Here is a 115343-nt window from a genome sequence, read left to right as displayed (position 1 = left end):
TCAAGGCACTGATCTCAATCGTGTCACCCAATTTGGTAGCTGTTCCATGAGTCTCTATATAGGTGATACTATTGGGTTCGACATTTGCACTGGAGTGTGCAGCACGGATTACTTCCGCTTGTCCCTCCACGCTCGGTGCCGTGTAGCCAACTTTACGATTACCATCGTTGTTAATGGCCGATCCTCTGATTACTGCATGGATAAAATCCCCGTCGGCTACTGCGTCCTCCAACGATTTTAGGACAACGACACCCACTCCATCGCCAAACAGCATTCCACTTGCCTTTTCATCGAAGCTTCGGCAATGCCCGTCTACTGCGAACAGCATTCCTTCTTCATAGATGTAACCTGCTTTATCCGGTTGTGTAAGGGTAATGCCCCCGGCTATTGCCATATCGCATTGTCCGTTTGATAGTGCTTGGCAAGCAGAAATAATCGATACAAGCGAAGTAGAGCAGCCTGTAAAAATGTTAGAGCTCGGCCCTTTGAGATTCAATTTATATGAGATCTGTGTACTTAAAGAGTCTTTGTCGTTTAATAGCGATGCGAGGAATTGTCCTGATGGTTCATTCGCTTCAGCCAACGTGGCCATAACCTGCCAGTATAAATTTGGCGACGCTCCCGCAAATACCCCGACAGATCCTTTGTAGGAATCAATGTTATAACCTGCGTGTTCGAATGCCGCCCATGTACATTCATGGAAAACACGAAGCTGAGGGTCCATCAACATAGCATCTTTTGGAGTGTAGTCGAAAAAGGCGGAATCGAAATACTCGGCTCCTTCAAGATAGCCCTTGGCCTTTACATAGTTCGGCAAACTAGATTGAGCGGGGTCTACGCCGGCTTCTTTAAGTTCTTCGTCAGTGAAAAAAACGACTGATTCCACTCCGTTTTTCAGATTCTCCCAGAATGCGTAAATATCCTGTGCTCCCGGGAAGCGTCCTGCCATGCCAATTACAGCGATATCGCCACTCATTTTCCTTGTGCTGTTTTTATTTCCTTTCGAAACTTCCTCCATTTCCTCCACTGCTTCTCCACCGCTCAGATGTTTAGCCAGTAGTTCGATGGTCGGAAATTCAAACATTACCTCGATTGGTATATGTCTTTCCAGAGTTTTAACAATCTTATTGTGAATTTGGATGATGTCTAGTGAGGTAGCTCCCAATTGAAAGAAGCTTTCTGCTGGATTAACGCTATCCACACGGTAAAAATCCATCCATATTTCGGAAATCATTTGCTCTATTTCGGAAATCTTCAGCTTATTTTCCATGTTGCGGATACGGTTCTGCTGTTTTGAGGCTTTACTTTTAACACTCACACTCGGCCCTTCTTCGCGTAGAGCCTCCAGCTTGATCCATTGGTTAATACGACTGTATAAATTCCCTGATGAAATGATGACCTGATGAACTCCCCCAAGACCTAACACGCATTGGAACGTTTTGGTTCCTTCTGTAGGGGTCATCTCAAGAAGTTCGATGCTTTCGCTAACAAAAGTTTTTTCGTACTCCCTTCCAGTGTATTGCCAATCACCCCAATTTACACTGATCCATCGGTTTGGATTCAATACACTCTGCTTTTCAGCAAAGGCGTCAAGATAGAGATTAGCTGCAGCGTACGCCACGAATCCTAGTCCCCCAAGGATCGGTGATAAGGATGACACAAGCAGGCAGAAATCAAGTGGTTTGTCACGCAGAACTTTTTCCAGCGTCAATGTTCCATATAATTTCGGCAGGAACTGTTCCTCGCATTCTTCTTTGCTAATCTTTTCCATCATGCATTGAGCTGACTTCACCCGAAGAATTCCCGCAGCATGGATTACCCCATGAATTGCACCGAACTTCTCTTCCGCTTGAGCAATGACATCACGCATCTGATTTTCATCTACAACATTGGCACTGATTACGAGTACTTCTGCCCCATACTCTTCCATCTGCTGGATGTGACGAATTTTTAAGCTTGTGTCGTCTTTTTCTTCGTGGTTTGCAAGCCACGTTTCCCATTCTGTACGCGGTGGCAATTGTGAACGCCCCAAAAGTACTAGTTTTGCTTGCACGGTTTTTGCTAGGTATTCGGCCAGTTTGGTGCCAATGCCGCCAAGCCCACCTGTAATCAGATAGACTCCTTGTTTACGCAATTGCGGTGCAGTTTCCTCGATACCTAAGGAAAGTGTTGCAGCTAATTGGTCAACGGGAACCTGGTTAAAGGTGCGCACGTAACGCTCCTTGTTACGATACGCAACAACTGTGTCCACAATCTCGCTAGCAAGCTCCGTAAACAGTTGTTCAATGACCGCATCCTGGCTCAAGCTTTGTTCTATCGTCTCCACCATATCAATGCTTCGGCACCGGATATTTTGAAACTCCTGCGGTATAACTTTGACGGGTGCAAGCAACATCGCCTTTTCAGGTTGAACGATATCCGTATCTGTCACTTTCTGCATGTGATTCGTTATTACGGATATTTGGAGTGGAGCGATCATATTTTGCCCAGAAATTGCCTTTACTAAGTGAATGAGCGAATAATAGCCGAGCTCCATAGAGGCAGTGCCTATATCTTCCTTGTTCACATTCCACATGTGAATGATCTCCTGAGGAAGATTATCATTATTGCGAAGGTCTTGGAACAACCGTTTATAATCATTTTCCTCACTCGCTTGGATGACGTATTCCCTTTCTGTTTTTTTGCTGTAAGCAGCCCCATATTCAACTGTTAAAACCTGATGTCCCGTTTCTTTCAAACGGTTGGCTACCTTATTTCCCATTCCCGCTTCATCGGTAAAGATCAGATATTTTCTTCTCTCTTTATTCTCTTTTTCCGCTGTGAAAGTGGAAGGTTCCCATGTCGGGAGGTAGAACCACTCCGCCATGTTCTCATTTTTTTGCAACTTTTGTGTTTTTTGCATGGCAGTATGAGTGGTAATAGAATTCTGCTCAGGCCAATAGCGTTGTTTTTCGAATGGATAGGTTGGAAGAGGTACACGGCATCTTTTTTCTCCTTCATAGAAACTCTTCCACTCTGGTGTTTTTCCGAGTGACCAGAGTGTGCCAAGTGATTGATAGACCTGACTGGTCTCACCGTTACCTTCTTCTTGATCAATTACAGACACGATTCGTTCTTCTCTGTCGGCAAGACATTTTGCTAATCGATTGCGTTGTTCGCTGGAAGCAAACAATTGTAGGAATAACACATCGGCATTTTTCGCTACTTCCTCTAAACCTATGCCTTCATCCGCCTGCTCATAAATTTGACGTACCCAGTAGCCATAGTCAGTTGCTTGTTGATCGTTAATCCAGGTACCTGTGACGCTTGAGATAAAAGGAAGTCGTGGAGATTGCAACCGTATGTCTTGAGCTAATCGCTGGAAGTCGTCTACTGTCGCCGTTTGAGAATAGATAACCTTTCCACGGGCAGTAACTAGGGATAACACATCCTCAAGAGTCATGACTTCCCCTAGTACTGCACTCACGTATTCCCCTATACCAAATCCAATCATCGCCGTAGGTGCCACTCCCCGAGCGATAAATAAGGAAGCAAGTGCGTATTGCAAGACGAATGAAACCACTTCCGAAATTTCTGGTTGTTTTAGAACGAGTGCAATATCATCGAGGTTATATTGTGGAAACAATACATTGCGTAAGTCGTAGCCCGTAATCATTTGCACCTGGTCGAAGCAACGATCTAGTGCATTTTTGAACGTAGGCTCTGATGAATACAGATCCAGCAAAAAGGTAACATCTGAAAAACCATGCTTATGAAACATGAAGATAACGTCAGGTTGATGAACCACTGCCAGCGTAGCATTACCTTTTCTTGCTAGAAGCGAATCAATTGCTTCCTCTCGATTGGTTGCAACAATGGCTCTGCGATATGGGAACTCTCTGCGTCCAACCTGCAACGTGTATGCTACATCAGCTAACTCTACTTTTAGTTGATTGCTGAGATAATCCGCCAACTGATTTGCAGCGTTGTCCAATGCAGTCAAAGAACGTGCGGACAATGGAAAAACGTATTGATCGCTTTGACTACATTCGCTTTCAATTATAGGTGCTTCTTCCAAAATTACATGAACGTTGGTTCCTCCGTATCCAAAAGCACTAACACCAGCGCGCAGTGGATAGCCCTCATGCTCCCAATCCTGCAACCCCTTAACAACATAGAATGGACTGTTCACAAGATTAATCCTAGGATTAGGACGATTAAAGTGGAGCGTTGGTGGAAGTTGCTTATGCTTTAACGCTAGTACTGTCTTTAAAAAACCAGCCACTCCTGCCGCCGTGTCAAGGTGCCCAATGTTGGATTTAACCGAACCGATTCCGCAGAAACTTTTTTGTTCGGTCTGAAATGCTCGTTTAAGGGCTTCAAATTCAATGGTATCACCCAGGTTAGTGGCCGTACCGTGAGTTTCGATGTAACTGATACTTTCTGGCTCCACCTCCGCAAGATGCTGAGCAGCCAAGATGACCTCTGACTGTCCCTCTACGCTTGGCGCAGTGTAACCTACTTTGCGCGCTCCATCGTTGTTTACGGCAGATCCTTTAATCACAGCCGATATATTGTCTCCGTCAGCAATCGCATCTTCAAGTCGTTTCAGGACAACCATTCCAACCCCATCACTAAATACTGCCCCGCCAGCATCAGCATCGAATGCGCGAACATGTCCGTCCGGCGAAGAAGTAAGCCCCTGCTCGTAGAGATAGCCTTTTTTGTTTGGATATGAGACACGTACACCGCCCGCTAAAGCAATGTGACACTCCCCAGTGAGCAGTGCGCGGCAAGCCAAGTGGATGCTGAGCATAGAGGTAGAGCACGCCGTGTACATCGTAAAGCTTGGCCCTTTTAGTCCTAGTTTATAAGAAGTAAGGGTACTTATCGCATCTTTGTAGCAAAGCGTTCCCGCTTCATGTAATTCAGCCCCGCCATCGTTTTTCATGAGTGGGGACTGTGCCACCCACTCGTAGTTGGATGCCGCCCCAACATATAAACCTATTAGACCTTCATAGGATTTCGGGTCATAGCCGGCATCCTCTAACGCTTGCCAACTACATTCTTGGAGAAGGCGAATCTGCGGGTCCATAATCTCCACTTCACGTGGAGAATAACCGAAGAAACCAGGATCAAACAGTTCAATGTCTTCGATGTATCCTTTTGCTTTTACATAGTTTGGTTTTTGCAAGAGGGCGGGATCAATTCCCGCCATACGTAATTCTTCATCGGTAAAGACAGAGATTGTCTCGACACTATTTTTAAGATTTTCCCAATACTGTTCTAGGTTATCAGCTCCTGGAAATCTACCTGCGATTCCAATGACGGCAATTTCCAATCCAGTACGATGAGTTTGTTCCTCTTTTTTCGTCATTTTGTGGACCGCCCCATTTTTAATATTGTGCTCTTCATGAGTTGTTTAGATTTGTTCAACTCATCCGATTTTATTTGCTCCCGCGTTACCTGTTTATCCGCCGACATTTCCTGACTTAAATAAGCGGCAAGTGATGCAATCGTCGGGTATTCATACATCGTCACAACCGATATATCAAGGTTGAGCAATTCTTTTACCCTTCTATTAACCTGTATCAAGTCGAGCGAGCTTGCTCCTAAATCAAAGAAGTTATCATGTATACCGACTTGCTCAATGCCGAACATCTTTTGCCAAATATTCGCAAGCTTTCCTTCAATTTCACTCTTCGGGGCGACGTAGTGGGTGGAGAGTTCTGGACGCTGACTTATTTCACGTGAAAACTGTCCTTTTTCCAATACGGCTTGGAAATGTGCAGAGCCTTCAGCAAGCTTCTTAATCAAGTCTTCCGACGAGACCACCACCTGTGGAGAAGAATTGTGCAAAGCACGTTTGAGAACTTCCACTCCCTCAGATGGACTCAATCCGTCTTGGAGTATGGCCTCCACATTACTGTTGAGAGCTTTCGCCCAATATTTTGCCGACTCAATAGACATTCCCACCTCTTGCCAATCAGGCCAGTTAATTGCCACGGTGTAAACGCCGTCGCGTGCCGTTTTATAGAAGGCATAGGCGTCAAGGAATTCATTCGCTACGTTATAGGCGACTTGTCCGATCTTGCGATGATAGGAAACGTTACCTATGGAGGAGCAGAGGATGAAAAAATCCAGCTTTTGTTCACTCAACAGATAATCAAGGGTAAGCGTTCCTTGTATCTTCGGTGCGAGAATTGTCTCGACCGTTTCACGCGTCCGATTTTGAATTAATCCTGCATAGTCGGCAATTCCAGCAGCGTGAACCACACCGTTGATTCCACCGAAACGCTCAATCGCACAATGGATGACCTCAGCCATTTGCAGTTGATTCGATACATCCGCTCTGGCAATGAAAACTTCTGCTCCATAGCTTTCCAATAGGAGAATCTCTCTGATTTTTTGGCTGACTGTGTTATCTTCTGCATGGCTGTTTAGCCAATTATTCCATTTTTCACGTGTCGGAAATTCCGAACGGCCAATCAGAATCAGCTTGGCTTGATAGGTCTTGGCAAAGTCTTTAGCGATGGCAAAGCCCATACCGCCCATGCCACCCGTTATCAGGTAAACTCCATACCGTTTGAGTCGCGGGGTCGTCATGAGAGATTCCCTGTATGATTTTTTCATAATCTGTACCCATCGATAATTGTTGCGATAGGCGACGACTTTATCCTCTGATACAATCTCCAGCTCCTCTAATAGTTGTTGAACCACTTTTTCCTGCTTACGAGGCTCTGAGGTACATAGAATATCAATATTGCGGCATTGGAGATTGGAGTATTCTAAAGGTGCAATTTTAACAAATCCAAGCACCGTCGCTTTTTCAGGCTGTAGCTCTTCCTCCCCTGTTACCTCTTGTGTGTTATTGGTCACGACAAGAATATCAAGCGGATCGGTAATCATATGTCTACCGAGAGCCTGTGCAAAAGAAACGAGACTGTAAAATCCGACATCGAGCGTTAGCTCTACTCGTTTCCAATCAAGCCCATGATACTCTCCCTCGCTCAAACTCCACAGGTGCAACACCTTGGTTGGTGTAAATCCCGTTTCTTTCATCTCACGGAGCATCTCGTCATAGTGGCTTGCTTCACACGGATGGATTGCAAAACTGCGATCGTTTAATTTGCAATACATAGTATCTGTACGAACAACGACAATATTTGAGTTTGTCTGCTGGAGTTTTTCTAGCAAACACTGGCTTATCGAAGTTTCGTCTGCAAAAATTAGCACGGATTCCAAAGCGAGACGATTTTCTTCAACTTCAGGCAAATTGACTCGTTCCCATGAGGGTACATAAAACCAATCTGCTATATTCGTTTTTTTGCCAATCACGTTTTCTTGCAAAAGATTATGAGCTTTACTGGAGGTAGGAGTAGCTTCCGTCCACGTCCAAAAGCGTTTCCGTTCAAACGGATAAGCAGGAAGCGGAATTCTTCTCCGCTGTTCATTTTCATAGAATGCACGCCAATCTATCTGTACACCTTCCAGCCATAACTGAGCTATTTTTCTATAAAAAAGCAAATCTTCAGCAATTTGTTCCTGTGGATGAGGTAGCAAGTTGGTGACAAAGTGGTTCGGTTTTTTGTCGGCGTGTCGATGAACAAACATGCTGAGTACGCGCCCTGGCCCTACCTCAATAAACATGGCTTGCTCGTTGTCCAACAGTTCCTTGACACCTGTAGCAAACTTAACCGTTCCTCGCAAATGCTTCACCCAATACATGGGGTCAGTCGCATCCTCTATAGAAATCCAAGTACCTGTCACATTAGAGAGATAGGGAATCTTCGGCTCACGAAGTTCAATCGTGCGAACCACCGATTCAAACTCAGTCAATATTCCCTCCATCATCGCTGAATGGAAAGCATGAGAAGTATGCAACTGACTGTGCTCTACTCCTTTTTCTATTAACAATGCTTTGCATGTCTCAATCGCTTCATGACTTCCTGAAACGACACATAAGGCTGAGCTATTTACTGCGGCTAGTGACACATCCGCAGGAATAAGCGGAAGAAGAGCTGATTCGGTGAGTCGTACACTGAGCATCGCCCCTGTTGGCATTGACTGCATGAGTTTGCCTCGCATCGTCACCAGTTTTAGCGCATCTTCTAGTGAGAACACACCTGCTATGCAAGCTGCAACGTATTCACCGATGCTGTGACCGATCATTGCCTGTGGCTGTATACCCCATTTCATTAATGTTTGCGCCAAAGCATATTCCACCGTAAAGAGAACAACCTGTGTCACTTCCGTCTGCGTCAACATTTCAGACGCCCATTCCATTTTGTGTTCAGACGGATAGATGATTTCCCGTATATCGTAGCCAATTATAGGTCTGAGTAATTCAGAGCAGGTATCCACGATAGTACGGAATAATTCTTCTTTTTGATACAACCTGAGCCCCATATTGATGTACTGTGAACCCTGTCCAGAAAACATAAACGTAACAGAACGATTACGCTTGGCAACTTGTTTGGTCATCACCTTATCCATATCTGGGAGACCAAGCAACACAGCCGCCTCTTGGGCATGATTTGCCACAATCACTTTTCGATATGGAAAGGTTTTGCGTCCAACCTGTAATGTATAGGCAACATCTGAAAGGTTTACGTCAGGCTTGGCATTTAGATAGCTCTGTAAATTTTCTGCCGCCTTTTTCAAGGCAGTTTCGGTTTTAGCTGAAAGCATTAGTAGCTTCCAATCACGATTCTCAGGGTAATTGACGGCTTTTGGTGCTTCTTCTAGAATCACATGGGCATTGGTACCACCCATGCCAAATGAGCTGACACCTGCGCGACGTGGGATTATTCCTCGTTGCCATGCGGTGATCTGATTATTTACAAAAAATGGACTGTTTGCAAAATCGATTTTTGGATTCACTGAGTTGTAGTGCAAACTCGGGGAAGCAGTTCATGTTGAAGTGAAAGTACTGTTTTAATAAAGCCGGCTACGCCAGCAGCGGCATCGAGATGACCGATGTTAGTTTTTACTGAACCGATTGCGCAGTATCCTTTTTTATCTGTTTGAAAGGCTAGTCGTAATGCTTCAAGCTCAATTGGATCGCCTAGTGCAGTCCCTGTTCCATGCGCTTCTACGTAACTGATGCTTTCCGATTCGATCGCTGCCTGTATCTGCGCTTCATGAATGACTGCCGCTTGTCCTGTCACCCCAGGGGCAGTAAATCCGACCTTATCTATTCCATCATTATTGATCGCTCCCCCTTTTATGACTGCATGGATTGTGTCACCATCTAACACTGCAGCATGAAGCCTCTTCAACACGACAATCCCAATACCGTTCCCGCCAATCGTTCCATTGGCATCCTTGTCAAACGCACGGCAGTGGCCATCAGGGGAGTGAATCATTCCGTCCTCATATAAATATCCCGTTTTTGGTGGATAAGTAATCCCAACACCCCCAGCAATTGCAATCTCGCAGTTCCCTTGAATCAGTTCCTGATAAGCCATATTAATCGCTACCAAAGATGTCGAACATGCGGTTTGCACTGTCACACTTGGTCCTTTCAGGTTTAACTTGTAGGAAAGGCGAGTGCTAAAAAAGTCCTTTTCATTAAGTAGCATCGCAGAAAACTCTTCCAGCGAGTTTTGGTTTTGGCGTGCCACCTGATGGAGCCAATGAAAATTGGAAGATGCCCCAACGAATGTACCGATACGGTCAGGACTTTCATCGCTTAAGTAACCTGCATGTTCCAATGCTTCCCAAGCGCACTCATGCAGTAGTCGCAATTGTGGATCCATCAATTCCGCTTCTTTTGGCATATAGTCAAACAAGGAGGCATCAAAATATTCGAAATCGTCAAGATAGCCCTTTGCCTTCACATAGTTTGAGCGCTTTATCAACTCAGTGTCAGCCCCTGCTTCAAGAAGTTCCTCATCCGTGAAAAAACGAATACTTTCGATCCCATTTTTCAAATTATTCCAGAACTCATCAATATTCTTTGCTCCTGGGAACCGTCCCGCCATCCCAATCACAGCGACGTCCTGACCCTTTCCGTCATTCACTCCATGTGGAGATTCTTGGTTTAATTGACGTGACAGCTTTCGCTTGGTATCCTTTGCCTCCTTCTCTATCTCTGTATCTGCTTGTGCCAGATATTGAGTGAGCGAAGCTACTGTCGGATAGCGAAATAGTGTTGCGACTGTCAGTTCTTTTCCCAAAGCCTTGCTGAGTCGACTGTATATACGAATCAGCTTCAGCGAATTTCCACCGATGTCAAAGAAGTTATCGTATAAACCAACACTCTCTACTTCTAGTACTTCCTTGTAAATATCGGCGATCTTCCGTTCTATTTCTGTTTGTGGTTTAACATAAGTCGCTTTCTGAGTCAATTCGGTTACCTGTGGAACAGGCAATGCTTTGCGATCAAGCTTGCCATTGGTGGTCAAAGGCATTTCTTCGATGCGAATAAAAGTATTTGGAACCATGTATTCAGGAAGACGTTTCAGTAGAAATTGCTTTACCTCTGCCGCGTTTAGTTCCTCTTCGCACACCACGTAAGCAACAAGATAATCGTCTTCCTTTTTATCTTGTTTTACCAGTACAACAACTTCCTTCATGCTAGGAAAATCAAGCAGCTGATGCTCAATTTCTCCAAGCTCGATGCGGAATCCGCGTACTTTAACCTGATAGTCGATGCGGCCCAGATATTCGATGTTACCGTCCGACAACCATCTGGCGAGGTCTCCTGTCAGATATAGCCTCTTTCCCGTATCGAACGGATGATCTATGAATTTCTCACGGGTCAACTCGGGTTTGTTAGCATATCCGCGAGCAAGTCCCACACCCGAAATGCACAGCTGACCTGGGACGCCTACTGGCTGTAGCATAAGATTACGATCTAGGACTAAGAACTGAGTATTGTCAATCGGCTTACCGATTGGCACCTTTTCATAGTCAATCCAAGGTGAGCAATTGAAAAACGACACGTCCACGCATGCCTCAGTCGGCCCATACAGATTGATTAATTGCGCTTTATACCGATCATAAAGCAGTGAATTGAAACGTTTCACCAAATGAACGCCCAATGCTTCTCCACTAGCAAACACTCGTTGTAAGCTTCTCAGCTTGTCTGCTTGGTCAAAGGCTTCGGTAAACTCCAGAAAGACATGCAGCATGGAAGGAACGAAATGCATCGTCGTAACCTTGTCACGTTGAATCGTCTCTACAATGCATTCGGGATTCCCTTCTTGACCTGGTGCGAGAAAAGAAACCGTCGCTCCCTGCATGGCCCACCAGAACAGCTCCCAAACGGATACATCAAACACATACGGCGTTTTCTGTAGAATCACATCTTCGGAGCTAATCGGGTAGGCCTTTTGCATCCAGTTCAAACGATTTACGACTGAGTGGTGCTCAATGCATACCCCTTTAGGCTTTCCAGTAGAACCGGATGTATAGATCACATAGGCTAGATTTCTCGGGCCGCTTATATCATCCAAGGAGTTCCCATCAGAGTGATAGATGTCCTTGTCATCCAGATTGAGAGTATCGCATTCCTTAGCGAATTTATTTATAAATTCATGCTGAGTGACAACCAGCTTCGTGCCACTATCCTCCAGAATATAGCTGAGACGTTCAAGAGGAATTTTGGGATCAATCGGCAAATACGCTCCGCCTGCTTTAGCAATCGCTAACAACCCGACAATCATTTCCACAGAACGCTCCATGCAAATTCCTACAATTGCATCTGCTCCTACTCCATATTGACGAAGCGTGCGTGCCAATTGATTGGTACGTTCGTCCAATTGACGATAAGTGAGAGTTACTTCACCGCAAATGACGGCAATCTTCTCAGGTGTACGCTTTGCCTGTTCACTGAATAGTCGATATATCGGTTGATCGTAGGCATACCAAGCATTGGTTTGATTCCATGCTTCTAGCTCCTCAAGTTCCCCCGTAGAAAAAAGCTCTAGCTCGACAAAACGTTTCGTTGGGCTTTGTATGATCTGCGCAATAATCCTTGAATAATGTTGCGCCATGCGCTCCACGACATCTCGATCAAATAACGTCTGCTCGTAGGTGAAAACCATATTAGTTTCCTCAAATAATTCCACTGCAACTGTCAAATCATAATTTGTTATCTCGTGAATCTCATATGAAGTTACACGTAAGCCTTGGTTCTCCTGAAGCAGTTGTTTGTTTAACGGATAGTTTTCAATGACGAGTAGCGTATCGAAAAGCTCCTCCTTCTTATCAAGTTGACTCGCCTGTTTTATATTCACGAGCGACGTGCTTTCAAATTGGGTTCTTAGTTGAATGGCTTGGTTGACTTGTTTGGTATAAGAAAGTAGATCTTTTTCAGTATCTGTTTTAAAACGAAGCGGAAGCGTGTTAATAAACAGTCCAACGACTTTTTCGAGACCCTCAATATTTCCCGAGCGTCCTGAAACCGTTGTACCAAAAATCACGTCATCCGTATTGTTGTATCGATTGAGCAGAAGTCCCCATGCTGCGTAGAACAGTGACGCCACCGTGACTTGGTGTTCTTTGCAAAATGATGCGATTTGCGATGCCACGAAATGATCCAACGTGATCTTGTGCTTGACGACATCCCCTTTCTTTACAGCATTACGTTTTTTAATCGCAAGCGAAGTCTGCGTATTAAAACCTTCCAAATACTCTTTCCAAAAAGCATTCTGTTTTTCATGATCTTGATTTTCCAACCATTTGATGTATTCCTTGTACTTAGGCTTGCGTGGTAACGAGGAGAGCTGTCCTATCTCCAAACTGTGGTATCGTTGAAAAAATTCTTGTAAGATAATGCCGTTACTCCATCCGTCATACAAGATGTGGTGATTGCTGATTACCATTTGATAACGGTCAGTAGCCATTTTATAAAGCTCAATCCGGAAAGGAACCTCTAGAAGAGTAAATTGTTTCCGAAGATCCGCTTCTTTTTGTTTAGCAATCCGTTCTGTTTGCTCAGTAGTATCTAAGTCAGAGTAATCGTAATAATCAAATGCTAGCTGATGCTCCTTTAAGATGATTTGAACGGGCTGATTAACTTCTCTCCATCTATATAGAGTTCGTAACATTTCATTAGCTTGAATGACATCGTTCCAAGCTTGTTTAAAAAGGGCTAAATCCAACTTTCCTGAAATCATCAGCGACAGTTGCTCATGATACTGCTCCAATTCAGGCTCTTTTAAAAAGTGAAATAACATCCCTTCTTGCAGGGGAGACAGCCCCATGATATCTTCAACGTTATTTCTGCTTATTTTTTCTGAATATGCCATTTCATAACCTGCCTTTTTAAGAGGATCGTTTCCTATGCTTGCGGATCAGGCAAAGATTTTCGATCAATCTTGCCATTGGAAGTTAACGGCAACGATTCAAGCGTTATGTAAATGCTGGGAACCATGTATTCAGGTAAGCGGTCTTTGACAAATTTTTTTAAGTCGGCTACCGCAAACTCTCTTTTTGGAACCACATATGCCACAAGATGGACGATTGTTTCTGATTGTTCATTGACCGTTACAATACACTGATCGATCGCATCGTAATCGGCTATTGTCGCTTCAATCTCGCCAAGTTCGATTCGTAATCCTCGGATTTTCACCTGATGATCCAGTCTCCCCATATATTCAATGTTTCCATCGGGAAGCAGACGAGCCAAATCTCCAGTCTTGTACATCTTTTCTCCAGGTATAAACGGATTGTCAACGAATTTTTCCGACGTCAGGGTTGGATTATTCAAATAGCCGCGGGCAAGCCCTACTCCACCGATGCATAGCTCCCCTGACTCTCCAAACGGTTGCAATTGATCTTCTTCAACAATATACATGCTTGTGTTGTGTATCGGTTTTCCAATCGGAACCTTCTTGATTACCCCATCCACCGGGCAATCATAGTAGGTTACGTCGATTGTCGCTTCCGTCGGTCCATACAAGTTTGTCAGTCTGGTTCCGTTGGTTTCATACAGAATTTGATTAAATTTTTTCACATGGATAGGTGTTAAGGCTTCCCCACTGACAAAAACGCGTTTCAAGAAACGCAATCGATGAATTTCTTCATCACCTGCGTCTTGAAGATAATTTAGAAAAGCGTTCATCATAGAAGGTACGAAGTGCATCACACTAATTTGATTCTTCCGGGCAGTCTCTACAATCGCTTGCGGAAAACGTTCAAAATTAGGTAACAGGAAGCAGACCTTTGCTCCAACCATAGACCACCAGAACATTTCCCATACAGAGACGTCGAAGCCAAAAGGCGTTTTTTGCATAATCGTATCATTCACATCGATAGGATAGGCGTGCTGCATCCAGTGTAATCGATTCACCAGAGAGTGATGTTCAATCATTACACCTTTTGGTTTTCCAGTCGAACCCGATGTATAAATAACATAAGCAAGATCTTTCGGGTCATTAACCAATGACAGATTATCAGAGCAACCCTTGTAAAGATTCTCATTATCAACATGAATTGTCGGTATGTCATACGAATGCATGACGTTCCCTTTGGTCAACATCAGCTTAGAGCCGCTGTCCTCCAGCATATAGCGAATCCGCTTCTCAGGATTGGACGGTGTAATTGGCAAGTATGCGCCACCTGCCTTCATAATGGCAAAGATACCTATAATCATTTCAAGTGAACGCTCTAGCATGATTGCCACGATATGATCAGAATCTACACCGTGAGAGCGAATATGTCTCGCCAATTGGTTTGCTTTGTTATTCAACTCTTGATAAGTAATCGCTTGATCCTTGCAAATGGCAGCAATCGCATCTGGTGCAACAGCCACCCGTTCTTCAAATAATTGATAGATCGTTTTATCTATGGGATAATCCGCTTTGGTATTGCTAAGCATGAACATGATTTGCTGTCTATCGGAATCGGAAACAAATAAGTTCGATTTGCTCATATGGACTCTACCCTTCTGTTTTCACGCTAACCAGCGTTCTTCTCGCTTTTTTGGCAAAGCTTGAGCCAAGAATCATCTGATGAATCTGATTACTGCCTTCCACGATTTCCATCGTCTTGGAATCTCTGTAAAATCTAGAAACCGAAAAGTCCTCGTTGCACCCCATCGCGCCCATAATCTGGACTGCGTTAGCAGAGTGTCTAGCTCCAGCACGGGATGCGAAGTATTTGGCAATCATGATTTTTTCAGTAGCTTCCGGCGAATGTTCATCCTTCGCCTTACAAGATGCAATGCAGAGATGAGCGGTTGCTTCATAATCAACACCCATATCAGCAATAAAATGTGAAATCATTCCGTGATCGATTAAGCGGGCGTTAAACGCTTTTCGTTCCATTACATGAGAACCGCAGATTTCCAAACAACCTCGCAAAAGCCCTAGCGAAGCAAAAGCGATGCTAATGCGACCGAATTCTAGTGCGTAAGGAGCGAGATAAGACAGCGCAAAGTTTGGTTTACCAACCATATTTTCCTTTGGAATCACGCAGTTATTGAATTCTAAAATCGCCAAATGAGACGCTTTGAAGCCAAGCATTCCTCGAATTGGTGTGATAGTCAATCCCGGTGTGTCTTTTTCAACGAGGCAAGCAACAGGTTTTCCTTCCATCTTTCCAAAGACGAGTAGAACATCTGCAGCTGCACCAAAGGTAATCCACTGCTTTTTACCGTTTAAGAGAAAATAATCGCCCTGCTCCGTATAACTGGTTTCCATCATTTGCAAATCACTGCCCGCTCCTGGTTCGGTCAGCGCCAGAGCTGCGATTTTTTTACCTGTAGAGAGAGGTGGAAGCCAACGTGATTTCTGTTCCTCTGTTCCCCATTTCAACAGTGTGTGCGCAACCATTGTGTGTACGTTAAACAACCCGCTGAGAGAAATGCTGAAACGGCCAATAGCTTCGTTCAGCAATCCATAAGTAACAAAGTCCCATCCCTGACCCTTGTATTCGACAGGCAATGTTCCTCCAAGAAAGCCTGCCTTCGCAGACTTGTCGATGATATCCTGCGGGATTTTCTCGGAGTTGTCCCACTGGTTTGCGTATGGTTCTACATGTTCTTGAGCGAATGTAAGAAATTGATCGTAGTAGCCCTTTTGATTAGTAGTCAACAAAGTAAGCATGCTTACACCCCGCTCTGTTTGCTTTTCACAAAATTAGAAATAGCGTTAATGGAGCGGTAGTTCTCAAAATCCAGATCATCCATCGTAATTTTGATACTGAACGTCTTTTCAAGGTATGTCATGAGTTGAATTGCGAATAAAGAATTGACCAACCCTTCATCAAAAATCAGAAGATCATAGTCCAGCTCCTCAACGTTTACATGCTCCAAAATGTAATCGCTAATCATTTTTTCAGTTGTTAACGTCGTCATAAAGATTCATCCTCTCTCTTTTACCTGGCTTTATTATTTCGAATAATCGTAAAAACCTTTTCCAGCTTTTCTACCAAACAATCCTGCATCCACCATTTTGCGAAGAAGTGGAGCCGCGCGAAATTTTGAATCCTGGTAGTTGTCATACAACACTCCCAAAGAATCCAGTACCGTGTCCAAGCCTATTAAATCTGCCGTTTCAAGTGGACCCATAGTATGTCCGAAGCATTTTTTAAAAATCTCGTCTACTTGCTTGGGCGTCGCTACTTGATCTTGCACTACAAATGCTGCCTCATTCATAAATAGGTGAGAAATGCGATTGGATACGAATCCAGGTAAGTCATTGACGATAATTGCATCTTTGTCCAACTGTGAGAGGAACGATTCCGCAATATCGATGGTCTCTTGTGACGTAAAACAACCTTTAATAACTTCAATGGAAGGCTTCATAAAAACAGGGTTCATAAAGTGCATGCCGATAACCTTATCAGGGCGCTTCGTCACACCACCAACCTTTGTAATGGAGATGCAAGAAGTATTGACTGCAAAGCATACATCCGGTTTACAAATACGATCTAGTTCCATATAGACTGCATGTTTTATCTCCCAGTTTTCCGTTACATTTTCTACAATAAAATCACATTCTCCAACATCTTCTAAAGTAGTCGTAAAAGATACCAGCTCTATTACTTGCTCTGGAGTCATTTTCTTTACGTCCTTCTTAACCAAGGGAGCGAAACGAACCGTATGTAATATCTCTTTTTTCGCCTTTTCCAACGTTTCTTCCGATACATCTACGAGAACGGACCTAATTCCGTGAAGGGCAAGATCGACAACCATACCAATCCCCATTGTTCCTGATCCGATGATACCTATATTTTGAAGCATTCTATCATTCTCCTTTTTGTATAACAAAGTGATTGTAAGCTAGTTCGAAAAATTCTTATGCCCAAGCACTTTTTTCACTTGGTATGCACGTTTCCCCTCAGGCAGATTCTTTGCTAGTAATGCAGATTGGAGCATATTGATTGCGGCTACCGCATGTTCTTTTTGTGCCAGAGTCTTGGTTTCCGCCAACTGCTCATACATGTTTTGCACTTGTTCAAATGTTTGCACAACTGATTCCTCATACTCATTATTGTTCTTGTTATAGTTTTTAGTGCTTACCACTGCTGCGAGACACTTGGCAATAAGGGGCATGTACTCTTCTTCCGTGAAAAAGAAAGCATTTTTTATCACCTGTAGGTCTTGAGCTTTGTCAAACGAATATACGGGAAATTCCTTCGTATTATTCTCCAGCAGATACTTCAGCACTGTTTTCGGTCCAAGCTCGATTGCTATGTCGGCTCCTAGCGAAAGCCCATAGTGTAGCGATTCTTGCCAACGAATTGGTGAAACGAGCTGCAATGCTAGATTTTTGGAAATACTTGCGCGATCTGTGAACGGATGTGCGGTGTAATTAGATATGACCGGATATTGCGGCTGTTGGTAGTTATAATTGCTCAAAATTCCTTGGAAGCTGTTCGCAGCCTCTTTCATCAGCGGACTGTGAAACGGACCTGACATTTTTATCGGGATGGCAATTCCGCCGGCTTCGACAACTTTCTCTCCCGCTTTGCGAATGGCAATGTTAGTCCCTGAGATAGATGTTTTAAGAGGTGAGTCGTAGGCGGATACATATACTTCGTCTCCTGCTTGCGATACTTCCTCACAAATCTTCTTAACGGTTTGTGAATCAATATTTGTCACCCAAGCCATCGTACCTGCGATCCTCTTAGCTACATCATTTACAACATCACCACGTTCCAGCACCATTTGAAGAGCATCCCCAAACTGAATCGCACCCGCACAAACAAGTGCCGAATACTCCCCCAGACTATATCCCATCGAAAAAGCTGGCGAAATCCCCATTTCTTCCATAAAAACTCGGTAAGTTGTCACACCAACACAAACAAGAGCTATTTGCGAATTTTTTAATTTTTGCAGTTCATCTTTGTAGTCAGGAGAAAAACATAGCTTAGCTAAGTCAATTTTTACGGCGTCACTGGCTTCTTCAAAAGCGAGCTTCGCCACTGGAAAGTTGTCATAAAGTGTTTTACCCATTCCAAAATAATGGGAGCCCACTCCTGGAAACATGAAGATTAAGTTCAACATATTTTTTCTCCCTTATAAGTTGTTGTTTTAACATGAATCTTTGTTCATTTTGTGCCACTCTCCTATGCCGTCTACAATACCCTCCTATCCAACGAAGATCAGAAAAGAAAGCAGCATTACACTCTTGTTCCTAGTTTTTTCTCAATTAAACGCACGATATTGCTTACGGAACTAAAATTTATAAGGTCAAGTTCATCATTGTCTATGGTGATGACGAATTCTTCCTCAACAAATGTAAGCATTCTCATAGCAAATAGCGAGTTTACAAAGCCAAGTTCAAAGATATTGTCATCATCGCTAATTTCGACATGATCTTCAAAGATTACAAGATTACTTTCAATAAATTGGCGTACTTTTTCCCGTACCGTCATCACTCATCCCTCAATTCATTTATTGGTTATGAATTTTATCGCTTTTCATAGTTTTTGCTTATCGAATGTTGGGCAATCATGAGTTGCAAAACCTGTGATGTTCCCTCGATAATTTCTAGAAGCTTGGCTTCGCGGAAGAAGCGCTCCACCGGATACTGGTTGGAAAAACCATTTCCACCATGTGCTTGCACTGCATCCGTGGTTACTTCCATTACCATCTTCGAAGAAAAGTATTTCGCCATGGTGGTTTCCATTATCGAATCAGGATCCCTCTTCAATCGCATCCTTCCAGCATGGAGACAAAGAGCGCGCGCTGCGTGAATTTTTGTTGTCGCATCAGCAATGATCGCCTGCATGAGGTCAAACTCACACAGCTTCTTCCCAAACTGTGTCCTCTTACGCGAATAGGAGATCATCGCTTCCAGTGAAGCTTGAGCAATCGCTACAGCTCCCCAAGCGATGTTATAGCGTCCGTGATCAAGCCCATATGAGGCAATGTAGCTAAACCCTCCACCAACAGGGCCAAGCACATTTTCTGCTGGAACCACAACGTCCATAAATTCAACTTCTGCGATATGAGATGCCTTGCTTGCCAACAGTCCGGTCATACGTGTCGTTTTTATCCCTTCCCATTCGCGCTCCACCAAAAAAGCAGTGACTTGTCCTTCCTCTTCATGAGCCGCAATGACGAGAAATACGTCTGCAATATCGGCGAAGGAAATCCATTTTTTCACCCCTGTGATCATGTACTGGTTACCTTCTTTTCGATAATGTGTCTCTACATTTCTAGCATCTGTACCTACATTAGGTTCACTGAGTGCAAAAGCGGCTATTCTTTTGCCTTGCGTCATTAACGGGAGCCATTTCTCTTTTTGCTCTTTCGTTCCCCATCGCACAATCGTTTCACCTACGAGCGAGTTGTGAACGGTAATCAATTCACGTATGGAATTGCAGGATTTCCCTATTTGCTCTATAAACAGTCCAAATTGCACTGGATCAAGACCTAGACCTCCGTACTCTTTGGGAATACTGGCAGTGAGGTATCCTTTCTCCCCCATTTCCCTAATAAGTTCAGAGGGCAATTCTTCGTTCAACTCAAACTCTTTCGCGTATGGATGAATCCTTTCTTCAGAAAATCGCTCCACTTCAACTAAAATATCTGATTGTTGCACACTTATCTTCATACGGTATATCTCCTGTTCTTTCCGTTTTATTATCTCTTTTTGATAACGTGATTTACTTTTACGTAGATATAAGGCGGAAACGGTTGAATCATAGACAAATCATTTTCGAAAACGACATTCCCTTCATCATCAGAAGAAATTTCCTTGAAGTTAGCGAAGCGGTAAGTCGCGTACATCATGCGGTTCCGGTCTGTCTTGCGGAAGTCAGCAAGCAACATTTTTCCTTCTTCCTTGGCTTCTTGCATAATATGGCTAAGAAGTACCGTACCAACACCCCTAGACATGACCCGGCAAGACATGAGAAGAAGCTTGACATGCCATGCTTCCTCGGTTATTTCCACAAGTGATAATCCAATTTTGCCGTAAGATCCGTACTTATCCGTGAGTTCACATACAAATAATTTATATTTATCATTGGTGCGAAAAGCGTTCAGTTCATCATAATCATAGGTAATCCCTGTTGAGTTCAATTGATTGGTACGAATGGTTAGCTCTTCAGCGCGTTTGAGATCTTCTTCTTGTGCTTCTGAGATGATAAACTTCATCTCAAGAGAAGCGAGAAAGGATTCTTGCGGCCCCACAAATGATTGTTCTTCTTCGTTACGTATGATATCTTCCAGATACATATGTCGACGTCTTTTCGAATCTTCCGTGATAAATGTAGGGTTGAGACGAGGATGATAAATAAGATTTGTATATTCAGTATCACTCATGCAAGTAACTTGTGAATGAACGCTACTTACCTCGTCACGCTCAAACGGTTGATCGTCAATAAATAAGATGGTATCTATGCCGATATTTACGTTTTTTTGTATAGTAGAGATATTCGCTGATTTGGCATTCCAATTAATCTGGGGATAGAGGAAATATTCAGCGATCCCAAACTCCTTCAGCTTTTCGTACGCTAACTCAAAATCATTCTTGCTAGCGATAGAATGCAGGATACCACGTGAGTCTAATTCTTTGATAATCTCCACAATCCCGGGACGAAGCTGAACATGGGAGGATTCTAGCAAAATCCCTTCCCAAATCGTATTGTCCAAGTCCCAAATCACGCATTTTATTTCTTTTTCCATGATTTTCTCCCTCTTTTCGTATCCGATATCTTCATCAGCCGTCCATTTCTTGTAAAACCGGCAATTATACAAAGCCTAAATCCAAAAACCATTTCACCGAATCCTTATTGTAAATCGTGTCTCCTTAAGAGATAGGAGGAACCATCCTGGAACCAGTCCCATGTATGTAGCGTTTCTTCGAGATAACTCCAAAAAATAATGGAATCTTACCCCCAAAAACTTTCTTAGGCTAAATGAAGTTAGGTCACGCAAAGTTGAAAAAGTTATGGATTATATTCCATCTTATTCCAAATATATCAAAAAAACTAAAATTATACTACATTAATAAAGTCTCATTTTGAATTTTTTTCCTTTTTCTGTGTTTAGCTACTCTTTTATACCTATCTGCTTCCCTTTTCATTCCATATTTCACCACATAACATGCTCCTACATATCACTAATGATTTTGTCCAAAGCCTGAGCACCTGATCTGGCACTGTTAGATAAAAGGGAACGTATTACACCCTAAAAAAACAGGCTATCCGACCCACATCGATCGAATAGCCTGTTTTGATTTCTTATCATTCTAATGTAACGGGTTTGCCGCTTAATACAAGATGGGACCACTCACTGTATCCCGCATTTGTTTACAGAACGAAAATCCATCTGTTCCGGCTACCTCTCTCTATCCTTGCTTTCTTTCAAAATAGTATAAGAAAAGACACATGAATACTCAATCAGGCTCATCTTTACGATGAAAAATTTGAGGCCCTCTCCCCTTACGTAAGGAGAAAAGGCCTCGATTATACTATATCTGTATTTACTCAATAGTCTCTAATAGTTGATACGCTTCTTCTTTTGTTTTAATAGACAATAATTGTTCTCTAAAGCTTTCATCCATGAGCTTTCGAGAGAGCATCTGAAGAATTTTCAAGTGTTCATTTCCTTCACTTTCTTTAGGAACAGCGATCATAAAAATGAGCTTTGCATCTGTACCATCAAGGCTCGTCCAGTCTACTCCGTCACTTTTAAGTCCAAATACCACACTTGTTTTTTTGACTGCATCTGATTTTCCATGAGGGATGGCAATGTTCATACCAATTCCTGTGGAACTTTCTTGTTCGCGGCTTAGTATCGCTTGTTTGAAATCTGAAATAGAACTAATAGCTCCAGCGCTATCTAATTTTTGAATCATTTCATCAATGACCTCATCACGTGTTGATCCCGCTACGTTTACATCAATAAGCTCTAGACTGGTGATATCCGTCAATTTTTTGATTTCCACCGTTGTCGCTTTTTTTTCTTCTTTTAGAAGGTGTCGTTGAGGTATAGATTCCGCTACTGCCTGTGTTTCTAGAACATCTACTTTTTGTATATCTTTTTTTAAGATATTGACTAAAACAGCTGTTACAATCGCACCAACAATGACGGCGATAAAGAACATCAACACATTATCAACAGCTCCAAGAACTGCAACGATTGGACCTCCATGTGCTACTTTATCTCCAACATGTCCCATCATTGCAATAACCGAGCCTACCATCGAACCAATCATAATACTTGGGATAACACGGAATGGATCTTGAGCTGCAAACGGAATGGCTCCTTCCGTGATTCCAAATAACCCCATTGTAAATGTTGCTTTACCCGCTTCTCTTTCTGCATCCTGATATTTTTTCTTACCTAAGAAAGTAGCTAAACCCATACCAATCGGAGGAATACAGATAGCAACTGCAATCGATCCCATGATATCGTAGTTACCTTCTGCAATCATGGCAGAACCGAAAAGGAAAGCAACTTTATTAACCGGACCGCCCATATCAAAGGAAATCATAGCACCTAAAATAAGGGCTAAAAGAATGGAGCTTGTACCTTGCATACTTGATAACCATGCTGTTAACGACTCAAAAACTTGGGCTATAGGTGCGCCTATCACATAAACAAATACCAGACCTACAATAAGTGACGCAAATACTGGAATGATAATAATCGGCATAATAGGCTGAATTGCTTTTGGAACTTTTATGTTTTTAATTCCTAATGCTACGTAACCAGCCAGAAAACCTGCAATAATACCACCAATAAAACCGGCACCAGCCGCACTTCCATAAAAACTACCATTCGCTGCAATGAATCCACCAATCATACCGGGAGCAAGACCTGGTCTGTCGGCAATACTAAAGGCAATGAAACCGGCAAGAATAGGAACCATGAAAGTAAATGATGCAGCACCAAGCTTTTCAATTGTCTTCCAGAATGAAGCATCCGGTATCACCAAACCACCAGGTGTCTTTTCTCCCCCAAGTGTTAACGCAATAGCGATTAATAATCCACCGATAACGATGAATGGGACCATGTATGATACACCACTCATCAAATGACGATAAACCGAATTTTGTTTATCAGCTTTCTCACTACTATTGTTCTCGATAGATTTTGATTGGGCTTGATAGACAGGTACTTCTCCACTTATTACTAATTTAATTAATTCTTGAGGTTTACGAATACCATCTTGAACCCCAACAAGCAATACTTTCTTTCCAATGAATCGATCTTTATCAACCGTTTTATCAGCTGCGATAATGATACCGTCCGCTTCACGAATATCCTGTTCTGTAAGTTTATTTTCTACTCCAATAGAGCCTTGCGTTTCAACTTTCATTTGAATTCCTAATTTATCGGCAGCTTTTTGTAGATTTTCTGCCGCCATATACGTATGGGCAATCCCATTAGGACATGAAGTAATCGCTAAGAGTTTCATCACTAATCCCCCTTTATCTATTTCGAAATCGCTTACACATACTATACTGCGAAATCCTTGAGATAAAAGTTTAGTTTTTTTCCGTTGTTTCCGGAAAAATCGATTTTATTACTCTGAAATAGGCAAAGAAAGATGAATGATGTTATTTTTTTTTGTGTAAATGAGATAAAAATTGCATGGTGTCTGTTTCCTTCATGAGTGTTTGAATAAAGGCAGGTTGTTCACTGATAAACGACAATTCACGAAATAGCTGTTTTGTATCTTCTTGATTATCATTCTTAACTGCCAGCATAAATACGAGTGATACTTTCTCAGGTCCCCATTCAATCGGTTCATGTAATGTAGCAATGGCAATCGCTGAATGTTTAATCAGTTTGGGGTTTCCATGTGGAATAGCAACACCTGCACCAATGTTCGTAGCTGACATTCTTTCCCGGGTAATTGCATGATGCGTATATTCTTTTTCCACAAAGCCTTTTTCATACAAGACAGTGGCAAGCATCTCGATTAACTCATAACGATGCTCTACATCCTGCTGCAAAAACACTAAAAATGGTGTGGTAAACTTCAAAAGCACAGATTCTTTTGGTGCTTGTTGAATTGGTTCATCAAGCTGTTTGATAAAATTCTCCAGTCTCTTTTCTTCCGTTGCTTCTAACAAAGGAGATACAACAAGATAAGGGAGATTTACTTCAGGCAGAGAAACAGTAGATACAACAAAGTCGACGTCATGATTAGCAAGATACTCTTTTACGTCAGCCTTCGCTATGCACGCTATAATATTGATCGAAATAAATTTCCGTTCAAGCTTTGTTCGTAAGAGCTGAGACATTCCAATTCCCATATGGCAAACGATGACAGCTTCCTTCGTTTTTTTCCTGATGCTATTGAATCGTTCAATGGACGCTTGAAAATGTAGGACGAGATAGGCCGCTTCCTCCTCAGGTATCGAAAGAGATAGCGATTGATTTACTTCTTCTAATGCGCAAAGCACCATATCAAACATATAAGGATACATTCTTTTTATATCACTCAGCATCGGATTCGATACAGAAAGTCCGTAATTGAGGCGATTTAAGGTTGTATATAAATGAACCTTCAAGCCGTTTATCAAGGTTTCATCATTTGTAAATTCAATCATATTGAACTCGGACATACGCTGGATCAATAGAAGCAGAAGCTGAGAAAGAACAGGGTTATCTTTAGTAAGATCATCTATTTCAGATGTTTCGTTCCTTTGTTGATAACGAACTTTCCCTCCTAAAATATGTAATGCTAAATAAGTAATTTCCACTTCCGGAAACCTCACTGCAAAAGCACGTTCTAGTTGTTTGAGGAATTCAGAAGTCCATTCATATTCTTTTTTATTCTGTAGAAGAGATCTTTCTTTTTCAGAGAGGGTAATAGGCTGTTTAAGCTTTGTCCGCCTAATCATCAGGAGTGCATGTACAATCAATCCTTCAAACGTTTCATCCGTAAAAAAGATGGAATGTTCCTTTTGTAGCTCTTTTAATGCATTTCTTACAATCTCAACCTCATGAGACGAAAATTGTTCTTTAATAAATGAATCACTTAGCTGGGAATTGTTGGTCAACTGGGATAATCGAGCTAATGCCGTTCTTTTATCCTTTTCATTCCCTTCAATTATGAGGCCTACTTTTTGCTTAGAAATCAATGTTAGGCCCCAAGCCTTGAGCCAATTTTCGATTTTATCCAAACTTTTTTTAATGACCGCTTTATTCACAAAATATTGGGAAGCAAGATCCTGCGCTATTATCGGCTTTACGTTCATTAATAACTGATAAGCTATTTCAAGAATCATTTTTTCATCAGATTCATATTTAACTGGATGATTCACCATGAGTAGTTTGTGAAATAAGCTTGTTTTTTCATGATCTTCTATTTCTAAAAAAACACCTAATCCCGGTTTTCGGATTATGGTAGCATGTGAATGTTCCCTAAGATAGTCTTGAATCCTTTTAAAATCATTACGAATGGTCTTTTCGGAGCAACCGACTTTCTCTGCAATTTCTTGTATTAATACATGCTGATCGGATTGAGTTAATAAGATACGCAAGATTTCTATTTGTCTCGCATTCATTTGATTCACCTGCTTATCTATGTAGCAATCTTGTATAAATTATATATCGGATTTAACATCACTTTTTATACCATATATTTAGTGAAAATACTATATACGCTTCTGATAATAATATGATATAAAAAAGAACCAAGTATCTATCTTGGCACTAAAGAATTTAAAAGATTCAAAGTAGTTGCTAACTTTATATTCCCTTGATAAAATGTAGTTTTTAACAACATGGAACGCACTGCCTCTACTTTTATTTTTAAAAATCATGAGATGAATAGAAGCTAAATAGACAACAGAGGATGGTAACAATGAATATGGTAAAAGCGTCAAGCATCGATGAAAGTAATGCTTCAACATTCTTACAAGGTGTAAAAGATTGTATCCCTACATTGTTAGGCTACATCAGCATTGGGCTTGCAGCTGGTGTTATAGGGGTATCTTCCCACCTGAGTATCTTAGAAATTACATTATTATCAGCTTTGGTTTATGCTGGATCTGCTCAATTTATCATTTGTGCTCTACTAGCAACTAATAGTCCCTCATCAGCAATTATTGTAACAACTTTTATTGTAAACCTACGTAATTTTTTATTAAGCGCAACACTCGCCCCATATTTTACAAAATATTCTTTATTAAAAAACATTGGTATTGGTGCATTAGTTACAGATGAGTCGTTTGGTGTTGCCATAAATAAAATTACCAAGGGAGAACAGATTAATGATCGTTGGATGAATGGATTAAATCTTACAGCTTATATCATTTGGATAGCTTCGTGTATGCTAGGAGCAATTCTTGGAAAATGGATTACGAATCCAATGGTATTTGGATTAGATTTTGCTTTAACAGCTATGTTTGTGGCTTTACTAGTATTACAGTTGCATAATATGAAACCTTCAAAACTCAAACATTCTCTCTGGCTGATTGCATATATGATAATAGCCATGCTGGTATTATCTTTTTTTGTACCTTCCCATGTTGCTGTTATTTTGTCTACGATTATTGTAGCTACTATTGGGGTGGTGACAGATAAATGAGTGTGAATCAATCTATTTTCTTTGTGATACTTGGATGTACTATCGTCACAGTAGTCCCACGAATTTTACCATTTTTAGTGGTACGAAATTTACATTTACCTGATCCTGTACTAAAATGGCTTTCTTTTATACCTATCTGTATCCTTACAGCACTCGTTGTAGAAAATGTCATTATAAAGACTAGTCATTCTATAGAAATAAATTGGTTAACACTCATTGCTATCGTTCCTACTCTATTATTAGCTTTACGAACGAAAAGCTTAGCTGTAACCGTAATTTTTGGCGTTATTCTTATGGGTTTATTGAGATTATTCACTACCTAATTTATCTTAGAAGCAGATTTTGACTTATGATTTCCGGGTATTTCATAAGAAAATCCCCGTAGGGTCAACAGCAATGTATCCATGTTCACATGAACTCCATTACCTGTTGACCCTACGGGGATAATATCAAAGAGACTCCAGACCAATTTCTTTATGCTTTTTCTTCAAACAAGCGTGCTATTTCGATAATAACTTGAACCGCTTTTTCCATATTATCTACAGAAACATATTCGAATTTACCATGATAATTTTCCCCACCGGTAAAAATATTTGGTGTTGGAAGACCCATATACGATAATTGGGAACCATCCGTACCGCCTCGGATCGGGCTGATTACTGGCTCGATATCGAGGTTTTTCATTGCTTCATAAGCAATATCAACAACTTCCCTGACCGGTTCTATTTTATCACGCATATTATAGTACTGATCTTTCATCTCGATAATGATATTTTCTGCTCCGTATTTCTCCTGCATCTGTTTCACGATACCCGCCACTTTCTCTTTTCGGGCGTTAAAGTTATCTTGATCAAAGTCTCTGATTATGTAATGAGATTTACTTTGTTCAACATCACCATGTACTGAGATAAGGTGGTAAAAGCCCTCGTAGCCATCCGTATACTCCGGTGCTTCTGCTGCGGGGAGTTGTCCATGAAATTCCATCGCTAGCTTACTTGCGTTAAGCATTTTATCCTTGGCTGTTCCAGGATGCGTGCTAATTCCTTTAAAGGTGAGCTTGACTCCAGCGGCATTAAAGCTTTCATACTCCAATCCACCTAGTGCTCCACCATCTATCGTATACCCAAATTCTGCGCCAAATGCAGCTACGTCAAAATGAGCCGGTCCTCGGCTGATTTCTTCGTCAGGGGTGAATGCCACTCTGATTTTTCCATGCTTGATTTCCGGGTGTTTCAATAGATAATCCATTGCCGTTACTATTTCAGTAATTCCAGCTTTATCATCTGCTCCGAGCAATGTTGTTCCATCAGTAGTTATCAGTGTATGACCTTTATAGGACGGCAACTCTGGGAATAATTCGGGAGTTAAAACAACGCCAAGTCCTTGATTTAGTATAATAGCTTTGCCATCAAAATTTTCGTGGACTTGCGGATTGACATTTTTACCTATAAAATCCGTGGCAGTATCCAGATGAGCTAAAAAGCCGATCACTGGAACCTGCTTGTGCGTATTTGCAGGGAGTGTCGCCATTACATATCCATTTTCATCCATCGTGACTTCCGATAGTCCCGTCGCTTTTAATTCTTCGACTAGCATTTTACCTAACTCAATTTGTCCTGCTGTTGACGGGACTGTATGGCTCTCGTCGTTGGATTGGGTGTCCACTTTTACATATCTTGTAAAGCGATCTATGATTGCTTGCTTCAATCAAATTCACTCCCTTGTTTTCATTGAATCTTTTTTTATTATACCGCTTACTGGACGATATTACCATTTATACTGACTGTAACTGTTCCATCAACTCAACGACCTAAAAGACATTATTACGTTGATGTAAATGTCGTGAACAATGTAAGATTCATTGATTATCATCCATAAATTACGATTCGTCTTATTGAAAAGGGAAAATATAATCCAACTTTGAAATTATGCCTGGAAATTTGTTGTGCGGTAAATAAGTTTTTTGGGTTGAAATGGGAGGAATTTCAAATGAGAACAGACGAACGCTTAGTAACAAAAAAAGAATCCTATATTAAAAACATTTGACATTTTGTTTATCAACGAGTAAAGTAAAAAAAGCTTAGTGATAGAAAATAAAATATGAAACCTTCTTATCTAGAGAGGCGGAGGGACTGGCCCTTTGATGCCTCGGCAGCGGACTCGTAATTAGAGTGCTGTGCCAAATCCAGCAAGCAATGTGCTTGAAAGATGAGAAGAGTGTTTCTTATATCTTATATAAGACCTCTTCTCATAAGAAGAGGTCTTCTTCATTTTTTGAAGGAAAAGTTTAGTAATAGAGAGGTGTTAGTATGAAACAGACAAAAGGAAGTGCGTTGGCATTATTGCCGCTCGGTATATTTTTAGTACTATTTATAGGCTCTGGAGTTATTACAGGAGATTTTTATCAGCTTCCCATCATAGTTGCTATTTTGATTGCAGTTACAGTTGCATTAGCGATGAATAGAAATGAAACCTTTACGACAAAGGTAGAACGGTTTGCTAAAGGGGCCGGCAATCCTAATATCATAATTATGCTATTAATCTTTGTATTGGCAGGAGCGTTTTCCCAAGCAGCAAAAGGCATGGGCAGCGTTGAAGCTACAGTGAACTTAGCTCTTTCCGTTTTACCTCAAGGTTTCGTAGTTGTAGGCTTATTTATAATCGCTGCATTTATCTCGTTAGCGATGGGGACATCTATGGGGACTATTGCTGCATTAGCGCCAATTGCAATAGGGATTAGCGAACAAACAGATATCTCGATCGCCCTCACAATTGCAACAGTTGTTGGAGGAGCGATGTTCGGTGATAATTTATCATTTATATCTGATACGACAATTGCCGCCGTACGCACGCAAGGAACGGAAATGAAAGATAAATTCAAAACAAACTTTTTAATTGTATTACCAGCTGCTATTATAACGATCATACTTTTAGTCGTTCTTACATTAGGAAATCATACAAATATGGTAACAGGTACGTTCAATTGGGTGAAAATTTTACCGTATGCAGGAGTGCTGATTGCAGCCTTACTTGGATGGAATGTCCTAGTCGTTCTGGCAGGAGGAACTGTATTATCAGGTATTATCGGTATGGTAGATGGAAGCTACACACTTGCAACTTTCTTCAAAAATGTCACAGTAGGAATTAGCGGAATGATGGAGCTCGTGTTATTAACAATGTTAATTGGTGGAATGATTGAGATTATTCAACATAATGGCGGGATTCATTATCTAATGAATGTATTGACGCGCAACATTCGTTCGAAGAAGGGAGCAGAATTTGGAATTGCTGGGCTTGTGAGCATGACAAATATGTGTACAGCTAATAATACAATTGCTATTATTTTTGCAGGGCCGCTTGCTAAAAATATTTCAGATCAATATGAGATTGATCCGAGAAAATCGGCGAGCTTACTAGATTTATTTTCTTGTAGCGTACAAGGGATCATTCCGTACGGGGCTCAAATGTTAACCGCAGCGGGATTTGCTTCACTGTCACCAATCGATCTATTGCCGTATGCTTTTTATCCAATGCTAGTTGCTGTTTGTGGCATTATTTCAATTATGATTAACTTTCCACGTTTTTCATCGGAAACAAAGAAAGATAGTATCATAAAACAGCATAATGAGAAAGAGGATGTCCTGTACGAGACAACTTAATTGTACTCTCATACCATAAAAACGAACCAAAAGAAAAAATGCTACTTATTTCGGCAGAATCAATAAAATGAAAGAACAATAGCTAAATAGTGGTAGTTTAAGAGGCAGTAGGAATAATCCTACTGCTTTTCTATTGATGATATTTTTGTCATTGACGTGTCGAACGTAAGCTTCATCTTTCAACTCTCGAACGAATATAATTTTATCTCCTGTGGCACTTCATTTGTCCAAACAGATGTTGCTGATAGCAGATAAAGACTACTCCATCTACTCATATTGGCGTAACACTCCTTCTCTGCTATGGACACCGGGGACACAAAACGTAGCCATAAAAAAATGGCGATGGGGTTATATCAGTTCTGCTGAACTTGCCGCAATTTTTGGTTACCACAGCATCTTTTCACCTAACTCAAGATAAACATCAGTTTCCTCAAAAGCAGGTCGATTCTGCTGAGCTTTATTTGAGAAAAAACGTATCATCGTAGACAGACCTAAAGAATCACTTCGAAAAGGCTTATTACGTGTCCCGCCGATAAGGTTTGTATTTTTTATATGTTCCCATCCGCCTTGATTATAGAAGTAAACCAAAGGCGGCTTACAAGTAAATATGCCGATATCTGGATCATTTTTTTCTATAAATGAAACAGCTTCTTTTACAAGCTTTAAACCGAATCCTTGATTGCGATAAGAAGGGTTTGTCATGACCTCACTTAGTCCAAACACTTTATAAGTTTGTCCTTGATGTTTTATATATTTCCAAGAAACAGCAATGTGACTGATTACTATGTGGTTCTCAATAAGAACTAAAGAGGTTGGATGAATTTCTGGATTACTTGGCCAAAGTATATTCTCCCCCATACATTCGAACGCTTGAGGCCACTCACGTCGCATTAATGTGATTATTTGTTCTTTAATCGGTATAGGGCAATCTTCCTGAGGAAATTGTAGCAATGTATTCATATTTCGCCATCCTTTGCTGGGCCAATATTAGCCATTGTTTCACATAGTACCAACTAACGATCACAAATGACCGCTACTTGGTACTATGGTGACATGAAAGTGCTATAAATTGGCTATTCATGTTCACTAACGTAGTAAGTATATCAGAAAATTTATGTCCGCTAAGGTCTTAACGTACTATTTTCGCATTCGGTTGGCGGTACCCGGGTACGACCAACCGTTGCGTTGATAATCTACATTTTGTTTGACCATGTTGTTATGAAGTTGTTGAAAAAGGACACAGTAGGAAACTAGCAAAACATGTCATATAAACATAACTTACTACAAGAAAGCTTTTGGTACCATGAGCTAATAACCGATTCACCTACATTCACTATATCTGGGGAAAACAAATAAATTCTTAAGTATCGATTCAATCGCCTTTTCTTTGCCAAGTGGAAAGGTTCCGAGGGACCATCTGAAAAGTATCCCTTTATTCTGGTAAAGCTGTTACCATTTCGGCAATACCTCGATAAAAAGCAGTAATATCAGAGAAGCCAAATGTATCAGATATGCTTAATCCAATAAGATCTAGATGATCCCAGTCTACTTTTTTACCTAAATAATTCCACTTTCCGATTTGTGCAATCTGATTATACGAAACAATTTCATCTGTTGATGGACCCATCATGGAAATTGTATTAATTACTCCATCATTTTCCCACCAGGATGCATCAATAATCGGTCGGTTTTGTTCATTTCGTATATATGATCCCATGAATAAAGCATTTCCCATTAATGCTTTATTCATTGTCAAGGTTGGAATATGCACTCCTGTCAAGATTCCAGCTTTTGTGGCACTAGCACTATAAGAAAAATAAAATACATCTGGTTGAGCCTTTACCCAGCTATTTAATTCTCTGGCCCCATCTGTACTAAGATCCCATTGACTAGTATCTTTTGTTTCTTTCCAAATTGAACTATTCCATACACGCTTTGAATAATTGAGAAACGATTCACCTTTATTTTTCTTAATTCCCCATTGATCCAATTTAAAATCATAAAATATTAAATCAGAACTATGCACAAAAAAAGCGGTAGCAACAAGAAGCTCCTTAGCAAACGGAATAAACGTACTTATACCGTCAGCTAAAGTTGTCCCATTATGAGGAGTTGCAATTGTAGTGACACTCCGGACAAATGATTTTCCTCCTTCAAACAATGGAGAAATCTCCACTTCAGAACGCTGATTTGCATATTCTTTTTCCTCACGATTCCCTTCTTTTAGTAATTGGACAAGAGTACGCGCTGTTTGTCCTCCCATACTATGGCCAACTAGATGAACTTTGTTGTTTTCATTCCAGTTCAACACAAACCCTTCATAAGTACGCCCAAAGCGGGCATGTCCATGTTCATCAGCATGGGCCGCTCCATAATCTACTGTTCCTCCATTTATTTGAGCATATAACTCACAAGCACGGTCCCAATTACTTGAAACGGGACCAATTTCTGAAGTAAATACCTGGTAGCCATCTTTTTTTAACTTTTCTTGTATATCATGTAAGCCACCCCAATACTTGAATCCTAGTATTTCTTCTCTTCCCCAACCAAGAAAGCCATTAACAAGAATGATTGGTCTATTGTTGTTATTTTCTGATAACTCTTCCGCGTTTACTACAGGTAAAGGCTTCATACAAGCACATATCATCAATGAAATAACCAAGAATAACAACGTTTTCTTCATATTACCTCTCCTTCCTATCAGACAAGATTTGGATGATGATATACCCGCGCAAAAAAGTGATAGTGAAACAATAACAACTAGAGATAAAGTAGCTAACATGTAGAACACTCCTCTCACCCACAAGTTATTGTTAAAAATAAAGCATATAAATAAAGTATATTATTTTATTAATATTTTACAATATTTTGAAATAAATTATTTATACGGATTTCAATTCAAATTTATAAAACCTCTAAGATTGATTAGTTAAATTAGTTGCTTTCATCCTTATGAACTAGTAAGCTTATAAAGATAATCAATATAGAAGGAACGAGTAGATGACTAACATGATTGAAATAAAAAATTCCACACTTAGTAATGGTGAGTTCAATAGAGGAGTTTTCGCGACACGTGATATAAGAAAAGGTGAGCTTATACATGCGGCACCGGTGATTCCTTATCCGAATGAGGAGCATGTTTTCATAGAGAAAACACTCCTTGCTGACTACGCGTTTGAGTATGGTGAGAATCATACTGCACTCCTCTTAGGTTATGGTATGCTGTTTAACCACTCATATAATCCCAATGCCACTTATGAAAATAACTTTGAGAACATCACGATTGATTTCTATGCTTACACAGATATAAAATCAGGAGAAGAGGTACTAATCAACTATAATGGTGATATCGACAACGAAGATCCACTATGGTTTGATAAGTAAAAAGGCAATAATCGCAAAGAAAAAAACCAATTGATGATATTTCTTATCATTAATTGGTTTTTTTCTTTGTTTCTATCATCCTCCTTTTCACATTCCTGTTGAAATGAAAATAACACGTAAGCCCATGCTTCGAATTTTCCTCTTTACACGATGCTGTTCTTTAACTCAATAAAAAAAGAGCTGTTTTTCAGCCCCTCCAAAAATTAATGGATGAAAGCAATCATAATCAATACGAGATAGGGATGTGTTCATCACAGAGGTTGAAAAAACGTCACTCTTTTTAAAATTGGTGACTAGGTTTTTTAGCAATATGGAGAACCATCGCAATGGTATGTTAATGGATGGCCAAAAGAGACAAGGAAATTACACCATTGTCTCTTTTGATAGTTACTTACCATATTCGATTGGTTATTCCAGATGATAACTAGCCTGAGTGAATGTCTTATTACGATTGTAAAAACGGCTTTACATTATCTACAATTTGTTTTAAATGTTTCGCGCTCTGTTCATATTCCTGTTTGGCTAATTTATTTTTTGTTTCAAGTGTAAAAGTTTCTAGATCCGCTTGACACTTTTTTAGAATGGATAATGTTAATGGTTTCTCTTGTGGAATTGGCACAGTAATTTGATCATCATATAAATCCACATGTAATTGCCCATAACTATCAACTTGACCCATATATACGTTATCTACTGGAATTCCCAATTTATTTAAAGTCATAAAAAGCCACCTTTTGGACAAGCCTGTGTTTGCCAATGGCTCTAACAGAATATTTCCATCCAGAATAACCGTTTGTGGTTCTTTGATGGGTGCAGGTTTTATATTCAAATCTTTTTGTGTGAGTGGTTGATTTTCTTTTTTTAATAATACGCTAACATGACCATTTTGTTCTAATGCAGCAAACTCCACTTCAGCCACAGAAAATATATTTTTAAGGCGAAGCTGCTCTAGTAATTCTTCTCCTGAATAATTTTCTTTCTTTAGGTTTTCCTCCATAATTTTCCCGTTTTTAATGAGGACACGAGCATTTCCTTCAATAAGATCGTTTACTATTTTACTTTTGACTGAGAGATAACTAAGAAGAAAAGGCACAAGAGCCCAAATTAACATACTGACAAACCCATTAATGAAATTATCCTCAACATCAGTGGAAATGACACCCGCAATGGAACCAATTGTTACTCCTACTATATATTCAAAAAAAGTAGCTTGAGCTATTTGGCGCTTCCCCATTAGTCGTGTTAAGAACAATAGAGAAAAAAGCGTAAAGAATGATCTCAGAAAAACTTCCCAAATACCAGCCAATGATACCCTCTCCTTATGTCCTTCTATTACTACCTGTACTCATAGATTGTGTAATTTTGATTTTTTTATATATAAAACAGAGGTATAAAAAGTGGTTATTTATTCCAAGTTAATGATAATTACCATTTTAAAGTAGAAGGAGACAGAGATGGCTACAAAAAATAAAAAGCTAACAGCAACACAAATAGAATACCAAGCGTTTGCAAAAAGGCTGGAACCATCTAGACCCGTTCTTAAAAATTGCATTAGAGCATTTTGGGTTGGTGGCTCCATTTGCTTACTCGGTCAATTTATTCAAACCTTCTTTATACACTTTTTTCACTTTGACGAAAAGACTGCTGGAAATCCGACATCTGCAGTGCTTATTGCCATCTCTGTTCTTCTCACTGGTTTTGGCGTCTATGATAAACTGGGGCAATTTGCAGGTGCTGGAACGGCTGTGCCAGTTACCGGATTCGCTAATTCTATCGCATCAGCTGCTATTGAGCACAAAAGTGAAGGCTACGTACTCGGAGTTGGTGGCAATATGTTTAAATTAGCGGGTTCCGTTATTGTTTTCGGAGTAGTCGCTGCCTTTTTTATTGCCCTACTTAAATGGGTAATTACTTCTATAGGGGGTTCTTAGGATGCTAAAAGGACATCAATCTTGGATTTTTCCAAGCAAACCAACTATTTTATCAACAGCTACGATTGGTGGCCCCTTTGAAGCAGAAGGGAAAATTGCGAATGACTTTGACATTCTCCATGGTGATATTTGGCTCGGACAAGACAGTTTTGAAAAAGCAGAAAAAATCATGTTAGAAGAGGCATGCAACCTTGCTGTGGAAAAAGCTCAGTTACAGAAAGGCGATATCAATTATCTCATTTCAGGCGATTTAATGAATCAAATTATCTCCTCAAGCTTTTCTGCACGCACAGTTGGAGTCCCTTTTCTAGGGGTATTTGGCGCTTGCTCAACATCCATGGAAGGATTAGCATTAGCCGCTCAATTAATAGATAGCCAATCAGCTAATTATGTCCTCACTGGTACTTGTAGCCATAATGCAACTGCCGAGAAACAGTACCGGTACCCCACAGAGTATGGTTCTCAGAAGCCTCCCTCTGCACAATGGACGGTAACCGGAGCAGCCGCTGCAGTTGTTGCACCCAATGGTACGGGTCCAAAAATTGTTTCTGCTACAATTGGTAAGGTTGTGGATATGGGACTGACTGATCCCTTCAATATGGGGGCAGCTATGGCACCTGCCGCCGTAGATACGATACAGGCTCATTTTCGAGATATGCAAATAGAACCCGATTATTATGATTTAATAGCGACCGGTGATCTTGGAAAAGTTGGTCATCACATTGCGGGGAAATTATTGAAGAAACACGGTTTTTCAATACGTGAAGAAGCCTTTACGGATTGTGGGCTTCACATTTATAACGACCATCAAGAGGTTTTTTCAGGAGGTAGTGGTTGTGCCTGCTGTGCAACTGTTACATATGGTCATTTACTTAATCGATTGCTCAAAGGCGACTGGAATCGAATTTTAGTCGTAGCGACAGGTGCCTTGCTTTCACCTCTCAGTTTTCAACAAAATGAGAGCATTCCTTGCATAGCACATGCTGTGGCTATCGAGAGAGGGGAAAATGAATGAGTATTTTTATTTGGGCGTTTATTGTTGGCGGCATCATTTGCGTCATTGGACAGTTATTAATGGATGTGGCTAAATTAACACCAGCTCATACAATGTCCACACTCGTGGTAATAGGAGCCATTATGGATGGACTTGGATTGTACGAGCCATTAATTAAATGGGCTGGAGCTGGCGTAACCGTTCCTATCACAAGTTTTGGGAATGCACTTGTTCATGGAGCAATGTCAGAGATGGAAAGAGATGGAATTATCGGGATTGTTACAGGCATCTTTGAAGTGACAAGCGCTGGTATTTCTGCCGCAATTATTTTTGGATTTTTGGGCGCACTTGTATTTAAACCAAAAGGATAGTGACATACTAAACGCGGAGGTGATATGAATGACAGTAGCTTCATCCGTAAAACAAACATTAGCTAGTTTAAAAGGTGCTCAAGCTAATTTAGAAACTTTTGCGCTAAGTACAGAAAATAAGCAAGCCAAAAAAGTTTTTACTCAATCTGCTGAACAAACGCAAACAATTATTGATCAATTAGAAACTCGTGTACAACAATTAGAACAAGAAGAACCGCAGTATAAAGGATTCTAACGTGAAAGAGGTTAGAAAAGTGGATTTCCTCTTTTCTAACCTCTTTTTCAATTACTATTACTTGTTGTAATCCTTTAAAAGTGAATAACCTAAAAAGATTTAATTGTAATTGTATCAACATTTTTGTTATCTGGATTTTCTACTCTTTATCTATAGGAGATTTTATCTGATCTGCGTAGAAGTCAAAAACAATTTTCCCATTCGTTGTTTTTACAGCATAAAATATCTCATTTAGATTCTTTCCAATACAACTCATTTCCTTATATAACCATTCATCTGATAAATTATTTTCAAGTAAATTTTTCTCCATAATTTCCCCATCCATAATTAACTCAACTGGAAAGCTTCCTTTTTTTCCTGTAGATACCTTCAAATCTTTTTTTGTTACACTTTGGAATTCCTCTTTCTTTTGAACAGATAATTTTCCATTACTCTCTATAATGGCATACTGAACTTCTTGGATATCAAAAATATCTTTTTGACGAAGAGATTGGTTAAGTGAGTCCAATGTATATTTATTTGTCCTCATATTCTCCTCTAAAATCTTTCCATTTTCAATAAGTACTGTTGGTTCTCCTGATATCCATTTTCTGATTTTTTGTATCTTAATAGCTAAAATTGATAGCAAATATGAGGTACCTGTAAATACTACTAAAGACAAAATTAATTCCAACGATCCAATTTTTTCATTAAATGCAAGATTGGCTGCAATAGCTCCAAGAGTAATCCCGGTCACAAAATCGTGAAATGTCATATTAGAAACTGTCTGCTTCCCTAGAACTCTCGCTATAAGTAAAAGTAGAAAAATTGAAATGATTGTTCGCCCTATAATTTCAATATATTCATGCATGGTTAGTTCACCTCAAATACAGTTTTGACCAATTCCATAAATACGTATACCTATTACATGCAGGCTTTTGACTATTCCATTATTTTTCTTGATACTTCCTTCTCGACATAAAAATACCCCATTCAACCTTAACTCCAATTTTTACGTAGGAGCTAATCTGGTTCATGAGGTTAGTTTCAATCTACAAGCCATTATAAAATTTAGTTTTTTTCAGGAAGAACTCTTTTTGCAAAAAGGAAGTAGTTGTACCAGTAGTTACCTTCTAATTTATCGTTTCGAAGATCACTAATGATTACTCCAATTCCCTCCTCGTAAGTATGGAGAATTTTTCCATTTCCCATATAAATTCCAACATGACGAACTTTATTCAAACCAGTTTCATTCGGGAAATCTTCATCTGCAAAAAATAGAAGATCTCCCTTATGAATTTGGTCGAATGGAACCCAGGTTCCCTGTTTTGCTTGCTCTCTAGAGTTCCATCCTAAAGGAATACCAAATTTTCCATACAGATACTGAACATAGGAAGAACAATCAAATGTTTTATCTTGAAAACGTTCAGCACCGTATACATAAGGGGTCCCCATATACGTTTTTCCTAAAGAAATAATATGATCTGCAGTCTCTTCCCATTTGGGCTTTGTATTTGCAATTCCATCATTTACCGCATTCGCAAAAGCAGAGCTACAGGTAAAAAGAAGACTAATCGAACATATAAATAAAAAAGACTTTATTAGGATTGAGTTGTTTTTTATTTTTGAAATCATACCTAAATCCTCCCTTCTTTTCTCACACAATCCTATCAAAGTACTAGTTATTTTCCATTAGTAAAAGCCTTCCAAAATAAAAAACCGTGTTATCACAGCGATAACTTTATCTACTAATATAAATTACATTCTTTGAAAAGCGTAGAAGAAAGTATATGGATAAACACCCAAAATAAAGTACTCCATGTATGAATAAATTACTAAACGGGAGACGTTCTAGAATGTTTGCAAGTGCATAAAACAAGCCAAGAAATATTACAGATTCAATGTATATTGCCAATGATAAAAAGGACTTAATATATTTTATATTCCAAATTAAGGAGATTATTTCAAATGACAAAATTCCAATAACAATTCCACTATATTGATAGGAGGGAATCCCGACTAGACAATAGTTTATGATTATTGAAACGAAAGAACCTAATACAACCCCTACTAACGGGGCTTTTTCCCTACCTTTTACCCACAATATGTTGGTCGATATATCTCGAATTCCTGATAACAGAGGGATTAGAGATAAACAAATGAGTGGATAAGTTAGAGATCCATTTCCCGTGATAGCTTCTGAAATGTTCTGCCCATATAAAAAGAAATATAAAGATGTACTAATTCCCCATAGCCACCCTGCATTCATAGCTTTATTGACACGGTTCTTGAACTGCTTGAGGTTGTTTTTTTCCCAATTTCCAGCAATTTTAGGAATGATCACATGTAGAAAAGCTGAGGTTACCATCGTAGGCAAATAGACAATGGTTAAAGCCATACCTGTTATTTCACCGTAAATGATGGTAGATTGATGTGCAGTTAAACCCGAATGCATTAAACGGTTGGGAATTAATAGCGAGTCGATAAAGTCCGTTAGAGGAAGAAGAAGTCTTGTTGCAAGAACACTAAAAGAAATTTTCAGAAAACTAGATATTTCAGTATTGTGATAAGGGGAGCGTAAACTGTTGTAACGTAGCTTTTTATAATAATAAATAAATACCCCTATAAAAAAAAGAAGGGCACACAACCCACCAAGTACAGCTCCTAGTATTGCACCGCCAACGGCAATGGATACTCCATACGAAAACCAAAGATTCACTAAGATAAGCATTGTTATAATTCGCACTACTTGCTCAATTAGCTCTGAAAAGGAGATAACTCCATATAATTCAATACCCTGGAAAAAACCGCGTAGCAAGTGAAGATGAGGTACAAATAGAAAAACTGGAGACAATAGTCGAATGGCCCACGTTAATTCCGAGTCCCCATACCAACTGGCAATTGTCTCCGCGTACGTATATGATATTATTGTCGCTACTCCTCCTAATAGACATGAAAATATAACGGATATCTTAAGTAATTGAATTCCATTATGAACATTTTTAGCTGTTGATAAGGAAAGGGAAGTAGGGAGTCCTGCGGTAACTAATGTTAAGACTAATCCATAGAAGGCATATACCATTTGATACAACCCCATACCTTCTGCACCAAAAAAACGGAATAACAAAATTCGTCCGATTGCACCAATTGTTTTGACTAGAAATAAAAGGCCACTTCGTAAAAGGAATTGACGTATAATTAGAGTAAGCCCCATCATATTACTCCTTATTAGAGTTTTCATTAAGGAATATTTATGTGGGGCTGTCCTATGCTATACCATAAAAATTCTTACTTCAATCATTAATGTGGATCAAGTAGAATTTTGTTTTATTATCCCACCCTAAATCCCACGGTACATGGTAACGATCAGCTGAATGGGAGTTTACCAATATATAACCTTGTTCATCTCTCGAGGTTACAATGGAAAAGTGGTCGATATTACCTTCAAGCTCATAAGCAATTAAATCGCCTGGTTTTAATTGTGAAAGTGCAGCTTGAGGAAATTTCTTGTTCGGTTTAGCTACTTCTTCGTAGGTCCCCCGCGTAATTAATCTTCCATACCCGCTATAAATAAGGAACTGATATAAGGCATCCGTTCTTATCCAAGCAACGCTACCTTCTTTTTGATAAAACCACTTTCCACGCATAGGCAATCCCCCACCTTCTGTTGGATCTCCTAATACTTGAGAAGTGAAATTCGTACAATCTCCTCCTTCGTATGTATAATCAGCGTATTTTGGATTGTATCGATTTTGGTTTCCTGCCATGGAAGCTGATCCAGCATACTTTTCCGCATAGGAAACTGCCCTTTTCCGGTTATATTTTCTTCTTTTCTTGTCATGATTATATGCAGGTAGATCTTGCTTCGTAACTGACTCTTTTGAAACAGGAATCAAATTAATATTTTCCTCCAACGGGTCAAGGTACCATTCTTTTACAAGATACCACTTGTTATCTTTTTGCTCCAAAGTCAAGAAATGACGTGTTCCAATACCAAATTTTTGCGGATTAAATGAGCTGCCTTGATGTTGGTACGATATGGTTTGTGATTGTATTAAAAAAATCTTTGCTTTATTACCTACTCGTTTGATATGGCCAATCTTAATTTTACACTCAGCATCGATAAATGATAGATTCCTCTTTGATCCCCATGCATGAATATAAGCACTTCTTTGCTTTTCATGTTCAAGTGCAAATTGGCTTCTCTTTTGAGTAGAAAGATAATAGGGTGTGATTTGTCCGTAATCCATGGTGATCATGGCCTTCGAACGCTCTTTATACATGATTTGTAACAGACGTTCAATATCCTTATGCTCAGCTTTAACTTCTTTTGTATTGCCTATGGAAACAATTACAAAAGTAACAAGAATCCAAAATATTTTTTTCATTTTTGAGTTCCCCTACATTTCACAATATCATCCAGTTCCTGTAATGTGGACAAATACCTTCCTTATCGAAGCCATTCATTGAATAATTTATCCATAGACTGTCTCTAATATTTAGGATTCATTTTCCATTTCCAATTTCAATTAGATAGCTTTAGCCGAATGATGATTACCTAGGAATATTTTACTGTCATACATAGTTCTCGAGTGGGGACCATATGGAATGCAATACAAAATTAAAAATCGAAAGGAAGAATAAAATGAAAAAATTTTTAGCTACTTCACTTGCAATCTGTTTTATGCTTTCCAGCGCTTCAGCATTTGCTATGGAAGATGGGCATCATAAGAAACATCACGTTAAGAAACATCACAAAGTGAAAACAATGTCTCAAAAGCATCATAAATTCCATATTAAAGGTATGCCTAAAACAGGCATGGGTGGTGCAAGTAATTAATAAGTAAGAAATAAGCTTTTTGTATTATCCACCAAGGAGATCTAAGTTGCAGATACTCCTTGGTGCAATTTCAAAAAACTGAAAAAGAAAGCAGTGTATGAATATGAGGTATTTTGGATGAGAAGAGTTTTCCTCGCTATAATGATAGGTTTACTGACCGGATGCTCAAACTCTGCTGATATAGCGAAAAATCCCAAAGTTTCTACTCCTCTTACTATTGAACAATCATCACCTCAGGTAAAAGAAAAGCAATCATATGCGGAAAAAACGAATCTTGTCACCCATCCAAGAAACTCAGAGACAAAAATGGAAATGAAGGCCAAGGGCTTCATACCAAATCGTCTGCGAATCCCTTCTATTGATTTAGATACGGTAATAGAAACGGTGGGTATAACAACGGAAGGAAGTATGGACGTTCCGAAGGCTTTTAACAAAGTAGGTATTTTATCTCCTTGGACAAAACCAGGTGAAAACGGTAGTGCTGTTATTGCTGGTCATTTTGATCATTATACGGGCCCAGCGATCTTTTATCATTTAAAAAAATTGAAACCTGGTGATCAAGTTTTCGTGTCAAATACAAACAATGATCAGCTTATTTATGTGGTAAAAGAAATAACTTCCTTTAATACGAAAGAGGCTCCATTGGAAAAGATATTTGGCGAATCAGTTACATCTCATCTGAATCTTATAACTTGTTCAGGAAAATTTAATAAGAAGACACAAGAACATGCAAAAAGATTGGTAGTTTTTACTGAATTGATTAAATGAATGCACCATTTGAAATCAACGAATACCAGAACAACAAAAACTTCCCATTACATTGAGCGGACAATAGCTCGGTTAACCCTCATCTAAAAACACACCATATGGATCTTGGGCTTTAACCCGAATAATGGACACTAAAAAAGACCCTTATTCGGGTCTATGTAATACAATTATATCCAATTGTTGTTTACGTGATACAACCGTTTCGAGTACAATAAAATTTTTTTCAACTAATTTGTTAAGAACATTGTCCATTTTTGACATAAAGAGATATTTAATATTTCTTTTTATAATTACCTAAAGCAAGCAAAGGCCAAATGTACCGGTAGCTGTGGTAGTGAAAGTAAATACCGCCGGGTAATCCGGTTCCTGTCGGATAGGAGAGCGTCCAGTCCTGATTTTTTTCGGAATCAATTAAAAATTGAATTCCACGTTCAATCGCCGGAATTGGTTTATGGAACACTGAAATGAGGGCATCCACTCCCCACGCGGTTTGAGAAGGTGTACTGACACCTAAAGAAACATATGTTTTAACAATATCGCTCTTACATGACTCTCCCCACCCCCCGTCTTCATTCTGGATTTTTAATAACCACTGTACAGCTTTCTGAATTGCAGGATGTTCGGAAGAGACTCCGACAGCAATTAGGCCGGTAGCAGCGGCCCATGTGCCGTAAATGTAAGAAATGCCCCAACGTCCGTACCAAAAGCCGTTGGCTTCTTGGTTGCTTAAAAGCCACTCCACCCCTCTTTGAATCTGGGGATGGCCGATGGTAAATCCTGCACTGTTGCCGAGAAACTCCAAAGTCCTACCTGTTAAATCTGCCGTAGAAGGGTCTGTACTAACTGCGTCTGCCGCATCGAAGGGAAGCCAGTTTACTATTCTTTTATCCGTATTTTTCTCAAATGCCGGCCAGCCTCCATCGGCGTTTTGCATCGATAACAGCCAATTGAGACCTCGATCCCATGAATGGTGGAAGGTCGGGTCTGTTTCTCTTAATTTGCTTATTACTCTTAATGAAGCCGTTGTGTCATCGACGTCGGGATTGATGGTATTGATATCGGAAAAACCCCATCCCCCTGGTAAAACAAAAGGATTTTTCATCATCCAATCACCATATTTATGATGCTGGCGAGAGAGTAAATAGCGGCCAGCGTTTTGAACTGTAGGCTCAGATACAGAGACCCCGGTTGCTTGCATAGCATGAGCCAATAAAGCGGTATTCCAGACCGTTGATGTCGCAATCTGAATATGGAAATGTCCATTGGTCAGGCAAGTCATTGCTTTCAGCCCTGAAATCGCACGGGTGATCACTGGATGATTGGCCGAATATCCAAGGGAAAGTAGAGCGAATATCATAAGAAACGTGGAAGTGAAATAGCTGTACAAGGTTCCATCCGGTTCAATTCTTTCCAGTATAAAGCGTTCAGCCTGACGTAGCGCCATATTATGGATTTGCGACGGAAGGTAAGGAAGGTTCTTGAAACCATCCAAGATCGTGTTAAGAAGCGCACGGTATTCATGAGATCGTTGATTCGTCAGATATGGATAGTTGCCCAATGCTTTTGGAAGGTCGTTTTTTCGAAGATCGGACATGTCTGGTGTTCTTTTTGTTTTCATTACGAACTTGCGGTCTGCAACGACCAATATGGGTGCGATGTGTACTCTTGCATATCCGACAAAATCGAAGAAATTGATGGGGAACCAGTGCGGCAGCAGGATGATTTCAACAGGGATTTGAAAGTGTCCCGGCCAAGGATACTGCCCTGTCAAGGCAAGAAGGATTTTTGTTAGCATACTTGCCTCCGAAATTCCGCCTTTGGTTAATATAAACTTCTTTGCTAATTGCATGTGCTCATCCGTTTTCCGGCTGTGCCCTGAAAAAAGCAGGGCATAGTATGCTTCAATGGTTGCAGACAAATTTCCTTCCTCTTCATCATGAAACAGCTTCCAGGCTCCGTTTTTCTCCTGCCTTATGGTAATGCGATCAGCCAAACTTCTAATTAACTCCTCGTCATCAATCATCAAGGTCCGTAATAGGATTATCATATATGCATCGGTTAGTGGTCCGCTTTCCGAACAATAACGCCAGGCGCCGTCAGCTGATTGAGCTTTTTGCAATAGATGGATTATACGTTTAATTTCTAATTCAATTTTTTCTTTCATATTTCAAACATACCTTTCTAAAACCCAAGTGTAATGCCTATATCCACTCTATTCATTTTCAGATGAAGGGTTCTTAAAAGGGAGAGGAGAAAGCATGGGAATCCGGATCCTGAAGAAGAAATTTGACTGGTTTAAACAGAGTCAATTTCCGCCTTTTCTTAAAATAAACAAAGAATTGCAGAAGAGATTGAAAGATGTCAACAAGCCTCTCAAGAAAGAAGCGGAATTACCCGAACAAGATCAAATATTGATTCGTCAAATTAAAGAATGCACACGCCGGTTAAACTTGAACAATGTAACGCGGACTACGGCGTATTTTGACTACTATCGAAAACATCCAGAGATACACTGGGCCTTGTTAGGTCACATGGTGTCGCGAAATGGCGGCTGGAATATGACGGATTTGAAGGGAGAGCTTCTGTCCAAATTACTTTCCAACGCGGAACAGAAGGATTATTTTCTGTTTTTGGAGCGCGGCAATTGGTTGATTTTCCAAGATATCTATCCTCAATTTTTGCTGTATGAGGAAAGTTTGAAAAGAGAAGCGAGCTTGTTCTATCTGCTTTCTTTTTTTCATGTATCCGTCTTTATGGAGGGTATGTGGAATCATTTCTGGAAAAATGGAGACCGCTATCTTCTGACGATTGCCCTAGTCATCAACGAGCAGAGCTATCTGGAAAAAAGGGTGATACAGAATCCCCATTATCAAAAAACGGTTCTGGAAACGAAAGAGTTCAAAGTTCAGGATTTATTGAGTTTAAATCAAATTCTTTTCCCATGTTGTAATAATATGAACAAGGTTCCCGGGCAGGTACCTGACCTTATTGGTCAAACGCTTCATCATTTTGCTTCCCTTCAAGAACGCATATTATTGGGTAAACGATTATATTCAGTGCTTTTTGGCTCTTCTGAAATTCTACAGGGCGTAATAAACTGGGCGGCGGATCATCCGCATACGGGTTCCCGTAAAGATTACTGGCCCCATCTGTTTAACGACGTAAACGAATCTGCGCCATCTATGCCTGGAACTCCCTATAAGAGGCGAACGGATGATTGTCAATTGAAAGCTGGGGCCAATCGATTATTCAGCCCAAAATTACAGTACGCTTGGAAAAATATAGAGCATGGTGAAGCGGAAATCGGGGATTGGTTTGAGGATTGGAAAATCTTAACCTACTTTATCAACCAAGAAAAAAATGTAAATGGGGAGATCTATCATAAATACTGTAAAACACTGGAGAAAATCGAACTTGCGGTCATCGCCAAAACAGCCATCTTTTAGAGAGAAACTTAAATCTTATGTTCCAACAATGATATTTGTTTCTTGGTTGGGAACTTATCTGGATCTCATCTTAGTGGAGAAGCAATTGTATTCTTTTCCTGTGAGGCCGTTTTCCGATATTTTCAAAATCAATATTATGTTTACTCTGTGTGTATTGCCGATTGTTACAGCTATCTTTCTGAACTGCTTGCAGTCGATGAACTCATGGCAAAGAAAGGGAATCGTCCTGTTTTCCGGCATAATAGCGGCTGGAATTGAACAGATATCTGAAAAACTGGGATGGTTTGCCCACAGCAGCGAATGGCGGCATTTTTATTCCTTTTTCGGCTATATCCTATTTATGTGGCTTGTTTGGAAATTTCATCTATGGATCATTCATTTATCAGAAGAAGCCCCTCAACAATAATAGGGTTCAAACCAAATATTTTTTCAAAACAAAAAAGGAACCAACTAATGTTCTCCACTATTCTACATAGTTCAACATTTGATCTACATGCCGATAAACATATTTCTGCTGAAGGGACCCCAACCTGTCCTTCCCTCTATAGGACACTAGATATAGCATTAACCCTAAATGTCATGGCGAATCTCATTTTCGAATTGTCAACAGGTGTAATCATTCCCATATCAGGGCGTATTGCGTTTCAAGATAATTGCAAGAAAATAATATCAAACTGCAGGAAAGGGATGCCAAGGTTCTGGCATCCCTAACACTTCAGAAGACACTTACGCTAACGAGTGTTGATGTAAATATACTTATTCTCTTTAACGAAATACGATGATCTGTTATTAGTGTCAAGTTTTTGGTTTTACTCCCATGAATCAAATCCACAGTTTTTAACATTTGGAAATAATTACTCGACCTATTAGCGTCTGCAAGACGTATTAAATAACTTTTTAAATTCTCATCAAGCAGAGGTATAGGTCTTATCAAGAAGGGGTAACCACCTGGATTCAATCATGCATAAATATGCACTCTTGGTGTTTATCCAGGTGGTTTCCATTAATTACGAGCAGTTTTTTTCATGTAAATTGAGCATTTTTCCATCTATTTTGACCAACGACAAACAAGCTTCCTATTCCCGCATCGCTACATAAGCTACGAACACTTTGAAAATCCGCAAGTCGTGCATGTCTTGCACCCTTCTGCATGCAACAATGTAGCAGAACCACATGAAGGGCAGAAATCTTTATGCTCTGCATCGCCATATACATCATGATGTGCTTCTTCCTTCTCTGGTGCCTGACTAATCGCATAGCTGCTCGTTGCTGCTACCGCTTTTTTCTCATCTTCTCCGTCCAGATGCATTTCCAACGCTTTCGCTACGGCGTCGGGGATCGATTCCACACGGTTTGCCCCAAATCCAACTGCTCCAGAGCCACCAATTCCTTTTAAGTGTTTAATCAACAAGCGAGCTTTGTTGCCATCAGGTAGTTCGCCAAAGCGTAGGAATAATGTAGATACACGCCCTAATGCCTCTGACATAGCAAAGACATCACTACCTGCTTTTCCTACGTTCACAATCACTTCAAATGGAGCATGATCCACATCATTAATCGTAATATAAGCTTTTCCGAGTGGCGTGTTCATTTTATATGTAGCACCACTTAGGCGTTTCGGACGCTTATTATAGGCTCGTTCTGGTGTACCGCCTGTTACGGCCTTCACACCCTGATCATGAGCAGACTTTGCTTCCACAGTTGCACTCGTCCCCGTATGCTCTATTTCTTTCGCTTGTGCTTTCTTTTCTGCACTCACTTCTACTTTCTCTTCCTTTTTCTCCGTGGATAATACCTGGACATCACGACTACCATCTCGGTAGATCGTTACTCCTTTGCAACCTAGGTCAAAAGCTAGCTCATACAAATTTTTGGTCTCTTCTACTGTGAAATCGTGTGGAGCATTGGCTGTTTTAGAAATGGAGGAATCCACCCATTTTTGAATCGCAGCTTGTACGCGCACATGATCTTCCGCTGCTAAATTCATTGCACAAACAAAATGATCTGGCAAGCCTTGCCCTGGATGGGCATCTATCCATTCTTGAGCGATGGGTACATATTGTTTATCAAAACCAAGACGGCTCTGACGGAAGTATTCAAATGCATAATAAGGTTCAATACCAGTAGATGTACCTACCATCGTTCCAGTAGATCCGGTTGGAGCTTGTGTTAACAAGGTAACGTTACGTACACCTTTCTTGCGGATCGTCTGACGCACTTCCTCATCAAATTGTTTCATAAAACCGCTCATAAGATATTTTTCTGCATCAAATTTTGGAAAGCTACCTTTCTCTTCCGCAATATCCGCAGACGCCAAATAAGATTCGCGAGCAATAAAGTTATATAGCTTGTCCAAGAACTCCAAAGACTCAGGACTACCATAACGAATACCTAATTTAATCATCATTTCAGCAAGCCCCATCGTTCCTAATCCTACACGACGCTCGGACTGTTGATTCTCCCTGTTCTCTTCAAAATGATAAGGAGTTGCATCAATTACGTTATCCAAGAAGCGAATGGAATAACGTACAGCTTCTCCTAAGCTCTCCCAATCCACTTCATCATTGCTAACGAATTTAGACAGATTTAAAGAGGACAAATTACATACACCCCAAGCTGGCAATCCTTGTTCCCCACACGGATTCGTACAGATAATGGGGTTAAAGTACCAGCTGTTGGACATGTCATTGTAATACTCCGTAAAAACTACACCAGGCTCAGCTGATTTCCAAGCAGATTCAATGATCGTATGCCATACATCGCGAGCTCGTACGGTTTTTACCAATTTAACAGGTTTACCTAGCTCCTCACGCCATTTTTTCATGTTTCCGTCCCACATGGAATCATAATCAGGGTCATTCACATCAGGAAAAACAAGCTCCCAATCTAAATCTTCTTTTACAGCTTTCATGAAGCTGTTAGACACACAAACGGACAGATTGGCATTTGTAACAAGACCCATTGTTTGTTTGACAGTAATGAACTCCATCAGATCTGGATGCCAGTCATTCATCATCAGCATGAGGGCACCGCGACGAGAGCCACCTTGTTCAATTAAACCCGTTGTATAGCTAAACAGGCCGCCCCAGGATACGGAGCCACTAGAGGAACCGTTTACTCCACGTACCAACGCACGGCGAGGGCGTAAGCTGGACAAATTAATACCAACACCGCCCCCACGTGACATAATCTCTGTCATTTGTGTCAAAGTATCCATGATGCCACCCCGAGAGTCATGTGGGGACGGAATCACATAGCAGTTAAACAAGGTTAATTCATCACTTGCTCCTGCACCTGCTGCAATGCGTCCGCCTGGTACCAATTTCCAATCGTCTAGCAAGTCACGAAATTTGCTTGTCCATTCCGCTTTTTTCTCTTCTGTTTTCTCCACAGCAGCGAGTGCGGTAGCTAGGCGATCCCACATTGCTTCTGGCGTAATTTCAATTGGACGGGTTGTTTTTTCTACCGTTGTAGTGATGGTATTGCCGCTTCTTAGTAGAATGGAGACTTGATTTCCCTCAAGGGCAACAATTTCACCCACTTCTTTTTGAGGAAACTTCGGGTCATCTTTGGTTAATACGAGAACCGTATCTCCCACCTTTGTATTTTTGTAATCCAGATCTTTCATCGCATATCGATCCAAAAAGATCTTTTCACTTAGGCCTTCTAATGGCTTATTTTCTACTAAACCCACGGTCTTTTCCCCTCCAAAATATATTTTCAAATTGACCCTCTCAGATCAATTTGTTATCTTTATGTAAGACGGTTCTAACGATACCATACGCCCGTCTACAAATCAATATATTGAATATATAAGAATTTTTTTCGACATTTATCACTATATATTGTGTTACTATCATCCTATATCCTTGGGAGGAACTATCATGTATTATGTAGATGGAGCTTGGTATAAGCCAGATGAACCTGCTATTTTTCCAGAGGATCGGGGCTACCAGTTCGGTGACGGAATTTATGAGGTTGTGCGTATCTATCATGGCTACTTATATCAATGGGATGATCACATGATCCGCTTGGAACGTAGTGCTAAAGAGCTTTCCTTGACCATTCCCTCTCGCAAAGAATTGACAGAGATTGCCCAAGAAGTCCTTAGACAATGTTTTTTAGAATCTTCTGAGGACGCTATACTCTATATGCAGATTACTCGCGGAGTGTCGGATCGGCAATTTCCATTTCCGTCTAACATTCGCCCTGTCTTAACTATGTATGCTAAATCCAAGTCACGCCCGATTCAACAGATGCAGTCCGGTGTACGAGCTGTGCTCATTGATGACATCCGTTGGTTGCGTTGTGATATTAAGAGTCTTAATCTTCTCGGTGCTTCTTGGGCTAAACAACAAGCTGTAGAACAAAGTGTAGATGAAGCCATTCTTCACCGCAATGGAACGGTAACGGAGGCTACCTCGGCTAATCTATTTGCTGTCAAGAATGACAAGTTATATACCCACCCAGCTACCAATCTCATTTTACACGGTATCACTCGTCAAACGGTCATTCAGTTGGCTAAAAATCTTGGCATACCGGTGTTAGAAGAAGCATTCTCCGTCAATTTTGTGCAATCAGCCGATGAACTATTCATTACAGGAACCACTAGCGAAATTACTCCCATCGTGGAGCTTCAAGGTGCCCGTGTAGGAGATGGTCAAGTGGGTTCAATCGTTCGCCGCTTACAAGAAGCTTTTGAAAACCACATTATTTCTTAGACATTTATCACTCTACAATATCTAAAAAGGGCAAACGTTACCTCAAAAGCCACTATGCATAACTTTTGATATATCTCTACAAAGAAAAAAGCAGTTCCCTTAATGATTAATTCATCATTGTTTTGCGGGAACCGCTTTTTTCTTACTACATATAACTTATCGACGGAAATTCCATTCATCCCTACTATAGCGATTTTCAGCTAATTCATTTGCTAATTGTTGCTCTTCGTCTGTCAAATCCATAGCAACAAGCTCAATTCCCAATCCCTCGGCAAAGCCATGGTAGAAGGCTTCGATGGCTTCTTCTAATGAGATTGGCTTTGAACTTACCTCGTTTATCGTAACCGCTTTTTGTTTAAAGCTATTCATCATGCGTTCTTTGACACGTTCGCTTGGGAACGTTAAAAGGGAGAATAACAGATCGACATCCATATCCAACAGGATAGACCCATGTTGTAAAATAACACCCTTCTGACGTGTTTGGGCGCTACCTGCTACCTTTTTTCCTTCTACCACTAATTCATACCAAGAGGGAGAATCAAAGCAAGCAGACGAGCCCGGAGAGTTGTATTTCGCCTTCTCCTCTTCTGAAGCAAGCGACACCATCTCTGCCTGTAATCCTAGCTTCTGAAATCCATGTAATAACCCCATAGAGATCACTTTATAGGCTTCCGTTACACTTTTCGGCATCTGCGGATGATCCTCTGACACAATCACACTATACGTAAGCTCAGCATCATGCAGGACAGCCCGTCCTCCTGTTGGACGTCGTACTAGCCCAAGCCCGCGACGCTTCACTTCTTCAATATTGATCTCTTTTTCCATTTTTTGGAAATAACCGATAGAGAGAGTCGCCGGGTTCCATGTATAAAAACGAACGGTGGGCGGTACTTTTCCTTGGCTGTGCAAAGACAAAATTGCTTCGTCAATTGCCATATTCATTTCAGGTGACATAGGTGGGGTCACCAAATAACGCCATTTTTCCATTTCCATGCTATATACCTCCCATATATCTACATCCAGTCATGCGTCTGGGAGCAATCTGTGTTTGTGAGGACTGCTCGCACTCCATACCCATAGCAAACAAGCTGCTTGGGCATAGCACTTCTCTTTATTGTAAAGCTTCTGTAGAGCAAGAGACAAGCGCCAACTGCCAAGCAGCTTCTGCTTACTATGTGATTATAAAAAAATTACACTTTAAATTTCTTCATGACAACTTGCATTTCGTTGGTCATCTCAGACATGACCTCTGCTGTCGTTGCCACTTCCTGAGAAGAAGCTGTTGTTTGCTCCGACGTACTAGCAATATCTTCTGTCTTCGCGAATATTTCTTCCGCAACCGCTGTACTAGACTCCACTTTAGCAGAAATAGTCTCTTTTTCATCAAGAATCTGACCTGCACTTAGGCTTAAATGATGGATTTTTGGCCCGATATCTTCTACTGCTTTTGTAATATCTGTAAAGGATTGCATGGCATTGGCAATATCGTTCTTCTGAGTATGCATCTCCATTTGCATTTCATCTGCTGTTTGTAACATATGTACGGCATCTTTAGAAATCGAACTACTTTGGTCACTAATGCGTTGGGAGAAAATGCGTGACTGTTCTGCTAGCTTTCTCACTTCATTTGCCACCACCGCAAAGCCTTTTCCATGTTCACCAGCACGCGCAGATTCGATTGCTGCATTTAGGGCTAACAGATTAGTCTGATCAGCTATTGTATTAATTAAAATAGTAATCTCATCAATCTTGTTCACATTCTCATTTACTTTTGTAATATTTTTGATTAGTCCCATAAACACTTCATTGGTATGCTCCACGGATTGAGCTACCTTATTCATATGCATGTCACTATCCCGCGCAATTTCTTGAATGTCACGTGTCAATCCATCAACTACTTGAATAGATTGCACAATTTCTGTTAGCTGTTCGCCGAATTCTGCCAAAGTCTCAGAAATAACTACCAAATCATTGGTCTGTTCTCCCACGCCTGTAGATGTTTCATGGACAGATTGTGCGACTGTTTCAAATGCTGCACTTAACTCCTCAGATATGGCACTTAGATTATGAGAAGCCTTTGTTAAATCGTCTGATTTTCGCTGTACAATAGTAATCATTGATGAGGTATTCATTACGGCCTGAGACAACGCTCCTCTCATCCGACCAAATTCCGTATTGTCAGCTTCCTCAATCTTAATTGTTAGATTCCCTTTCCCAAACTCTTCACAGTACTGAATCATTTCTTTAGCGGAATTATTAATTGAAGTAGAAAGTATAAATGATACCAAAAGGACACAAAAAACAACACAACCCATTAAAACAGCATAATAGCTCCATGCATGATCATATTTTTCTGTTGCTTCTGTATCTAGCTTATCTGCATTTGCTGTTAAGTAAAGAATGATATCATTTACATTCGTATCTAAAGTATTCGAGTACTCAGCAAAAGTCTGCTCTGCATCATACGGGACTGGTTTGTCTGCTTTTAAATACGTATCGCGAATAATGATCCAATTGTCACGGTAGTCACTTAACAATTGATCCATCTTCATTTTCTTTTCACGGTCAAACTCATGTTCATCATGATTGGCAAAATAATTTGCCTCATTAGCTAAAACAATGTTATATAGCTTGTCAACCTCTGCACTTTTTTGCGCATCATAATCTCTGAGTGTTTGCAGAATAGCAATCCTTAGCTTATAAAAGTCTGAACGTAAATTATTCGCTTTCACTAATGGATCTACGACATCTCGATTAATTAACGTAGAAGAATTATTAATATCATTCATAAAATACATCCCTAGCCCACTCATGATCAAGTTGAATAGTAATCCAATCGCAACAAGAATACGAATATTGATCACTAGGCTAATTTTCTTACACATGCTAATCATTTTCATTCGGTATGATTCCCTCCAGTCATTCATATACACTTTTATATCGGACGAAAGTATCAAAAATAATGATAAAAATGTTACAAATTTGAAAACTATTATCAGAGTAACGTCACATCGCCATCAAGCTAAGCGTTCTTTCTTGATTTCTTTACATAAACGTAGATTTCGTACGCTAAGCAAATCTCAACAAAGAAAATCCGATTTCCTTAGCGTACAGGAAATCGGATTTTTCTTTGTCTGCATGTAATCATTGTGGAATTTATATTGCGCTACCTTTTATGAATGTGAAACAATTACTTCCACTATGCCTCTAACTTCAATTTTCTCCAACCCACTTGGTAGAATAAAATGATCTCCTTTTTCAATTTTGAAACGCCCTTCTTCAGTTACAATTTCACCAGTCCCTTTTAGTACACTACCAATCAGGAATGGTTTATCTTGTCTAAGCGTTGCAGAACCCGTGATATCCCATTTATAAACAGAAAAATATTTATCTTTTACAAAGGTAGTGATTTTTACACCTGGGATTTTATCGGTAACCGGTTTTACCGGAAAATCTCCATGTGGCACGGTTGTCACGTCGATTGATTTTTCAATATGCAAGTCACGCTTTTGACCATTTTGATCAACGCGGTCATAATCGTATAAACGGTATGTTGTATCAGAGCTTTGCTGCGTTTCAAGAATGAGGACACCAGAACATAGTGCATGAATTGTTCCACTAGGTACATAGAAGAAATCACCCGGTTTTACTTTTACCCGACGTAATAGCTCGTTCCATTCCCCCCGCTCAACCATTTCACTGAATTGTTCTTTTGTTTGTGCAGTGTGACCGAAAATAATTTCAGCGTCGTCTTTACAATCGATTACATACCAGCATTCTGTTTTGCCAAGCTCACCATTTTCATAGTTGTTCGCATATTCATCATTTGGATGAACCTGTACAGATAAATCGTTATTTGCATCAAGAATTTTCGTTAGTAGTGGGAACACATCACCTTCTAGATTGCCAAATAGCGCACGATGTTGATTCCAAAGTTCAGCGATAGTTTTCCCTTTATATGGTCCATTCCTTACAACACTTTGTCCATTCGGATGTGCAGATACAGCCCAGCACTCTCCTATTAGATCTGATTCGATTTGGTATCCAAATTCTGTTCGCAGTTTCGTTCCTCCCCAGATTCTTTCTTGAAAAAGAGGGGTTAAAAAGATTGGTTGTTTCAATCAGATCACTTCCTTTTGTTGATAGTATTCATTAGTTTACGATGAAAAACTTGTATATACTTTTTCTATCAATTCTTTACGGCCGCAAGTAACCGGAATAATTGTTTGGTTGTCATTCTTAGGTTATCAAATGCATTAGTCGAATCCATGGCTTTCTCAAGTGACATCGGTTCATTTGTGATAGAAAAGAAAGAGGTTATACCCAATTCATTTAATGTACAAGCCTGCTTTGACACACCACCAGCTAATGCAATAACCGGAATATCGTGTTTTAATGCTACTTGTGCAACTCCTAACGGTGCTTTGCCCATAGAAGTTTGACTATCTAGTTTTCCTTCTCCTGTAATCACTAAGTCAACGTCACTTATCTTGTCTTCCAATCCTATGGTTTCTAATACTAATTGGACACCTGAAAGTAACTCCGCGTCAAGGAATCCAGCGAAGGCAGCACCTAATCCACCTGCAGCTCCTGCACCCGCAATATTTTGGATATCTTTATTTAATTCACGAAACGTGACATGTGCAAAGTGTTCTAATCCAGCATCTAGTTCTTTGATCATTTCGGTTGTTGCACCTTTTTGACGTCCAAATATATAGGCTGCTCCATTTTTACCATGAAGTGGATTGTTAACATCACACGCTACCTTAAATGTACAATTTTTTATAGCATGGTGAACGTGGGTCGAATCCATTGCACAAATTTTTTGCAACTCATACCCTCCATACCCAACTTCCTTGTTATTCTCATCAAGGTAGGAAAAACCCAAAGCTTGAAGCATTCCAATACCTGCGTCATTTGTTGCACTTCCACCAAGACCAATCACAAACTCTTTGCACCCTTTTTCAACTGCGTCACAAATAAGCTGACCAACACCATAGGTTGTAGTAAAATAAGGATTCCGTTCATTTTCAGGAACTAATGGCAATCCACATGCTGCAGCCACTTCAATAACAGCTGTATGGTTATTTCCTAATATTCCATATACCGCAGTAACTAGAGTTCCTAGGGGACCAATCACTTCTTTTTCAACAAATTTACCTTTAGTCGCCTGAACTAACGCTTCCACTGTACCTTCCCCACCATCAGCTAACGGAAATGTTATAATCTCCGCGTTTTCGTACACATCTTTAATTCCTTCGGTAATCGCTTTGCTGCAATCCAAAGAAGACAGACTACCTTTAAAAGAATCAATTGCAATTAGTACTTTCACGTTACCTCTTCCCTCCATAGAGTATAAGAGAAAAAAGACACTTCTTAGAGTGCCTTTTTCATAATGATTAAAACAAAATCGACTTCACTTGATTTGTTTTTACAATCACTTGAACTTGATTGTGGTTCACTGAAAGATTTTCTAAAGCCTTTTCATTAAGATTTGCCGTATTTGCATGATCGATCTCACGGTTGAATTCGAATGCTACTGTTTCTTCTACATCTGTTGGATTATAGAAACGTAATACAAATTTGTTTTCTTTCTCTGCCTTTTTCAACGTACTTAGGACAATGTTTGGCTGAACCTCTTTAAAAAAGCTAAACTCTAATGGTGTCTTTACATCTGTTCTGTTAAGTTTCATCGCATCGTGTGGTATTTTATTATACGTTTCCACCGGTGTGAGATACTCTTTCGCGATACGTGCAACGTTCGATTGTTGAGTATGTGTTGTAATCGCAAAATCTAATGTTAGTTTTCCGATCATTTGAGAATCTGGCGTTGGTAATTTGATACCGGATGGACGACCTGGCCTGCGCAACATTTCCTCTTTTCCAAGGAAGCCTATACTTCTGAATAAGGTGATCGCAATTGTATCAAATTCCTCACCGATGATTTCATACTCTCTTGTGCTATTTGTTAAGATACTTACGCCATGGTTGTCGTTTGACAAGCCTACAAAGCTTAACATTGGATAGATTGAATCAGGACGCTCATCCCACCCCTCTTTCTCCCACACATGTATAGCAGAATCAACGACATTACGTTTAATGGAACCGAATTGATTATCAGAAATCGAGAACGAGGATGCAATGTTTGTTGGAATCAATGCTCTGAGACGGTGATCCTTCGCATAGTTGTTCACTTCGAATTTTACTTCAATAACCGGCTTATGATTTGGAACAGTAACGACGATATGAACTTCAACTGCTCCATCGACTAATTGCGCTTTACGTTTTTCTAGATTAGATGGTACTGCTAACGTATACTCAATATTGATTGTTGCACCATATTGGTTTTGGCTAATTTCTGTTTTTACATTGGCGGCGTTATCACTGTATATTAGTTCTTCGTTCGGTAGTGGAGAGTAGTCGTATTCATCCCCGTCATCTCCGCCATTTTCTAGGAGCAGAACATTTTCAAAGCTTTGGTTTAATTTTTTATCAAAAATATTTAACGTTCCATTTGGATTTACGGTAATTTCGTAAAACTCCGTTACAACCTTATTCGTTGACACGAATGAATTTTTAACATTCTCGTCACATTCTACGACAAAATATGTTTTATAACCCATTGCTGGAAGTGTATCTTTAAGTTGAATTGTGTATTTTATGAATGGATCATAGTTTCCGTAATGAACGATTTGACGATCGATTAAGCCTGGATCAGTAATTTCACTTCCAATGATCTCAAAATCAAGTTCATTCGAATCTTTATCAACGAGCTTAAATGATTTTAATTTTGTCATAACACTTGAGGTAACAACTTCTGTACGCTCATATGGAAGTAAATTAAATGCGGTTAGGCGATCATACTGTTTTTCTGAATCCATCGAATCGACTATTTTACGTTTATAAAAATTGATTAGCTGATCGATTTTCTCCTCCGCAAGGAAGAATCGATTGCATATTTCACGATGTACCTTATCGGAACAACAACAACCAATACTGTCATGAGCGTGATTCTTCATAATTTCTTTCCAAATGAGTTCAATTAAACCATGATGGTACTCAAATCCTAAGCTATACGCAAGGGAAGCAAGCGGTTCTAAAATATTTGTGATTTTGTTCTCGATCCTCGCGTTCGCCGCTTTTATATCCATGCGAGTGGAAAAAATACTGCGATGAACGCGCATGTATTTACCATCTAAAAACTCACCCTGCAATGTAGGTAGATCCTTCTGTTTTTCAAGCTCAGTAAAGACATTTTCATATTTGCTTAAGAAAAATTCACGTTCTGGGTAGAGCTTGCGCAGTTTTTCCATAACGGTAAAAATATTTTTTTGAATCGGCATTTGGTCATGCCCGTTCGGTAAAATGATGTTGTCTGTTGTTGCCCCATGATCAAGCACAGTGAAGTACTTATCAATTCGTTTTTGAAGTTCTTTCTCGTCCTCTGGTAAATACTTTCCAATTGCATACCCTAGTGGGAATAATTGTACAAGCACCTTTGAACCATCGTCCGTTTTCCAATAAAACTCAGTTTTATCCGTGCCATGACGTTCAGAAGTACCACGCCAAAATATTGAATACGAAATATCAAATCCGTTCAAAATCATCGGCATCTGAGCTGATTGTCCGAATGAATCGGGAAGATATCCAATTTTCATGTACTCCCCATATTCTTCACTATCTTTTATTCCGTATAAAAGGTTACGTACAATTGATTCTCCACCTACAACCATCTCATCAGTCTGTGTATACCAAGGACCGATAATTAATCGCCCTGCTTGAACAAGCTTTTTCAAGCGTTCTTTATTTTCTGGTTTTACTGTGAAATAGTCTTCTAAAATCGAAGTTTGTCCATCTAATACATAGTAAGGATAATCTGGGTTGTTTTCTAACATCTCCATGATTTCTTCCATATTATTAACTAATAAAATTCTAGATTCTTCCGTAGAGAAATACCACTCTCTGTCCCAATGCATATGTGGAACGATATGAACGTTTTTCATTCTAATCTCTCCATTCTTTATGTTGCATCTTGTTGCACATTTTTATTTCATTCTCTCATTATTTAATTTATTTTTACGGGTCACGATCAATAAAATCATTGATATTAGTGCACCGATTAATGCTGCTCCAAACCAAATACTTGCTGCTAGCAATAATGGTTGTCCTTGTAATAATGCCAGTGAGAAAATACCAGCGCCAGGAACATTTAAACCGATATCAAAGTAAGCTACAATTGCACCTGTTACCGCAGATCCTGCAATTAATGATGGGATAACACGCAGTGGATCGTTAATCATGAACGGGATTGCACCTTCAGTTATTCCCGCTAATCCAAGTAACCATGTTTGTTTCCCTACTTCTTGTTCTTGTTTTGTAAAATACTTTTTACCAATGATTGTTGCACCTGTTACTGAGAATGCCGATACCATTTTTACAGATGCAAATGTTGCGTAAGGGACAAAATTTCCACTTGCCATCGCACCGATACAGAACGTATATGCTGCTTTGTTCACTGGACCGCCAAGATCAAATGAAACCATCGCACCTAGGATTGCACCTAGAATAATGGCGTTTACTCCGTTCATTCCGTTAAGCCACTGAATTAACCCTTCGTTTAAGAATGCCAACGGCTTACCGATTACAAATAACATGATTGAACCAACAACAAGTGTTCCGATTACAGGATAAAACCAAAAGCTAACAAATCCAGCGAATGTACCCTTTGGTTTTACTATCTTTTTTAAGTATTTTAAGAAATAACCTGCTAATAGACCACCAAGCATCCCGCCTAAAAATCCACTACCAATTAAGTTTGCTGCTATCCCTGCCGCGAAACCAGGTGCTAATGCCGGTTTATCAGCAATTGAGTAAGCCATGTATGCTGCTAGAATAGGAATCATTAACTGACCTAAAAGTGATCCACCAAGTTGTCGTAATAGCCACAACCATGAACCTTCTTCTGCGTACAATTCTTGGAGACCAAATGCTTGTGAAATAAAGACAGCCGCCGCTAACGTCATACCACCTGCAACAATAACTGGAATGATATATGAAATACCTGTTAATAGGGAGTCTTTGATTTCTGTTTTTACAGATTTACCTTCTGTTTCATCAGTAGAATCGTTCGAATCGACATATTCTGATTTTGATGAATTCTCAGCTATTTGTAACGCTTGTTTTAAAATGTTTTGAGCATTTCTTAGTGGTGCTGCCACTGTTGTTTTCACCTTTGGAAGGTGGTCAAAACGTTCTGCGTCTTTTACAGCTACATCTACCGCGTACACAATCGCGTCTGCTTTTTTAAGAAGAGCTTTGGTGTGCCGGTCTTCGATACCGTTCGCACCTTGTTTTTCAACAAACACATCGATACCTAGTTCTTTTCCTGCTTTGACAAGTGCTTCTGCCGCCATATACGTATGTGCAATACCTGCTGGACAGGCAGTGATTGCTAGTACTGTTTTATCAAGCTTTTTAACATTGCTTGTATTTGGTGCTTCTTGTTGTGATGCATCGAGATATTCGTAAAGCTCTTTATTTGTCTTTGCTTGCAGTAAGTTGTTTTTATATTCCTCGTTCGATAATCTTGTCACTAGCTCTGATAATAAGGAAAGATGTGTTGAACCCTCTTCCACTTTTGGAATCGCTAACAAAATAACCAATTCAACTTGATTATTTGGATCGACGCTTTCCCATGAACCAATAGGCTTTTCGAGTGTTGCAACAGCAAATGCTGCTTCTTTTACCGCCAGTGATTTACCATGAGGAATTGCAAGACCACCCTCGAATCCAGTAGGGGATAGTGCTTCTCTATCCATTACAGCTTGATAAAACTCTTCTTCAGAGTGGATTTTTCCTTCAGACGCTAATTTTTTAATTAGATACTTTATTACTTCCTGTTTAGAGGAAAAAGATTGCTTCGTACTAATTAAGGATGGTGACGTTAAATTCCTTAGTAACATAATTGTAACCCCTTTCATAAATATGTGGTTCAATATGGTTACATCTTAGCAAAAAAAAAAAAAGAAGCTGGATTCTTCTTTAATTTACACAGATATCTATTTCTAATTCTCTTTCATGTGTATTTCTACACATCATTTTGCTGTAGTCCAATAAATTTCAGCTAATGCCCGTAGTACAAGCATCACTGGGGTTTTATCGGTGATATTATACTCATTAAACTTCCTAACAGGGGAATAGCAATACAAATTTGCATCTGCCATTTGCTGCAAGGAATTTTTGTGAAAATGCGTAAGGGTTATTAAGCGAACTCCTCTTTTCTTAGCTAACTTAGCCATGTCTAATATTTGGGGTGTTTCACCCGACAAGCTTATGAGGAAGAGAATATCGGTTGCTTCAAGGTGGTTGAGCTCATGAATCATATCGTGGCGATGATAATAATATTCCGCCTGTTTTCCAGCAACCTTAAGGTATTTCACCAAAATCTCACAAAAAGGAGTCGTATCCCCAACTGCGAAACATAGGACCCGATGCGCTTCCTGAATCATTTTTGTAACGATCACTAGCTTATCCCGATCGATAATACTAAATGTTTTATGTATGTTAAAAGAAAGGCTATCCTTCGTAGGTTCTTCCTTCTGATTAATTTCTTCCTTCAAACTAATTTTCATTTGGGAATACCCTTCGTAGCCTAATTTTTTTGATAACCTTGTAATCGTATTCGGTACCGTAAAATGCTTAGCCGCTAAATTCTGTATCGATAGCTTAACAGCCTCTTCTTTGTTTTTAAGGATATATTCAACGATTTGATCATCTGTATCATTTAGTTTATATTCATATTTTTGAACTTGTTCTTCGAATAGCATCATGGGATAACACTTCCTAATCTGTGATTATGTATAGGGTATGCGGTTGGATATCCACCTGTATTTTGAAAAAAAGCTACACTCATCTTAATTGAAATGGGAACTTGAAACAAGGATGGGCTGGATTATTTGAGAGTAGGGATCTGGCTATTATGAGTGATAGATATACATCCAAAATAAGATAACAAAAAACCTTATTTCAGGGGCACATACACAAACATCCCGTGTACCTATTCGAAGGACACGGGATTATTTACACATATGAATCTAGGCTTCTGGCTGGTAGCGCAAGATTGGTTTTCTCGCTGCTGTAGCTTCGTCCAGTCGTCTTACTACCGTTGTATGTGGTGCTTCTTGCACCATTTCTGGTGTCTCTTCGCATTCTCTAGCAATCTGCAACAGAACGTCAATAAATTCATCTAGCGTTTCCTTGCTTTCTGTTTCGGTTGGCTCAATCATCAAGCACTCATCTACAATCAATGGGAAGTAGATTGTTGGTGGATGATAACCGAAATCTAACAGACGCTTAGCCATATCAAGAGTACGTACACCTAATTTCTTTTGACGAATACCAGAGAGAACGAATTCGTGTTTACATACTCGATCAAATGGAAGCTCAAACGCAGTAGCTAACCTACGCATCATATAGTTAGCGTTTAACACAGCATGTTGAGATACCTGTAACAAGCCGTCTGGCCCCATCGTGCGAATATAGCTATATGCGCGAACGAGGATGCCAAAGTTACCATAGAAGCCTTTTACTCGCCCGATTGAAGCTGGGATATTGTAATCTAGGGCAAAGCTACCTTCTTCGGTCTTCTTCACCATTGGTTTAGGCAAGAATGGGATCAAGTCTTCTTTTACACCTACAGGACCTGCTCCCGGACCACCACCACCGTGTGGGCCTGTAAAGGTTTTATGCAAATTCAAATGCACAACATCAAAGCCCATGTCGCCAGGGCGAGCAATACCTAAAATGGCGTTGGCGTTCGCACCGTCATAGTACAATTTTCCGCCTGCTTCATGTACGATCTTAGCCATTTCCACAATATTTTCTTCAAATAAACCTAGCGTATTTGGATTGGTGAGCATCAATGCTGCCGTATCTGAACCTACCGCTTGACGCAATGCTTCAATATCAACAAGCCCACGATCATCAGACGGAATCGTGATGGTTTCCAGACCCGCGATCGTTGCAGATGCAGGGTTTGTACCGTGCGCGGAGTTTGGTACGATTACCTTCGTACGTTTTTCTCCACGACTTTCATGATAAGCACGGATCAACAGCAGTCCTGTCCACTCTCCTGCTGCACCTGCCGCTGGTTGTAAGGTGACGGCGTCCATACCTGTGATTTCAGCCAACTCATTTTGTAAGTTATAAAGCATTTCCAGAGCACCTTGTACGGATTCTTCCGGCTGGTACGGATGTACTTGGGCAAAACCAGCATAACGAGCAATGTCTTCATTAATTTTCGGATTATATTTCATCGTGCAAGAACCTAGTGGATAGAAGCCATTGTCGATGCCATGATTGCGACGAGATAGTTCTGTGTAATGACGCACCAATTGTAATTCGGAGACTTCTGGCAATTCTGCTGGCGTTGATCGAATCAAATGCTCTGGCAAATAGGAGGATACTTCTGCTTCCGGCACATCGTTTTTCGGCAAGCTGTAGGCTACACGTCCTGGTTTGCTCATTTCAAAGATGATTTCTTTTTGTTTGTCGTTACGCATGTAGAATCGCCTCCATTTCTTTTGCCAACTGATCAATTTCCGCTTTGGTTCTTAACTCTGTCACGGCGATCAGCATATGGTTGGCAAGCTCTGGATAAGCGAGACCCAGATCATAACCGCCAATGATGCCTTTTTCTAATAAGGTACGATTCACATCAGCTACCGCTACTGGTAACTTGACAACGAATTCATTAAAAAATGGAGCTGTGAATACATCTTGCACACCATTTAACTGACATAGCACCTGTTTCGCATAATGTGCTTTATGCAGGTTCATTCGGGACATTTCTTGCACACCTTGCTTCCCCAGTCCAGTTAAGGCAATGGAAGACGCCAACGCTAGCAACGCTTGATTGGAGCAAATATTGGAAGTCGCTTTTTCGCGGCGAATATGTTGTTCTCGTGCTTGAAGGGTAAGGACAAAACCGCGTTTACCATCTTCATCCTTGGTCTGACCCACGATGCGTCCTGGCATTTTACGCATTAATTTTGAAGTCGTAGCGAAATATCCGCAGTGAGGTCCTCCAAAAGAAACAGGAATTCCAAACGGTTGCATATCTCCGACCACGATGTCTGCGCCCAATTTTCCTGGCGCTTCCAATAAGCCAAGTGCTACCGGGTTGGAAGATACGATTAGAAGGGCACCTTTTTCATGAGTGAGCTGTTCAATCGCACGTAAATCTTCTACGCTACCAAAAAAGTTTGGATATTGAACCAGTACAGCCGCTGTTTCAACCTCTAAAGCAGCCTGAAGTTGCGTTAAATCGGTGATCCCCTCTTGAGTGAAGTCTACTTCTACTACCTCTACTTGCTGACCATACGCATAGGTATCTAGTACAGCGCGTGTCTCAGGATGTACTGTCTTGGAGATAATCACGCGGGGCTTGCCTTTGTGACCAGCCGCCATCATTGCCGCTTCCGCCATGGACGTGTACCCGTCATACATAGAGGAGTTGGCTACTTCCATGCCTGTGAGTTCACAAACCATCGTTTGAAACTCAAATATTGCTTGTAGTTCACCTTGGCTGATCTCGGGTTGGTACGGGGTATAAGCGGTAAAAAACTCACCGCGTAATAACATATGGTTAACGGTGCTCGGTGCATAATGCTGATACACGCCAGCTCCTAAAAAGTTTACGTGAGTTGTGAAGTTAGCATTTTTAGAAGCCAATCCTCCCATGAATTTCACAAGGTCTGGTTCAGATAGTGCTTCGTCTATTGCTAGTTCTCTTGGAAAACGTACTTCTTCAGGTATATCGGAAAACAATTCATCCACGCTGGAAACACCCAGAAATTCCAGCATCTCTTTCTTATCTTGTTCCGTTGTTGGTAGATAACGATATGTCACGGATGGCTCCCCCTCTGATTTAACTTCTCGATTTCCTTACTTTTTAGGCCGTTTATAAAATGGAGTAGCAATAATTTTCGCACGCAGACGTTTGCCACGAATCTCTACTTCTACCTCTTTGTCAAGAATGGCGTGAGCTGTTTGGATCAATGCTAGCCCTACATTCTTTTTTAAGGTAGGCGATTGTGTTCCAGTAGTAACCTCCCCGATCTGTTCATCCCCAATAAATACTGGATAATGAGTACGAGGAATACCGCGATCAACCATTTCTATTCCAACCAGCTTGCGAGGTGCTCCGTTTGTTTTCTGTTCCAATAATACATCATGTCCAATGCTAGGCACGTCTTTATCTACCTTTACAGCAAAACCAATGCCTGCCTCGATTGGAGTAATTTCTTTTGATAGCTCTTGACCATATAACGGTAGCTTGGCTTCAAAGCGCAGGGTATCACGCGCACCTAACCCGCATGGCACCAGACCATCGTCTTTGCCACTCACCAATAATTTTTCCCATAGGACAATGGCATCTGCTTGATCTACATACAATTCAAAACCATCTTCTCCGGTATAACCACTACGAGATACCAACGCGTTAACACCGTCAATGGAAACGTTTTCTTTAAACTGGAAAAAGCCGATCTCTTGCAGGTCCGTATCCGTTAGTTTCTGCAAGATATTTTCAGCAAGCGGACCTTGAATCGCAAGTTGAGCCATCTGTGGAGAGATATTTTCAATGGTGACATTCTCCGTTAGATTTTCCTGCATCCACGCAAAATCTTTATCAATATTGCCAGCATTAATGACCAGCAAGTAATCATTATCTTGTCTTTTATAAATGATCAGATCATCAACAGTACCTCCATCTGGATAACACATTGCCGCATATTGAGCCTGACCATCTTCTAATTTAGATACATCATTCGTAGTCAAGCGTTGCAAGTAATACAGGGCACCTTCCCCTTTTACTTCCACTTCACCCATGTGGGATACATCAAATAGCCCTGCTTTAGTACGAACCGCTTCGTGTTCTAGCGTAATGCTACTAAACTGAACAGGTAAGTCCCAGCCGCCAAAATCAATGGTTTTGGCTCCGTATGTAGCATAGATAGGATACAATGGCGTTTGCTTCAACTCTGACATGTAACCACTCGCTTTCTTCGTCTCTTTGTTTTTCACGTAAAGTAAACTTGGCGCCGGCAGAGTTTTAAGCTGCACTATACTATCGTCCATAAAATATTTATTGTTTCTGATAGTACAAAAAAAGACAGCGAACCTGTGACAGCCAACGCAAATAAGCGCCCGCTCTCCAAGTTCTCTGTCCCGGTACCTGAGAGTTACCCTGCCAATAAGCAGGTTTCCCCTTTGGTGGCTTCTATGAAAAAAGCTCTCTCCAGAGGTGCGTCCAGTAGAGGTTCTTTTGCCTGAGAGATTCACCATTTCTGGTTTGCTCCTTCGGCGCTGCACAGATGATACTTGCAGTCTCTCCCTACTACCTTCATTCGCAAAAGAAGGGTTATTATACATAAAATCTATGAAAGAAACGCATACTATAACGTATCTTCCTGCTTTCCTTCTTTATCCTAACATGACTTTGGAAAGAAGAAAACAGAAATTTGCAAACCAGCAATTATTTATTAACATTAAAATGCGTTTTATACATAAATGTTCGTTTTTAAATAGAATAAACTCTATTATCTACTACATAAAGAAGGGAATTACCCATTTATGACGAATTTCTCACTTTCTTTTGATACGAGCTGGGCCGCTCCATTGGAAGAATTAATTCAACAGGATGGGCCATGGAATAAATGGGAGTTGTTTCAGCTCGCATTACAGGCTGAGGAAGCAATGGTGGTAACCGATTTTGACCAGCTTCAATGTTTAAAATATCTACCTTACGTTGAACCATTTCCCCATCAAATCCAAACCGCCAATCGCGTCTTAAATCAGATGAGAGGTCGAGCTATCCTGGCAGATGAAGTGGGGCTGGGCAAGACAATTGAAGCAGGACTTATTATGAAAGAGTACATGGTGCGCGGTTTAGCCAAAAAAATTCTGATCCTTGTGCCCGCCTCTCTCGTAATTCAATGGACCAAAGAGCTTAATCAGAAATTTGGCATTCCTGCTATGCCGCAGAAGAAGGAGTACATGTGGCGCCAATACGATGTAATTGTCGCCTCGATTGATACAGCTAAACGAGACCCGCATCGCCGCCATGTCCTAGATATTGATTACGATATGTTAATCATTGATGAAGCACACAAGCTAAAAAACAAACGAACCAAAAACTATCAGTTCGTTAAAGAGATCAAGAAAAAATATTGTCTCTTGTTGACAGCAACCCCTATTCAAAATGAGATGGATGAGCTTTACAATTTGATTAACTTACTGCGTCCTGGTCATTTAGGTCATACGCAGTCTTTCTCATCCACTTATGTAAATGGCAAGCGTCAGGCTAAGAACAGCGGTCAATTGCAAAAGGAAATCAAAAAAATCATGATCCGTAATCGTCGCAGTGACGGGGGCGTCCATTTTACTTCACGGCGTGTTCAGTCCATCCCCATTGATTTGTCTCCTGAGGAACGTGCGCTCTATGATGGTGTGACTCAATTCGTCAAGGAGAGATACCAGCAGGAGACAGGTAAGGTCAATGCCCTTGCCCTATTAACGTTACAGCGAGAGGTATGCTCCAGTCGTGAAGCTGCCTTTATGACGTTATATCATATGCATCAAAAAGCTCCTGAGGACTCTCCTAAACGTGCGGAAATCATGCGCCTAGTGGATATGATTAAACAAATTGAGACACATTCTAAAGCGGCAAAAACCGTAGAGTTGCTAAAACAAATCAACGACAAAGTGATCATATTTACAGAATATCGTGCCACGCAAAACTATCTACAAAAATATTTAAGCGAGAACGGTATTACATCCGTACCATTTCGGGGTGGTTTTAAGCGTAGTAAAAAAGACTGGATGACCGATCTATTTCAAAATCGTGCACAGGTACTCATCGCGACTGAGGCTGGTGGAGAAGGAATTAACTTACAATTTTGCAATCACGTCATCAACTATGATATGCCATGGAATCCGATGCGCATTGAACAACGAATCGGACGTGTACACCGTCTCGGTCAAAAAAAAGATGTGTTCATTTATAACTTATCTACCACAGATACGATAGAAGAACATATTCTGCGCTTGCTCTATGAAAAAATTGATTTATTTGAAATGGTTATTGGTGAGCTAGATGATATCGTAGAACGACTTGCTTTAACAAAGTCTTTAGAGCAAAGCCTCGTAGAAATCATCATGGATTCTCGCTCTAACAAAGAAATAGCACTAAAGATGGATAACATGGGGAGTGTTCTTCGCTCTCTACGTCAGGGTACGAGAGAGTTGCAAAACCAACCACAATCACTTCCTCAATCATAAGCACCTTTGCAATCAGTGGTACAGGAAATTCTCACACCTTAATCCTTACCTGAGAAAGGAAGTTCCTCTCATGCAACAAACGGAAGTAAGAGAATTCGTAGAAAAGTATTTTGCTGCCTTTCAGTCGCACGTGGTTGAAAATCATCCCGACTATGTTACTGTAAAACTTCCCGAAGACGTAGATAAGGATATCGGCAATCGCCCTTTTTACTGGTCTTGGGTGGAGAAAATGAATATTGTCCCTCAGCCGCTTCACCTAACCCTTTTCTTTCCTCAGACCGATATTCCAAAAGAACTACGGGCTGAGCATATTCATTTTGGTTCGAAGCGTTTGCAACAAATCTTTGAATCTACCTATAAACATGGTCGCTTTGTCTGTATGTACGAAACTCCCAAGGGTATTTTACAAAAAACAAGTATGTCGACACGTCGCTCGACACCGTTAACTCCTTGGCTCCACCTAAATATTAAAGTTTCTTTTATCTGTGACAAAAAACGGGATTTCCTCCTCTCTCTCGGGATAAATCTACATCAAGCGCGGGTTGTACAAGATTTTTATCCGTTTCTCATGCGTCTGCAACTTACACCCGCTATACCTGATTATTTTTATACCTTGGATCGCCGTTTGGACATTCCCCAAGCGATTGAAATGGCAAAAAGTGAAGTGTACCATTTCTTGGAGGGAGAAGATCATGATTGGGCAGACCAAGCTCGCTTACGCCTTCAAGAAGAGTTAGATATATTAGAGGAGTATTACAAGCATGTGGCACTAGAAGAAGAAAAGGCTAACGTTTCTACAAAGGCTACTGAGAAAGAAGACGAGCTAGAGTATCCTACAGACAATTCCAATGAAATTGTGAACTCTTCTTCCCATGTAGACAGCCAATTTATTGGTATTGAACAAATGAAACCAACCGCAAATTCTGACCCTACTTTGTCTGGTTCCACTTCTGCACTAGGGCATTTGCTCTCTGTAAACCGCCCGGCACCATTGGCTGATGCATCCATTCCTGTAGCACTTCCGCCATCACCACCGACAACAGTTGAGGAACATGTGGAAAGTGGCGGGAGAATTCTTGATTTTTTACGATTAAATGGCATTGCAGAAACACCAAAAGAGCAAATAGACCAAGGAGAATGGAAAGCAAGTAGTGTAGAGGAAGAGAAAGAACGACGAATGAGTGAATTGCGTTGGCAGCATGAACCACGTGTTGAAGTTAAGCTAATTAACGGTGGCTTGTTTTATTTGTTCAATTTACCGCCAATCTAACCTTTCATTCACTCCATTAGACCTGATTCTACATAGCGCAGAAATTTGTAAAACAACAGCGAAGAAAAATGGGGACGCGCTGACAGCAACCAACAAATCTTTTGGTGACATTTGGTTACAATAGGTAACGTACCTTACGAAGGGATGGTGTCTCTGTGTATGAAACTACGTTCACTAGCGAGCCGATTCTTGTTGTTGCTCCTCCTATTCTCGCTTCCCTCTTCTCAAGCTCATGCTGCCCAAGAAGGTCCATGGACTACATCTTTTACTCAACACATACAGACATGGATGAAAAAATTGGAAGAAAAAGATAGTCAGTTCAAAACCTGGAAACATGCTACCATCGAGATACAAACATTAGGTCCTGGTTTACATGAATGGTTGGTAACAATGAAAGACAAAGGAAAACCACTTGGTTATATGGTCGTCGCAGAGTCACAGGAGTCAGCAAGCAAAGTCACTCCTGAATTTGTACTGATGGAATATGGGCTTGGCGAATATACGTTGTTTGATAAAAAATTGGCCCCAAAAGATGCGAGCGCGGAGTTATATTATGATGGTTTTACATCGTTTTGGCGCATTCCCCTAAAAGATTCACATGAATACATCGACGCTAAATCTGGCGAAAAGTTCCCTGCTCGTCTGAAGCCTGATCCTTCTGTTATGCAACGTTTAGCTGGTCAGAAGCTGGTGAACAAAGAAGCTCAATTAACCTTGAGTCGAACAATCCTGTCTACGGAAGCTGACCCTTTTTCCCGCATTGATTGGTTAACAGCAAGAGTAAATCGTCCCACTACCCGGACACAGGAACTTACCTACTTACTCAAGCAAAAAACGAACGAGCCTATTGTTATTACAGCCGATCTGTTCGAGAAAGAAGTGATGGCCCCCTTTACCATTGGAACCGTTCATGTCTGGGATAATGAGCCTTACATAGGTGTCTGGGACTCTGGATTGCGTTTCTTACCTTACTCATACATTGAACAAGTGGGCAGTATCGTACACACCTCACAGCCCAGTACTTTTTAGGAAAAAAACAACAAAACGGTGGCTATCTCCTTTGACATTTTGGAGAATACCACCGTTTTTCCTTTTATTCAACGAAAACCATTGTCAGCAGGCGAGCATCGCTCATTTACCTGATGAAAAATTTGATCTAGCGTCATGCCCTCCGCATTGATTACTGGTGCTCCAGCAATGCTTTTGGACTGATCTCCAATCAAGTTTTCATCCATGCCTGTAATGACCACAGCATCTACCATCTGTTGCCAATTCCCTAATTCGACCACATCAAATCCGTTACGACGCAACATCGTGCTCACATGGGATAACGATTTTTCTACAGCTACTTTTGGCATAGGAACCCCCAGATGTTATTTTTTAAACAATAGCTTGATGGACATCGGGATTGCGCCAAACCATTTCGAGGACCAGGGTTCACGTGGCATTTCACGTTGACGTCGACGTTCTTCCTTTGGTGTCTCCAAATACTGCACAAAGCGCTTGGTCATGTACTTTACGTATTCTTGTGATGACATCGCGCATCCCTCCTTGGCTTTAGTTTTACCGAAGAAGGGCAATTTCAATCGTTACGCGTTCTTTATTTCATCGACAATTTCTTCTATCGTTTTCCCTGTTGTATCTACTTGAACGGGCGCAAAATCGTATGCTCCTGCCCGTGCCTGTAACAGTCCCCGCACCTTTTCTCTAACATTCCCTTGAAGAAGTGGTCTATCCTGATCTCGCTCAACCCGGCGTATAATCTCTTGTTCATCAGCAGTAAGTGCTACAACCTTGCCATGTTGGAGCATTACCTGAACGTTCCCAGGCCGTAACACAGCCCCTCCACCTGTGATAATCACTCGACGATTCCCGTCCACCAATCGGAGTAATACATCGGTTTCCCACTGTCTAAACATCTCTTCGCCATCTTCAGCAAAGATTTGCGAAATGCTTTTCCCAGCTGTTTTGACGATCTCTTCGTCGAGGTCACATCGCTCATAGTTTAGACGTTGTGCTAACTGTTCACCTACTGTTGACTTACCTGTGCCCATAAAGCCAATGAGAATGATGTTGGTCTGTTGCATGGTGTATTTCCTCCGCCATTATTATTGAATAGTGACTTTTCTTTTTTCCTCTTGATATGTAACATGATATCCCAATCCCTCGTCCAGCAAAGCCAGAGGGAATAGGCTACGTGCGTGCCACTCTAACAATGGAACCGGCATTTTTTGCTCCATGCCATTTAATACATAACGATCTGATTTTTCATGGAAAACAATTACATTACGCTTCGATTCTGCTCGAATGGTGCGGTTGGTTTGATTCGATGTTACCTTAAACCCTAGTTGTTCCAAGGTTTCTCGTAGAGGCAGATAAACAACTTGATTACGGATACGTGCCCTTGTAGCTGGATAAAAATGAGTTTGGCCTACAACCATATCCACATAATACTCAGCAGCTAATGGGATAAAGCTTTGTTGATTTTGTTTATGGACATTGGGTACAAAATACTGTGCTTCTGCTCGTAAGGTTTGGCCTAATGCTTGATCCAAATGTTCAGGACCAATGACTTGATGGTGGTAATTACTTTGTACTCTTTTTAAAAAGTCAAAGAACAACTGATCTCCCAACTGCTTTCGTAAATGATCGTACAATAGTGCAGCATTGGAGTACCACGTCCAATTAAATTCATAGTAATTCTTAAATTGAGTCAGATGATTGGAGAGTTTCCCATATGGATAAGCTTTTGCCAACTTGTTAGCATCTGCCTGGTATTCAGCTACTATTTTTGCTGCCGCTTTCTCTCCAAAGCGTTCCCGATAATAAAAGGATACACTTGCCTCCACTAGCCCTTCGTCCATCCAGCCTGTATACGGTTCAATATTTTCTACAGAATTGTACCACCACAAATGCGCTAGCTCATGCGGTAACCAATGCTCAACCTGATTAGCGGTAAACATTTGCTTAGCAATAATAGCCATATTGGCGTATTCCATGGCATATACTGTTCGATTCCCTGTCTCTGCTATACCGATTCGGGGATAAGGAAGCTCTCCAAATAGTTTGGTATAGATAGGTAGTACATGTATCGCAATATCCTTTAATGTAGCTAAATGGGCTACATCCGTCGAAGCAATATCTAACGTCAGCTTGGGAGAAATTTTAACCGTTTCTACTTTATATAACGGACTACCTACCATCGTGAAATTAAGTAGCTTTTTACCCGTAAAATGGTAGGTAGAGTGTCCTTCTCCCTTACTGGATTTCTTACCTCTCCCCCATGAAGTTACCCATTCAAATGTAGAAGGAGCCACCATGGTAACATCATAATCTGCATAATGATAAATATAGGGATCCCCATAGCCAATGACCTGTGGTGGTTCGTACCAGCGTTTTTGCTGATCCATGGCTCCAAGCATAGGATACCAGTGTGTAAGAGTCCAGATTCCTTCATGCACACCAAATCGGGTCGGCTCTCGCGGGATCGGTGTTTCAAAAATTACTTCTAGCTGGGTACGTTCTTCTTCTTTAGCTGGGTTGTTCAGCACAATGACAGGGTCACGACGGCTAAATGGTATACTTTTTCCTTGCCAGCGAATCGTTGAAATTTTGTTGTTGTTCCAGCTATAACCGTAATAATACAGATAGAGTTTGTCCGTCTGTGGATTATCAAAAGTCATGGTAACGGTTCCTGCTACTACCGCCTTATCTGCCGACAATGTTGCGTTAATCATATAGGAAGGATTAAGCTCTTTGACGACAGGCGGTAACAATTCTTCTTTACGAAATGGATCTGCCGATGTCCCATTGTTATGGAATATAGACTCCGATTGTAAAGAAGACAAAAAATCCATAATCTCAGGCGATTTTATATAGGCTCCTATCGCCACAAAACAGATCATTAAACTTACACATACAGCTAAGCTTTTCTTATGTATTGCTTTCATGTAGTACTCTCCCCACTACTTCCCAGGCCAAAGCTGAATAATAATTCCTCTACTGGTACAATCGGCTAATGCAAGAAACTTCTTTATAAATTGTATCATAGTCGTTTTCTACTGTGACACATCGATTTCAAATGAAATAAGAAGAAACGCAGAATAAGCCTGCATACCAACAGGAAAATCTCTGCGTTTCTTAGCGAAATAGAGTTATGTGCATTTTAAAACCTACCTTAACGGTTTCCGTTCTTTTCCAGTCACTAGATCAATTACATTCGTTGGGTCAGTCGGAGGTGGAATCGTTTTACTAGCAGGCGGTTTTTTTCCCTTTTCTACCCATTCGACAAGTAAATCAAAACACTGGTGTGCATATGGTAGCATAGGTTGAAGTTCGTGCTCAGAATCAACCTTACTCCAAACCAAACCGTCAATATGATTAGCCTGCTCAATCATGTACATTCGATGTTTATTTGCTTGGCCTGCTTGTAGGACTAATTCCTCATAGGCTTTTGCATGCAGGTCAGGAAAGGTTAGGGCATCCCACGTACCAGCAAGTGAAATAAGCGGGGCTTGTATACAACCTGTATTTGCAATCTGTTGAATTTGTTGTTTGACGGATGAGGGCCTACTATTATAGTCATAAGAAGCAAAAGCATGGTCATGACACCGGTCACGTATGCCAGCTTGATCAAAGCAAAGGTAATCCTGCCAAGCCAATCTGTCAGTCGCTGTGGGATCAAACTTATCTCGATAAATATTTAGGCTAACAAACCAATAGAGCTGATCATAATACGACCATAACTTTTCAGATCCTTTAGGCATTCCAGCAGCATAGATACATTCACGCGCCCGCTGCTGTACTTCCCCTGTCTCGTATAAAGCAGCATGTGCTTTTTGAACCACAGTGGTGAGTGAACTGATCAAATTAGGGGCCTCTGCTTGCCATAGCACACCTTCCCAATCTACTCCACCATCAAATAGAGCTGGTTCTCCAGTCAATTTTGGATCGTCATGTTCAAGCGCATAGCGTACCACATAACCACCATTAGAAATTCCAATAGCATAGGTAGGAATAGGATGATGTTCATTGAGCAAGATATGAGCCGGATTGGTGACATCTTCCACTGAAATCAATTGATTATCATGATGCTTGACTAAATATGATTGGGCTGCTTTCGTTACCTGTCGAAAGCACAAATGCCATTTGGCTAGGCTGTCTTCTTCTGCTACCAGTGCATTTTTTACTTTTGCTAGTGGATCATCTGGATCGTTTTCCCCTTGTGTTCCTTTATCGATAGCTGCAAAAGCATATCCTTTCGTAAGAACATCATCACTAAATAACAGATCGGTTGATGTTTCATTTCGTGTTGCTGGTATCCCAGCTACCACCAGTTTTCCATTCCAATCGTCTGGGATGCGAATAACAAATTTGGCGTCCCCAAACATGCCATTAATCTGCTTTCCTGTAATCTCTCCAGGCTTGTACATATGATACCAGCCCGTTCCCTGCCTAGGGTCACCCCACGCTATAGGTGCTAGGCTGTCATTCCCATACATAGTAGCCGCCCGATATTGTACGGGGTTTTTGGTAGATAGCCAATTACCTGCTTTTCCATCAAAAAATTGGACTGTAACACTGTGGGCACCTGGAATGACAGGAGAGGTAGCACCTCCTACAAATGGAAACATGGTTTGCAATAATGTGTTTTGTAAAAAATAAATTAACTTATTTTTCAGAAATATTCCTCCCTCTCGATCATTAAATAAGAAAAAGAGGCAATTGAAATGCTTTTTCAATTGCCCCTCTGTCATAGGCTAAAATCTGATGATAGGGAGGCGACCTAAGTCACCTTCCCCTTTAATAAACTGCGATTGCCTCTAAACAAACCTCATTTTGTTTAGCCCATCGATGCAATTCCTTTAGCACATGCAAAGAATCAGAGCTTTCCGCATGAATACAAAGCGTATCTGCGGCCAATTCGATCGTACTGCCATCTACCGTTCTTACTCGTTGTTCTTTTACTAACTGGCTTGCCTGATGCAATTGCTCCTCTTTACTGATTAAGATGCTTCCTTCCAATTCACGTGGAGCTAGACGCCCATTAGGTAAGTACGCGCGGTCAGCAAATACTTCCTCGGCCACATACAGACCATTCTCCAAACCAACTTGAACTAGTGAACTACCCGATAAAGCGTACAAAATTAAATCATCTCGAATATCTGTAATGGCTCTTACAACAGCCTCCGCCAATTCCGGTCGCTCGGCTGCCTCGTTGTATAGAGCCCCATGCAGCTTGACATGATGCAATGTTCCACCCAGTGCCCTCGTAATTCCTTCCAAAGCAGACACCTGATATAAAACCAACTCATATACTTCACGCATGGACAAATTCATAGAACGACGCCCAAAACCGTGAACGTCAGGGTAACCTGGATGAGCACCAATTTTTACGCCTTGTTTTAGTGCTGCTTCTACCGTTCGGCATATCACATGTGGGTCCCCGGAGTGAAAACCACAGGCAATATTGACCGATGTAATCCAGCGTAAAATTCCCAAATCCTCATCGAGTCGATGCTGTCCAAACATCTCTCCCATATCGCAGTTAATATCTAGTTTCATCCTGTTTTTGTCCCCTCGCTCTCTCTTTGTCCATTTTTGTAAGCGCATTCAAAATACGCTGTAATATTTTACCTTACCTCATCCTTATTTCCTTATCATACCACGTGGCACAATCACAAAAAAGTGAAACAAATTTCACTTTTGCACTTTTACCACATATCAGATGCTTAATGTAAATGAAATAATAAAAGGCTTTTCCCATTACATCTTACTGATAGATGGGAAAAGCCTCTGTGTTTTATTCAGATAAACACGATTTGCTAGCTCTGAACCGGCACAGATCTTGACGCCTGTTGTTCTGTCCTTCCAACCGATGAAGGATCACTGATTAACGATTCTGCCAATGCCATCAACTGATTTTTCTCTAATTGATAATCAAATTCTTTCGCTTTATCAGGCTTCGAATTGTTATACTCTGTTGGAATTTCATGGCGATGTGAACGCTCTACCTTTAGCACAAAGTGAAGACGTTCCAATTGTGGTATCACTTGCTCAATTTCGTCTGCATCCACGTACATGGAAACGTAATTAAGTCTCTTGGATACGTAATGAATGGTGCCGAATTTTCGTAAATTCTTCGCAACGCGTGGATTTTTAATCCAGACAGCTACTCCCAATCTTTTTAGTCTCATCGTACCCTGACAAACTCCTTCCTCTACTGGCCATCCTATGTATACAGGCTCTGCTACGCCTCTCAACAAAACGAGAGACGTAGTTTGATGAGCTCTGTTGTGTTATTAGCAGTATCGTATATTACGCGTGTTTTTTAGCTTTATTACCGCAGCCGCAACTGCCACCTGTACCGCACCCACTGGCCATTGCCTCCATAATTGGGTTATTGCTAGGTACTTTAACACTCTCTGATACAGAATCTGCTATGACACGGCCAACTTGATACAATAACTGATCTAAGCGAGTTTCCGCTTTCTTAAATTCCCGGACAGTTTGCAACGCTTCATATGATTGCTTTAATTCCCTAATCTCTGCCATTACCTTGTGAAAATCAGGGTGATATTTGCCAAATCGTTGCACTTCTTCATAGTCTTGCTTCTTACGTTCAAAGCGCTTGACGTATAACGATACTGCCTCATCATTTTCCATAGCTTGCTTCGTTTGTAAATAATCATTCACTTCTTGTGATTCATTTATCATAATGGCCAAGTCGTCAGCTTCCAGCAGCAAGCTGGCCATATCCAATTCAATTGGTATATCTATCATGTTTTACCTCCTTTACAGGCAAACCTACTATCATTTTAGCACGAAAACCCATCTGGACGCACAGGAAAGATTTAAACAACACACACTTTCTGTTTTATTTTCCTATAAATACGCTGGAATGAGGATACGTAAACGATTTATTTCATCCACTTTGCCTCTCCATGATCTGTCTTTTGACATCAAACGTACTTCCCAATAGCCATGTTCCAAAGTAACCTCCTGCACCTTGCCTGTCCATTCATCACTTCGAAATGTTTGGCATTGCACTTCCAGCCGAAGCTCTTGAGCTCGTTTTAGGATGATACGTATTGTATTGGGATGGTAGCTCTGATAATGCTCCGTCCACATTTTTGGTAGAGTTGACAATCCAGGAATAGCTTCGCCCACATCAGGAAAAATATTTTCCACCTTAAAGTCAAAAAAGGGAGCCACCAAGGGGAATACGCCTTCCCTATCCGTGCTATTCCCTAGTGAAATTTGAGGGGTATCACAATCATCCTCAACGGATTTGGAGCCTACAGCTCCCAAAGACTGAAACCGACGAATTTCGCCTGATTGCGGCTCATACCCACATTCCTTAAGCAATCGAACGAATTCATCCAACCTTGATGTAGGAATTAGAAAAGCAACAGGAGAAATAACCTCCTGCATATACGGAGTAAGCATTCCTATATCACGTAATTCAGCTAACAACGTGGGACTTGTTGTTTTGAAACGAACCACCTGCTCAAAGGAAAGTTGTTTGGCTTCCCCTGCCCATTTTGCTAGTAATTGAACTACAGATTCTGGTACCGGATGTGCTGTATGTTCTTGGAGAAATTGTTGAATTTGATCCACACTACCGCCTTCAGATAAGTAAGCTTGCACGCGTTGGAAGGTAAGATTGCATGTAATAAAATCTCCCGCAACATTCATCTCACCCAAACGGCTCAGCTCCCATAAATGAGCTAAAACAATGTCTGGTGGTATCATTACTTCTCCAGTCGAATCCATATACCACTTTGGCTGATGATCCCCTTTTTCCTGATAGTAGGGATTATGACGCATCCATAGATTCTGTTGGTTATCTTCCCCAAGCTGAATCATTCCCAAACCAAGCAAGGGATGTAACCAGATCTCTTTCAATTGCTCTTGAGCATGATCTGGTAATTTATAACCTATTTGAGTTAGTTTGGCAAGAATTCCATCTACCCTGTGCCACCCCTCGTCCAGCAACTGCCACTCGAACAAAAATGCTTCCTCCCATGCCTCTTTTGGTGCATAGAATCGTAGCAGATGCTCTCTCATCTCCTCCATTTGTTCCACATTTTTCTTGCACAACCAATCATTTAATATTGCGTGGTGTAAGCAAATTCTTTTATCTTGGAGATAGACAAACCGCATTCGTAAGGAGAGATCAAAGAGAAAAGAAACGGGCGATTGATCATCCAGCTTTACTTCGGGCGGCATAAGATTTGAAAACCACCCCCGCATATGTTCGTCTCTTAAGGATATGCGTTCCATCCATTTGAGAATCATTCGTCGGGGTATTCCATTTTTTTGTGTCAAAGATACCGATTGTTCCCTTAAGAACAGGAGAAAGGCAAGCATGTCCAAATGAATACCGCGTCCTGCTGGAAGTGGATAGGAAAATACAAATTGGATGGCATCCTCTTTTACCGATGGTTCTATCCTTTTTTTGCGTGTTTGACTACTAACAGGGTAGATATTCTTGCGCAATTCAAATGGCATCATATAGCCCACTTCGCTCCACATTTTGCGGACTGTATAAACAATACCTAGCCTACGTAGCTTTGTTAGACCCGCTGTGAGCAGAATATCTTGTTGAGTGATTGTCTCAAAGTCACGTTTACGTATAAAACCTTGTTGAGCATTTGTATAAAAAAGAGCCGCTGCTTTACGCTCGTGCTCTGTTAATGCTTTCCATATTGATTGACAGAAAGCTGGATCTTGCAATCGATCAATCAACGATTTGTCAGACAAAATGTTCAATCGGCGATTTTGTTCCTGGATCATTTCTTCAATTGTACGCTCTGACAACATATCCAGGCATGTATATAAATTCATGAAGCTCACCTCTATTCGTAACGGTAGATGGAGGAAATCATAGGAGGGATAGAGAATGAAACAAGTATTAGCAGGTTTATTGCTAATTGGAGGAATCCTAGTCTACGCCAACATGACCCCAACTGCTACAGCTCAGGATACCTCTGTGCCTCACAATAACCAACAACCTCACCAAAAAGGAGTTGTATCCATGAGTGATTTTAGCATTGCTCCTACTCCCTACCCAGTTTCTGTAGATATGGCGCTTGCCAATATACAAGAGCAGGGTGGCTATCAACTGATTCATGAAAATGATCTCACCTATGTAGCCATTGCGCTCGGTGAACGCTCTACCAGTGGCTATTCTATCAAGATTGACAATGTCCAGCAAGAGACTGACGGTGCTTATGTCATCCATGTCGTAGAGGATCGTCCTGAAAAAGCGATGTTACTTCAAGTAATCACCTACCCAACTACGGTGATTACCCTACCTCAAGATGCACAACACGTAACCATAAACTACCTATAATAACGAATGACGGAGCAAAAAGCAAAAAGCTGTGGATTGTCTCTTATAGACTCCACAGCTTTTTCCTATGGAAGCGGAGTCGCACTTGTGACTTCGCCCTCTTTTTTCCATTCGCTTAGTTCACTACAATTTCAAAGGATTGTTTGACACCATACGATTCATGATTGTTATGGGCTAGTTCTACTTCTACTTTGTGCTTTCCGGGAGCCACATCAGCTAAGGTAAATTGCGGACCAAAAATCTTGGCTATTTTTTTCCCGTCCATATATAAATGAACGTGACCTTCACCTGCTTTATTATCTTTTCCCATGTTTTCCAAAGAGAACTGGAATCCCTGAACTACCAATTTTAATTCAAGATCATTTCCTTTTACTTGATGCTCCACGACAAGCGATGGCTTCTTCACTTCCTCAGCTAGTACATGTGTCTGATTACTGTGAGTTGCTTTTTTGCCTTCCAAGGAATGTAGGCCCATCATGGTAAGCTCTAAAATGGCTACAAACAAAATAAACAGGTAAAAACGACGTCCACCCAGTTTTTTGATCATACAGGACACTCCTTACTTTTTGATGAATATAGCCCTAGAGTGCCCCGTTTTTCCCTGTTTATGCCACGAACAGTACCATTTTTTGTTCTTGTAGCTATGAACTATTTCATTATCATTTAGGTTACTTTCTTAGCAATCTCATACTGTTGAGAATGACAATCATCGCTGCTCCCGTATCACTGATAACTGCCATCCAAAGCGTGAGCCAGTTTGGTATGATCAAAAGAAGTGCTATCGCTTTGATCAACAAGGAGAAATATATATTCTGCTTGATAATCGCTAGTGCTTGTTGGCTAAGCCCAATAACATACGGTAATTTTTCTAGATCATCAGCCATCAATACAATTCCTGCTGTTTCCATAGCGGTATCCGTACCCGCTCCGCCCATCGCAATACCAACATCGGCAGTGGCTAGCGCTGGAGCATCATTAATACCATCACCTACCATAGCAATCGTGCCGCTTTCCCGTTTTTTAGCGACCTTTATTGCCTCTAGCTTATCTTCTGGCAACAAATCTGCTTGCACGTGTCCAATGCCTACCTTTTGTGCCATATGTTGGGCCGCCCCTACATTATCACCAGTAAGCAACAAGGTTTTTACACCAATACCATGCAATTGTTGCATCACCCTTTGACTCGTTGGGCGAATGGTATCAGAAATGATAAGTGCACCCCAAATTTCATTCGTCGTACCAACCAACACGATCGTTTTACCAGCCTGTTGCTCTTCTTTAATTTGATCCTGTAAAAGAGCTAGTTCAACTCCATGTTCGGTAAACAGCTTTTCATTTCCCGCCAAATACGTAATGCCAGCCAACGTAGCACTAGCACCCTTACCGACAAGGGTTTGATGATTATCAGAATCCTGTGCTAGAATGCCTTCTGCCCTTGCATGCAATAAGATAGCAGAAGCAATTGGGTGATGAGAGGATTGCTCTATCATTGCCGCCTTGGCAAGAATCTCTGTTTCGGTATGTTGCTGGAGAGTAAGGATTTTCTCAACATGTAGCTTTCCTGTCGTAATCGTTCCCGTTTTATCAAAAGCTACCTGTTTCAAATGACCAATGATTTCCAGCGCAGCACCACCTTTAATTAATACACCATGACGAGCCGCACTACCAATAGCAGAGACCACGGCAACAGGGGTAGAAATAACCAAGGCACAGGGGCAAGCAATAACTAATAATTCCAGACCACGGTAAAACCAATGTTGCCACTCTCCCGTAAATAAAGGGGGTAAAATGATAACGGCAAGTGCCACTATAATTACAATTGGAGTATAGATTCGAGCGAATTTCTCTACAAACTGTTCAGTTGGTGCTTTCTTTTCCTGTGCTTCCTCGACCAAATGAATAATACGAGCCAACGTAGAGTCAGAACCTATCTTCGTCACTTCCATCTCAACAACGGACGTTTCATTGATGCTACCAGCAAAGAGAGTGTCACCCACTTCTTTGTCAACTGGCATTGATTCTCCAGTGATTGGTGCCTGATTAAAAGTAGATATGCCTTTAACGATAAATCCATCAAGCGGAATTCCTTCACCGGCCTTAATTAATAAACGCTCTCCAACCTCCACATCTTTCACAGGTATACTAACCCATTCTTGATTCCTGAAGACTATGGCTTCTTTTGGTGCCAAACGCAACAAAGAGCGAATAGATTGACGTGTTTTATTAATTGATAAGGTTTGCAAAGCATTACCAAGGCCAAATAAGAAGACAACCGTTGCCCCTTCTAGCCATTCACCGATAAAGGCAGCTCCTAAGGCCGCCAGGGTCATCAGCAAGTTCATATCAGCTGACTTACTTTTTAGCGCATACCACGCGGCTTTTAGTGGCTTTAAACCAGCAACTAACATCGCTACGGCATAAGCAGCATTCCCGAGAAGCTCCACCTGATACGCTTGTAACACGATCCCCACCAGAATAAATAATCCTGCTGTTCCTGTACGCTGAACCGCGTCATTTTGCCACCACTTCTCTTGTTCAGCGGGAGACAAACGATCACTACCGTCCTCGTATGTACCTTTGTAACCAGCCTCTGTAATAGCTTGTAAGACTTTTTCAACGTTAGCCTTTTTGCCTAATCGCATTTTAGCTGTACTAAAATTCACTTCTACTTCTGGTATGTTTAGCGTTTTTTGCACATGTTTCTGCAGTGTCATCGCGCATGAACCACAATCCATGCCCTTAATATGATAAACCTGAGCAGTAGCATTGTTAGCTAATACACTAGCTGCCAATTCGTGTTCAGTTGAACAGCACTCTGTACCGTGAGAATGCCCTTCATGATTATGTTCATCATGAATATGCTTATGTTCGTGGTGATGATGAACATGGTGTGAGTGGCCTGTATCCTCACAATGTTCATTATGCTGGTGATCGTCATTTGAGTGTTTCCCGTGGTCACCACAACATGTTTTCGCTACAACCTCGTTATCTTGATGTTCTACGTGAGAATCATTCGAGTTTTTCACATGACCATTATGCTTATCATTAGGGTCTTTCCTCATCCCGCAGCACCTCGTTTTCCAATCTCTCTATTCGTAGTGTATCAGATAACATTATTATATTCAAACAATCATCGAAATGTTATTCCTTTGATTTTCTAAATCCCGCTTTTATAGCATCTTCTTCCTTATCAAACCATTCTTCTGGCTTTGTTTGGTCATAATAACGTCCACCCGGAACATGATAAATTTTTTCACCCTTGGAATTAATATTACCCTTAATTTGCTGTTTGTTTTTTTCTGTTTGCTCACTACTTTGCTTTTTTTCGGTAGGGTCCTTATGCTTTTGGGCTCCTGAAGCTTTAGAGGAAGAAGGCGTTCCCTTTTTCTTATCTTGATCTACTTTCTGATAAATATCTAAGGCCCAAAGACCACGGTTGTTTTCTCTAGCATCCTGCTCTGCTTTCAGGAACACTTCGGCTTGAGCTACATTAGGTGGTACCGTCATGATCCGAGCATATCCTTCATGCACGAGATGTTCATTATAGAATGTGCCATCTTCTAGATACACATAAGCTAGTAAACGCTGGTATCTATCAAAAGGCTGTACATCAAACTGGAGAGTCACTTCCTTTCCTTCTAGCATCTTTTTCGTGTAGTTACTCGCTTCTTTTCCATATGGTTCCACCGGATTATTTGGTTTTACAGTCTCGGGAGTATCTACACCGATCAGTCTTACTTTCTCACCCTTCGCTGTTTTAAAGGTATCCCCATCAACTACTCGGTCTATTTTTACTTTCATTTTGCCATTGGGAGTGGGCTCATTTATCTCTTGCACCGGCGTTTCTTTTGCAGTAGCGCATCCACTTACTACCAAGACTACTCCGAGCGAAAGGATGGCAACTAATCGCTTTGTATTTGTTATCATTGTGTTCATGTACATATCCTCCATGTTGTTTGTATCTGCCTCCCATCATACCAAACATACGTGCTTGTCTACAGTTTTTCTACTCTTCCAACACAAAAAACGACCCACAACAGCTTGGCAGGCCGCTTTTATATCTGGTCATTTACTCCCAGTCCCAATCTACGAGTAGAAAAAATAAAACAACGACAATTACGATGATCCATATCAGTTCCTCGTTATCTCCACCAAAGAAGTCAAAATCGAAAAAACCCATGTGGACCCTCCTTTCCTCTTCGTTACAGCCTATGCGAATGGAATGGATTCGGTCCAAAATGTGCAAGCCCAAATGTGAACACACAATAGACACTCGTTTTAGTCGAATTTTGATAAAAAATATGAAGAGAAACGAAAAAAAGACACTCGTTTTACCGAGTGCCCACATGTTCCTCTTATTAGGAACTTAATGACGAGAAGCCGTTTCTGAAATCTCAGCTAATGCTTCGCCGGCCTCATCTTGTAAAGTGTTACGAATTGCCATGTCTCCAATCGCTACAATACCTACTAGTTTTCCGTTGTCCACAACAGGTAAACGACGAATTTGATGCTGTGCCATCAATTTAGCTGCTGCATCCACAGTCATTTCTGGTGTACCCAGAACGACGTCTTTACTCATTACATCCTCTACCTTGCTGGAGCCCTGATGCTTTTCTGCAAGACCTCGAATGACGATATCACGGTCTGTAATGACTCCGATAACATCTGTTTGTTCATTAATGACAGGGATAACGCCCACGTTCCAGTCTCTCATTTTTACTGCTACTTCATATACATTATCCAGTAGCGTAACGGTAGCCAAGTTATCTGTCATGATTTCACGTAGTGTTCTAGTTGCCATTTTTATTCCTCCTTCCGTTCTCAAACAAAGGTTAGTTTCTCCTCTGCTGAATTCTTTCATGCAGTCGAGCTATTTTTTACGGTTCATAATCATTGCACAAACAGGAAAAACCTACTATCATAAGGGAGTGAATATCACGAAGGAGGAAGGCAGAATGCTTCTCAAAGAAACGGGAATCGGTGGCCAAGAAGGAACTTTAGCCGACTTAGACATTGCTATGGATAGCTCAGGTTTCACGCGTTTTGCTTGGGATTACGCCCACGCAACCTATGATTACAAGCTAACGGATAGAGATACCACGTACTATCTGCGCATTCAAGCACATTGTGTTGAGGGCAAAATGGAAGATCCAGACACTGTATTAAAATTGGACGAGCCATTTATCGGCAAGCACCTGTTCCCGCACGGAATCGATTATGACTGTCCTATGCCAGATAGCATGATCACCAAAGCGAAACAAATTTTACAAGCTTTAAAAGACAAATTAGCACAACACTAAGAAGGTTCAGTTTGTTCAAATACTTTACACAAACAGAGAGGAGCATAACTACCTCTCTGTTTCATTTCTAGGGGTGATTTCTTCTTCAATGAAAACTCGGGGCGTACCAGATTTTCTCCTACTTTTTTTAACATTGCTACTCATAGGCTTTGGCATTACCATGGTAATGAGCTCTAGCTCCATCTATGCTCAAACCGGAATATTGACATCAAAAGGTTGTGAACAATGCTTAGGTGACGGTTTGTACTTCGCTAAAAAACAGATCATTTATGCTATAATGGGACTGTTTCTCATGCTTTTTGTCATGAACATCCCCTTCTCCTTTTATAAGAAAAACTTCCTGCTGATTGCCGTGGGTAGCTTTATTTCACTGCTACTTGTTTATATCCCTGGATTTTCTCCTAATATTAATGGAGCGCGTAGGTGGGTTGATTTAGGCTTTATGAGTTTACAAACCTCAGAGGTTGCGAAACTAGGACTAATTTTGTATCTGTCCGCCCTTATTGCCAAAAAAGGGGATAGCTTCCGTAGTTTTAAAACAGGTTTGATACCACCTTTGACCATTACAGGTATTTTCTTTTTGATGATCTTGGGACAGCCTGATTTAGGGACTGCTGCTGTTGTGTTGGGAACTGCAGGGGTAATATTAATAGTAGGTGGAGCAAACCTCAAGCATTTATTTTTATTGACTGTTCCTCCAACCACTCTGTTTATTACCACCTACATCTTAGTAAAGAATCATGCTTGGGCACGATTGGCCGTTTATACTGACCCCTGGAGCGATCCGTTAGATAAAGGGTTTCATATGGTCCAATCCTTATATGCCATAGCACGAGGTGGGATTTTCGGTACAGGATTCGGGAAGAGTTTGCAAAAGTATCTGTATCTACCTGAGTCTTATACCGATTTTATCTTTTCCGTTATTGCTGAGGAGATGGGCTTAATCGGGACCTCTATCTTTTTGCTCTTGTATGTGTTGTTACTCATGCGAGGACTACAGATTAGTTTACGATCCACAGATACCTTCGCCATCCTTGCTGGAACAGGAATTGTTACCATGCTTAGTCTTCAAGCAATGATCAACATTGGTGGTGTTACAGGTGCTATTCCATTGTCAGGTATACCTTTGCCGTTTATTAGTTATGGTGGTTCATCTCTGTTAATTTGTATGACAAGTATGGGAGTCTTATTAAGCGTTTCTCGAGACGTTAACAGGCAAAAGCATGCCCAGAGTACCTCGATGTAAGAATCGTTTCATACCATTCCTAACCAATAAAAAAATCCAATGACAGCATTAACCTGTCCTTGGATTTTTTTGATGTTTTTTTTCATTTATCTCTACTCTGGCTATTCAATGGAAAGACCTTCTACCCTTACATTTACCTCATAAACCGTTAATCCAGTTAAAAACTCCACTGTCTCTTTCACTTTCTCTTGTAGATGCTGGCAGGTCTTGCTGATGATAGTACCGTAGCGAACAGAGACCCATAACGTGATAGAAGCACCCATATCCCCTATTTCCACAATTATTCCTTTTGCATTGTTTTTCGCACCCAATCGTTTCGTCCATTCATCATAAAATGTACTAGAACCGCCAACAGCCACGTCCTCCACCTCTTGCGCTGCTACTCCTGCAATGACTGCTACTACTTGGTCTGCCACTCTGATTTGATCTTTCACGGAATCCATCCCTACCGCCTCCTTATGTGAACCGCATTGTAAGCGCTACTTGCTGGTTTTACATAGTTTACCCAACTTACATCATACTGCTTGAAAATGTTTATTCTTTTATTATAACGGGTTTAGGCAAAGGCTTGAAGCATTATTCACGAAAATTTTACCAGCTTTTAAACCAACGGAAAATCGGACAAACTACCATTACAAACTGACTACCATTTACTAACGTAGCGTTTTTACAAAAGGGAGGCATACATACAGTGCGAAAAGTTATGTATTGGTGTTTCGGAGTAATATTGTGTGCTACATTTTTGGCTAGTAGTATCTCAAGCATCACGCAGGCATTTACCATGGGTCCTACTTATAAAGAAGGAAGCACAGGAACAAATGTAAGAGAGCTACAAGAACGACTTAAACATATTGGTTTTTACACAGGTGATATCGATTCTATTTTCGGTCCACGTACAAAAGCAGCTCTACGCCTTTTCCAATATGAATTTGGTATGACCATCACTGGGGAACTCAATGATAAAACAAAAGTGAGACTGTATAATGCAACAAAAAATTATGTCATGGGTACTTTTAAACCAAAAGAGAAAGGAAATCAAGTAAACACTTCGTCTAATGGCTTTTCTTCGAATGACCTAAAGATTATGGCCCAGGCTGTTTACGGAGAAGCACGCGGTGAGCCTTACATCGGGCAAGTTGCAGTCGCTGCCGTTATTTTAAATCGAACGCAAAGCCCCTCATTTCCTAATTCACCGGCTGCTGTTGTGTTTGAACCACGTGCTTTTACAGCAGTAGCAGACGGTCAGATTTATCTCACACCAAATGACTCAGCACGAAAGGCTGTCCAAGATGCTCTAAAAGGCTGGGACCCTAGTGAAGGGGCTACCTATTATTTCAATCCAGATACAGCGACCTCTGCATGGATCTGGAGCCGTCCACAAATTAAAAAAATTGGCAAACACATCTTTTGTAGATAATGATCGAATCGAATTCACCCATTCAAAGATAAAACCTGGTATGAAAAACTACCAGGTTTCTCCCTTTTTTATTCGAAAATATTATGGTTGTTTCAACCTAATCATTTTGGTCCAAATGTATGTTGCGCCATCTTTACGAAGCGTTCTTCACTTTCAATTGTGCCACAAATGCCGCATTGGATGAGGTAATCATCCCCTTTATAGGGCTGATGAAAAGCATCCAGTTCGGTTTGGGTCAACTCTTCTATCGTTTCACCAGTTTGCGGATGTAATCTGACATACTGTGGCTGTTGTCGTATGATGGTAAATCTCATTCGATTGGTACGACATACCGGACAGCAATAAGGAGAAGACATAAAAAAACCTCCTAACGTTTTTCCTTAGTTTTCCTTTAACGCCGGTGGAATATGCACTTATAAACCTCCATATCCTTTACATCATACAGGGAAAAGTAAAATTGAAATACACTGTAATGAAATGAGAGGGCTATATGATATGAAAAGTATGCGACTTTTTTATTCGTTGGTAGGAGGAAGCTTTGCTCTGGCAGCTGGTTTTCACTATTTGACGGAGAATGAAGTATTACGATTTATAACGGCCTCCGTAGCTATTATTTTTCTAGCATCCTGGTTGGGAAAAGCTACAGAGAATGTCGCTCATTATGCTGGGGATCGTATTGGTGGGTTCTTAAATGCAACCTTTGGCAATGCAGCGGAATTAATAATAGCATTCTTTTTAGTCCGAGAAGGGTTATTTGAAATGGTGAAGGCGTCTATCACAGGCTCCGTTATCGGAAATTTATTGTTAGTTCTTGGATTAAGCGTATTACTTGGAGGATTAAGATTTAAGGAACAAATCTTTAATAGTCAACTGGCAGGGCACAATGCTTCTATGATGTCCTTAGCACTGGTTGCCTTGTTTATTCCAGCTATCTTTATGTCTGAACTATCAATCGAAAAGATTAACACCCTTTCGATCGTGATTGCTATATTATTGATTATTGCCTATGTATTATGGTTGATCTTCTCTATGGTAACACACAGCTCATTTCTCTCCGATGTGGAACAGCATGAGAGCGAGGCTTTATGGTCTAAGCCCGTATCCATTATCATGCTGGTGGTATCCACTTTTTTTGTTGCAATCGTATCGGAATGGTTAGTACATAGTGTGGAAGCAGTCTCGCACACCTTCGGATGGTCAGAGCTGTTCGTTGGTGCTTTTGTCATCGCCATTATAGGAAATGCAGCAGAACATAGCGCCGCTATCTTGCTCGCCATGAAGGGGCGTATCGGAGCAGCTGTCGAAATTGCTGTGGGCTCTAGTTTACAGGTAGCTTTATTCGTGGCTCCAACGCTGGTCTTAATCAGTCTATTATTCGGGTCCCCTATGAACATCGTCTTTACTGTCCCAGAGCTCACAGCGATTGCCGTATCAACTATCATTACCATTTCGATCTGTCGGGACGGTAAAACTAACTGGTTCGAAGGAGTTCTGCTGTTAATTGTTTATATTATTCTTGGTACAGCCTTCTTCTTTGATTAGAACATCCACATGAACAAAAACTCGCTAAGGAAAGAAAGCTTTCCTAGCGAGTTTTTATTTTTTTTCGTTAAAGAGCTCGTGTAAATCGGCTAATTTGTGTTCAAGATCATCCATAATAGATCTGCCGTCTTCTTCCGCTACTACTCCTAGACGAACAGCGAACTCGATTTCACGCGACAGACCGAACATCTGTGTATCAAGTACCTCTTCATACAAAGGGCACTGTGGCATGTTTAAGTTCTCCATCTGAACATCAATCAATTTATATATTTTATTAGCATCTGCTCTTAATAACGTTAAAGCTTTGTTGGCCATATCGTTATGATCTTTTACGTCTGTCAAAACCTATCCCTCCGTTTGGACACGTCCTTACCTTACATACATAGTACGTCATAACGCGCCATTTGAAAAGGGGATAACCTTTTATTCATAGTACATAATCTGTTAATTGCCCTTGAAAGCGTTGTCAAATAACTCTTTTAACCAACACATTCATTGCAGCACCTTACATCCTGCGATACAATGGTCAAGTAGTATGAGCGCAAACAGAGAGGAAGACCGCAAATGGCAGACGTGATTGTAGTAAAGGGAGCTGTACAATTCCCTATCACCATTGATCCAAGCGTTTGGGTATTTGATGACCGAAAATTCGAACTGTCTACTTACGTGGAACAGTGTAACCTAGAACAACTCGAGACGGAGAAATATATTCGTAGTGCAGCTCTTCATTGGGAAAAAGAAATGAAGGAAGGTTCCGCTCCTCCCAGTGAACGCAAGAGTTTGGCAGAAGAACGAAAAGTACTAGAGGGCGATTATGCAATCAAATTGGCACCTTTCTTGGAAAATGCCAAGCCCCATGCGAATGCTACCACTCTACGCATTCATCGGGAACAACAAGATTACGTAGATGTCTCTTTAGAAGAATCCAAACAAATTATTCTTCAATTCTCGAAAGACGGCAAGCCGATTCGAGAGAAAGGTCCTGTGTTGTTATATTTTCCACAAGATCTACGCGACAATAAGCAACCTCTGAATAACATTACGATGTTTGAAATCATGTTCTAGTAAAAAATAAGTGCCACCCTTACACAAGGGTGGCTTATCTCTATTTGCCCGTTTTCTATAATATGTCTGTGTTTAATGCCTGAATAACTTATGCACTTTGAAAAGAGATTTTTCTACGCGCCATTTCAGCTTCTACCAAGAAAATAAAATCGGCATCGAGATGAAGGGCGACTGCACGTTGATATACTTCTATCAACATCGTATCACTCAAGTATCTCACGCTTGTCACCTCCCTTGTGTTCTATTCGTATTGTACCAGCTTACAAAAAAACGAACAACCGTTCCGATATCCACAAGCACTGTGGAAATCCTGTTGATAGCCTGTGGGGCAATTGTGCAAAACATCCCAAAACAGTTATGTACCCTTGTGGATTTCTTTTTTAAATTATCCACAAACAATTAAATATTGTCGAAAAATATAGATTTATTCAAAGAAAAAGACGGCCTTTATGGCCGCCCTCTTTTCTATCCAATTCACTTTCAATTCCTAGATTCGCTTTTTGATTGTGAGGCTATTGCATGGAGACTCGAATAATCTCTGTAACAACAACCATAGCGAAGACAGCAAACCCGAATGAACCCGTATAGAATAGCATGTGGCGAATTTTCTTTTTATCTTCCACCTAATGTCCCTCGCTTTCAACCAGAACCTGACTCCGGTAGTATTTATATATATGCATACGTATGAGAAGCCCATTTCGTTTCAACTTTTGAACACTCTTCTCGATATATTTACCCCGAATTTCTGATTTGAATCGACAGTCAGTGACATATAAGTGAGAATTAAATAGCCACTCCCTTAGTTTGTACCGCTATTCTTTGTTCCATCCGATACATATTCCAGCACACAATAAATCCGATTGCTAAGCAGATACCCCACGGCAACCATGGCATGTGTAATTGTTTCCCAAGCTCATATGCCCATCCTCCTAATAAGGTACCAATAGAGCCACCTATAGCAAGTGCATAGCCGTTAAACCCGTAGTAAGCTCCCAGTTGGTTCTTAGGGGCAAAATAAGGGACCATATCGATCAAATAAGGAACAGAAATCATTGTACCGATCGCAAAAATACTAGCATCAAGTAAAATCATCCATAATTGATTCGAAAAGCTAAATAAAAATAGTCCAGATGCCATTATCAATGTACCTAATCCAATTAACGTAAACCGTTGACTATAGTTGCTCAGCCATTGTAGCACCCTCATTTGAAACAAAATCGTAACGATAGCTACCGTTGATAACACAGTTCCCACTGCCATTTTACTTTGCAAAGTATCCTCAACAAATTGGGGGATAGCCAAAAACAATTGCATATAAATATAATAATGCCCTATCAATATAAGCGTATAAAGCATAAAGTTTCGATCCAAAAATACGGTCTGAAAGCTCTCCCACACATTAGATGTAGTGGCTTTTACTGCAATCGGTGGTAATACTAGCAAGACCACCCCTGCACATAAGAAGTATAAGCTTCCTGCAAAAATGGAAAGCCAATAGAAATCGACCATAATCAATGCTGTACCGACCAGCTGTGAACCAACAACGCTTACGTTGTTTAAGACATTCTTTACGCCAAATACATCTTTACGGATCTCTTCAGGCGTCAATACAGCGTATGAAGCACTAACAGCTGGTTCAAACAGTGAACCTCCCAAACCAGAAAAAACTGCTGCAAGGAAAAAATGCCATGTTTCGGTACAAAAGGCAAAAGCGAGAAAGCCCATTCCTCGAACGACCATTCCTAGCATCATCGTCAGCTTATACCCGCATCGATCAGCAATAATGCCTCCCAGAAAGGCTACACCCTGCTGAGAAAATTGACGCACACTCAGGACCAACCCCGCCATCGATAATGCCCATCCAAAGCTACCCGTCAAATAAAGGGTCAAGTATGGAATTAACGCATAAAAGCCTAGGTTCATACAGAAGGACATGGCAAGCAACCATCTAATGGAGCCTGGTGTTTTCCTCAAAATGTGGAATCCCTGTATCACAACTGTCACTCACTTTCGATTTTTCAAATTATAACTATCTACAGATTACAAAGTATTGTATGATTTGAGAAACGAATCTTTTTGTTCACTGTAATCAAATATATGCATAAGAGGTTTTTCCATGGACTTTGAGCAGTTAAAGGCTTTTTATACACTGGCGCAAACACGTAATTTTACTCGAACAGCTGAAATCCTCCATTTGGTTCAATCCACGGTTACCATGCGTATTAAGCAATTAGAAGAACGCATTGGTAAGCCCTTATTTATTCGGGATAAACGAAGCGTTGAAATCACACAAGCGGGGCTCGCATTATTGCCATACGCGGAACGTATTATCAAGCTAGCTCAGGAAGGTATGCAGGAAGTCGCTTCCTTACAGCCCTATGAGGATCGTCTTACGATCGGTAGTGTCTCTTCGCTCTGGTCCTATGTACTAGAGCCAATACTGAAGGAGTACTATTTACGTTATCCAACTATTGCCGTTAGAACCAAAACCGGGCATTCTTCAGACATCAATACCTATTTACATGATCAAATTATTCAGATTGGTATGGTATATACCCCTCCCTCTCTGCCTAACTATGAAATTATTCCGTTTTACGAGGATGAGATTCTGTTGGTAGGCGCACCTCATCACCCTCTGAGTTCAGCAGAAAGTATTGCTGTAGATGACTTAAGCAAAATACCGCTGATTCTAGTCAATTGGGGTACCCCATTTACAGAATGGATTGTTAAGACCCTCCCACCTAGCTATGTTCCACGGTTACAAGTAGATGGAGCTCATCTCGCCCTTGATTTGGTACAAGAAGGACTTGGTTTGTCACTAGTAACCCGCTCCATGGTACGCAAGGCCCTAGAAGATGGAAGCATCTGTTTGATCAAGCTAACAGGAAACATTCCTCCCAAACGCCCTGCCTACATCGTTCTACCAAAGGAGAAGAAAAATCGTCCAAGTGTAGAAAAGTGGCTTCAGTTGATGCAGGAATTTGGTTACAACTTTTAGTAGGTACACAATACCTAGCAGACAATAAAATAAGTATATCTTTAGTAAATAACATAAAAATACTCATGTCAGTTCCACTGGGAACAACATGAGTATTTTTTATATGCAATGGAGCGGGTTATGGGAATCAAACCCACGCGATCAAAAATAAAAAAGAGATTTCTTTTTTATTTTGAAAAGAAATCTCTCAATAATTCATTGGATTCTATTTATAGGCAATGTTGTACTAAAATCTATCCCCAAATAGGAATAATCAATCGTCACTGTAGTGATTGGTTCATCTTGTTTCAGCATTAAAGCATACCTCGCACCTTTATACTCATCATCATATGTGATAGATGTGTGTTTACTTATAATAGCGTTTTGAATATTGATTGAATCGAATTTATTGCTATCAAAATTTTCCGTCTCCAGATAAAATTCTTTTTTATCCGTTTTTAGTTGAATTTTTGCTTTTAAAGGTTGCTTCTGATTGACCTCAACATTTTTGATTTTTATGTCTGCAACCCCATCATTTCCGAGTGCCAGCAACAAAAATGTTTTATCTTTGCGCTGCTCTTTTATCGTGATTTCAAATTGCTCTATGCTCCGTTGATTCACTTCGCTAGACTCATAGGCCGGAAAGGGTGTAGGGGATATTTCAGCAAGGTTTATATCTGTCAACGTTCGCTCATAGACATCTTCGTCCTTTAGATATGTCCAAGCATCTTTTCGGACATGAAAACCAAATGAACCCCCGTCAACATCCCCACGTTGGATAGATTCGTAACATCCTTGCCCCAGGTGTTGTTAGGTAGATCAAGTTCAAATCGTAGACCAATATCATCTTCACTCAACCGTAACGTTTGGTTTTGAGTTGAACCCAGAACGTAGTCCGTTCGATGATTCCACAGAGCTTTTACCGTGTTTTCTTCTAGACTTCGAGTAAAGGCTCCTTGAGCCCTTTTTCGTAAAATTCCCCATAAATCAGTTTGCTTCCCACTATTTAATTTCAACCACTCGGTTCTGGCCCGATCCTTCGCTTCCGGCTGCAAGATATCAGGAACCTTTAAAATCCCTCTGCTTGTCGTTCCGTTTGCGTAAAACGCACCAATGAATTTATCAGATGCTTGCTTAATGCCAATTTTTTCACGAATTACTGAAATAGAGGAGATGCCTTTCAATCCCGTTTTGCTGATCGCTTTTAAGTGAAGTAGATCAAACTACGGAATTTTGCGTTGTTCTCCACTATGCAATGTCGTTACATACCACACTTCACCTGTTTTTAGATCGGTAGTTACCCCTGTAACGGTCATAATACTTGCGGCCTGCCATCCCATCCCCAATCAATAAGAGCGTAGGCGTTTCCCCATAACATACATGCACCTGTAGCAACTCTTTAAACGTGTAGGCGCCATCAAGTTAAGAATTTGGTTGTTCCCCAAAACGAAAAAATGAGCTGAATTCTCATAAATAACTGTAGAAAGAGAAAATTTTCGTTTTGGGGATACTTCAAAATTATTTGTTGTATGTTCTCAGTCATCAGTAAAAGATAATCTTTCTTCTTCTGAAACCACTTTTAATATAAAAATAAACCTGGTTATAATAGCACATAGGGAACCAGGTTTATTTTTATGAATTAGCCGAGAACGCTCGTGATTTTAATCATGAGATGAATCTCGGACAAAGCGTGTCTTCTGACACGTTAATTGTCCGACTACTTCTTTGAATAACTAACAAGAACAGGTATACTAATCTTGTACAGATTGCTCATTGAAAACGGAATGTATGGGGTTGCCATAAGGAATGCTTTGTGGCGTAAAACATTCAAGCACCTTCGTCCTCTCTGACCGAAAAGCGAAAACCAAGCAGTAGGTCAGAGAGAAGAGTCCAACGTACACTTTTTTTCAATAACCGTAGGGACTACGGGGATAGCCTGCTAATTCTCACTTCGTTGGATGTGATAGCGCAGGAATCTCGTGGCTTTAGCCATGAGAGGTTCAAATAAGTATTTAAGTAAACGAAAAACTATGATTGTTACAGCGTGCTTTACTTCTTAAATAAAGGTGCTATTTTATCAATACGATTTGTCCAAATACCACCTGTATAATCGTTAGGAAGGCGTTTTATATCTTCAGGCGAGTCAAACCCACTTGAAAACCCCATCCCATTTCCTCCTACAACAATAACTCGCGTATCCGCTTTATCCATTCGATTAAGAAAACGATTTGGCCATCCCCATAGCCACGGAGCCACTTTGTCAGGTATATGTAACTCTCCATGATGAAGGCTAGAAGGAACGTAGCCAGTCCATCCTATCGCGATATAAGTAAGAAGGTCTTTTTTCATTGTAGCTTTTGACATTGTTCGTAAACTAGGGATGCGTTCCTTTATCGCAGCAATTGGTTTATCGCCGCCATACACAGTTAATTGATCGAGGCGTTTAGTTGGTAGTTTTTGAAGGTACTCAGCCATTTGGACTCCTTCTTTTTCATCATCACTTTTAATATGAATAAGAAAAGAACGATCAGGAAAACGGTTAAGTACTTCATCCAGTGTTGGCATAAGATTAATCCCCTTGCCACGAAACGGGAATGTTTTCCCACCATCAGCCGTATAACCGTAACCAATATCAAGTGCCTGCAATTCTTTTGTAGTATAGTCTCTTGTAATACCTTTATCATTGGTACGGCACTCAAGAGTCCAATCATGAAAAATGACAAAATTATTATCTTTAGTTGGTTGAACGTCAAATTCCACTATATCTGCACCAGCTTTAAAAGCAACATCCATAGACTCAAGGGTATTTTCCAAATAAGGATGTTCGGGTTCATGTATACGCTCCGCTGTACATGTATCACCCTCTATGCCTTCCATAGTGAATGTTTGCGAAAGCCCTCGATGAGCAAGAAGAAAAGGGGAACCCTCATTACGCTTAGCAAAAAAAGAGCTGTTATTAACATAAACAAATACGAATAGGACAAGAAGTATCCAAGTAGTTTTACGTTTCAGTAATTTTTTTATTTTGTTCATTGTATTCCCCTTTTCAAAATCGCTTGAAATGATTAAACCATGTTTGTTGTTTAAATACTTTCAAATACTACAATCTAGCTTATTTTTTAACAATGGTTATGATTGGTAACAAAGGGGTACCGTTGTTCACGAAAAATAATGTTTTAGACTCGTACTTCAGAACTGATGCGAGTATTCAAACTTTAATAGCTTTTGCCTCGGATAAATATGTTTTAGACTGAGCCAACTAATATAAATAAATGCAGTCTAAAACTTAAGTCTTAGACTGCACCTTATCTTATTGAACTATCGAATCCGTTAGCTGAGCTGTAAAACCTCGAAAGTTGGCTTGATTGTAGAAGTTAAAGAGACTGGGCAAGGCGGAATCCAAGGTCGTCTATGCAAAATGACGGATGGCTACGACGACGACACGAAGCCCCACATCCCCTAGCCTCTTCAGCCAAGCTACCTCCTCGAAAAATTCGGTAGGAGCCGTACGCTTCTTCATCGTATAAATCCCAACACCACTCCCAAACATTCCCTAACATATCATACAAGCCCCATGCATTCGGTTCCTTTCTTCCTACTTCATGGATATTGCCACCTGAATTTTCATTATACCAGGCAATCTTATCAAGCTCTCCGTATCTATAACCAGTAGTCCCTGCTTTACATGCATATTGCCACTCTGCTTCTGAAGGAAGTCGATAGCCGTTTGATTCCCAATCACAAATAATGTTTTCACCATCATTACTTATCGAATAACACTCTTTCAGTCCAGCTTTTTGTGACAGTAGATTACAAAAAGAAATGGCATCATTCCAAGAAATATTCACAACCGGTTTTAGATCTCCGTCAGAAGAATTAGGTGATTTATTTGTAATAGCATAGTATAGACCCGTAGTTACAGGATACTGGGCAAGAAGAAACGGTCTTATTTCAGCTTTCCATTTTCTTTTTATTCTATCGTCTCTTAATTCTATTTCCCCCCCTGGAATTTTTACCATTGGATAGTCAATGTAACTCATTATTTCATTTAACACCTACCTTCCTCCTAATGATCTTTATTTTACAAATTTTACCTCGTTAAGAACCATTGAATCAATACAATAATACCGTGGTTTTTTGCAGATAACTGCCCGTTAATTGGGTTGCATTGTACGGATCGTAACAGATTTCTTTGATCTTCCATTTCTTTTATTGCTCCACACGCTGGATATACGCCTTAATAAACGTGTAATCCACCACAGCACCAGGAGTGGCCGTCATCCATCCTTGCTCCACAAATAGATCATAGGGGAATCTATCTGTTTTTCGTTTAACTGCCAACGTATCTTCCGGCATAAACGAATGGTTGAGAATGACAATGAGGCCATCTTTTAGATCAAATTCAAACGACACACTTGTTAAGTCAATTTTTTTAGACAAGTCAATGCCAACCGTACATTCAAGCTCGACAAGATCGGGCAGCGTATCAACACCACATTTTGCCCAGGCTTCCAGTGACATGTACCCGTTTTCCTTCTGATCCACCCAACGGTTCATATTCTTGGTTAAGTAGTTTCGCATCTTCTCCGGCACGTCTAAAGCTGATTTCAGCTCGCCACGCAAATAAGCCATACCCTCGTCATATGAACATAAGATCGGGTTGGCTTTTATCCAGACAGATTCATCTCATAACTAGCTACAGCCCCCAAGGATTGCGACTTAGCATTTTTCCTACCTACCTGCCAATATGCTTTCCGAAAACGCCGTAATCACGTGTCCTTATACACCCAACCATACATGTTCCCGAAGACAAACACCTGGATTTCATGGGGAGTTATTCGTTTACCAGCAAGTTTACCTTTTGTGTGTCGAAACAAAGACATCCAATATAAAAACCGATGTGCTTTTTCCTCGTCAAATACATAAGGGAAATGTTCGGTACCCTTTGGTAAGGCCCAGGTCACTTGCTGCTGATCTACATTGCTTAAATAATTTGTCCTGGTTGATCAATAAATCTAAATAAGCTACGTCTGCTTCCTCCCATTCATTCATGTCCATTACTGCCCCGTCTTCATCATGAATTGCTTGTTTGCGCTGCACTGTCAATTCCGTTTTCAACAAGGCGTCTGTGACCTTTATATACATCTTTCGGGCATATAAAAAGCGAGCCAGTGCATCTACATCAAGATTAGTCATGATGCCGATATGCAGCAGCTCGCTTGCAATCTTTTTACATTCTTTTTTCAAGTCTTTCGGTAGGTAGACTAACGGGCAGTTTGCTTCAATAACTATAAAAACATGCGAGAAAAAATTGGATATCAATCGTTTGAAATTTTGTATTGTCATCGTTTTATTAGGACAGGCTCCTGCCCATTATTGCCCATTTTTCATTCCTATAAATAGGCAATTGCATAGGATAAAAGGAAAATAATGAAATCATGGGAGGAGAATGAATATGTACCCTAAATCATGCTATCACTATCAATGGCATAATCCAATGCATATCAACTGGAATAACAACAATTGGGATTATAATTGGAATCCTCATTATTATAATTGGAATAACAACTGGAATTCTTATTATGGAAACATCATTTTAAAAGATTATGGACCAAAACCATTTGTAGTGAATATTGACAAAGCTACTAAGCAAAACAATACTTACCGCACAGCTTTATGGACAGGGAAAAACTTACAAGTGACTCTGATGAGTATTAATGTTGGAGATGACATCGGTTTAGAAATCCATCCGACAACTGATCAATTCATACGTATTGAAGAAGGTCAGGGACTTGTTCAAATGGGGGATAGCAAAGATAAATTAGATTTTCAAGAAATGGCCTATGATGGCTATGCAATTATGATACCTGCTGGAAAATGGCACAATGTAACCAATACGGGTAATAAACCACTTAAAGTTTACTCTATCTATGCACCACCTAATCATCCGTATGGTACAGTTCATGAAACAAAAGCAAATGCCATGTCTGCTGAAGAAAACCACCATTACTAATTAATCGAGTGAAAATTATTGATGGGGATGAAATTATATCTCAAAAGTATTATGAATTGCCATTTTTAAAAAGCTTCGTTTTTTGGTGGATTTGTCCAATCACGAAAAGGAAAGGCTAGGTATGTATATCTGAATCCAAAACCTATTCAACCGAAATATTAAACCCAAAAAGTATTGTTTTAGAATAAAAAAGTATGGAGTTATTTACGTTAGGGGTTCAACTAACGGGTTCAATAGCTCAATAAATAAATGCCAGTCTAACACTTTATTTTCGTGTTTTGACTGGCTTTTATTTATAAAAATCCTTCCAAACAATTGTGTTACCAATGCGCTCAATTTTAGCTGAAATAAACCCACACTCTAAATCCCCACAATGAGAGCAGACTAATACAGGGACTCGATACCATAACAGAGGATGTGGCTTCTGCATCAGAAAATAACTAACCATCTCATCTTGATATTCTTTAATTCCCCATCCCAAACTAGGTACTACATCATACTTCCTAAACTGGTCAAAAAGTGATTTACCATCAATTATGAAATCTGCAAATTGTAGATCACAATCGTTACTAGTTTCTGTTCGAAACTGTATTGTAAGACTATTTTTCTTATCCATAAGCAACACCTTTAATTCAATCTGAAACCCATTTTAACATGGATAAATTGATAGATCATCTCCAAGCGCCTCTATCCTCTCTAGCAGTCTTCCGGTTATGACACTGCTCACATAATGGCTGCCAGTTGTTCCGATCCCATTACAACGTCTTATCTCCCTTGTGTGGAACGATATTGTCAACTACTGTAGCACCCGTTAGGAATCCTTTATCAAAGCGATGTTTGCAAAGTGGATGCTTTCTCAAAAATCCTTATCCAATTGATCTAAGGTTAGCCACCGTTTAATACCGGGAAAGTAAATACCTCTCACATCCTCCAATACGTACGTACGTGCTTGCTTTATTTGGCTGAATTTTACTCCTAAATTCAAAATACATCCCCCCTACTGCATAATTCGACAGTAAGGACTATTTTCCTAGTAATCCCTTTCGAAAAGACTCGAAAATCAGGGGTAAAATTCATTTTTGCTTTCTTGCTTTCTTATCTCATGCTACACATAAAAAATAGCTATCCGATTAATCAGGTAGCCTGTCCTTGCTTTTATTTACCTATTACCATCATATCACCTTGTTATCCAAACGGAGCGCCATTCTACCGCCAATATTCCGCCATGTAGCCGCCACTCATGAAGCCTCTTCCAATATGACCTCTGCTTTTAACATAAGTGCAAGTAAATAAAATGCTCTTGCTTTCTGTCTTTCATATGTCCGCTTGCTCATATTCAAGTCATGGCATAAGAGACAATCTAGGGCGTTCTCCTGCTCTAAATATCTTTTCTGGATAATATCTCTGTCTTGGAGAAAGACGGCTTACAGCCCATTCTACGCGCTCAGAGCGCCTTTTAACTTCTTGTTCTTGGTCTACATTCCAAACACCGCAATTTGCTACCGGGTCACTCGTTTTATTTGTTTCTCCGTGAAGTCTTGGTTCGTAGCTTGGAGTATTCGCCATCTCTCTACGCACAAAACCAATTTGCTATCTCCTATTTTAATGGCTCTGTTAAATAGCTGTGTTGATATTTGAATAAATCAAACGATTGTTCAATAATATAGAAAATGGATGAGAGCGAGTGGTAAAATGTTTCCTGTATTAGAAACAGAAAGACTTGTATTAAGAGAAATAACAGAAGAGGATGCTGAAGGTATATTTGCTTATTTTTCTAATACTGACGTAACACGTTATTATGGTCAAGAAAATTTAGAAAGCATAGAGCAAGCAAAAAAATTCGTTGATTTCTTTGCAAACAACTACAAGGAAAAAAGAGGTATTAGGTGGGGTATTGAGAGAAAAGGTACAAAAGGAATAATTGGAACAATTGGGTTTAATGCTTGGGCACCTAAACATAAACGGGCAGAAATAGGCTATGAAATCAATCCAGAGCATTGGCGAAAAGGGTATGCATTGGAAGCAATGTCGGAAATTGTATCATACGGTTTTGAAGTTCTTGATTTAACTCGTATAGGTGCTGTCGTTTTTACAGAGAACGAAGCATCTAATGAATTATTAACAAAAATGGGATTTCAAAAAGAAGGGGTCTTAAGAGATTATATGTATCAAAATAGTGTGCCACATGATACAAATGTTTATTCAATTCTAAAATAAAATTAGAAAAAACTTATGCACTAACGGTGTTAGTTGAATGTATAAGTAGGGGCTTCCGTATGGGGAAGTCCCTTTTTTATATAAATACCAACAATAATCTTTAACAAAACCATTTTGATAAGCAAAGACAGCTAAGTTACCTGTATTCGATGTATTAATTTGAACAGCTATTATAATGAAGAAACTCGACAAAATTTCGTTATTTTTAACAAGAAAAAACGTCCGATCTTTTATTTCGGACGCTAGTACCAACGTTTGATTTGCTATTTGAACAATGTTGTTGAATTATACACGGATTGCAAAATATTTATCGTAAATACTTACTATTTCTGGTTGTTTTCCATATTCAAACGCCATTTTGGTAAATAGGCGAGACGATTTTAAAAAGAATCTATTATTTGGTCTATTAGAGAAATAAGACAAAGCTTGATCGATGGATTGCAGTGCCTGATCTTTTTCTCCTAAGTGACAAAGCGATTCTGCAAGGGTTAATAGCGCTTCAGCTAGAGTATGTTCACTTGTATTGTTTTCAATAACGGCTTGACAAAGCGTTTTTGCTTCTTTATATTTTTCCGTTTGATTATATACTTTTGATAATTCAACCATTGAGTTGTTCATCCAATGTACTGATCCCTTCTCTTTATGAAGCTGGATAGCTTTTTCAAGATGAGAGACAGACAAATCGTATTTTTGTCTGCATCTATAAACAATTCCAAGATTGTTATATACACCTGCAATGCGGGCTTTTTTCTTGGAATCGTTATACAATTGTAGAGCTTCAAGAGCCTTAAAATTGAATTGTTCTGCCATCTCGTATTGTTCCAAATGTCGATAACAGACAGCAATTCCTGTGTAAATTTCTCCACTTTTGTATAATAAATCATATGCTTGATTTATCTTTTCAGCTTGTTGGAATTTTTCAATACCTGAGTAATATTCATCTAATCTTACATGCATATATCCTATTGTGTAATGTAGCGCAATTCTAGGTATTCCTGTGATTTCATGTTCAAGGGTTAATTGATAAGCCTCATCCAAATATGAAATAGCTTTATGAGGCAGTTCTTGCGTAACATAAAGTTCTCCCAAAGAGATAAGAGGACGGATGAGTAACAAAGGATTTGATGTTCGCCTAGCAAAATTGATACTTTCCAGAAAGTAGGAAGCCGCTTGGTAAAAACTCTGATCTGATTGAGCAATTACCCCCTTTCCCCATTCATAAACACTTTTCTCTGTTTCTTTCAGCACCATTCCTGAAATCCTACATAGTAATTTGTGTGTGTTTTCAAAATTGCCTTCTTCAATACTACTAACGATTCCTTTGTCTTTATCTGCGTTATCCTATTTGGACTCGGTTCTATGAATACTGCCGTTGGTTTTATTAAGCAAATGTCTGATCAGATAGGAATTTAAAAACAATAATTGCGTAAAACAGAATGCCGATATCACCTCTTCTTAATCGAAAAGGGTATCGGCGTTCTGTTTTTTATTTATTTGTTTAATGATTCAAACATTTAACGAAAAATTGGTATTATGTTTATTTTTTAACATATATTTACATTCAATAGTTTTGTTGTTAATATGATAACGAATTATATCTTTATTTATAAAAGGAGTGACACTTTATGAAATAATAGAACAACTAAAAAAGAATTAGAATTTTTAAAAAAGGAGGAGTAATGTCTCTTGGTGCGATCCATCACCAGATACGGAGATAAATATAGAAGTAAGAAAGTAAAAAGGGATGTTCCTATACGCCATACCAAGCTTAGGAACACCCTATAACAAGCATCTAGAAAATGCTCCTTTTAAGTTTAACATGTCCTCACGTTTAAAGTAGAAAATTTTTTATTATGAAAGTAGTTGTCGATCAGAATAAGCTGTACGGAATACCCTTTAGAAAAGAATACAGCCGTGTTTCAGCTATTCCTTGAAGACGCTAGGAGGTCTTTATTATGTTGGTATGGGGTGACTCTTATCAAGAAATTGAAATTGAAAGAGCCAGCTAGATTATTACGAAAACAAGAATTAAGACACCAATGGTCTCAACGCAGACTTGAGTTAAAAAAGGAAGCGAAAAGTATTCTAAAAAAACAGATAATAATTGGTATTAAGTGGGAGGGGTGACTATTTTTGTTTGGTATGTATTTGGATGAGGATAAAAATTAACGTCCAGAATATTCCCCCTAATATGATGCTACTACCTCCTCCGAATAATATCCCTGTGAAAAAACCTAATACAACAATGAGCAGGAGTTCCAAGAATATAGCCATAAAAAATAACACCCTTTTCCTCTTATAGTTTTTTGGTTTTATTGATAAATAAAAACAAAGGTGGAGTTAATTATGAAGAAACTTGCAATGCTTTTTTCTGTGGGCGCTATGACTATTTTATCATTAAACCCAATTCAAAGTTCAAGTGTATTAGCAAAAAATAATGAAAAGGAATTAAAGTTTACTGAGATATCATTGAAAGAGAAATCTCCAAAACCATTAAAATCTTTTAGCGGAGATAAAAGCAACTATTTTTTTATCCATAATGAGGGTAAAGAAATAGACACCGAAAAGATCGAAGAATATACCAAGGCAGAGCTAAAAATTGATCGCTCCACGACGGATGAAGGAGTAGCACCAACTTTAATAGGTGTAGGGGTATACGAATCAGACAGTTCTATTCGTGTAGATTACATTTTTGATCAGGTAGAAGAAGTACCTTTAGATGAAATCCGTACACATATTAAAGACAAAGTTGAAGAAACTGAAAATCAAAATTCTATCTCTTCTGATGAGGATACTCGCTCCGAATCTTACACGTATCGAATTAGAGATGAAAGACGAGATGAATTAGCTGGAGTATATACAAGCAACGTTGACTATACAAGAAAAGGAACCTCCACATTAGATAAGAAAAAAGTTTCCGTGTGGGATGTTAAGTATTTTAATCAGTCGGAGCCAAGAAATGATTATCAAACACGTCAATTGTCAATGCGTTATAAACATACTGGATTAGCCGATGATACACAGACCATTCGTTCTTATGGACCATACACTACTGATACCGATTCGTCTGCATCTGTTGGACTATCCGGTTTGGTTCCCTCAATAAGTTGGACGTTTAATACGAAATCAGCAAATATTACTGACCAATCCAGTCTATCGGATAACTATGCTAAATGGAATGTGGATATAGCTTTGGGAACCAAGACAGCAAAAAATAATTTTGTATGGGAACCCGGAGTTCGTGTAACAAATAGAAAAGGAAGAATCCAGTTTCAACATAACCATTATGTATACTATTACAGAAATCTTGATTCCAATGTTACTTTCAATACTGGAACAATCGAAGAAACCTTCAAAGATTTATAAAATAGATTTCGAAAAATTCAAGTAATCAAAGAAAATAAACGTCCGAACTTCAAATTCGGACGTTTATACTGTTATTTGTAGTCATTCCTTTTTTCGTTTTATCTACAAGCTAAATTACTTATTCTGAGGCTCCTGACCACTAGCAACGCGTACCCTATCAGCAAGTTCACCAAGGTATTTCGCTTGCTCCTTCATTCCCATTGCGTCACTAACTTTCCATTGTGTTTTCAAAACCAAGATAAGTTCATCTGCTAACATTTTATCCACAGTTGTTTCCCCTTCATATTTGCATTCCAAAAGTCTTTTTCCATCCAGTTCATGTCTACGTTGCCTTTGATACCAGCCACTTTCCCACAATCGGAATGCTGGAATACCGCCCAACGGCTCCATATTGGGTTTCCCATAGGCTGATTTGTTCCATAATCAGCAACCCACAATGGGAAGCCAGCAAGCTCTTTATTTAAGTAAGTCTTAGCAAAAGATGCCCCTGTTAAAGGATAGGGGTTTTATCTGTGCGAGCCTTGATGTGAGTAAGAAACGCTAAACAAAACGTTGTAATCTGTGGCGCTTTTAATCCTTTCGTTGTTTCTATATCTAGCACCACCGGAAAATCAAGGGGTAGTTTCTTCAAGCCCGAATGGATACCAATTGCGGCAGTAGCCTCAATGAATCTAATTTTCCTGCTTCAAGAAAGTCTCCACCAAACAGATAAGCGTTGCGATAGCCAGTGGAATAAGTGTATTTGGGTACCACTCTTAATTCTTTAGCTATGCACCGACTGCAATTACTAAACCAATCTGGCTTCACGTTCTCTCTTCCCTCTTTCTTAGTAGAAAATAGTAACCATACAAACAGAGCCGCAAATGGGCCTTGTTGGAGTACAATGTTAATGACCGCCTCTTCCATATTTCCTCTTCCTTCTTAATACGGGCAAATAAAAACGCCTCTCTCTAAATGAGAAAGACGCTAGGTGGGATTATGAGAAAAGTATACAGAGAGATAAAAATAAAAAAAGCCTTGATATACAAGGCAATTAGAGAAAAAATCTATGGAGCGGGTGATGGGAATCGAACCCACGCGACCAGCTTGGAAGGCTGGTAGTACGCTCCTGATCATGTATGTTATTTTCTGATAAAACCTGATTTATCAAAGGTTTTACTAATATCTATTTATGTTAATCTAAGATAATTTTGGGGCATTACTGATAGAATTCGTCCCCAATTCGTCCTCATCGTCCCCCCTTAAAACATAACTTCCCTTCTCAGTCGAGGAGGGATTTTTGTTATTCTAGCTTGTTCACGTTCTAGCATTCAACACTGCAATTTGTTATCTTCCATTTTGATAAGCAAAGACAGCTAAGTTACCTGTATTCGATGTATTAATTTGAACAGCTATTATAATGAAGAAACTCGACAAAATTTCGTTATTTTTAACGTCACGACTTGTACCTTTTTACACAGGGGTCTGTGGTTAGACAATTATTTTCTCATTCATTTTGTATAAGTCAACTACCCTCAACTATGCTTTTTGTCAGTAATGAATTCATTTGCTCTATAGACAATTTATATTTCGTAAGTTCATCCTGTTCTTTTGGAATGTCCATATTTAATTCTCTCTCTGCCTTATAAATATCCTTATAATATTTTGACTGCCCTTTTATATTATGTAGACTGTCCTTGTTCAACAACAATTCCTTTATCTGTTTCATAAACGATATTTGGTTATGCAACATGTCTACTATATCTTCTCGAATAAATGGATCAACTACTTTACTTTCCCCATTTTTATCACTCGAAACAATCATTGACACCATAAATAGAGAATTATTGGTTAAATAAATATCAACCATTCCATTAATATATATAATATCATCCTTAGTCTTAACTTCAGAAAGCTTGTTTACAATCTCGCCAAAGTTAAATAAGGAAACAGAGTACCCACGATTAAAAATATGCACTAATGTTGTATTTGTTGCATAGTTTGTTTCTACTGTTTGATTACCACAAGAAGTTAGTATGAATATGCTAATTATCAATATAAACTTTCGCATCATTCTTTACCCTCCTGTTACTTTGAATAAATTACCCGCAAAGGAGACATCATTAGATGCCTCCTTTTACATTATCACTTTTATTTAAAATTTAACCGCTCCATCATCCCATTTTTCCCAAGAACTTTCACTACTAGATGGGTTTACTGTGTAGGACAATGATGTCCCAATACTTCCTCTCCCAAACTCGAAAGATGCTTGTCCACTTGAACCAGACCCTTTAGTTACATAAGTATGAGTATATTTCGAACCGTATTCTAACCATTTACCTTTAACTTTAGGCTCAACATATACTGCCGCATAGGTATCAAAATCTTCTCTGTAATCGTATACATTAAACATGTAGATACCTTGTTTTCTTTTACTTCCATCTCTTAAAGAGGCTCTCTTTTCATCTCCTACTACTGCTTCGTAATAGGAAGCAACATCTGGGTCCCATTCAATTGATACTAGATCATATGATCCGTGATCGAAAACAGCATATTTTGCACCAAAAGTTGAGATTAACCGATAAAATGAGTCTTTTCCACGCTTAGACTGGGTGATTGAAAATTCTAAATCTGCCGCTTCCAAATCCGATGATGCTACAGAAGGATGTTCTGCCTTTTTAGATGATGCTATAGAAGAATGTTCTACTTCTTTAGTAGAGTATTCAATGTCCAATAAGCTTAGTTCTTGTTTTGCCTCATCAGGAGTTCCTTTAAACTCTTTCGTGAATGTGACAATAAACTTATCAAACTCTTCATCTGTCATACGATCAACCTGATTTGTTAATGAAGTGGCATCTTCTTTTAGTTCCTGTTCATCAAGTTGAAGAATATTTTCAGCAAACGATTTACCGTCTATACCTGCATCTGCCGCCTTGACTGTACCAACGAAATTTATTGGTGAGGACAAAATAAAGGTTGCTGTCAAAACAAATACACTTTTTATTACCTTTGATTTTTTCATTGAATTTTTACTCTCCCATTTTACATATTATACCATACGCAATTTTGATACCATAGTTTTCAAACAAATTTCCCCCACATCTAACTTAATAAAATCGCCATAATACCCCTCCTTTCTACTGCTTAGTTCAAATTGTATCAGGCGTTCTAGAATATCTGTAAGATTTTTACAAATAGAACGTATTTCAAACTATGACAAAATATTACATTTTTTGCGTAAACTAATAGCTAGGATTCGAAGCCTATTTAACCTTCGCTTATTCTTCTCTCTTTTTAAACAAAACGTTTCTAGCCTCATTTATTAGCTGTTGTCTACAAACAACCCTTTTTTTGATTTTCCTCGTTTTTCTAATTTTTTTTATCTTTAAAACCCATATCTCGATGTCGGTTAGCCCATATTAGAGACATGAATAAACCTCCTAGCTTACATTGATAATGTAAAAGATTTATCGGACATGGAATATCTGAAAACTAATTTTTCAATAAAGTTTTCCGTACAAATATTTCCTTATCCGATTAGATACAAAGATTTATTGCTTTATATTGAGTATTTTTTATCTTTTCCCATTTTTTGAATTTTGACGATATACTTATCTAATTCTTGGCTCTTTTTCACAACCTTTTCACTTGAGAAAGAGCCTTCTTTACAATACAACTGAATTAATTGTTGCCGTAGTGCTTCTGTAGCGTCCAATAATTCATTTTCATATTGGGTATTTTGTACTTCATCTGCCCACGAAGGAATGATAGAATTAATTTGAGGCACAGATAATGTTATTCAAGGTGGTAGGGACATTCTCGTAGCGTGGAAGCAATGGAGAATGTCCTTTTTTAGTTTTCCAGAATGAACACTAATATTAATCCCTCCTTTCTATCGCTTATTTGTAATTGTACCAGCCGTTCTGGAATATCTATCCACTTTTTGCAACTAGAACGATTTTCAAATTGTGACAAACTATCTCATTAATAATGTGCAATAAAAAAAGAACGCCATTTAAGCGTTCTTAATGAAAAAAATAATTGTTTCAATGTCCTGCATCATCTAAATATGCTTGTGCATAAGCTTGATATTCTAATTTGTTTTTTTCTGGTTCAGATAAAAAAGAAGGAAGTAGTACCGATAAGAAAAGCAAAGATAATAATAACTTTTTCATGATTTCAACTCCCTTATACATTTACTTTATTAATCTTATTATAAATATATACCAAATTACCCAAAATATCCGTATTAATATGTTTCTGATTAAATGATTGACAATTCAAAATAATACCTACACATTGATTGATTTCTTCATAGGCACTGATTTTTTCGTAATTAAGAATACTAGCCAATAGGGTGGTAATACCTTCATCAAATTTTCTAGTCTTAATTTCGTACTCTCCTTTTAATTTATGATACCTGCCTAATTCACGATATTTATATGGAGTGTTCACATCAATGAATATTTTCTTTTCTTCTATACATGTGAGAATGTGATAAATGGAATCTGTATCATTTAATAAAGATAGTACTTCTAATAGATCGTTCAATCTGTGAAGATAGGTATCCACCGTCGCTTCGTCCAAACATTCTCGCAGAAGAGGGAGTGCTGAATTATAATCCTCTCTTTTTAAATATATATTTGCTCTGATTGGTTTAGAATGATCTATAACAAATTGATAACCCATCTTTACAAAATTATTAACACATTCTTCAGCAGATTCATGGTCGTTCAGATGTATGTATGAGTGACACATTACCAAAGCTACCCTTTCTTTAAGTTCATTTGATGATGTATCTTCTATAAATCCTTTTTGACCGAACTTAATACATTTTTCATATCGCTTAATATTATAAGCGTGAAGCGCCATACGATAATAATAAGTTATTGTATCTTCACGAGATAGAAAGTCTGTATAATGCAGTATTTCTTCTCCGTCTCTTAATGACTCTTCCAATCTTTTTAAATCTTCTCTTTCGATCATATATTGTTGAAATAATCCATTAGCTACAAACTGTGGTACTCCATGCTGTCTGGCATATTTAGTAATAACTTTTGACAGTAGCAATTTTATTTCATCGCTTGTTAAGATTACGATGTGATCGTATAGGCGTTGCAATGATGTATAGGTATCCTCACTAGGGGATTCGAGAATTTTTCGAGCTACTTTAGATATAAAGGGAATGTTAGATATTTCATTGGCTTCTGCGAGTAGCTTATACAATGCCTCTACTCGTTGTTCCACTTCTATGTAATGTTCAACAATTTCTTTATAGGGTAGTGATAATACATCCGCAATTGGTTTAAGAGTTTTTAATTCCGGTCGTTTCGTTTCACCAGTTTCAATATAGTGTAAAACACCTTTGCTAATTCGTGTTAATCTTGATAACTCGGATAAACTCATCCCGATTTTTTCGCGTTTCTTTTTAATCAGATCGCCCAGTGATGTATAAATTAAAGTTTCATTCCTTCCCATTTATACCCCGCCTTCAACTATTTAGATTACCCTTATAAAATAATGATATTGTTCAAATGTCATATCAAAAATCAAATACTATGGTATTAAACTCATATAATAATACCTAATATGTATAATATTGTAAATAACAATAAAAATTATTAGATTGGTTCATTATTTATTTTCAGAAAATCTTAGATTTTAAATTCTATAAAATAAACATTCGCTATCTTGGAAAAAGGCAAAGCCACCTTGTATTTTTGCTGGTGGCTTCACAATCAAATCTTAGTGATATTTGACTTCCTTTATACGTTTTGAGGCTCCTGCCCACTAGCAATCCTTACCCGATCGGCAAGTTCACCAAGGTATTTCGCTTGCTCCTTCATTCCCATTGCGTCACTAACTTTCCATTGTGTTTTCAAAACCAAGATAAGTTCATCTGCTAACATTTTATCCACAGTTGTTTCCCCTTCATATTTGCATTCCAAAAGTCTTTTTCCATCCAGTTCATGTCTACGTTGCCTTTGATACCAGCCACTTTCCCACAATCGGAATGCTGGAATACCGCCCAACGGCTCCATATTGGGTTTCCCATAGGCTGATTTGTTCCATAATCAGCAACCCACAATGGGAAGCCAGCAAGCTCTTTATTTAAGTAAGTCTTAGCAAAAGATGCCCCTGTTAAAGGATAGGGGTTTTATCTGTGCGAGCCTTGATGTGAGTAAGAAACGCTAGACAAAACGCGGTTATCTGTGGCGCTTGTAATCCTTTCGTTGTTTCTATATCCAGCACTACCGGAAAATCAAGGGGTAGTTTCTTCAAACCCGAATGGATACCAATTGCGGCAGTTGCCTCAATGAATGCTAATTTTCCTGCTTCAAGAAAGTCTCCACCAAACAGATTAGCGTTGCGATAGCCAGTGGAATAAGTGTATTTGGGTACCACTCTTAATTCTTTAGCCATGCACCGACTGCAATTACTAAACCAATCTGGCTTCACGTTCTCTCTTCCCTCTTTCTTAGTAGAAAATAGTAACCATACAAACAGAGCCGCAAATGGGCCTTGTTGGAGTACAATGTTAATGACCGCCTCTTCCATATTTCCTATTCCTTCTTAATACGGGCAAATAAAAACGCCTCTCTCTAAATGAGAAAGACGCTAGGTGGGATTATGAGAAAAGTATACAGAGAGATAAAAATAAAAAAAGCCTTGATATACAAGGCAATTAGAGAAAAAATCTATGGAGCGGGTGATGGGAATCGAACCCACGCGACCAGCTTGGAAGGCTGGAGTTCTACCATTGAACTACACCCGCATAATTGAATTGGTGCGGACAAGAGGACTTGAACCTCCATGGTGTTGCCACCACTAGAACCTGAATCTAGCGCGTCTGCCAATTCCGCCATGACCGCAAAAATATGATCAATGTAAAAATATTTTACCACGATTCTCTTCAGAAAGCAATGACTCTTTCAACCACGAAATGGGGTCTTCTTCCAGTTTATATGCATAATTACAGGAAAAAAATGCAAAGGTAAGGAGGAGCTTGTTACGGAGAAAGGTTGATGGGATATGGATCAAATTTTGATCGCCAGAAGCACCTTTGGTATGACCATGGGCTTTCATATTATTTTTGCTTCGCTTGGAGTTGGCTTGCCACTGATGATTCTAATCGCAGAGCTGTTGTATCAACGCACGAAAGACACCGACTATTCGCTAATGGCAAAGCGTTGGACCAAAGGACAAGCCATTTTACTTGGAATAGCTATTCCCTCAGGAACAATCTCGGGTGTGCAATTATCCTTATTGTGGCCCGGTTTTATGGAGGTCGTGGGCAGAGTTATATCCCTGCCATTTCAAATTGAAATCTTTGCTTTTTTCTTAGAAGCCTTATTTTTGTCTATCTATGTCTATGCTGCACATCGCCTATCCCCAAAAATGCGTATCCTAAGTGTACTACTGGTTTTGATCGGTGCAACCGCATCAGCTGTGCTCATTACCAATGTACATGCCTTCGAAGGTACCCCGACTGGTTTTCATTTGGTCAATGGAGAAGTCGTTGACGTAGACCCTTGGAAGGCCTTTTTTAACCCCAGCTTTTTTGTCACAGCGGGGCATGTAGTCGTTTCCGCCTATATGACAGGAGCATTTGTAATCGCATCCATTGCTGCCTACAAAATGCTACGGGTCAAAAAGTCCTCGCGTGAGTATGCGTTCCATCAAAAAGCCTTATTGATGGGTCTTGTGATGGGCGGTACATTTTCTTTATTAACAGGCATCAATGGACATGACTCGGCTCAATATCTGCACCAATATCAACCAGAAAAGCTAGCCGCTGCAGAGGGCTTATTTGAAACACAGTCACATGCTCCCCTTGTAATTGGTGGTGTTACAGATGAGGAGACAAAGCAGGTTAAGTATGGACTCGAAATTCCCTGGTTGCTAAGCGTGCTAGCTGGAAATACGCCAAATGAAGTGGTCATTGGCCTGAATGATTTTCCTCGGGAAGAATGGCCACCGCTATTTATCCATACGCTGTTTAATTTTATGGTCATCGTGGGCGGTGCTCTCATTTTTGTTGGATTTATCGGTTTTGCTTGGAAAAAATGGCTCAAACATTCTCATTATCCTAGATGGGTAATGTGGATTTTTGTCCTTAGTGGTCCGCTTTCCATGCTAGGCATTGAAGCTGGCTGGATTTTCGCATGCACAGGACGTCAGCCTTGGATTTTATACCGTGTCATGAAGACGGCTGAGGCCACTACACAATCACAGGGCTTAGGAACGCTATTCCTGCTGTTCTTAGGCATCTATCTATTCCTCGCCGTCGCAACAATTCTGGTGTTCCGTTATTATTTCCGTCGACATCCCATTAGTTTGGAGGGAGAAGCATGAGTGATACCATTATTGCGGTCACAATGCTGTGGGGATTTGTATTTATTTATTCGGTAGCTGCTTCTATTGACTTTGGTGCAGGCTTCTGGTCAATGATTTATCGAGATCGTGAACAAACCAAAGCAACACAGATCGCTAATCGTTACCTCTCTCCATCTTGGGAAGTGACGAACGTTTTTATCGTACTTATTGTTATAGCACTTGTCACCTTTTTCCCAGGAGCCACCTATACGTTAGGAACCGTATTGATCATCCCTGGTAGCTTGATTTTGCTTTTGTTATTGTTACGAAGTGCCTTCTTAGTCTTCTCTCATGTCGTGGAGGATTATCGCAAAATGATGTCGATTGTCTCAGGTATTACTGGTATCTTAATCCCTGCACTGTTAATCAGTGTGTTACCAATTACGCAGGGCGGTTTTATTACACTTGAAAATGGTTACGAACAGCTCCAATTACTCAGGTTATTTTCTAGTCCCCATGAATATATGTTTATTGGTATTGCCATTACTAGCACCCTATTTCTTTCTTCGCTGTTACTCGCCGATTTTTCCAATGTCCTTGGCGAACGTGAAGCATTTCTGATTTACCGCAGAGATGCTCGAATTGTAGGCCCCATCACAATCTTACTAGCCATAGCTGTTGTGATTACGATGTCTAACGAAGCAACCTGGATCTATACCAATCTGCGTTCCCATACGGGCTGGCTTGTCGCTTCTGCTGGCTTTTTCCTGCTCTCCTATGCATCGCTATTTGGGACGTCCAAGCGAAAAGGATGGCTTAGCCTGCCACGTCTCGCCACCATAGCTGCCATTATCCAGTATTTATTAGCTAGCTATGCATACGGTGTGTCCCATCTTCCTTATCTGGTTTATCCAAATGTAACGATTGAATCAGGCTTTACGCACCCGAACAACTTCCGAGCTATGTTTATTGTGTATATCGTAGGGTTTGCTATTCTTACTCCGGGATTTATATACTTCTGGCGATTATTCATGAATGATACGACTGAGGCGAAAAAATCGTAATAGAACAGGTATAGGAACATTCTATATTTATACATGCAAAAAGCCACGAAGAGTGTATTCTACTCCACGTGGCTTTCTGTTGTTATGAGTTATAGCTAACGAGGGCAATCATGCCCTCTTCGTCATCAATGTCTAGCTGGATACGCGCCGAGAATGGATCTAGTTGCATCTGATCCCGTAAATACTTGCGCAGGGCCTCTAACATGTTGGACTCAATCAGCACCTGATCACGTCCATTTGCATTCACTTCTGCCGAATAACCATATTCTTCATCCCACATTAACTCAACATTTACTTGAGCAGGCTCGATCTCTCTTTTCTCAGCAATATATAGACAGATTGCATTAATAAGGTCTTGTTCCAATAATCTTATTGTTTCCATCGGTTTTCTTGTTCCTTATGTTTATTATTGTTTTTGTTATTTCTAATCATCTGGAAGAGACGAACAACCAACAATACAATTCCAACCATAATCAGGATATTCAACAGTACGGCTGCAAACGCTCCGAAATCACCTAGGTGACCCAAAAGCCCACCGAATAACATCCCTGCCAAACCACCGAATAACAATCCTTTCATGAAACCGCCACTTTTACTAGCAGTAGCA

91 protein-coding genes, 2 tRNA genes, 8 pseudogenes and 2 riboswitches (2 of these 103 only partly in view) are annotated in these 115343 nt (G+C 40.0%); of the genes and pseudogenes, 28 read left to right on the top strand and 73 right to left on the bottom strand.

Annotated elements, in window-relative coordinates; genetic code table 11:
* From EEL30_15100 to EEL30_15040, 13 genes are all read right to left on the bottom strand, one after another.
* Positions 1 to 5356: the 5' portion of an SDR family NAD(P)-dependent oxidoreductase gene (locus EEL30_15100; protein QDX93501.1), read on the bottom strand. 4928 nt of this gene lie to the left of the window's left edge; the window shows 5356 of its 10284 coding nt (coding positions 1-5356); the start codon lies at positions 5354 to 5356; its stop codon lies beyond the left edge, outside the window.
* Positions 5353 to 8877, bottom strand: a complete 3525-nt coding sequence (locus EEL30_15095) for an SDR family oxidoreductase (GenBank protein QDX93500.1) — start codon at positions 8875 to 8877, stop codon at positions 5353 to 5355. The genes EEL30_15100 and EEL30_15095 overlap by 4 nt, the downstream gene beginning before the upstream one ends.
* Positions 8859 to 13238, bottom strand: a complete 4380-nt coding sequence (locus EEL30_15090; GenBank protein ID QDX93499.1) for an amino acid adenylation domain-containing protein — start codon at positions 13236 to 13238, stop codon at positions 8859 to 8861. The genes EEL30_15095 and EEL30_15090 overlap by 19 nt, the downstream gene beginning before the upstream one ends.
* A gap of 32 nt (positions 13239 to 13270) precedes the next feature.
* Positions 13271 to 14863 (bottom strand): amino acid adenylation domain-containing protein, encoded by a 1593-nt coding sequence (locus EEL30_15085; GenBank protein ID QDX93498.1) that lies wholly within the window; start codon positions 14861 to 14863, stop codon positions 13271 to 13273.
* 7 nt (positions 14864 to 14870) lie between these two features.
* Positions 14871 to 16037: an acyl-CoA dehydrogenase gene (locus tag EEL30_15080; protein QDX93497.1), complete on the bottom strand. Its 1167-nt coding sequence runs from the start codon at positions 16035 to 16037 to the stop codon at positions 14871 to 14873.
* A 2-nt stretch (positions 16038 to 16039) separates the two neighbouring features.
* Entirely contained in the window at positions 16040 to 16288 is a 249-nt protein-coding gene (locus EEL30_15075; GenBank protein QDX93496.1) for an acyl carrier protein, read from the bottom strand.
* A gap of 33 nt (positions 16289 to 16321) precedes the next feature.
* Entirely contained in the window at positions 16322 to 17176 is an 855-nt protein-coding gene (locus EEL30_15070; protein QDX93495.1) for a 3-hydroxybutyryl-CoA dehydrogenase, read from the bottom strand.
* A gap of 39 nt (positions 17177 to 17215) precedes the next feature.
* Positions 17216 to 18442 carry an acyltransferase domain-containing protein gene (locus EEL30_15065; protein QDX93494.1) on the bottom strand — a complete coding sequence of 409 codons (1227 nt, stop codon included), beginning with the start codon at positions 18440 to 18442 and terminating at the stop codon, positions 17216 to 17218.
* A gap of 116 nt (positions 18443 to 18558) precedes the next feature.
* Positions 18559 to 18813 (bottom strand): acyl carrier protein, encoded by a 255-nt coding sequence (locus tag EEL30_15060; protein ID QDX93493.1) that lies wholly within the window; start codon positions 18811 to 18813, stop codon positions 18559 to 18561.
* A gap of 35 nt (positions 18814 to 18848) precedes the next feature.
* Entirely contained in the window at positions 18849 to 19997 is a 1149-nt protein-coding gene (locus EEL30_15055) for an acyl-CoA dehydrogenase (protein QDX93492.1), read from the bottom strand.
* Between the two features lie 29 nt (positions 19998 to 20026).
* Positions 20027 to 21073, bottom strand: coding sequence for an HAD-IIIC family phosphatase (locus tag EEL30_15050; protein QDX93491.1), 1047 nt, complete (start codon positions 21071 to 21073; stop codon positions 20027 to 20029).
* A gap of 799 nt (positions 21074 to 21872) precedes the next feature.
* Positions 21873 to 23813 carry a PTS mannose transporter subunit IIABC gene (locus EEL30_15045; protein QDX93490.1) on the bottom strand — a complete coding sequence of 647 codons (1941 nt, stop codon included), beginning with the start codon at positions 23811 to 23813 and terminating at the stop codon, positions 21873 to 21875.
* Positions 23814 to 23955: 142 nt separating this feature from the next.
* Positions 23956 to 25914 carry a PRD domain-containing protein gene (locus EEL30_15040; protein QDX93489.1) on the bottom strand — a complete coding sequence of 653 codons (1959 nt, stop codon included), beginning with the start codon at positions 25912 to 25914 and terminating at the stop codon, positions 23956 to 23958.
* A gap of 299 nt (positions 25915 to 26213) precedes the next feature.
* On the opposite strand from EEL30_15040, the gene EEL30_15035 reads away from it, so the two are divergent.
* Complete coding sequence (locus tag EEL30_15035) at positions 26214 to 26939, top strand: branched-chain amino acid ABC transporter permease (protein ID QDX93488.1); 726 nt, start codon at positions 26214 to 26216, stop codon at positions 26937 to 26939.
* The gene (locus EEL30_15030; GenBank protein QDX93487.1) at positions 26936 to 27262 is read left to right on the top strand and encodes an AzlD domain-containing protein; all 327 of its coding nucleotides are present in this window, start codon (positions 26936 to 26938) and stop codon (positions 27260 to 27262) included. The genes EEL30_15035 and EEL30_15030 overlap by 4 nt, the downstream gene beginning before the upstream one ends.
* Positions 27263 to 27413: 151 nt before the next feature.
* Here the strand turns inward: EEL30_15030 and pepT are convergent, their stop codons facing one another.
* Positions 27414 to 28646, bottom strand: coding sequence for a peptidase T (pepT, locus tag EEL30_15025; protein QDX93486.1), 1233 nt, complete (start codon positions 28644 to 28646; stop codon positions 27414 to 27416).
* Positions 28647 to 29047: 401 nt separating this feature from the next.
* Positions 29048 to 29154, top strand: a riboswitch (SAM riboswitch).
* Positions 29155 to 29248: 94 nt separating this feature from the next.
* Between pepT and EEL30_15020 the strand changes: the two genes are divergently transcribed.
* Positions 29249 to 30598, top strand: coding sequence for a Na+/H+ antiporter NhaC family protein (locus EEL30_15020; GenBank protein ID QDX93485.1), 1350 nt, complete (start codon positions 29249 to 29251; stop codon positions 30596 to 30598).
* A gap of 384 nt (positions 30599 to 30982) precedes the next feature.
* Here EEL30_15020 and EEL30_15015 read toward each other — a convergent pair whose 3' ends face one another.
* Together EEL30_15015 and EEL30_15010 are read right to left on the bottom strand one after the other, a co-directional pair.
* On the bottom strand, positions 30983 to 31558 hold the full coding sequence (locus tag EEL30_15015; protein ID QDX93484.1) for a GNAT family N-acetyltransferase: 576 nt from the start codon (positions 31556 to 31558) through the stop codon (positions 30983 to 30985).
* Between the two features lie 472 nt (positions 31559 to 32030).
* A complete protein-coding gene (locus EEL30_15010) occupies positions 32031 to 33281 on the bottom strand; it encodes a lipase (GenBank protein QDX93483.1) in 1251 nt (416 codons plus the stop codon).
* A 317-nt stretch (positions 33282 to 33598) separates the two neighbouring features.
* On the opposite strand from EEL30_15010, the gene EEL30_15005 reads away from it, so the two are divergent.
* A complete protein-coding gene (locus tag EEL30_15005) occupies positions 33599 to 33982 on the top strand; it encodes an SET domain-containing protein-lysine N-methyltransferase (protein ID QDX93482.1) in 384 nt (127 codons plus the stop codon).
* A 445-nt stretch (positions 33983 to 34427) separates the two neighbouring features.
* On the opposite strand, the gene EEL30_15000 is transcribed toward EEL30_15005, so the two are convergent.
* Positions 34428 to 35288 carry a DUF421 domain-containing protein gene (locus tag EEL30_15000; protein QDX93481.1) on the bottom strand — a complete coding sequence of 287 codons (861 nt, stop codon included), beginning with the start codon at positions 35286 to 35288 and terminating at the stop codon, positions 34428 to 34430.
* Between the two features lie 148 nt (positions 35289 to 35436).
* Here EEL30_15000 and spoVAC point away from each other — a divergent pair, with 148 nt between their 5' ends.
* The 4 genes from spoVAC to EEL30_14980 are packed head-to-tail and all read left to right on the top strand — an operon-like array spanning position 35437 to position 37513.
* Positions 35437 to 35913: a stage V sporulation protein AC gene (gene spoVAC, locus EEL30_14995; protein ID QDX93480.1), complete on the top strand. Its 477-nt coding sequence runs from the start codon at positions 35437 to 35439 to the stop codon at positions 35911 to 35913.
* A 1-nt stretch (position 35914) separates the two neighbouring features.
* Entirely contained in the window at positions 35915 to 36928 is a 1014-nt protein-coding gene (gene spoVAD, locus EEL30_14990; protein ID QDX93479.1) for a stage V sporulation protein AD, read from the top strand.
* Positions 36925 to 37278 (top strand): stage V sporulation protein AE, encoded by a 354-nt coding sequence (gene spoVAE / locus EEL30_14985; GenBank protein ID QDX93478.1) that lies wholly within the window; start codon positions 36925 to 36927, stop codon positions 37276 to 37278. The genes spoVAD and spoVAE overlap by 4 nt, the downstream gene beginning before the upstream one ends.
* Before the next feature lie 28 nt (positions 37279 to 37306).
* On the top strand, positions 37307 to 37513 hold the full coding sequence (locus EEL30_14980; GenBank protein QDX93477.1) for a DUF1657 domain-containing protein: 207 nt from the start codon (positions 37307 to 37309) through the stop codon (positions 37511 to 37513).
* A gap of 139 nt (positions 37514 to 37652) precedes the next feature.
* Here EEL30_14980 and EEL30_14975 read toward each other — a convergent pair whose 3' ends face one another.
* The 4 genes from EEL30_14975 to EEL30_14960 form a co-directional block, all read right to left on the bottom strand.
* On the bottom strand, positions 37653 to 38363 hold the full coding sequence (locus tag EEL30_14975) for a DUF421 domain-containing protein (GenBank protein ID QDX93476.1): 711 nt from the start codon (positions 38361 to 38363) through the stop codon (positions 37653 to 37655).
* Positions 38364 to 38563: 200 nt separating this feature from the next.
* The gene (locus EEL30_14970; GenBank protein ID QDX93475.1) at positions 38564 to 39127 is read right to left on the bottom strand and encodes an NlpC/P60 family protein; all 564 of its coding nucleotides are present in this window, start codon (positions 39125 to 39127) and stop codon (positions 38564 to 38566) included.
* A gap of 106 nt (positions 39128 to 39233) precedes the next feature.
* Complete coding sequence (locus tag EEL30_14965; GenBank protein QDX93474.1) at positions 39234 to 40706, bottom strand: teichoic acid transporter; 1473 nt, start codon at positions 40704 to 40706, stop codon at positions 39234 to 39236.
* 79 nt (positions 40707 to 40785) lie between these two features.
* Positions 40786 to 41880, bottom strand: coding sequence for a hypothetical protein (locus EEL30_14960; GenBank protein QDX93473.1), 1095 nt, complete (start codon positions 41878 to 41880; stop codon positions 40786 to 40788).
* A 257-nt stretch (positions 41881 to 42137) separates the two neighbouring features.
* On the opposite strand from EEL30_14960, the gene EEL30_14955 reads away from it, so the two are divergent.
* Complete coding sequence (locus tag EEL30_14955; protein QDX93472.1) at positions 42138 to 42332, top strand: hypothetical protein; 195 nt, start codon at positions 42138 to 42140, stop codon at positions 42330 to 42332.
* A gap of 117 nt (positions 42333 to 42449) precedes the next feature.
* Positions 42450 to 43100: a class F sortase gene (locus tag EEL30_14950; GenBank protein QDX93471.1), complete on the top strand. Its 651-nt coding sequence runs from the start codon at positions 42450 to 42452 to the stop codon at positions 43098 to 43100.
* Positions 43101 to 43371: 271 nt separating this feature from the next.
* On the opposite strand, the gene shc is transcribed toward EEL30_14950, so the two are convergent.
* On the bottom strand, positions 43372 to 45264 hold the full coding sequence (gene shc, locus EEL30_14945) for a squalene--hopene cyclase (GenBank protein ID QDX93470.1): 1893 nt from the start codon (positions 45262 to 45264) through the stop codon (positions 43372 to 43374).
* 94 nt (positions 45265 to 45358) lie between these two features.
* On the opposite strand from shc, the gene EEL30_14940 reads away from it, so the two are divergent.
* Positions 45359 to 46546: a DUF2515 domain-containing protein gene (locus EEL30_14940; GenBank protein QDX93469.1), complete on the top strand. Its 1188-nt coding sequence runs from the start codon at positions 45359 to 45361 to the stop codon at positions 46544 to 46546.
* A 28-nt stretch (positions 46547 to 46574) separates the two neighbouring features.
* Entirely contained in the window at positions 46575 to 46952 is a 378-nt protein-coding gene (locus EEL30_14935; protein ID QDX95781.1) for a hypothetical protein, read from the top strand.
* A gap of 693 nt (positions 46953 to 47645) precedes the next feature.
* On the opposite strand, the gene EEL30_14930 is transcribed toward EEL30_14935, so the two are convergent.
* A complete protein-coding gene (locus EEL30_14930) occupies positions 47646 to 50240 on the bottom strand; it encodes an adenosylcobalamin-dependent ribonucleoside-diphosphate reductase (GenBank protein ID QDX93468.1) in 2595 nt (864 codons plus the stop codon).
* A gap of 190 nt (positions 50241 to 50430) precedes the next feature.
* Here EEL30_14930 and dat point away from each other — a divergent pair, with 190 nt between their 5' ends.
* Complete coding sequence (gene dat, locus EEL30_14925; protein QDX93467.1) at positions 50431 to 51267, top strand: D-amino-acid transaminase; 837 nt, start codon at positions 50431 to 50433, stop codon at positions 51265 to 51267.
* 156 nt (positions 51268 to 51423) lie between these two features.
* On the opposite strand, the gene EEL30_14920 is transcribed toward dat, so the two are convergent.
* The 10 genes from EEL30_14920 to gcvT all read right to left on the bottom strand — a co-directional run bounded on the left by EEL30_14920 (position 51424) and on the right by gcvT (position 66315).
* Entirely contained in the window at positions 51424 to 52260 is an 837-nt protein-coding gene (locus EEL30_14920; protein QDX93466.1) for a lipoate--protein ligase family protein, read from the bottom strand.
* A 197-nt stretch (positions 52261 to 52457) separates the two neighbouring features.
* Positions 52458 to 54167, bottom strand: a complete 1710-nt coding sequence (locus EEL30_14915; GenBank protein ID QDX93465.1) for a methyl-accepting chemotaxis protein — start codon at positions 54165 to 54167, stop codon at positions 52458 to 52460.
* A gap of 273 nt (positions 54168 to 54440) precedes the next feature.
* Positions 54441 to 55388 carry a mannose-6-phosphate isomerase, class I gene (manA, locus tag EEL30_14910; GenBank protein QDX93464.1) on the bottom strand — a complete coding sequence of 316 codons (948 nt, stop codon included), beginning with the start codon at positions 55386 to 55388 and terminating at the stop codon, positions 54441 to 54443.
* 68 nt (positions 55389 to 55456) lie between these two features.
* A complete protein-coding gene (locus tag EEL30_14905) occupies positions 55457 to 56599 on the bottom strand; it encodes a glycerate kinase (protein QDX93463.1) in 1143 nt (380 codons plus the stop codon).
* A 67-nt stretch (positions 56600 to 56666) separates the two neighbouring features.
* Positions 56667 to 59270, bottom strand: a complete 2604-nt coding sequence (locus EEL30_14900; protein QDX93462.1) for a mannosylglycerate hydrolase — start codon at positions 59268 to 59270, stop codon at positions 56667 to 56669.
* 42 nt (positions 59271 to 59312) lie between these two features.
* Entirely contained in the window at positions 59313 to 61229 is a 1917-nt protein-coding gene (locus EEL30_14895) for a PTS 2-O-a-mannosyl-D-glycerate transporter subunit IIABC (GenBank protein QDX93461.1), read from the bottom strand.
* 132 nt (positions 61230 to 61361) lie between these two features.
* A complete protein-coding gene (locus EEL30_14890) occupies positions 61362 to 62096 on the bottom strand; it encodes a MurR/RpiR family transcriptional regulator (GenBank protein QDX93460.1) in 735 nt (244 codons plus the stop codon).
* Positions 62097 to 62360: 264 nt separating this feature from the next.
* Positions 62361 to 63827, bottom strand: a complete 1467-nt coding sequence (locus EEL30_14885; protein QDX93459.1) for a glycine dehydrogenase subunit 2 — start codon at positions 63825 to 63827, stop codon at positions 62361 to 62363.
* The gene (locus tag EEL30_14880) at positions 63820 to 65175 is read right to left on the bottom strand and encodes an aminomethyl-transferring glycine dehydrogenase subunit GcvPA (GenBank protein QDX93458.1); all 1356 of its coding nucleotides are present in this window, start codon (positions 65173 to 65175) and stop codon (positions 63820 to 63822) included. The genes EEL30_14885 and EEL30_14880 overlap by 8 nt, the downstream gene beginning before the upstream one ends.
* Positions 65176 to 65211: 36 nt before the next feature.
* Positions 65212 to 66315 (bottom strand): glycine cleavage system aminomethyltransferase GcvT, encoded by a 1104-nt coding sequence (gene gcvT, locus EEL30_14875; GenBank protein ID QDX95780.1) that lies wholly within the window; start codon positions 66313 to 66315, stop codon positions 65212 to 65214.
* A 260-nt stretch (positions 66316 to 66575) separates the two neighbouring features.
* A riboswitch (glycine riboswitch) is annotated at positions 66576 to 66673 on the bottom strand.
* 227 nt (positions 66674 to 66900) lie between these two features.
* On the opposite strand from gcvT, the gene EEL30_14870 reads away from it, so the two are divergent.
* The 3 genes from EEL30_14870 (at position 66901) to EEL30_14860 (ending at position 70906) form a co-directional block, all read left to right on the top strand.
* Positions 66901 to 68607, top strand: coding sequence for a DEAD/DEAH box helicase (locus EEL30_14870; protein ID QDX93457.1), 1707 nt, complete (start codon positions 66901 to 66903; stop codon positions 68605 to 68607).
* Positions 68608 to 68677: 70 nt separating this feature from the next.
* A complete protein-coding gene (locus tag EEL30_14865) occupies positions 68678 to 69877 on the top strand; it encodes a hypothetical protein (protein QDX93456.1) in 1200 nt (399 codons plus the stop codon).
* A 159-nt stretch (positions 69878 to 70036) separates the two neighbouring features.
* Positions 70037 to 70906, top strand: coding sequence for a hypothetical protein (locus EEL30_14860; protein ID QDX93455.1), 870 nt, complete (start codon positions 70037 to 70039; stop codon positions 70904 to 70906).
* Between the two features lie 68 nt (positions 70907 to 70974).
* Here the strand turns inward: EEL30_14860 and EEL30_14855 are convergent, their stop codons facing one another.
* The 9 genes from EEL30_14855 to EEL30_14815 all read right to left on the bottom strand — a co-directional run bounded on the left by EEL30_14855 (position 70975) and on the right by EEL30_14815 (position 79726).
* Positions 70975 to 71235: a YkuS family protein gene (locus tag EEL30_14855; protein QDX93454.1), complete on the bottom strand. Its 261-nt coding sequence runs from the start codon at positions 71233 to 71235 to the stop codon at positions 70975 to 70977.
* Positions 71236 to 71250: 15 nt separating this feature from the next.
* Positions 71251 to 71415, bottom strand: coding sequence for a YqzE family protein (locus EEL30_14850; protein ID QDX93453.1), 165 nt, complete (start codon positions 71413 to 71415; stop codon positions 71251 to 71253).
* Between the two features lie 51 nt (positions 71416 to 71466).
* Positions 71467 to 71964 carry a shikimate kinase gene (locus EEL30_14845; protein QDX93452.1) on the bottom strand — a complete coding sequence of 166 codons (498 nt, stop codon included), beginning with the start codon at positions 71962 to 71964 and terminating at the stop codon, positions 71467 to 71469.
* A gap of 21 nt (positions 71965 to 71985) precedes the next feature.
* Positions 71986 to 73827, bottom strand: coding sequence for a copper amine oxidase (locus EEL30_14840; protein QDX93451.1), 1842 nt, complete (start codon positions 73825 to 73827; stop codon positions 71986 to 71988).
* 222 nt (positions 73828 to 74049) lie between these two features.
* Positions 74050 to 75510, bottom strand: coding sequence for an alpha/beta hydrolase (locus tag EEL30_14835; protein ID QDX95779.1), 1461 nt, complete (start codon positions 75508 to 75510; stop codon positions 74050 to 74052).
* Positions 75511 to 75679: 169 nt separating this feature from the next.
* Positions 75680 to 76441 (bottom strand): 5-oxoprolinase subunit PxpA, encoded by a 762-nt coding sequence (pxpA, locus tag EEL30_14830; protein ID QDX93450.1) that lies wholly within the window; start codon positions 76439 to 76441, stop codon positions 75680 to 75682.
* A gap of 260 nt (positions 76442 to 76701) precedes the next feature.
* Positions 76702 to 77073, bottom strand: a complete 372-nt coding sequence (locus EEL30_14825; GenBank protein QDX93449.1) for a DUF2129 domain-containing protein — start codon at positions 77071 to 77073, stop codon at positions 76702 to 76704.
* A 121-nt stretch (positions 77074 to 77194) separates the two neighbouring features.
* The gene (locus EEL30_14820) at positions 77195 to 77659 is read right to left on the bottom strand and encodes a YlbF family regulator (GenBank protein ID QDX93448.1); all 465 of its coding nucleotides are present in this window, start codon (positions 77657 to 77659) and stop codon (positions 77195 to 77197) included.
* A 102-nt stretch (positions 77660 to 77761) separates the two neighbouring features.
* Entirely contained in the window at positions 77762 to 79726 is a 1965-nt protein-coding gene (locus EEL30_14815) for a hypothetical protein (protein QDX93447.1), read from the bottom strand.
* A gap of 55 nt (positions 79727 to 79781) precedes the next feature.
* Between EEL30_14815 and EEL30_14810 the strand changes: the two genes are divergently transcribed.
* A complete protein-coding gene (locus tag EEL30_14810; protein ID QDX93446.1) occupies positions 79782 to 80234 on the top strand; it encodes a protease complex subunit PrcB family protein in 453 nt (150 codons plus the stop codon).
* Between the two features lie 115 nt (positions 80235 to 80349).
* Here EEL30_14810 and EEL30_14805 read toward each other — a convergent pair whose 3' ends face one another.
* From EEL30_14805 to EEL30_14790, 4 genes are all read right to left on the bottom strand, one after another.
* Complete coding sequence (locus EEL30_14805; protein ID QDX93445.1) at positions 80350 to 80781, bottom strand: hypothetical protein; 432 nt, start codon at positions 80779 to 80781, stop codon at positions 80350 to 80352.
* Positions 80782 to 80902: 121 nt separating this feature from the next.
* Positions 80903 to 83296: a cadmium-translocating P-type ATPase gene (cadA, locus tag EEL30_14800; GenBank protein QDX93444.1), complete on the bottom strand. Its 2394-nt coding sequence runs from the start codon at positions 83294 to 83296 to the stop codon at positions 80903 to 80905.
* 79 nt (positions 83297 to 83375) lie between these two features.
* Complete coding sequence (locus tag EEL30_14795; GenBank protein QDX93443.1) at positions 83376 to 84185, bottom strand: nuclease; 810 nt, start codon at positions 84183 to 84185, stop codon at positions 83376 to 83378.
* 415 nt (positions 84186 to 84600) lie between these two features.
* Positions 84601 to 85035: a CBS domain-containing protein gene (locus EEL30_14790; protein QDX93442.1), complete on the bottom strand. Its 435-nt coding sequence runs from the start codon at positions 85033 to 85035 to the stop codon at positions 84601 to 84603.
* 154 nt (positions 85036 to 85189) lie between these two features.
* Here EEL30_14790 and EEL30_14785 point away from each other — a divergent pair, with 154 nt between their 5' ends.
* On the top strand, positions 85190 to 85534 hold the full coding sequence (locus EEL30_14785) for a hypothetical protein (GenBank protein ID QDX93441.1): 345 nt from the start codon (positions 85190 to 85192) through the stop codon (positions 85532 to 85534).
* A gap of 88 nt (positions 85535 to 85622) precedes the next feature.
* Entirely contained in the window at positions 85623 to 86780 is a 1158-nt protein-coding gene (gene ftsW, locus EEL30_14780) for a putative lipid II flippase FtsW (GenBank protein QDX93440.1), read from the top strand.
* Positions 86781 to 86881: 101 nt separating this feature from the next.
* Here the strand turns inward: ftsW and EEL30_14775 are convergent, their stop codons facing one another.
* On the bottom strand, positions 86882 to 87223 hold the full coding sequence (locus tag EEL30_14775) for an Asp23/Gls24 family envelope stress response protein (GenBank protein ID QDX93439.1): 342 nt from the start codon (positions 87221 to 87223) through the stop codon (positions 86882 to 86884).
* Positions 87224 to 87471: 248 nt separating this feature from the next.
* Here EEL30_14775 and sleB point away from each other — a divergent pair, with 248 nt between their 5' ends.
* Complete coding sequence (sleB, locus tag EEL30_14770; protein QDX93438.1) at positions 87472 to 88197, top strand: spore cortex-lytic enzyme; 726 nt, start codon at positions 87472 to 87474, stop codon at positions 88195 to 88197.
* Between the two features lie 101 nt (positions 88198 to 88298).
* Here sleB and EEL30_14765 read toward each other — a convergent pair whose 3' ends face one another.
* Positions 88299 to 88553 (bottom strand): hypothetical protein, encoded by a 255-nt coding sequence (locus tag EEL30_14765; protein QDX93437.1) that lies wholly within the window; start codon positions 88551 to 88553, stop codon positions 88299 to 88301.
* A 139-nt stretch (positions 88554 to 88692) separates the two neighbouring features.
* Here EEL30_14765 and cax point away from each other — a divergent pair, with 139 nt between their 5' ends.
* Positions 88693 to 89739, top strand: a complete 1047-nt coding sequence (cax, locus tag EEL30_14760) for a calcium/proton exchanger (protein ID QDX93436.1) — start codon at positions 88693 to 88695, stop codon at positions 89737 to 89739.
* A 54-nt stretch (positions 89740 to 89793) separates the two neighbouring features.
* Here the strand turns inward: cax and EEL30_14755 are convergent, their stop codons facing one another.
* Positions 89794 to 90054 (bottom strand): DUF1507 family protein, encoded by a 261-nt coding sequence (locus EEL30_14755; GenBank protein QDX95778.1) that lies wholly within the window; start codon positions 90052 to 90054, stop codon positions 89794 to 89796.
* 249 nt (positions 90055 to 90303) lie between these two features.
* Here EEL30_14755 and EEL30_14750 point away from each other — a divergent pair, with 249 nt between their 5' ends.
* A complete protein-coding gene (locus tag EEL30_14750) occupies positions 90304 to 90804 on the top strand; it encodes a hypothetical protein (GenBank protein QDX93435.1) in 501 nt (166 codons plus the stop codon).
* 88 nt (positions 90805 to 90892) lie between these two features.
* On the opposite strand, the gene EEL30_14745 is transcribed toward EEL30_14750, so the two are convergent.
* Complete coding sequence (locus tag EEL30_14745; protein QDX93434.1) at positions 90893 to 91024, bottom strand: sporulation histidine kinase inhibitor Sda; 132 nt, start codon at positions 91022 to 91024, stop codon at positions 90893 to 90895.
* A gap of 563 nt (positions 91025 to 91587) precedes the next feature.
* On the bottom strand, positions 91588 to 92739 hold the full coding sequence (locus EEL30_14740; GenBank protein ID QDX93433.1) for an MFS transporter: 1152 nt from the start codon (positions 92737 to 92739) through the stop codon (positions 91588 to 91590).
* A 181-nt stretch (positions 92740 to 92920) separates the two neighbouring features.
* Here EEL30_14740 and EEL30_14735 point away from each other — a divergent pair, with 181 nt between their 5' ends.
* Positions 92921 to 93802, top strand: a complete 882-nt coding sequence (locus tag EEL30_14735) for a LysR family transcriptional regulator (GenBank protein QDX93432.1) — start codon at positions 92921 to 92923, stop codon at positions 93800 to 93802.
* A gap of 195 nt (positions 93803 to 93997) precedes the next feature.
* On the opposite strand, the pseudogene EEL30_14730 reads toward EEL30_14735, so the two are convergent.
* From EEL30_14730 to EEL30_14705, 6 genes and pseudogenes are all read right to left on the bottom strand, one after another.
* Positions 93998 to 94695 (bottom strand): annotated as a pseudogene (locus EEL30_14730) (HK97 family phage prohead protease).
* A gap of 84 nt (positions 94696 to 94779) precedes the next feature.
* Positions 94780 to 95159, bottom strand: a pseudogene (locus EEL30_14725) (phage portal protein).
* 671 nt (positions 95160 to 95830) lie between these two features.
* Positions 95831 to 96814, bottom strand: a complete 984-nt coding sequence (locus tag EEL30_14720) for a glycerophosphodiester phosphodiesterase (protein ID QDX93431.1) — start codon at positions 96812 to 96814, stop codon at positions 95831 to 95833.
* A gap of 341 nt (positions 96815 to 97155) precedes the next feature.
* Positions 97156 to 97836, bottom strand: a complete 681-nt coding sequence (locus tag EEL30_14715) for a formylglycine-generating enzyme family protein (protein ID QDX93430.1) — start codon at positions 97834 to 97836, stop codon at positions 97156 to 97158.
* Between the two features lie 157 nt (positions 97837 to 97993).
* A pseudogene (locus EEL30_14710) lies at positions 97994 to 98724 on the bottom strand (hypothetical protein).
* Complete coding sequence (locus EEL30_14705) at positions 98696 to 99073, bottom strand: phage terminase small subunit P27 family (protein QDX95777.1); 378 nt, start codon at positions 99071 to 99073, stop codon at positions 98696 to 98698. The pseudogene EEL30_14710 and the gene EEL30_14705 overlap by 29 nt, the downstream one beginning before the upstream one ends.
* A 157-nt stretch (positions 99074 to 99230) precedes the next feature.
* Between EEL30_14705 and EEL30_14700 the strand changes: the two genes are divergently transcribed.
* A complete protein-coding gene (locus EEL30_14700) occupies positions 99231 to 99794 on the top strand; it encodes a cupin domain-containing protein (GenBank protein QDX93429.1) in 564 nt (187 codons plus the stop codon).
* Positions 99795 to 100083: 289 nt separating this feature from the next.
* Here the strand turns inward: EEL30_14700 and EEL30_14695 are convergent, their stop codons facing one another.
* The 3 genes and pseudogenes from EEL30_14695 to EEL30_14685 form a co-directional block, all read right to left on the bottom strand.
* The gene (locus EEL30_14695) at positions 100084 to 100410 is read right to left on the bottom strand and encodes an oxidoreductase (protein ID QDX93428.1); all 327 of its coding nucleotides are present in this window, start codon (positions 100408 to 100410) and stop codon (positions 100084 to 100086) included.
* A 55-nt stretch (positions 100411 to 100465) separates the two neighbouring features.
* Positions 100466 to 100657 (bottom strand): annotated as a pseudogene (locus EEL30_14690) (HNH endonuclease).
* Positions 100658 to 101135: 478 nt separating this feature from the next.
* Positions 101136 to 101372 carry a hypothetical protein gene (locus EEL30_14685; GenBank protein ID QDX93427.1) on the bottom strand — a complete coding sequence of 79 codons (237 nt, stop codon included), beginning with the start codon at positions 101370 to 101372 and terminating at the stop codon, positions 101136 to 101138.
* Positions 101373 to 101486: 114 nt separating this feature from the next.
* Between EEL30_14685 and EEL30_14680 the strand changes: the two genes are divergently transcribed.
* A complete protein-coding gene (locus tag EEL30_14680; GenBank protein ID QDX93426.1) occupies positions 101487 to 102011 on the top strand; it encodes an N-acetyltransferase in 525 nt (174 codons plus the stop codon).
* A gap of 285 nt (positions 102012 to 102296) precedes the next feature.
* Here EEL30_14680 and EEL30_14675 read toward each other — a convergent pair whose 3' ends face one another.
* Entirely contained in the window at positions 102297 to 103262 is a 966-nt protein-coding gene (locus tag EEL30_14675) for a tetratricopeptide repeat protein (protein QDX93425.1), read from the bottom strand.
* 1095 nt (positions 103263 to 104357) lie between these two features.
* On the opposite strand from EEL30_14675, the gene EEL30_14670 reads away from it, so the two are divergent.
* Positions 104358 to 105377 carry a hypothetical protein gene (locus tag EEL30_14670; protein QDX93424.1) on the top strand — a complete coding sequence of 340 codons (1020 nt, stop codon included), beginning with the start codon at positions 104358 to 104360 and terminating at the stop codon, positions 105375 to 105377.
* 114 nt (positions 105378 to 105491) lie between these two features.
* On the opposite strand, the pseudogene EEL30_14665 reads toward EEL30_14670, so the two are convergent.
* From EEL30_14665 to EEL30_14620, 10 genes and pseudogenes are all read right to left on the bottom strand, one after another.
* Positions 105492 to 105841, bottom strand: a pseudogene (locus EEL30_14665) (hypothetical protein).
* Between the two features lie 346 nt (positions 105842 to 106187).
* Positions 106188 to 106283, bottom strand: a pseudogene (locus EEL30_14660) (bacteriocin uviB).
* 598 nt (positions 106284 to 106881) lie between these two features.
* A complete protein-coding gene (locus tag EEL30_14655; protein QDX93423.1) occupies positions 106882 to 107430 on the bottom strand; it encodes a hypothetical protein in 549 nt (182 codons plus the stop codon).
* An 81-nt stretch (positions 107431 to 107511) separates the two neighbouring features.
* A complete protein-coding gene (locus tag EEL30_14650; protein QDX93422.1) occupies positions 107512 to 108378 on the bottom strand; it encodes a hypothetical protein in 867 nt (288 codons plus the stop codon).
* 537 nt (positions 108379 to 108915) lie between these two features.
* On the bottom strand, positions 108916 to 109143 hold the full coding sequence (locus EEL30_14645) for an aspartyl-phosphate phosphatase Spo0E family protein (protein ID QDX93421.1): 228 nt from the start codon (positions 109141 to 109143) through the stop codon (positions 108916 to 108918).
* 401 nt (positions 109144 to 109544) lie between these two features.
* Positions 109545 to 110834, bottom strand: a complete 1290-nt coding sequence (locus tag EEL30_14640; protein QDX93420.1) for an XRE family transcriptional regulator — start codon at positions 110832 to 110834, stop codon at positions 109545 to 109547.
* Positions 110835 to 111121: 287 nt separating this feature from the next.
* Positions 111122 to 111471: pseudogene (locus tag EEL30_14635) on the bottom strand (hypothetical protein).
* 347 nt (positions 111472 to 111818) lie between these two features.
* A pseudogene (locus tag EEL30_14630) lies at positions 111819 to 111914 on the bottom strand (bacteriocin uviB).
* Positions 111915 to 112057: 143 nt separating this feature from the next.
* Positions 112058 to 112131: transfer RNA gene (locus EEL30_14625), tRNA-Gly, on the bottom strand.
* 10 nt (positions 112132 to 112141) lie between these two features.
* Positions 112142 to 112228 (bottom strand) — tRNA-Leu (locus tag EEL30_14620).
* Between the two features lie 160 nt (positions 112229 to 112388).
* Here EEL30_14620 and EEL30_14615 point away from each other — a divergent pair.
* Together EEL30_14615 and EEL30_14610 are read left to right on the top strand one after the other, a co-directional pair.
* Positions 112389 to 113711, top strand: a complete 1323-nt coding sequence (locus tag EEL30_14615) for a cytochrome ubiquinol oxidase subunit I (GenBank protein ID QDX93419.1) — start codon at positions 112389 to 112391, stop codon at positions 113709 to 113711.
* Positions 113708 to 114736, top strand: coding sequence for a hypothetical protein (locus EEL30_14610; GenBank protein ID QDX93418.1), 1029 nt, complete (start codon positions 113708 to 113710; stop codon positions 114734 to 114736). The genes EEL30_14615 and EEL30_14610 overlap by 4 nt, the downstream gene beginning before the upstream one ends.
* An 82-nt stretch (positions 114737 to 114818) precedes the next feature.
* Here the strand turns inward: EEL30_14610 and EEL30_14605 are convergent, their stop codons facing one another.
* Both EEL30_14605 and EEL30_14600 read right to left on the bottom strand, forming a co-directional pair.
* The gene (locus EEL30_14605; GenBank protein ID QDX93417.1) at positions 114819 to 115118 is read right to left on the bottom strand and encodes a DUF2653 family protein; all 300 of its coding nucleotides are present in this window, start codon (positions 115116 to 115118) and stop codon (positions 114819 to 114821) included.
* On the bottom strand, positions 115106 to 115343 hold the 3' portion of the coding sequence (locus EEL30_14600; GenBank protein QDX93416.1) for a hypothetical protein. It continues 221 nt past the right edge of the window; only the last 238 of its 459 coding nucleotides appear in the window; its start codon lies off the right edge, out of view — the gene reads right to left on this strand; the stop codon is at positions 115106 to 115108. The genes EEL30_14605 and EEL30_14600 overlap by 13 nt, the downstream gene beginning before the upstream one ends.

It is taken from the genome of Brevibacillus laterosporus, assembly GCA_007833815.1.
Taxonomy (GTDB): Bacteria; Bacillota; Bacilli; order Brevibacillales; family Brevibacillaceae; genus Brevibacillus_B; species Brevibacillus_B laterosporus_D.
The sequence above is the reverse complement of the archived record's forward strand: the minus strand, read 5'-3'. Positions and strand labels throughout refer to the sequence as shown.

Bases quoted from the DNA above. Each gene is read 5' to 3' on its own strand.
- EEL30_15090 (QDX93499.1), bottom strand. From the start codon at position 13,238: ATGGCATATTCAGAAAAAATAAGCAGAAATAACGTTGAAGATATCATG.
- EEL30_15085 (QDX93498.1), bottom strand. From the start codon at position 14,863: ATGAGCAAATCGAACTTATTTGTTTCCGATTCCGATAGACAGCAAATC.
- EEL30_15080 (QDX93497.1), bottom strand. From the start codon at position 16,037: ATGCTTACTTTGTTGACTACTAATCAAAAGGGCTACTACGATCAATTT.
- EEL30_15075 (QDX93496.1), bottom strand. From the start codon at position 16,288: ATGACGACGTTAACAACTGAAAAAATGATTAGCGATTACATTTTGGAG.
- EEL30_15070 (QDX93495.1), bottom strand. From the start codon at position 17,176: ATGCTTCAAAATATAGGTATCATCGGATCAGGAACAATGGGGATTGGT.
- EEL30_15065 (QDX93494.1), bottom strand. From the start codon at position 18,442: ATGTTGAACTTAATCTTCATGTTTCCAGGAGTGGGCTCCCATTATTTT.
- EEL30_15060 (QDX93493.1), bottom strand. From the start codon at position 18,813: ATGACGGTACGGGAAAAAGTACGCCAATTTATTGAAAGTAATCTTGTA.
- EEL30_15055 (QDX93492.1), bottom strand. From the start codon at position 19,997: ATGAAGATAAGTGTGCAACAATCAGATATTTTAGTTGAAGTGGAGCGA.
- EEL30_15050 (QDX93491.1), bottom strand. From the start codon at position 21,073: ATGGAAAAAGAAATAAAATGCGTGATTTGGGACTTGGACAATACGATT.
- EEL30_15045 (QDX93490.1), bottom strand. From the start codon at position 23,813: ATGAAACTCTTAGCGATTACTTCATGTCCTAATGGGATTGCCCATACG.
- EEL30_15040 (QDX93489.1), bottom strand. From the start codon at position 25,914: ATGAATGCGAGACAAATAGAAATCTTGCGTATCTTATTAACTCAATCC.
- EEL30_15035 (QDX93488.1), top strand. From the start codon at position 26,214: ATGAATATGGTAAAAGCGTCAAGCATCGATGAAAGTAATGCTTCAACA.
- EEL30_15030 (QDX93487.1), top strand. From the start codon at position 26,936: ATGAGTGTGAATCAATCTATTTTCTTTGTGATACTTGGATGTACTATC.
- EEL30_15020 (QDX93485.1), top strand. From the start codon at position 29,249: ATGAAACAGACAAAAGGAAGTGCGTTGGCATTATTGCCGCTCGGTATA.
- EEL30_15015 (QDX93484.1), bottom strand. From the start codon at position 31,558: ATGAATACATTGCTACAATTTCCTCAGGAAGATTGCCCTATACCGATT.
- EEL30_15010 (QDX93483.1), bottom strand. From the start codon at position 33,281: ATGAAGAAAACGTTGTTATTCTTGGTTATTTCATTGATGATATGTGCT.
- EEL30_15005 (QDX93482.1), top strand. From the start codon at position 33,599: ATGACTAACATGATTGAAATAAAAAATTCCACACTTAGTAATGGTGAG.
- spoVAC (QDX93480.1), top strand. From the start codon at position 35,437: ATGGCTACAAAAAATAAAAAGCTAACAGCAACACAAATAGAATACCAA.
- spoVAD (QDX93479.1), top strand. From the start codon at position 35,915: ATGCTAAAAGGACATCAATCTTGGATTTTTCCAAGCAAACCAACTATT.
- spoVAE (QDX93478.1), top strand. From the start codon at position 36,925: ATGAGTATTTTTATTTGGGCGTTTATTGTTGGCGGCATCATTTGCGTC.
- EEL30_14980 (QDX93477.1), top strand. From the start codon at position 37,307: ATGACAGTAGCTTCATCCGTAAAACAAACATTAGCTAGTTTAAAAGGT.
- EEL30_14975 (QDX93476.1), bottom strand. From the start codon at position 38,363: ATGCATGAATATATTGAAATTATAGGGCGAACAATCATTTCAATTTTT.
- EEL30_14970 (QDX93475.1), bottom strand. From the start codon at position 39,127: ATGATTTCAAAAATAAAAAACAACTCAATCCTAATAAAGTCTTTTTTA.
- EEL30_14965 (QDX93474.1), bottom strand. From the start codon at position 40,706: ATGGGGCTTACTCTAATTATACGTCAATTCCTTTTACGAAGTGGCCTT.
- EEL30_14960 (QDX93473.1), bottom strand. From the start codon at position 41,880: ATGAAAAAAATATTTTGGATTCTTGTTACTTTTGTAATTGTTTCCATA.
- EEL30_14955 (QDX93472.1), top strand. From the start codon at position 42,138: ATGAAAAAATTTTTAGCTACTTCACTTGCAATCTGTTTTATGCTTTCC.
- EEL30_14950 (QDX93471.1), top strand. From the start codon at position 42,450: ATGAGAAGAGTTTTCCTCGCTATAATGATAGGTTTACTGACCGGATGC.
- shc (QDX93470.1), bottom strand. From the start codon at position 45,264: ATGAAAGAAAAAATTGAATTAGAAATTAAACGTATAATCCATCTATTG.
- EEL30_14940 (QDX93469.1), top strand. From the start codon at position 45,359: ATGGGAATCCGGATCCTGAAGAAGAAATTTGACTGGTTTAAACAGAGT.
- EEL30_14935 (QDX95781.1), top strand. From the start codon at position 46,575: ATGATATTTGTTTCTTGGTTGGGAACTTATCTGGATCTCATCTTAGTG.
- dat (QDX93467.1), top strand. From the start codon at position 50,431: ATGTATTATGTAGATGGAGCTTGGTATAAGCCAGATGAACCTGCTATT.
- EEL30_14920 (QDX93466.1), bottom strand. From the start codon at position 52,260: ATGGAAATGGAAAAATGGCGTTATTTGGTGACCCCACCTATGTCACCT.
- EEL30_14915 (QDX93465.1), bottom strand. From the start codon at position 54,167: ATGAAAATGATTAGCATGTGTAAGAAAATTAGCCTAGTGATCAATATT.
- EEL30_14900 (QDX93462.1), bottom strand. From the start codon at position 59,270: ATGAAAAACGTTCATATCGTTCCACATATGCATTGGGACAGAGAGTGG.
- EEL30_14895 (QDX93461.1), bottom strand. From the start codon at position 61,229: ATGTTACTAAGGAATTTAACGTCACCATCCTTAATTAGTACGAAGCAA.
- EEL30_14890 (QDX93460.1), bottom strand. From the start codon at position 62,096: ATGATGCTATTCGAAGAACAAGTTCAAAAATATGAATATAAACTAAAT.
- EEL30_14885 (QDX93459.1), bottom strand. From the start codon at position 63,827: ATGCGTAACGACAAACAAAAAGAAATCATCTTTGAAATGAGCAAACCA.
- gcvT (QDX95780.1), bottom strand. From the start codon at position 66,315: ATGTCAGAGTTGAAGCAAACGCCATTGTATCCTATCTATGCTACATAC.
- EEL30_14870 (QDX93457.1), top strand. From the start codon at position 66,901: ATGACGAATTTCTCACTTTCTTTTGATACGAGCTGGGCCGCTCCATTG.
- EEL30_14865 (QDX93456.1), top strand. From the start codon at position 68,678: ATGCAACAAACGGAAGTAAGAGAATTCGTAGAAAAGTATTTTGCTGCC.
- EEL30_14860 (QDX93455.1), top strand. From the start codon at position 70,037: ATGAAACTACGTTCACTAGCGAGCCGATTCTTGTTGTTGCTCCTCCTA.
- EEL30_14855 (QDX93454.1), bottom strand. From the start codon at position 71,235: ATGCCAAAAGTAGCTGTAGAAAAATCGTTATCCCATGTGAGCACGATG.
- EEL30_14850 (QDX93453.1), bottom strand. From the start codon at position 71,415: ATGTCATCACAAGAATACGTAAAGTACATGACCAAGCGCTTTGTGCAG.
- EEL30_14845 (QDX93452.1), bottom strand. From the start codon at position 71,964: ATGCAACAGACCAACATCATTCTCATTGGCTTTATGGGCACAGGTAAG.
- EEL30_14840 (QDX93451.1), bottom strand. From the start codon at position 73,827: ATGAAAGCAATACATAAGAAAAGCTTAGCTGTATGTGTAAGTTTAATG.
- EEL30_14835 (QDX95779.1), bottom strand. From the start codon at position 75,510: ATGTTTCCATTTGTAGGAGGTGCTACCTCTCCTGTCATTCCAGGTGCC.
- pxpA (QDX93450.1), bottom strand. From the start codon at position 76,441: ATGAAACTAGATATTAACTGCGATATGGGAGAGATGTTTGGACAGCAT.
- EEL30_14825 (QDX93449.1), bottom strand. From the start codon at position 77,073: ATGAGACTAAAAAGATTGGGAGTAGCTGTCTGGATTAAAAATCCACGC.
- EEL30_14820 (QDX93448.1), bottom strand. From the start codon at position 77,659: ATGATAGATATACCAATTGAATTGGATATGGCCAGCTTGCTGCTGGAA.
- EEL30_14815 (QDX93447.1), bottom strand. From the start codon at position 79,726: ATGAATTTATATACATGCCTGGATATGTTGTCAGAGCGTACAATTGAA.
- EEL30_14810 (QDX93446.1), top strand. From the start codon at position 79,782: ATGAAACAAGTATTAGCAGGTTTATTGCTAATTGGAGGAATCCTAGTC.
- EEL30_14805 (QDX93445.1), bottom strand. From the start codon at position 80,781: ATGATCAAAAAACTGGGTGGACGTCGTTTTTACCTGTTTATTTTGTTT.
- cadA (QDX93444.1), bottom strand. From the start codon at position 83,296: ATGAGGAAAGACCCTAATGATAAGCATAATGGTCATGTGAAAAACTCG.
- EEL30_14795 (QDX93443.1), bottom strand. From the start codon at position 84,185: ATGGAGGATATGTACATGAACACAATGATAACAAATACAAAGCGATTA.
- EEL30_14790 (QDX93442.1), bottom strand. From the start codon at position 85,035: ATGGCAACTAGAACACTACGTGAAATCATGACAGATAACTTGGCTACC.
- EEL30_14785 (QDX93441.1), top strand. From the start codon at position 85,190: ATGCTTCTCAAAGAAACGGGAATCGGTGGCCAAGAAGGAACTTTAGCC.
- ftsW (QDX93440.1), top strand. From the start codon at position 85,623: ATGAAAACTCGGGGCGTACCAGATTTTCTCCTACTTTTTTTAACATTG.
- EEL30_14775 (QDX93439.1), bottom strand. From the start codon at position 87,223: ATGGATTCCGTGAAAGATCAAATCAGAGTGGCAGACCAAGTAGTAGCA.
- EEL30_14765 (QDX93437.1), bottom strand. From the start codon at position 88,553: ATGTCTTCTCCTTATTGCTGTCCGGTATGTCGTACCAATCGAATGAGA.
- cax (QDX93436.1), top strand. From the start codon at position 88,693: ATGAAAAGTATGCGACTTTTTTATTCGTTGGTAGGAGGAAGCTTTGCT.
- EEL30_14755 (QDX95778.1), bottom strand. From the start codon at position 90,054: ATGGCCAACAAAGCTTTAACGTTATTAAGAGCAGATGCTAATAAAATA.
- EEL30_14750 (QDX93435.1), top strand. From the start codon at position 90,304: ATGGCAGACGTGATTGTAGTAAAGGGAGCTGTACAATTCCCTATCACC.
- EEL30_14740 (QDX93433.1), bottom strand. From the start codon at position 92,739: ATGTCCTTCTGTATGAACCTAGGCTTTTATGCGTTAATTCCATACTTG.
- EEL30_14735 (QDX93432.1), top strand. From the start codon at position 92,921: ATGGACTTTGAGCAGTTAAAGGCTTTTTATACACTGGCGCAAACACGT.
- EEL30_14720 (QDX93431.1), bottom strand. From the start codon at position 96,814: ATGAACAAAATAAAAAAATTACTGAAACGTAAAACTACTTGGATACTT.
- EEL30_14700 (QDX93429.1), top strand. From the start codon at position 99,231: ATGAATATGTACCCTAAATCATGCTATCACTATCAATGGCATAATCCA.
- EEL30_14695 (QDX93428.1), bottom strand. From the start codon at position 100,410: ATGGATAAGAAAAATAGTCTTACAATACAGTTTCGAACAGAAACTAGT.
- EEL30_14680 (QDX93426.1), top strand. From the start codon at position 101,487: ATGTTTCCTGTATTAGAAACAGAAAGACTTGTATTAAGAGAAATAACA.
- EEL30_14675 (QDX93425.1), bottom strand. From the start codon at position 103,262: ATGGTGCTGAAAGAAACAGAGAAAAGTGTTTATGAATGGGGAAAGGGG.
- EEL30_14670 (QDX93424.1), top strand. From the start codon at position 104,358: ATGAAGAAACTTGCAATGCTTTTTTCTGTGGGCGCTATGACTATTTTA.
- EEL30_14655 (QDX93423.1), bottom strand. From the start codon at position 107,430: ATGATGCGAAAGTTTATATTGATAATTAGCATATTCATACTAACTTCT.
- EEL30_14650 (QDX93422.1), bottom strand. From the start codon at position 108,378: ATGAAAAAATCAAAGGTAATAAAAAGTGTATTTGTTTTGACAGCAACC.
- EEL30_14640 (QDX93420.1), bottom strand. From the start codon at position 110,834: ATGGGAAGGAATGAAACTTTAATTTATACATCACTGGGCGATCTGATT.
- EEL30_14615 (QDX93419.1), top strand. From the start codon at position 112,389: ATGGATCAAATTTTGATCGCCAGAAGCACCTTTGGTATGACCATGGGC.
- EEL30_14610 (QDX93418.1), top strand. From the start codon at position 113,708: ATGAGTGATACCATTATTGCGGTCACAATGCTGTGGGGATTTGTATTT.
- EEL30_14605 (QDX93417.1), bottom strand. From the start codon at position 115,118: ATGGAAACAATAAGATTATTGGAACAAGACCTTATTAATGCAATCTGT.